Annotated in this window: 110 protein-coding genes, 1 tRNA gene, 1 other RNA gene, 2 pseudogenes and 1 riboswitch (2 of these 115 only partly in view); of the genes and pseudogenes, 61 read left to right on the top strand and 53 right to left on the bottom strand. The window is 72.8% G+C overall.

Features of this window, described 5'->3' with window-relative positions; translation table 11 throughout:
• The 4 genes in view from HA073_RS15075 to HA073_RS15060 are tightly spaced (at most 16 nt apart) and all read left to right on the top strand, a layout consistent with a single transcriptional unit that may run on beyond the window.
• Window positions 1–794: the final stretch of a hypothetical protein gene (locus tag HA073_RS15075; RefSeq protein WP_309228025.1), read on the top strand. Its footprint begins 961 nt before the window's first position; 794 of the gene's 1,755 nt are visible here — the last part of the coding sequence; its start codon lies beyond the left edge, outside the window; its stop codon occupies window positions 792–794.
• Window positions 791–2,260 carry an NADH-quinone oxidoreductase subunit NuoF family protein gene (locus HA073_RS15070; RefSeq protein ID WP_043329155.1) on the top strand — a complete coding sequence of 490 codons (1,470 nt, stop codon included), beginning with the start codon at window positions 791–793 and terminating at the stop codon, window positions 2,258–2,260. Before HA073_RS15075 ends, HA073_RS15070 begins: the two co-directional genes overlap by 4 nt.
• 16 nt (window positions 2,261–2,276) lie before the next feature.
• Entirely contained in the window at window positions 2,277–2,861 is a 585-nt protein-coding gene (locus HA073_RS15065; protein WP_166456687.1) for a redoxin family protein, read from the top strand.
• Window positions 2,858–3,805: a cytochrome c biogenesis CcdA family protein gene (locus HA073_RS15060; RefSeq protein ID WP_166456686.1), complete on the top strand. Its 948-nt coding sequence runs from the start codon at window positions 2,858–2,860 to the stop codon at window positions 3,803–3,805. The genes HA073_RS15065 and HA073_RS15060 overlap by 4 nt, the downstream gene beginning before the upstream one ends.
• Here HA073_RS15060 and serS read toward each other — a convergent pair.
• The 5 genes from serS to HA073_RS15035 form a co-directional block, all read right to left on the bottom strand.
• Window positions 3,792–5,075, bottom strand: a complete 1,284-nt coding sequence (serS, locus tag HA073_RS15055) for a serine--tRNA ligase (protein WP_166456685.1) — start codon at window positions 5,073–5,075, stop codon at window positions 3,792–3,794. The two genes, HA073_RS15060 and serS, sit on opposite strands and share 14 nt — an antisense overlap.
• A gap of 455 nt (window positions 5,076–5,530) precedes the next feature.
• Window positions 5,531–6,643, bottom strand: coding sequence for a MerR family transcriptional regulator (locus HA073_RS15050; protein ID WP_166456684.1), 1,113 nt, complete (start codon window positions 6,641–6,643; stop codon window positions 5,531–5,533).
• A 31-nt stretch (window positions 6,644–6,674) separates the two neighbouring features.
• A complete protein-coding gene (locus HA073_RS15045; RefSeq protein ID WP_166456683.1) occupies window positions 6,675–7,850 on the bottom strand; it encodes a trans-acting enoyl reductase family protein in 1,176 nt (391 codons plus the stop codon).
• A 31-nt stretch (window positions 7,851–7,881) separates the two neighbouring features.
• The gene (locus tag HA073_RS15040; protein WP_069088910.1) at window positions 7,882–9,018 is read right to left on the bottom strand and encodes an alcohol dehydrogenase catalytic domain-containing protein; all 1,137 of its coding nucleotides are present in this window, start codon (window positions 9,016–9,018) and stop codon (window positions 7,882–7,884) included.
• Entirely contained in the window at window positions 9,015–9,440 is a 426-nt protein-coding gene (locus tag HA073_RS15035) for a hypothetical protein (protein WP_064448221.1), read from the bottom strand. The genes HA073_RS15040 and HA073_RS15035 overlap by 4 nt, the downstream gene beginning before the upstream one ends.
• Before the next feature lie 160 nt (window positions 9,441–9,600).
• On the opposite strand from HA073_RS15035, the gene HA073_RS15030 reads away from it, so the two are divergent.
• The gene (locus HA073_RS15030) at window positions 9,601–12,372 is read left to right on the top strand and encodes a LuxR C-terminal-related transcriptional regulator (RefSeq protein WP_166456682.1); all 2,772 of its coding nucleotides are present in this window, start codon (window positions 9,601–9,603) and stop codon (window positions 12,370–12,372) included.
• A gap of 1 nt (window position 12,373) precedes the next feature.
• Here HA073_RS15030 and HA073_RS15025 read toward each other — a convergent pair whose 3' ends face one another.
• The 4 genes from HA073_RS15025 to HA073_RS15010 all read right to left on the bottom strand — a co-directional run bounded on the left by HA073_RS15025 (window position 12,374) and on the right by HA073_RS15010 (window position 14,728).
• Window positions 12,374–12,925, bottom strand: a complete 552-nt coding sequence (locus HA073_RS15025; RefSeq protein ID WP_064448223.1) for a DsbA family protein — start codon at window positions 12,923–12,925, stop codon at window positions 12,374–12,376.
• The gene (locus HA073_RS15020; RefSeq protein WP_043329170.1) at window positions 12,922–13,419 is read right to left on the bottom strand and encodes a redoxin domain-containing protein; all 498 of its coding nucleotides are present in this window, start codon (window positions 13,417–13,419) and stop codon (window positions 12,922–12,924) included. The genes HA073_RS15025 and HA073_RS15020 overlap by 4 nt, the downstream gene beginning before the upstream one ends.
• A gap of 59 nt (window positions 13,420–13,478) precedes the next feature.
• Window positions 13,479–14,153: a BON domain-containing protein gene (locus HA073_RS15015; protein WP_064448224.1), complete on the bottom strand. Its 675-nt coding sequence runs from the start codon at window positions 14,151–14,153 to the stop codon at window positions 13,479–13,481.
• Between the two features lie 170 nt (window positions 14,154–14,323).
• Entirely contained in the window at window positions 14,324–14,728 is a 405-nt protein-coding gene (locus HA073_RS15010) for a hypothetical protein (RefSeq protein WP_064448225.1), read from the bottom strand.
• A 421-nt stretch (window positions 14,729–15,149) separates the two neighbouring features.
• On the opposite strand from HA073_RS15010, the gene HA073_RS15005 reads away from it, so the two are divergent.
• Together HA073_RS15005 and HA073_RS15000 are read left to right on the top strand one after the other, a co-directional pair.
• Window positions 15,150–15,509 (top strand): STAS domain-containing protein, encoded by a 360-nt coding sequence (locus HA073_RS15005; RefSeq protein ID WP_013287849.1) that lies wholly within the window; start codon window positions 15,150–15,152, stop codon window positions 15,507–15,509.
• Between the two features lie 41 nt (window positions 15,510–15,550).
• On the top strand, window positions 15,551–16,087 hold the full coding sequence (locus HA073_RS15000; RefSeq protein WP_231915621.1) for an SRPBCC family protein: 537 nt from the start codon (window positions 15,551–15,553) through the stop codon (window positions 16,085–16,087).
• On the opposite strand, the gene HA073_RS14995 is transcribed toward HA073_RS15000, so the two are convergent.
• The 5 genes from HA073_RS14995 to HA073_RS14975 all read right to left on the bottom strand — a co-directional run bounded on the left by HA073_RS14995 (window position 16,084) and on the right by HA073_RS14975 (window position 22,169).
• Complete coding sequence (locus HA073_RS14995; protein WP_166456681.1) at window positions 16,084–17,160, bottom strand: hypothetical protein; 1,077 nt, start codon at window positions 17,158–17,160, stop codon at window positions 16,084–16,086. The two genes, HA073_RS15000 and HA073_RS14995, sit on opposite strands and share 4 nt — an antisense overlap.
• 4 nt (window positions 17,161–17,164) lie before the next feature.
• A riboswitch (cyclic di-AMP (ydaO/yuaA leader) is annotated at window positions 17,165–17,296 on the bottom strand.
• 143 nt (window positions 17,297–17,439) lie between these two features.
• Complete coding sequence (locus tag HA073_RS14990) at window positions 17,440–18,354, bottom strand: cation diffusion facilitator family transporter (protein WP_043329179.1); 915 nt, start codon at window positions 18,352–18,354, stop codon at window positions 17,440–17,442.
• A gap of 52 nt (window positions 18,355–18,406) precedes the next feature.
• Complete coding sequence (locus HA073_RS14985) at window positions 18,407–20,566, bottom strand: AAA family ATPase (RefSeq protein ID WP_166456680.1); 2,160 nt, start codon at window positions 20,564–20,566, stop codon at window positions 18,407–18,409.
• Between the two features lie 124 nt (window positions 20,567–20,690).
• Window positions 20,691–21,596 carry an alpha/beta fold hydrolase gene (locus tag HA073_RS14980; protein WP_113972618.1) on the bottom strand — a complete coding sequence of 302 codons (906 nt, stop codon included), beginning with the start codon at window positions 21,594–21,596 and terminating at the stop codon, window positions 20,691–20,693.
• A 243-nt stretch (window positions 21,597–21,839) separates the two neighbouring features.
• Window positions 21,840–22,169 (bottom strand): hypothetical protein, encoded by a 330-nt coding sequence (locus HA073_RS14975; protein WP_043329183.1) that lies wholly within the window; start codon window positions 22,167–22,169, stop codon window positions 21,840–21,842.
• A 331-nt stretch (window positions 22,170–22,500) separates the two neighbouring features.
• Between HA073_RS14975 and HA073_RS14970 the strand changes: the two genes are divergently transcribed.
• The 3 genes from HA073_RS14970 to HA073_RS14960 are packed head-to-tail and all read left to right on the top strand — an operon-like array spanning window position 22,501 to window position 25,026.
• Entirely contained in the window at window positions 22,501–22,992 is a 492-nt protein-coding gene (locus HA073_RS14970) for a DUF3145 domain-containing protein (protein WP_013287841.1), read from the top strand.
• A 33-nt stretch (window positions 22,993–23,025) separates the two neighbouring features.
• Window positions 23,026–24,750 (top strand): glycoside hydrolase family 3 protein, encoded by a 1,725-nt coding sequence (locus HA073_RS14965; protein WP_043329186.1) that lies wholly within the window; start codon window positions 23,026–23,028, stop codon window positions 24,748–24,750.
• A gap of 57 nt (window positions 24,751–24,807) precedes the next feature.
• On the top strand, window positions 24,808–25,026 hold the full coding sequence (locus HA073_RS14960) for a hypothetical protein (RefSeq protein WP_069088914.1): 219 nt from the start codon (window positions 24,808–24,810) through the stop codon (window positions 25,024–25,026).
• An 89-nt stretch (window positions 25,027–25,115) separates the two neighbouring features.
• Here HA073_RS14960 and fabF read toward each other — a convergent pair whose 3' ends face one another.
• The 5 genes from fabF to HA073_RS14935 all read right to left on the bottom strand — a co-directional run bounded on the left by fabF (window position 25,116) and on the right by HA073_RS14935 (window position 30,152).
• The gene (gene fabF, locus HA073_RS14955) at window positions 25,116–26,342 is read right to left on the bottom strand and encodes a beta-ketoacyl-ACP synthase II (RefSeq protein ID WP_030503633.1); all 1,227 of its coding nucleotides are present in this window, start codon (window positions 26,340–26,342) and stop codon (window positions 25,116–25,118) included.
• A 2-nt stretch (window positions 26,343–26,344) separates the two neighbouring features.
• A complete protein-coding gene (locus HA073_RS14950; RefSeq protein ID WP_007072348.1) occupies window positions 26,345–26,584 on the bottom strand; it encodes an acyl carrier protein in 240 nt (79 codons plus the stop codon).
• Between the two features lie 83 nt (window positions 26,585–26,667).
• Window positions 26,668–27,612 carry a beta-ketoacyl-ACP synthase III gene (locus HA073_RS14945; RefSeq protein ID WP_043329189.1) on the bottom strand — a complete coding sequence of 315 codons (945 nt, stop codon included), beginning with the start codon at window positions 27,610–27,612 and terminating at the stop codon, window positions 26,668–26,670.
• Window positions 27,613–28,779: an acyltransferase domain-containing protein gene (locus tag HA073_RS14940; protein WP_064448231.1), complete on the bottom strand. Its 1,167-nt coding sequence runs from the start codon at window positions 28,777–28,779 to the stop codon at window positions 27,613–27,615.
• A gap of 98 nt (window positions 28,780–28,877) precedes the next feature.
• Entirely contained in the window at window positions 28,878–30,152 is a 1,275-nt protein-coding gene (locus tag HA073_RS14935; protein WP_274479170.1) for a CdaR family transcriptional regulator, read from the bottom strand.
• A gap of 100 nt (window positions 30,153–30,252) precedes the next feature.
• Here HA073_RS14935 and HA073_RS14930 point away from each other — a divergent pair, with 100 nt between their 5' ends.
• Window positions 30,253–30,582 carry a hypothetical protein gene (locus tag HA073_RS14930; RefSeq protein ID WP_043329196.1) on the top strand — a complete coding sequence of 110 codons (330 nt, stop codon included), beginning with the start codon at window positions 30,253–30,255 and terminating at the stop codon, window positions 30,580–30,582.
• Window positions 30,583–30,626: 44 nt separating this feature from the next.
• On the opposite strand, the gene HA073_RS14925 is transcribed toward HA073_RS14930, so the two are convergent.
• Window positions 30,627–31,295, bottom strand: a complete 669-nt coding sequence (locus HA073_RS14925) for a hypothetical protein (RefSeq protein ID WP_166456679.1) — start codon at window positions 31,293–31,295, stop codon at window positions 30,627–30,629.
• Between the two features lie 191 nt (window positions 31,296–31,486).
• On the opposite strand from HA073_RS14925, the gene HA073_RS14920 reads away from it, so the two are divergent.
• Window positions 31,487–32,077, top strand: a complete 591-nt coding sequence (locus HA073_RS14920; RefSeq protein ID WP_064448233.1) for a copper resistance CopC family protein — start codon at window positions 31,487–31,489, stop codon at window positions 32,075–32,077.
• A 176-nt stretch (window positions 32,078–32,253) separates the two neighbouring features.
• On the opposite strand, the gene gltX is transcribed toward HA073_RS14920, so the two are convergent.
• The 3 genes from gltX to HA073_RS14905 all read right to left on the bottom strand — a co-directional run bounded on the left by gltX (window position 32,254) and on the right by HA073_RS14905 (window position 36,356).
• Window positions 32,254–33,663, bottom strand: a complete 1,410-nt coding sequence (gene gltX / locus HA073_RS14915; RefSeq protein ID WP_082931128.1) for a glutamate--tRNA ligase — start codon at window positions 33,661–33,663, stop codon at window positions 32,254–32,256.
• Window positions 33,664–33,768: 105 nt separating this feature from the next.
• Window positions 33,769–35,046 (bottom strand): MFS transporter, encoded by a 1,278-nt coding sequence (locus HA073_RS14910; RefSeq protein ID WP_166456678.1) that lies wholly within the window; start codon window positions 35,044–35,046, stop codon window positions 33,769–33,771.
• The gene (locus HA073_RS14905; RefSeq protein WP_166456735.1) at window positions 35,043–36,356 is read right to left on the bottom strand and encodes a GH1 family beta-glucosidase; all 1,314 of its coding nucleotides are present in this window, start codon (window positions 36,354–36,356) and stop codon (window positions 35,043–35,045) included. The genes HA073_RS14910 and HA073_RS14905 overlap by 4 nt, the downstream gene beginning before the upstream one ends.
• 201 nt (window positions 36,357–36,557) lie before the next feature.
• On the opposite strand from HA073_RS14905, the gene HA073_RS14900 reads away from it, so the two are divergent.
• Window positions 36,558–37,004, top strand: a complete 447-nt coding sequence (locus HA073_RS14900) for an SRPBCC domain-containing protein (protein ID WP_030503643.1) — start codon at window positions 36,558–36,560, stop codon at window positions 37,002–37,004.
• A gap of 135 nt (window positions 37,005–37,139) precedes the next feature.
• On the opposite strand, the gene aceE is transcribed toward HA073_RS14900, so the two are convergent.
• Entirely contained in the window at window positions 37,140–39,884 is a 2,745-nt protein-coding gene (gene aceE / locus HA073_RS14895; RefSeq protein WP_166456677.1) for a pyruvate dehydrogenase (acetyl-transferring), homodimeric type, read from the bottom strand.
• A 189-nt stretch (window positions 39,885–40,073) separates the two neighbouring features.
• Here aceE and HA073_RS14890 point away from each other — a divergent pair, with 189 nt between their 5' ends.
• The 7 genes from HA073_RS14890 (at window position 40,074) to HA073_RS14855 (ending at window position 46,578) form a co-directional block, all read left to right on the top strand.
• Window positions 40,074–40,478, top strand: coding sequence for a secondary thiamine-phosphate synthase enzyme YjbQ (locus HA073_RS14890; RefSeq protein ID WP_205797320.1), 405 nt, complete (start codon window positions 40,074–40,076; stop codon window positions 40,476–40,478).
• A gap of 57 nt (window positions 40,479–40,535) precedes the next feature.
• Window positions 40,536–41,018 (top strand): MarR family winged helix-turn-helix transcriptional regulator, encoded by a 483-nt coding sequence (locus HA073_RS14885; RefSeq protein WP_166456675.1) that lies wholly within the window; start codon window positions 40,536–40,538, stop codon window positions 41,016–41,018.
• Window positions 41,019–41,081: 63 nt separating this feature from the next.
• On the top strand, window positions 41,082–44,000 hold the full coding sequence (locus tag HA073_RS30610) for a transketolase C-terminal domain-containing protein (RefSeq protein ID WP_375336236.1): 2,919 nt from the start codon (window positions 41,082–41,084) through the stop codon (window positions 43,998–44,000).
• Between the two features lie 111 nt (window positions 44,001–44,111).
• Window positions 44,112–44,546 carry a DUF3052 domain-containing protein gene (locus HA073_RS14870; RefSeq protein WP_013287823.1) on the top strand — a complete coding sequence of 145 codons (435 nt, stop codon included), beginning with the start codon at window positions 44,112–44,114 and terminating at the stop codon, window positions 44,544–44,546.
• 8 nt (window positions 44,547–44,554) lie between these two features.
• Window positions 44,555–45,022, top strand: coding sequence for a peroxiredoxin (locus HA073_RS14865; RefSeq protein ID WP_166456674.1), 468 nt, complete (start codon window positions 44,555–44,557; stop codon window positions 45,020–45,022).
• 82 nt (window positions 45,023–45,104) lie between these two features.
• A tRNA-Val gene (locus HA073_RS14860) sits at window positions 45,105–45,176 on the top strand.
• A 286-nt stretch (window positions 45,177–45,462) separates the two neighbouring features.
• The gene (locus tag HA073_RS14855) at window positions 45,463–46,578 is read left to right on the top strand and encodes an FUSC family protein (protein WP_307851596.1); all 1,116 of its coding nucleotides are present in this window, start codon (window positions 45,463–45,465) and stop codon (window positions 46,576–46,578) included.
• A gap of 175 nt (window positions 46,579–46,753) precedes the next feature.
• Here the strand turns inward: HA073_RS14855 and HA073_RS14850 are convergent, their stop codons facing one another.
• Window positions 46,754–46,960, bottom strand: a complete 207-nt coding sequence (locus tag HA073_RS14850) for a hypothetical protein (RefSeq protein ID WP_043329221.1) — start codon at window positions 46,958–46,960, stop codon at window positions 46,754–46,756.
• Window positions 46,961–47,083: 123 nt separating this feature from the next.
• Between HA073_RS14850 and HA073_RS30910 the strand changes: the two genes are divergently transcribed.
• Entirely contained in the window at window positions 47,084–47,215 is a 132-nt protein-coding gene (locus HA073_RS30910; RefSeq protein ID WP_255358637.1) for a hypothetical protein, read from the top strand.
• A 461-nt stretch (window positions 47,216–47,676) separates the two neighbouring features.
• On the opposite strand, the gene HA073_RS14845 is transcribed toward HA073_RS30910, so the two are convergent.
• From HA073_RS14845 to HA073_RS14830, 4 genes are all read right to left on the bottom strand, one after another.
• Window positions 47,677–48,225, bottom strand: a complete 549-nt coding sequence (locus HA073_RS14845) for a hypothetical protein (protein WP_147265135.1) — start codon at window positions 48,223–48,225, stop codon at window positions 47,677–47,679.
• Window positions 48,226–48,398: 173 nt separating this feature from the next.
• A complete protein-coding gene (locus tag HA073_RS14840; RefSeq protein ID WP_064448239.1) occupies window positions 48,399–48,884 on the bottom strand; it encodes a hypothetical protein in 486 nt (161 codons plus the stop codon).
• Window positions 48,885–48,947: 63 nt separating this feature from the next.
• Entirely contained in the window at window positions 48,948–49,505 is a 558-nt protein-coding gene (locus HA073_RS14835) for a hypothetical protein (protein WP_309228024.1), read from the bottom strand.
• Window positions 49,506–49,613: 108 nt separating this feature from the next.
• Window positions 49,614–50,261, bottom strand: a complete 648-nt coding sequence (locus tag HA073_RS14830) for an XRE family transcriptional regulator (RefSeq protein WP_375336235.1) — start codon at window positions 50,259–50,261, stop codon at window positions 49,614–49,616.
• Window positions 50,262–50,394: 133 nt separating this feature from the next.
• On the opposite strand from HA073_RS14830, the gene HA073_RS14825 reads away from it, so the two are divergent.
• The 3 genes and pseudogenes from HA073_RS14825 to HA073_RS31135 all read left to right on the top strand — a co-directional run.
• Window positions 50,395–51,591, top strand: a complete 1,197-nt coding sequence (locus HA073_RS14825; RefSeq protein WP_166456672.1) for a helix-turn-helix domain-containing protein — start codon at window positions 50,395–50,397, stop codon at window positions 51,589–51,591.
• Window positions 51,592–51,879: 288 nt separating this feature from the next.
• A pseudogene (locus tag HA073_RS31140) lies at window positions 51,880–52,239 on the top strand (hypothetical protein); the annotation flags it as partial.
• A pseudogene (locus HA073_RS31135) lies at window positions 52,236–52,457 on the top strand (hypothetical protein); the annotation flags it as partial. The pseudogenes HA073_RS31140 and HA073_RS31135, both read left to right, overlap by 4 nt.
• A 22-nt stretch (window positions 52,458–52,479) precedes the next feature.
• Here the strand turns inward: HA073_RS31135 and HA073_RS14810 are convergent.
• From HA073_RS14810 to HA073_RS14795, 4 genes are all read right to left on the bottom strand, one after another.
• Entirely contained in the window at window positions 52,480–52,989 is a 510-nt protein-coding gene (locus tag HA073_RS14810; RefSeq protein ID WP_113972606.1) for a DUF3592 domain-containing protein, read from the bottom strand.
• Between the two features lie 133 nt (window positions 52,990–53,122).
• Window positions 53,123–54,838, bottom strand: a complete 1,716-nt coding sequence (locus tag HA073_RS14805; RefSeq protein WP_309228023.1) for an ABC-F family ATP-binding cassette domain-containing protein — start codon at window positions 54,836–54,838, stop codon at window positions 53,123–53,125.
• A 201-nt stretch (window positions 54,839–55,039) separates the two neighbouring features.
• Complete coding sequence (locus HA073_RS14800) at window positions 55,040–56,887, bottom strand: glycoside hydrolase family 15 protein (protein ID WP_166456669.1); 1,848 nt, start codon at window positions 56,885–56,887, stop codon at window positions 55,040–55,042.
• A 58-nt stretch (window positions 56,888–56,945) separates the two neighbouring features.
• Window positions 56,946–57,926, bottom strand: coding sequence for an NAD(P)/FAD-dependent oxidoreductase (locus tag HA073_RS14795; protein ID WP_166456668.1), 981 nt, complete (start codon window positions 57,924–57,926; stop codon window positions 56,946–56,948).
• Window positions 57,927–58,005: 79 nt separating this feature from the next.
• Between HA073_RS14795 and HA073_RS14790 the strand changes: the two genes are divergently transcribed.
• Together HA073_RS14790 and HA073_RS14785 are read left to right on the top strand one after the other, a co-directional pair.
• A complete protein-coding gene (locus HA073_RS14790; RefSeq protein WP_064448246.1) occupies window positions 58,006–58,590 on the top strand; it encodes a helix-turn-helix domain-containing protein in 585 nt (194 codons plus the stop codon).
• A 52-nt stretch (window positions 58,591–58,642) separates the two neighbouring features.
• Window positions 58,643–59,437 (top strand): alpha/beta fold hydrolase, encoded by a 795-nt coding sequence (locus HA073_RS14785; RefSeq protein ID WP_166456667.1) that lies wholly within the window; start codon window positions 58,643–58,645, stop codon window positions 59,435–59,437.
• Between the two features lies 1 nt (window position 59,438).
• On the opposite strand, the gene HA073_RS14780 is transcribed toward HA073_RS14785, so the two are convergent.
• Window positions 59,439–60,866, bottom strand: coding sequence for an MFS transporter (locus HA073_RS14780; RefSeq protein WP_166456666.1), 1,428 nt, complete (start codon window positions 60,864–60,866; stop codon window positions 59,439–59,441).
• 74 nt (window positions 60,867–60,940) lie between these two features.
• The gene (locus tag HA073_RS14775) at window positions 60,941–61,399 is read right to left on the bottom strand and encodes a MarR family winged helix-turn-helix transcriptional regulator (protein ID WP_166456665.1); all 459 of its coding nucleotides are present in this window, start codon (window positions 61,397–61,399) and stop codon (window positions 60,941–60,943) included.
• Window positions 61,400–61,530: 131 nt separating this feature from the next.
• Between HA073_RS14775 and HA073_RS14770 the strand changes: the two genes are divergently transcribed.
• Window positions 61,531–62,385 (top strand): universal stress protein, encoded by an 855-nt coding sequence (locus HA073_RS14770; protein WP_205797465.1) that lies wholly within the window; start codon window positions 61,531–61,533, stop codon window positions 62,383–62,385.
• 91 nt (window positions 62,386–62,476) lie between these two features.
• Here HA073_RS14770 and HA073_RS14765 read toward each other — a convergent pair whose 3' ends face one another.
• On the bottom strand, window positions 62,477–63,133 hold the full coding sequence (locus HA073_RS14765; protein WP_309228022.1) for a Crp/Fnr family transcriptional regulator: 657 nt from the start codon (window positions 63,131–63,133) through the stop codon (window positions 62,477–62,479).
• A 201-nt stretch (window positions 63,134–63,334) separates the two neighbouring features.
• Window positions 63,335–63,799 (bottom strand): hypothetical protein, encoded by a 465-nt coding sequence (locus HA073_RS14760; RefSeq protein WP_166456662.1) that lies wholly within the window; start codon window positions 63,797–63,799, stop codon window positions 63,335–63,337.
• A gap of 212 nt (window positions 63,800–64,011) precedes the next feature.
• On the opposite strand from HA073_RS14760, the gene HA073_RS14755 reads away from it, so the two are divergent.
• From HA073_RS14755 to HA073_RS14740, 4 genes are all read left to right on the top strand, one after another.
• On the top strand, window positions 64,012–64,812 hold the full coding sequence (locus tag HA073_RS14755) for a hypothetical protein (protein ID WP_166456661.1): 801 nt from the start codon (window positions 64,012–64,014) through the stop codon (window positions 64,810–64,812).
• Window positions 64,809–67,097, top strand: coding sequence for a hypothetical protein (locus tag HA073_RS14750; RefSeq protein ID WP_166456660.1), 2,289 nt, complete (start codon window positions 64,809–64,811; stop codon window positions 67,095–67,097). The genes HA073_RS14755 and HA073_RS14750 overlap by 4 nt, the downstream gene beginning before the upstream one ends.
• A gap of 14 nt (window positions 67,098–67,111) precedes the next feature.
• Window positions 67,112–67,990 carry a hypothetical protein gene (locus HA073_RS14745; RefSeq protein ID WP_166456659.1) on the top strand — a complete coding sequence of 293 codons (879 nt, stop codon included), beginning with the start codon at window positions 67,112–67,114 and terminating at the stop codon, window positions 67,988–67,990.
• Between the two features lie 143 nt (window positions 67,991–68,133).
• Complete coding sequence (locus HA073_RS14740) at window positions 68,134–69,360, top strand: ROK family transcriptional regulator (protein WP_166456658.1); 1,227 nt, start codon at window positions 68,134–68,136, stop codon at window positions 69,358–69,360.
• Between the two features lie 92 nt (window positions 69,361–69,452).
• On the opposite strand, the gene HA073_RS14735 is transcribed toward HA073_RS14740, so the two are convergent.
• Both HA073_RS14735 and HA073_RS14730 read right to left on the bottom strand, forming a co-directional pair.
• Complete coding sequence (locus HA073_RS14735; protein WP_166456657.1) at window positions 69,453–70,385, bottom strand: phosphotransferase; 933 nt, start codon at window positions 70,383–70,385, stop codon at window positions 69,453–69,455.
• Between the two features lie 41 nt (window positions 70,386–70,426).
• Window positions 70,427–71,002 carry a dihydrofolate reductase family protein gene (locus HA073_RS14730; RefSeq protein ID WP_166456656.1) on the bottom strand — a complete coding sequence of 192 codons (576 nt, stop codon included), beginning with the start codon at window positions 71,000–71,002 and terminating at the stop codon, window positions 70,427–70,429.
• A 92-nt stretch (window positions 71,003–71,094) separates the two neighbouring features.
• On the opposite strand from HA073_RS14730, the gene HA073_RS14725 reads away from it, so the two are divergent.
• Window positions 71,095–71,673: a TetR family transcriptional regulator gene (locus HA073_RS14725; protein ID WP_166456655.1), complete on the top strand. Its 579-nt coding sequence runs from the start codon at window positions 71,095–71,097 to the stop codon at window positions 71,671–71,673.
• Between the two features lie 21 nt (window positions 71,674–71,694).
• Here the strand turns inward: HA073_RS14725 and HA073_RS14720 are convergent, their stop codons facing one another.
• Window positions 71,695–72,546, bottom strand: a complete 852-nt coding sequence (locus HA073_RS14720) for a hypothetical protein (RefSeq protein WP_166456654.1) — start codon at window positions 72,544–72,546, stop codon at window positions 71,695–71,697.
• Between the two features lie 586 nt (window positions 72,547–73,132).
• On the opposite strand from HA073_RS14720, the gene HA073_RS14715 reads away from it, so the two are divergent.
• The gene (locus HA073_RS14715; RefSeq protein ID WP_064448255.1) at window positions 73,133–74,278 is read left to right on the top strand and encodes a polysaccharide pyruvyl transferase family protein; all 1,146 of its coding nucleotides are present in this window, start codon (window positions 73,133–73,135) and stop codon (window positions 74,276–74,278) included.
• A gap of 9 nt (window positions 74,279–74,287) precedes the next feature.
• Here the strand turns inward: HA073_RS14715 and HA073_RS14710 are convergent, their stop codons facing one another.
• Window positions 74,288–74,494, bottom strand: a complete 207-nt coding sequence (locus HA073_RS14710) for a hypothetical protein (RefSeq protein WP_064448256.1) — start codon at window positions 74,492–74,494, stop codon at window positions 74,288–74,290.
• Window positions 74,495–74,579: 85 nt separating this feature from the next.
• Between HA073_RS14710 and HA073_RS14705 the strand changes: the two genes are divergently transcribed.
• A complete protein-coding gene (locus HA073_RS14705; RefSeq protein WP_104113050.1) occupies window positions 74,580–75,101 on the top strand; it encodes a DinB family protein in 522 nt (173 codons plus the stop codon).
• A gap of 4 nt (window positions 75,102–75,105) precedes the next feature.
• Here HA073_RS14705 and HA073_RS14700 read toward each other — a convergent pair whose 3' ends face one another.
• The gene (locus HA073_RS14700) at window positions 75,106–75,966 is read right to left on the bottom strand and encodes a carbohydrate kinase family protein (protein WP_166456653.1); all 861 of its coding nucleotides are present in this window, start codon (window positions 75,964–75,966) and stop codon (window positions 75,106–75,108) included.
• A gap of 83 nt (window positions 75,967–76,049) precedes the next feature.
• On the opposite strand from HA073_RS14700, the gene HA073_RS14695 reads away from it, so the two are divergent.
• Window positions 76,050–79,391 carry a DEAD/DEAH box helicase gene (locus tag HA073_RS14695; protein ID WP_166456652.1) on the top strand — a complete coding sequence of 1,114 codons (3,342 nt, stop codon included), beginning with the start codon at window positions 76,050–76,052 and terminating at the stop codon, window positions 79,389–79,391.
• Complete coding sequence (locus HA073_RS14690) at window positions 79,388–80,332, top strand: SWIM zinc finger family protein (protein WP_166456651.1); 945 nt, start codon at window positions 79,388–79,390, stop codon at window positions 80,330–80,332. The genes HA073_RS14695 and HA073_RS14690 overlap by 4 nt, the downstream gene beginning before the upstream one ends.
• Window positions 80,333–80,383: 51 nt before the next feature.
• Here the strand turns inward: HA073_RS14690 and HA073_RS14685 are convergent, their stop codons facing one another.
• Window positions 80,384–80,641, bottom strand: a complete 258-nt coding sequence (locus HA073_RS14685; RefSeq protein WP_043329246.1) for a DUF3040 domain-containing protein — start codon at window positions 80,639–80,641, stop codon at window positions 80,384–80,386.
• 446 nt (window positions 80,642–81,087) lie between these two features.
• Between HA073_RS14685 and HA073_RS14680 the strand changes: the two genes are divergently transcribed.
• From HA073_RS14680 to HA073_RS14660, 5 genes are read left to right on the top strand one after another with little or no spacing between them, the layout of a single operon-like run.
• The gene (locus HA073_RS14680) at window positions 81,088–83,154 is read left to right on the top strand and encodes a DUF1800 domain-containing protein (RefSeq protein ID WP_166456650.1); all 2,067 of its coding nucleotides are present in this window, start codon (window positions 81,088–81,090) and stop codon (window positions 83,152–83,154) included.
• A 14-nt stretch (window positions 83,155–83,168) separates the two neighbouring features.
• Window positions 83,169–84,542 (top strand): DUF1501 domain-containing protein, encoded by a 1,374-nt coding sequence (locus tag HA073_RS14675; RefSeq protein ID WP_223201459.1) that lies wholly within the window; start codon window positions 83,169–83,171, stop codon window positions 84,540–84,542.
• Window positions 84,539–85,954, top strand: a complete 1,416-nt coding sequence (locus HA073_RS14670) for a ferric reductase-like transmembrane domain-containing protein (protein WP_064448261.1) — start codon at window positions 84,539–84,541, stop codon at window positions 85,952–85,954. Before HA073_RS14675 ends, HA073_RS14670 begins: the two co-directional genes overlap by 4 nt.
• A gap of 13 nt (window positions 85,955–85,967) precedes the next feature.
• A complete protein-coding gene (locus HA073_RS14665; protein WP_064448262.1) occupies window positions 85,968–86,564 on the top strand; it encodes an FMN-binding protein in 597 nt (198 codons plus the stop codon).
• A 35-nt stretch (window positions 86,565–86,599) separates the two neighbouring features.
• Window positions 86,600–87,337, top strand: coding sequence for an FAD:protein FMN transferase (locus tag HA073_RS14660; protein WP_166456731.1), 738 nt, complete (start codon window positions 86,600–86,602; stop codon window positions 87,335–87,337).
• Window positions 87,338–87,693: 356 nt separating this feature from the next.
• Here the strand turns inward: HA073_RS14660 and HA073_RS14655 are convergent, their stop codons facing one another.
• The gene (locus HA073_RS14655) at window positions 87,694–88,365 is read right to left on the bottom strand and encodes a bifunctional DNA primase/polymerase (RefSeq protein WP_036344045.1); all 672 of its coding nucleotides are present in this window, start codon (window positions 88,363–88,365) and stop codon (window positions 87,694–87,696) included.
• Window positions 88,366–88,582: 217 nt separating this feature from the next.
• Here HA073_RS14655 and HA073_RS14650 point away from each other — a divergent pair, with 217 nt between their 5' ends.
• The 7 genes from HA073_RS14650 (at window position 88,583) to mctP (ending at window position 95,228) form a co-directional block, all read left to right on the top strand.
• Complete coding sequence (locus tag HA073_RS14650; protein WP_069088946.1) at window positions 88,583–89,812, top strand: helix-turn-helix domain-containing protein; 1,230 nt, start codon at window positions 88,583–88,585, stop codon at window positions 89,810–89,812.
• A complete protein-coding gene (locus HA073_RS14645) occupies window positions 89,809–90,390 on the top strand; it encodes a flavoprotein (RefSeq protein WP_166456649.1) in 582 nt (193 codons plus the stop codon). Before HA073_RS14650 ends, HA073_RS14645 begins: the two co-directional genes overlap by 4 nt.
• A gap of 110 nt (window positions 90,391–90,500) precedes the next feature.
• Window positions 90,501–91,337 (top strand): Nif3-like dinuclear metal center hexameric protein, encoded by an 837-nt coding sequence (locus HA073_RS14640; protein WP_166456730.1) that lies wholly within the window; start codon window positions 90,501–90,503, stop codon window positions 91,335–91,337.
• A complete protein-coding gene (locus tag HA073_RS14635; protein WP_043329254.1) occupies window positions 91,327–92,064 on the top strand; it encodes a zinc ribbon domain-containing protein in 738 nt (245 codons plus the stop codon). The genes HA073_RS14640 and HA073_RS14635 overlap by 11 nt, the downstream gene beginning before the upstream one ends.
• A gap of 5 nt (window positions 92,065–92,069) precedes the next feature.
• Window positions 92,070–93,215, top strand: a complete 1,146-nt coding sequence (locus HA073_RS14630; RefSeq protein ID WP_166456648.1) for a bifunctional RNase H/acid phosphatase — start codon at window positions 92,070–92,072, stop codon at window positions 93,213–93,215.
• A gap of 127 nt (window positions 93,216–93,342) precedes the next feature.
• Window positions 93,343–93,585, top strand: coding sequence for a DUF3311 domain-containing protein (locus HA073_RS14625; RefSeq protein WP_043329258.1), 243 nt, complete (start codon window positions 93,343–93,345; stop codon window positions 93,583–93,585).
• Window positions 93,585–95,228 carry a monocarboxylate uptake permease MctP gene (mctP, locus tag HA073_RS14620; protein ID WP_166456647.1) on the top strand — a complete coding sequence of 548 codons (1,644 nt, stop codon included), beginning with the start codon at window positions 93,585–93,587 and terminating at the stop codon, window positions 95,226–95,228. The genes HA073_RS14625 and mctP overlap by 1 nt, the downstream gene beginning before the upstream one ends.
• Window positions 95,229–95,284: 56 nt before the next feature.
• Here the strand turns inward: mctP and HA073_RS14615 are convergent, their stop codons facing one another.
• A complete protein-coding gene (locus HA073_RS14615; RefSeq protein ID WP_064448268.1) occupies window positions 95,285–95,752 on the bottom strand; it encodes a MarR family winged helix-turn-helix transcriptional regulator in 468 nt (155 codons plus the stop codon).
• A gap of 56 nt (window positions 95,753–95,808) precedes the next feature.
• On the opposite strand from HA073_RS14615, the gene HA073_RS14610 reads away from it, so the two are divergent.
• Window positions 95,809–97,032 carry an MFS transporter gene (locus tag HA073_RS14610; RefSeq protein ID WP_166456646.1) on the top strand — a complete coding sequence of 408 codons (1,224 nt, stop codon included), beginning with the start codon at window positions 95,809–95,811 and terminating at the stop codon, window positions 97,030–97,032.
• A 24-nt stretch (window positions 97,033–97,056) separates the two neighbouring features.
• Here HA073_RS14610 and HA073_RS14605 read toward each other — a convergent pair whose 3' ends face one another.
• Window positions 97,057–97,818, bottom strand: a complete 762-nt coding sequence (locus HA073_RS14605) for a sulfite exporter TauE/SafE family protein (RefSeq protein WP_064448270.1) — start codon at window positions 97,816–97,818, stop codon at window positions 97,057–97,059.
• A gap of 213 nt (window positions 97,819–98,031) precedes the next feature.
• Between HA073_RS14605 and rnpB the strand changes: the two genes are divergently transcribed.
• Window positions 98,032–98,440, top strand: an RNA gene (gene rnpB / locus HA073_RS14600) — RNase P RNA component class A.
• A 413-nt stretch (window positions 98,441–98,853) separates the two neighbouring features.
• Window positions 98,854–99,069: a hypothetical protein gene (locus tag HA073_RS14595; RefSeq protein WP_309228021.1), complete on the top strand. Its 216-nt coding sequence runs from the start codon at window positions 98,854–98,856 to the stop codon at window positions 99,067–99,069.
• A 225-nt stretch (window positions 99,070–99,294) separates the two neighbouring features.
• Here HA073_RS14595 and HA073_RS14590 read toward each other — a convergent pair whose 3' ends face one another.
• Window positions 99,295–99,684 carry an Imm1 family immunity protein gene (locus HA073_RS14590; RefSeq protein ID WP_166456644.1) on the bottom strand — a complete coding sequence of 130 codons (390 nt, stop codon included), beginning with the start codon at window positions 99,682–99,684 and terminating at the stop codon, window positions 99,295–99,297.
• A 129-nt stretch (window positions 99,685–99,813) separates the two neighbouring features.
• On the opposite strand from HA073_RS14590, the gene HA073_RS14585 reads away from it, so the two are divergent.
• A complete protein-coding gene (locus tag HA073_RS14585; protein ID WP_166456643.1) occupies window positions 99,814–100,140 on the top strand; it encodes a DUF6331 family protein in 327 nt (108 codons plus the stop codon).
• Between the two features lie 73 nt (window positions 100,141–100,213).
• Here the strand turns inward: HA073_RS14585 and HA073_RS14580 are convergent, their stop codons facing one another.
• Entirely contained in the window at window positions 100,214–100,546 is a 333-nt protein-coding gene (locus HA073_RS14580; RefSeq protein ID WP_166456642.1) for a hypothetical protein, read from the bottom strand.
• A 63-nt stretch (window positions 100,547–100,609) separates the two neighbouring features.
• Here HA073_RS14580 and HA073_RS14575 point away from each other — a divergent pair, with 63 nt between their 5' ends.
• Together HA073_RS14575 and HA073_RS14570 are read left to right on the top strand one after the other, a co-directional pair.
• Window positions 100,610–101,005: a VOC family protein gene (locus HA073_RS14575; RefSeq protein ID WP_166456641.1), complete on the top strand. Its 396-nt coding sequence runs from the start codon at window positions 100,610–100,612 to the stop codon at window positions 101,003–101,005.
• Between the two features lie 187 nt (window positions 101,006–101,192).
• Window positions 101,193–102,152: a threonine/serine dehydratase gene (locus HA073_RS14570; RefSeq protein ID WP_205797313.1), complete on the top strand. Its 960-nt coding sequence runs from the start codon at window positions 101,193–101,195 to the stop codon at window positions 102,150–102,152.
• 101 nt (window positions 102,153–102,253) lie between these two features.
• Here the strand turns inward: HA073_RS14570 and HA073_RS14565 are convergent, their stop codons facing one another.
• Both HA073_RS14565 and HA073_RS14560 read right to left on the bottom strand, forming a co-directional pair.
• Window positions 102,254–102,739, bottom strand: coding sequence for a roadblock/LC7 domain-containing protein (locus HA073_RS14565; protein WP_043329275.1), 486 nt, complete (start codon window positions 102,737–102,739; stop codon window positions 102,254–102,256).
• Window positions 102,736–103,107 (bottom strand): hypothetical protein, encoded by a 372-nt coding sequence (locus HA073_RS14560; protein ID WP_013287772.1) that lies wholly within the window; start codon window positions 103,105–103,107, stop codon window positions 102,736–102,738. The genes HA073_RS14565 and HA073_RS14560 overlap by 4 nt, the downstream gene beginning before the upstream one ends.
• Before the next feature lie 234 nt (window positions 103,108–103,341).
• Here HA073_RS14560 and HA073_RS14555 point away from each other — a divergent pair, with 234 nt between their 5' ends.
• Complete coding sequence (locus HA073_RS14555) at window positions 103,342–103,653, top strand: PadR family transcriptional regulator (RefSeq protein WP_043329277.1); 312 nt, start codon at window positions 103,342–103,344, stop codon at window positions 103,651–103,653.
• On the top strand, window positions 103,647–104,393 hold the full coding sequence (locus HA073_RS14550) for a hypothetical protein (protein WP_274479139.1): 747 nt from the start codon (window positions 103,647–103,649) through the stop codon (window positions 104,391–104,393). The genes HA073_RS14555 and HA073_RS14550 overlap by 7 nt, the downstream gene beginning before the upstream one ends.
• Before the next feature lie 93 nt (window positions 104,394–104,486).
• On the opposite strand, the gene HA073_RS14545 is transcribed toward HA073_RS14550, so the two are convergent.
• Window positions 104,487–105,263, bottom strand: coding sequence for a M48 family metallopeptidase (locus tag HA073_RS14545; protein WP_166456639.1), 777 nt, complete (start codon window positions 105,261–105,263; stop codon window positions 104,487–104,489).
• Window positions 105,264–105,441: 178 nt separating this feature from the next.
• On the opposite strand from HA073_RS14545, the gene HA073_RS14540 reads away from it, so the two are divergent.
• The 4 genes from HA073_RS14540 (at window position 105,442) to npdG (ending at window position 108,781) form a co-directional block, all read left to right on the top strand.
• Window positions 105,442–105,645: a hypothetical protein gene (locus HA073_RS14540; protein ID WP_018787041.1), complete on the top strand. Its 204-nt coding sequence runs from the start codon at window positions 105,442–105,444 to the stop codon at window positions 105,643–105,645.
• Between the two features lie 78 nt (window positions 105,646–105,723).
• Window positions 105,724–106,494: a histone gene (locus HA073_RS14535; RefSeq protein WP_083297053.1), complete on the top strand. Its 771-nt coding sequence runs from the start codon at window positions 105,724–105,726 to the stop codon at window positions 106,492–106,494.
• Window positions 106,495–106,581: 87 nt separating this feature from the next.
• The gene (locus HA073_RS14530; protein ID WP_166456638.1) at window positions 106,582–108,018 is read left to right on the top strand and encodes an RNB domain-containing ribonuclease; all 1,437 of its coding nucleotides are present in this window, start codon (window positions 106,582–106,584) and stop codon (window positions 108,016–108,018) included.
• A gap of 64 nt (window positions 108,019–108,082) precedes the next feature.
• A complete protein-coding gene (npdG, locus tag HA073_RS14525; RefSeq protein WP_069088968.1) occupies window positions 108,083–108,781 on the top strand; it encodes an NADPH-dependent F420 reductase in 699 nt (232 codons plus the stop codon).
• A 95-nt stretch (window positions 108,782–108,876) separates the two neighbouring features.
• Here the strand turns inward: npdG and panB are convergent, their stop codons facing one another.
• Both panB and HA073_RS14515 read right to left on the bottom strand, forming a co-directional pair.
• Window positions 108,877–109,722: a 3-methyl-2-oxobutanoate hydroxymethyltransferase gene (panB, locus tag HA073_RS14520; protein ID WP_043329285.1), complete on the bottom strand. Its 846-nt coding sequence runs from the start codon at window positions 109,720–109,722 to the stop codon at window positions 108,877–108,879.
• 117 nt (window positions 109,723–109,839) lie between these two features.
• On the bottom strand, window positions 109,840–111,600 hold the full coding sequence (locus HA073_RS14515) for an NAD+ synthase (RefSeq protein WP_166456637.1): 1,761 nt from the start codon (window positions 111,598–111,600) through the stop codon (window positions 109,840–109,842).
• Between the two features lie 206 nt (window positions 111,601–111,806).
• Between HA073_RS14515 and glnA the strand changes: the two genes are divergently transcribed.
• A protein-coding gene (glnA, locus tag HA073_RS14510; protein ID WP_036344036.1) for a type I glutamate--ammonia ligase crosses the window boundary here: on the top strand, window positions 111,807–112,496 show its 5' portion. 660 nt of this gene lie beyond the right edge of the window; 690 of the gene's 1,350 nt are visible here — the first part of the coding sequence; its start codon is at window positions 111,807–111,809; its stop codon lies off the right edge, out of view.

Raw genomic sequence — 112,496 nt, 5'->3', positions numbered from 1 at the left:
TGCCGGAACCCGGCTCGCTGCGCGAACCGGTCCGCGCGGCCGCCCGCCGCCGCGACGAGGAGCGGGTCGCCACCCGGGTACGCGAGGAGGAGCGCGAGCCGGTCCTCTTCGACCGGGACGAGGAACTGGTGCCGGCACGCCGGTCCGACAGTGAACGCTCCCGCCGTCGTCGCCGGTCCGAGGAGGAGCCGGCGGGCCGCCGGTCCCGCACCGACGAGGAGCGGGTGAGCCGCCGGTCCCGGACCGACGAGGAACGGGTCGGTCGCCGCTCCCGGGCCGACGAGGACGTCGCCGCCCGCTACTCGGCCCCGCCGGAGAGCGGTGGCCGCCACTCCGCGCCCCCGGACACCGGGGGCCGCCACTCCGCCCCGCCGGACAGCAGCCGGTACGCCACCCCGGCCGAGGTGGCCCGCTACTCCGCGCCGCCGCGTGCCGGCAGCGAGCCGGAGGAGCCGTGGGACAGCCCGCGCCGCTGGGAGACCCGCCCGGTCTCCGGTGAGCCGATCTCGGCCGGGCCGATCTCCGGCAGCCCGATGTCGGCGCAGCCGCTCAGCGGATCCGGCCGGCGCTACCGGGACGAGGAGGACGTGCCGGAGGAGCCGGACTACTGGCGCCCGCCGGCCCGCTACGACGCCGACGAGGCGTTCGTGGACGACACCCCGACGCTCGTCGACCTCGCCTCCCGTCGCGCCATGCGGGCCGGCAAGGACAGCCGGTCCGGCCGTCGCAAGCGGGCCGACGCGGACGCGGTCGACGGGGCGTACTGGGCCGGGCTGCGGGGTGAGGCCCGGTGACGCGGCAGACCACGGTCCCACCGGTCGCCTGCGTCGGCGAGCCCCGCCTGACCGCCGGGTTCGCCGAGTTCGGCCGGCTCGACCTGCTCGCCCACGAGGAGGTGCACGGCCCGATCGGCCCGATGGAACCGGCGGCGCTGCTGCGGCTCGCCGAAGCCATCGACCTCAAGGGCAAGGGCGGCGCGGGCTTCCCGTTCGCCCGCAAGCTGCGTGCGGTGCTGGAGTCCTGCGAGCGGCAGGACCTCTCCGCCGTGGTCGTCGTCAACGCCACCGAGGGGGAACCGGCGAGCTGGAAGGACAAGGTGCTGCTCACCCGCGCCCCGCACCTGATCCTGGACGGCGCCGCGCTGGCCGCGTTCGCGCTGGACGCGGAGGAGATCGTCATCGGCGTCGCCGACGACGACGTGGGCCGGCCCTCGCTGGCCGAGGCGCTGCAGGAACGCCGGATGCCGGTGCCCACCACGATCGTCACGGTGCCGCACCGGTTCATCTCCGGCGAGGGCGGCGCGCTCGTCAACGGCATCAACGGCCTGCCGCACATCCCGCCCGGCACCAAGAAGCGCTCCAGCGACTCCGGCGTCGGCGGGCTGCCCACCCTGCTGTCGAACGCCGAGACGTACTCCCAGCTCGCCGTCGCCGCCCGGATCGGCCCGTACGAGTACGCCGCGCTCGGCACCGACGACGAGCCCGGCACCGTGCTGCTCACCGTCACCGGGTCGGCGAAGCGGCCCGCCGTGGTGGAGTGCGCCGCGGGCACCCCGCTACGCGAGATCCTCGACCTGTGCGAGGTGCCGCCCGGCCCGGGCATCCTGATGGGCGGCTACCACGGCAAGTGGATCACTGCGGCGGCGGCGGACCGGGCCGAGGTGTCCCGCAAGGGGCTCACCGCCGTCGGCGGCACGCTCGGCGCCGGCATCATCGTGCCGCTCGGCGCCGACACCTGCCCGCTCGGCGAGGCCGCCCAGGTCGTGCGGTACCTGGCCGGTGAGTCCGCCGGGCAGTGCGGCCCGTGCAAGATGGGCCTACCCGACCTGGCCCGCTCGGTCGACCTCGCGGTCTCCGGCAGCGCCCCGGTCGAGCTGGTCCGCGCCGCGGCCGGGGACGTCAAGGGACGCGGCGCGTGCAGCCACCCGGACGGCACCGCCCGGTTCGCGCTGTCCGCCATGGAGGTGTTCGCCGACGACCTGCGGCTGCACGCCACCGGCGAGGGCTGCGGCAAGCGGGTCAAGGGCACGATGGGCCTGCCCGGCGCGCCCGACGCCAACCCGCAGAAACTCACGCTCGACTGGTCCCGTTGCGACGGCCACGGGCTCTGCGCGCACGTGGTGCCGGACTTCATCCGGCTCGACGGCAACGGCTACCCGGCGTTCCCGCCCACCCCGGTGCCGACGTGGCTGCGCGAAGGCGCGCTCAAGGCGGTAAAGGTCTGTCCCGAACTCGCGCTTCGCCTGGTCCGGGCCGAGTAGAACCCAGGAGCCGCCGATGCGTACCGCCGTTCGTGTGACCGCCGCCGTCGTACTCGCCGCCACGCTCGCCACCGGCTGCGCGGCCGGGCCCGAGGCCGGGGCGGTGGCACCCGCGGCCCCCGCCGCCGCGCCCCCGGACGTCGCGTCCCCCGCCGCGACGCCGGGCGGGCCGACGTCCGCGCCACCGGCCGCGGTGCCGGCCACGCTGGCGTTCACCGGCAAGACCCTCGACGGTACGGCGTTCTCCGCCGCCGGCCTGGCCGGGCGGCCGGTGCTGCTCTGGTTCTGGGCGCCCTGGTGCGCCACCTGCGCCAGCCAGGCGTGGACGGTCGCCGAGATCGCACCCGCCTACCGGGACACGGTCCCGATCGTCGGCGTCGCCGGGCTCGGCGAGCAGAAGGCGATGAAGGACTTCGTCACCGAGTTCGACCTGGGCGGCACGACCCAGATCGACGACCGCAACGGCGCGCTGTGGCGCCGTTTCAAGGTGACCGAGCAGAGCACGTTCGTCGTCCTGGACCGGACCGGCCGGGTCGTCCACCAGGGATTCCTGGACGGTGAGGCGCTCACCCGGCAGGTCGAGACGCTGGCCCGGGGATGACCGGCGCGCTGCTGCTCGCCCTGACCGCCGGCATGCTCGGCGCGGTCAACCCGTGCGGCTTCGCGATGCTGCCCGCGTACCTGTCACTGCTCGTCGCCGGGCCCGACGGCGGGCGCGGCGCGGTCGGCCGCGCGCTCACCGCGACGGCCGCGCTCACCCTCGGGTACGTGCTGGTGTTCGGCGCGTTCGGGCTGGCCGTGGCACCGGCCGCCGACTGGTTGCGCCCTCGGCTGCCGTGGCTGACGGTGACGCTCGGCGTGCTGCTGGCGCTGGCCGGGTGCTGGCTGCTCGCCGGCCGTCGGCTGCCCGCCCCGCGCCCGCTGCGCGTCGCGCCCCGGCTCACCCGCACCTGGCCGTCCATGGTGCTGTTCGGCGCGGCGTACGCGCTCACGTCGCTGAGCTGCGCGATAGCGCCGTTCCTGGCGATCGTGGTGACCAGCATGCGGGCCGGGTCGCCGCTGCGCGGGCTGGCGCTGTTCGGCGCGTACGCGCTGGGCATGGCGCTCGTGGTCGGGGTGGCCGCGCTCGCCGTGGCGCTGCTGCGCGGCCGGGTCGTGGCGCGACTACGCGGCGCGGGCGCCTGGGCGCCGCGTCTGAGCGGCCTGGTGCTCGTGGTCGCGGGCGGCTACGTCGCCTGGTACGGCTGGTACGAGGTGCGCCTCGCCCAGGGCCGGTACGACGCCTTCACCGACCCGGTGATCCGCGCCGCCGCCCAGCTCCAGCAGACCCTGGTGCGCGCCGTCGACACTCTGGGCCCCGCCGTCCTCGCGGCCTTGCTCCTGGCCGCCGTGCTCCTCACCCGCCGCCGTCCCCGCTCTCTCTCCCGCGATCTTGCGGTTGGGGCCCGGGCGGAAGGGGTGAAGCGGACTTCTCGCGGGCCGGAAGTGCAAGATCGCGGGGAAGGGGCGGGGACGGCGGCGGGGGAGCGGGTCAGCGCGGGGTGAGGCGGTCGGTGCCGAGCTTGTCGCGCAGGACCTCCGGGACCACCACCGAGCCGTCGGGCTGCTGGTGCTGCTCCAGGATGGCCGGGAACAGGCGGCTGGTGGCCAGCGCCGAGCCGTTGAGCGTGTGCACGAAACGGGTCTGCTTCGCGCCCGGCTCGCGGTAGCGGATCGCCGCCCGGCGCGCCTGGTAGTCACCGGCCCAGGAGACCGACGACACCTCCTTGTACTTGCCGGTGCTCGGCATCCACACCTCGACGTCGAGCGTCTTCTTCATCGAGGCGCTGGCGTCACCGGCGGCCAGCAGGCTGGTCTGGAAGTGCAGACCCAGCTTGCCGACCAGGCCCTCGACGTGCCCGACCATCGCCTCCAGCGCCGCGCCCGCCTGCTCCGGCAGCGTGAACTGGAAGATCTCCACCTTGTTGAACTGGTGGCCGCGCACAGTGCCGCGCTCGTCGGAGTGCGAACCGGCCGCCTCGCGCCGGTAGCACGGCGTGTACGCGAACGCCTTCAGCGGCAGCTTCGGCGTCTCCAGGATCTCGTCCTGGTACGCGCCGAGGATCGCCGTCTCCGCCGTGGGCAGCAGGAACTGGCCGCGCGAGGACGACTGCTTGTCGATGTGGTAGACGTCGTCGTGGAACTTCGGGAACTGCCCGGCCGCGTAGCCGGCGCTGTCCAGCAGCAGGTGCGGCGGGAGCAGGAACTCGTAGCCGGCCTGGATGTTCTGCTCGATCAGCCAGTTCACCAGCGCCCACTCCAGCCGGGCGCCCAGACCGGTGTACATCCAGAAGCCCGAGCCGCCGAGCTTCACGCCCCGCTCGTGGTCGACCAGGCCGAGCGCGCGGCTCAGCTCCACGTGGTCGCGCACCTTCTCGATGTCCGGCGCCTCGCCGAACGTCCGCACCACCCGGTTGGCCTCCTTGCCCCCGGCGACCACGTCGTCGGCGGGCAGGTTCGGCAGCTCGCTCATCACCGCGCGGAGCCGGGACTGCACCTCGTCGAGCTGGGACTCCAGCTCCGCGAGCTGCTTGCGCTCGGCCTCCGGGGCGACCGGCTGCGGCGTGCCGCCGGACCGTTTCGCCTCCGCGTACGCCCGCGCCTCGGCCTTGCGGCGCTGCCGCTCGGCGTCGATCTCCGTGATCAGGGCGCGTCGTTCCTGGTCGAGCCGCTGGATGTCGTCCAGCGTCCGGGTGACCTCGGCGGGATCCAGACGCTTCGCCAGCGCGGTCGCCACCGCCTCGCGATCCTTCCGGATCAACTCCATGTCGAGCATGCTGCTCGTACGCCTCCGTCCAGGCAGTCAGGTGGGACCTCCAGATGCTACCGTCGCGCCCCCGTCGCCCCGGCCCGGCCCGCACAGCCCGCCGCCACGGGGCCCGTTTCGGTGACGGCGCGTGACGGTGGTGCTGTCGGAGGGGTGTGCTCACAGTCCGTGACGGTGCGCTGGTGCCCGCTCCGACCCGCGTCCGCTGGTGGGCGTGCTGACCTGGTCAATCTGACGGATTCGCCTTCGGGCGGGTGTGCCCCTTCGGCGACTTTGCTCTGCAGCCACCGACGCGGCGTTCGACGCAGCGTCAGCGTCGCGCGGATGGCTGCAGAGCAAAGTCCGCGAGGGGCAAACATCCCGGGGAGCGTTCGCATCACGCACAGTCACTGGCGTCTTCCGCCGGGGCCTGGCTGAGGCCGGGTGGCGGAGGTCGGGTGACGGAGGCCGGGGAGCGCTGAGCGTCAGAGGCGTACCGGCATCAGGACCGAGAAGGCGTCCGCGTCGTCGGTCCGTCGCACGGCGAGCGGGGCGATCGGCCCGTCCAGCTCCAGCACGAGCTGGCCGTCGCCGGACCCCAGCGCGTCCAGCAGGTACTCCCGGTTGAGCCCAACCCGAAGCGCGTCAGCGCCGGCCGCGCCGGCCGGGTCGACAAGGCGCAGCTCGCCGCCGCCGTCCAGGCCGAGCGCCACCACCTCGTGCTCGACGCCCTCGTGCGCGCGGTGGCAGACCGGGACGCCGTCGGCGGTGAGCGCCGCGCGCAGCGCCGCGCCGTCGACCGGGATCCGGTACGCGGGTACGTCACCGAGCTGCGCGCGCAGCAGCCGGCGGTAGTCCGGGAAGTCGTACGGCAGCGGTACGGCGGTCAGCGGCCGGCCCGCCACCGTGACGGTCACCCGGCCGGGAGCGACGACGACCTCGGCGACGTCCGAGCCGTCGGGGCCCGACACCGAGCCGGCAGCGTCCAGCAGCGCCCGCAGCTCGTCGACGGCGGCCACCGGCAGCAGCACGCTCACCGGCGGGCCGTCGACGGTGCCGGCGACCCGGGCCACGGCGAGCCGGTGCCGGTCGGTGGCGATCAGGTGCACCCCGTCGAGGGCGACCTCCAGCAGCACGCCGGACAGGACCGGCAGCTCGGGGTCGGCGCCGACGGCGAAGCGTACGGCGTCCACGGCGGCGGCCAGGTCGGTGCGGGCCAGCGCGAGGCGGGTGGTCACTGTGGGCTCCTCCGGGTCGATCAGGCAACGGATCCGGGAGAGCTCGCGACGCGCGTCGGCCAGGCCGTCCTCCAGGCGGCGCAGGTGCGCGTCCAGCAGCCGGTGCACCTCGGCCGGCCGGTGCCGGTTCCGCAGCGCCTCGGCGATGCCGGCCAGCGGCATCCCGACCCGGCGCAGCCCGGCCACCAGCCGGGCCGGGTCCACCTGCTCCTCGGTGTACCAGCGGTAGCCGGTCACCGGGTCCACCCGGGCCGGGGCCAGCACCCCGGAACGGTCGTAGAACCGCAGCGCGCTGACCGTCAGGCCACTGGCCCGGGCCAGCTCGCCGATGCTGCGAAGCTCGCTCTCCACGGCCGTCATCCTGTGACCTCAAGCGGGTCGAGGGTCAACCTCACGCCGACAGCGTGCGGAACGTGATGCCCGCGCGTACCAGCCGGTCCAGCAGCGCGTCGCCCATCGCCGCGACCGGCGTGACCTGCCCGGCGGTCTCCGGCAGGTCGTCGAAGGCCAGGCAGAGCGCCGACTCGGCGAGCATCTTGGCCGTCTCGTCGTAGCCCGGGTCGCCGCCGGCCACCTCGGTCACCACCCGGCGGTCGCCACCGGTGCCCACGAACCGCACCCGGAACCACGACTTGGCCCGCTGCTCGGCCGTCGGGCCCTGCCCGGAGGCGAGCCGTCCGAGCAGCCAGCGCCGCGTCGGCGCCACCTTCACCAGCCCCATCACACCGGCCAGCCCGACACCTGCGACGAGCACCGTGGGCAGCCGCTTCAGCGCGGCGAAGTGCCGGTAGCGGAAGTCCGGGCCGTACTCCGGGCGGGCCGCCGCGGACCGGCGGACCACCTGCGGGTCGATGGTGGGCAGGGGCACCGCCCACTGGCCGAACTCGCGTACCCGGCCGACCTTGCCCGGCACCGCGCGGACCCGGCGCCCGTCGGGCTTCGGCTCCATCGCCCGCCGCGCCCGCGCCGCGCGGCTCGTCTCACCGGTACGGGAGAACGCGGTGAGCGCCGAGTGGTACGTGCCGGCGGAGAACCGGCCACCGGCCCGCACGTACCCGTCCACGGCGATCGGCCCGTCTGCGGGCAGTTGCTTGACCGTGTACCAGACGCCCAGGTCGTGCGGGATCGAGTCGAAGCCGCAGGCGTGCACCAGGCGGGCCCCGGTGCGTACCGCCTCGGCGTGGTGCCGCACGTACATCCGGTCCACGAACTCCGGCTCACCGGTGATGTCGAGGTAGTCGGTGCCGGCCGCGGCGCACGCGGCCACAAGCGGCTCGCCGTGGTGCACGTACGGCCCGACGGTGCTGGCCACCACCCGGGCGCACTCCGCCACCGCGCGCAGCGACGCCGGGTCGGTCACGTCGGCGGTGAGCAGCGGCAGCTCGGCCAGGGCCGGGTCGATCGCGGCGAGCCGCTCCCGCACCGCGGCCAGCTTGTCCGGGTTACGCCCGGCCAGCGCCCAGCGCAGCCGCTCCGGCGCGTGCCGGGCCAGGTACTCGGCGGTCAGCCCGCCGGTGAAGCCGGTGGCGCCGAACAGGACGAGGTCGTACGGACGGTCTGCGCGCATCCGCCGAGTGTGCCATCCACGGCGTTCACCTTCACGGCGTGAAGACCACCCGGACGCATCCGTCGGCCCGGTCGCGGAACAACGCGTACCCGTCGGCGCCGCGCTCCAGCGGCATCCGGTGCGTGGCCAGATGCTCGGTGACCAGCTCGTCGCGGGCCATCCGGGCCAGCAGCTCCGGGATCGCCGTCGCGCCCCGCCGCCGGGCCGCGCGGACGGCGAGACCCTTGTCCGCGAGCGCGCCGAGCGGGAACCGGTCCACCACACCGGGCCGGGCGTCGAGCACCACCACGACGCCGCCCTTGCGGCACGCGTGCACCGCCTCGCGCAGCGCCGCCCCGCCGTCCGCCTCGGTCAGCGGCCACCGGTTCGGCTCGGCCGGCACCCCGGAGGCGTCGACGCAGACGTCCGGGCCCCGGCCGCCGCTGCGCTCCCGCAGCTCGGCGAGCACGTCCACGTACCTGTGGTTGAGCGCCTCCACCCCGGCGTGCCGGGCGACCATGCTCAGCCGGTCGTCCCGGTCGTCGACCACGATCACCCGGTCCGCGCCCCGGGCCACCGCCGCCCCGGCGGTGAGCTGGCCGACCGCGCCCGCGCCCCACACCGCCACCACGTCGCCCGGGGCGACCTCGCCCAGCTCCGCGCCGTACCAGCCGGCCGGCGCGGCGTCGGCGGCGAACACCGCGCGGTCGTCGCTCACCGACTCCGGTACGGCGAACGCGCCCACGTCCGCGTACGGCACGCGGACGAACTCGGCGTGGCCACCGGCGAACCCGCCCAGCCGGGCCGGCCGGCCGAAACCGCCCGCTGACGGCTGGCCCCACTCCGGCTCGGCCGTCACGCCGCTCGTGCCGTTGTCGCAGCAGGCGAGCAGCCCCTGCCGGCAGAACCAGCACGCCCCGCAGGCCACCGCGGCGCCCACCACCACCCGGTCGGCGACCCGGTGCCGGCGTACCTCCGTACCGACCTCGACCACCTCGCCGAGGAACTCCCGTCCGAGCACCTCCCCGGCGGACGCCTCGGGCACCCGCCCGTCCAGGAGCGGCAGGTCCGCGCCGCAGGTGATGCTGCGCCGCACCCGCACGATCATGTCCTGGGCGTTGCGCAGCTCCGGGTCCGGGACGCGGCGCACCTCCACCGCGTCGGCCCCGGCCCAGCACAGCGCCCTCATCGCACCGGTCCCGGCCGCTCCAGCGGCGAACGGTCCGCCCGCAGCACCTCGCCGGTCTCCAGGAGCTGCTTGGTCTGCCGCAGCACGTGGCGCAGGTACCGGCCCGGGTCGTCACCGACCAGGTGCGCGGCGAACCCCGGCAACGTGCACTCCCCGCCCAGCGGACGGATCGCCAGCTCCGTGCCGCGACCGCCCGGCGCGGGGCGGGCCCACACCTCGACCGCCCCGTCGAGACGGCGCAGCGGCTCGGGCCACCGCCCGGCCGGGAGCACCCGCTCGGGCTCGGCGGCCACCGTCACCTTCTGCCAGCGCCCCGGCCGTGGATCCGTTGCGGCCCGCTGCGGCAGGCGATCGGCCAGCCTCCGCGCACCGCCGGCCGCCAGCGCCAGCGCGCCCGCCGCCAGCCGTCTGATCCGCGCCACCTGACCTCCCGAGGTCCCGGCCTCGGGCGGCCGGCGCTGCCCGGCCGGCCGCCCGCGTGCCTCCAGGGTGGGCGAGGGGCGGGTGAGCCGGGTTCGCCCCGAAGGGGTGAACCGGCCCGGTTCGGGTAACCGCTGCCCGCGTCGACAGGGGGAGGGATGCATGCCGGAGGAGGCCGACCAGGTCCGGTTCGTGGCCGCGCCACACGACACCAGCGAGATCACCGGTACGTCCGATCTGCGTACCGCCGGCATCGATTCGCCCGACCTGGCCGGTGGTCCGCTGCCGGGCGGCCCGCCGCTGCTGGCGTCCCGGTTGACGCCGCCGCCGCCACCCGAGCCGGGTCTGCTGCGGCCCCGGCTGGTGGAGCGGGTGGAGCGGGGCGCGAGCGGTCCGGTGACGCTCCTGCTCGCGCCGGCCGGCTGGGGCAAGACGGCCGTGTTGTCCACCTGGGCGCGGGCGGAGCGGGACGGCCCGGCACCGGCCTGGGTGACGGTGGGTGAGGGCGACACGGCACGGCGGCTCTGGGGCTACCTGGCGGCGGCCCTGCGGACGGCCGCGGTCGACGACCCGGACGAGGGACCACCGCCACCGGTGCCGGACGGCCCGCCCCGGCCGGAGCAACTGGAGTCGCTGGCCGCCGCGCTGGCCGGACGGGAACGGCCGGTGCTGCTGGTCCTCGACGACCTGCACCGGGTCACCGACCCGGCGGCGCTGTCCGGGCTGGAGTTCCTGCTTCAGCACACCGACGGGCGGCTGCGGCTGGTGGCCGGCGCGCGGCGCGAGCCGCCGCTGGCGCTGCACCGCTGGCGGCTGGCCGGCGAACTGACGCTGATCGGCCCGGACGAGCTGGCGTTCACCACCGACGAGGTCGCCGACCTGCTGGTCGCGCACGGCGTGCCGGTGCCCGCCCCGGCGGTGCCCCGGCTGGCCGAGCGCACCGCCGGCTGGCCCGCCGGGCTGCGCTTCGCCGCGCTCGCGCTGGCCGATGGGACCGACCCGGCCCGCGCGGTGGACCGGTTCGCCGGTGACCAGCCGGACGTCGCCGCGTACCTGCGGGACGAGGCGCTCGCCCCGCTGGGCCCGGCGACCCGCGACGTCCTGCGCCGCGTGGCGGTGGCCGTCGCGGTCCGCGCCGACCTGGCCGCCGCGCTGACCGGGCGGGCCGACGCCGGGCAGGTGCTCGCCGAGGCGGCCCGGGACGGCGGCTTCCTCCTCCAGGACGGCGGCAACCCGCAGTGGTACCGGCCGCATCCGCTCCTGGCCGACGTGCTGCGGGACGAACTGGGCCGGCTGCCCGCCGACGAGGTGCGCGAGCTGCACCGGCGGGCGGCGGACTGGTACGCCGCCCATGACCGGCCGGCCGAGGCGGTACGGCACGCGCTGACCGCCGGTGAGTGGACCGCCGCCGCCGAGCTGCTGGTCAGCCGCTGGCCCGAGCTGACCCCGGACGAGCCGACCGCCGCGCCGGCCCCGCCGGAGCCGCCCGCGCACCAGGTCCGCCGGGATCCCGAGCTGGCGCTGGCCGCCGCCGCCGAGCGGGCGTACGCCGGTGATCCGGCCGCCGCCGACGGGCAGCTGCGGCGGGCGCTGGCCCACGCCGACGACCTGCCCGTGCCGCGCCGCGACCGGTTCCGCCGGCTGGCCGCCGCCGTGGAGCTGAGCCTGGCCCGGCTCGGCGGGAACCACCAGGGGGTACGCGAGGCCGCCGATCGCCTGCTCGCCACCGCTTCCGGCCCGGCTGCCGACGCGGGAGCCGATCCGCGTGCCGGGTCGGTCGAGCGCGACGACGTACGCGCGGTGGCGGGCGCCGCGCACGGACTGGTCGCGCTGGCCGAGGGGGAACTGCCGGCAGCCCGTACCCGGTTCGCCGAGGCGCGGGAGGCGGCGCGCCGGGCCGGGCGGCCGCGGACCGAGCTGCTCTGCGTCAGCCGGTCGGCGGCGCTGGAGGCGGCCCGGGGCGCGTTGCGGGCGGCCGAGGAACTCGCCGGGGAGGCGCTGGCGATGCCGGCCTGCCAGGGCTGGTCGGCGCGGGCGGACTGCGGCTACGCGTACCTGGCGCTGGCGCTCGTGGCCTGGCACCGGGACCGGCCCGCGGAGGCCGTGGCCCACCTGGCGCTGGCCGGTCCGGCCACCGCGGAGCCGGGGGGAGCGGCGCTGGCCGCGCTCTGCCGGGCCGGGCTGCTGGCCGACGGCGACGACCCGGCGGGCGCGCTGCGCACACTCGCCGGCGCGCGTGCGGTCGCGCCCGGCGCGGAGCTGGGCGGGTGGCTGGCCGCCGAGGAGGCGCAGGTACGCGCGGCGGCCGGTGACGCCGACGGCGCCCGGGCGCTGCTCGACGCCACCGGTGACGGGCCGGCGCCGGCGCTGGCGTCCGCCCGGTTGCTGCTGCGCGCCGGTGACGCCCGCGCGGCCGAGCGGACGCTGCCCGACTGGGCCGGGCCCGACGCGGCGGACTGGCCGCTGCCGGTGCGGCTGGGCGCCGGGCTGCTCGACGCGGTACTGGCCGGGGGGTCCGGGGACGCCCGGCGGGCCGGGCGGGCGCTGGAGGAGGTGCTGGCGCTCGCCGAGCCGGACGGCTACCGGCGCGTCTTCACCCGCACCGACCCGGGGGTACGGGACCTGCTGGCCGCGCACCTGGACTCCGGGACCGCGTACTGGGCCACGGTGAGCGAACTGGTCCGGGGCGCGGACGCGCAGCCGGTCACCGGGCCGGCGGACGGCGCGGCGCGCGGGCTGGACGAGCCGCTCACCGAGCGGGAGCTGACCATCCTGCGGTACCTGCAGAGCATCCTGTCCAACGTGGAGATCGCCGCCGAGCTGTCGCTGTCGGTGAACACCGTCAAGACGCACGTGCGCAACATCTACCGCAAGCTCGACGCGACCCGCCGGCGGGACGCCGTCCGGCGGGCGCGCGAGCTGCGGTTGATCTGACTCAGGCGTCGGCGGCGGCGTCCACCGCTGTCAGCAGTTCGGCCAGGTCGTAGCCGCCGTCGTGGCGGACGCCGTTGACGAACAGCGTCGGGGTGCCGTTGACGCCGCTGCGGATGCCGCCGACGAAGTCCTGCCGCACCCGGTCGGCGTACTCCTGGCGGCCGACCTCCGCGGCGATCTCGTCCGGCGACAGTCCGATCTGCTCGACGCCGAGCGACAGGTGCACCGGGTCGAGCTGGTCCTGGTGCTGGAAGAGCCAGTCGTACATCTCCCAGAACCGGCCCCGGGCGGCGGCCGCCTCGGCGGTCTCCGCCGCGCTCTCCGCGTACGGGTGGATGTTGGCGATCGGGAAGTGCCGGTACGCCAGCCGCACCACGTCGGCCCGCTGGCGCAGCACCTCGGTCAGGTTCGGGTACGCGGCGCCGCAGAACCGGCACTGGAAGTCGCCGTACTCGACGATCGTGACCGGCGCGTCCGCCGGGCCGCGGACGTGGTCGTGTTCGGTCACCGGGGTCCGCAGCCGCGCGGTGGTGACCTGAAGTGGCGTGGTCATCGGGCGCTCACCCGCCGATCCGCGTCCAGCCGCTCCAGCGCGTCGAGGATGCCGTCCACGCCCGGGTTCACCTCGGGCGGCGACAGGTGGCTCCAGGCCACCCGGCCGTCCGGGTCGATCACCACGAGCGCCCGGTCGGACTGCCCACGCGGCGCGTACGCGCCGTACCGGCGCGACACCTCGCCTTTGGGCTCGAAGTCGGCGAGCAGCGGGAACCGGATGCCCTGGCTCTCGGCGAACGCCCGGTGCGAGTCGACGCTGTCCACCGAGATGCCCAGCAGCACCGCGTCGTACCGCTCCAGTTCGGGCAGGGCCGCCTGGTAGAGGGCCATCTGCTCGCCGCAGACCGGTGACCAGTCGGCGGGATAGAAGGCCAGCACCACCGGACGGCCCCGGAACTGCCCGGGACCCACCTGTCGCCCGTCCGGCGCCGCCGGCAGCGTGAACCCGGGGGCGGCCCGCCCGGGTGTGATCAGCCCGTTCGGATCACTCATGCCTCCCACCATGGCGGGTGCCCGGGTGAGGCGGGCTCACCCGGGCGGGGTGGTTCGGCTCAGCGCACGACCAGGTGGTTGTGCACCTCCCGGATGCCGGGGGCGTTCCACACCACCCGCTCGATCTCCGCGCGCTCGCCGGGCGAGTGGACCTGCCCGCCCAGCACGACGGTGTCGCCGTGCACCCGGACGTCGACGCTCTCGGCCTCGGTGGCGGCGTTGCGCGCGAGCGCGTCCACGATCCGTTCGGCCAGGTCGTGGCCGTCGGCGCGGACCGCCGGGCGCACGGCGATCCCGTTGCTCACCCCGCGTACGCCGGTGAGCCGGGCGACCGACCGTTCGGCGGCCCGCCGCTGGTACTCCCACTCGACGTCGCCGTGCAGCGTGACCCAGCCGTCGGAGACCGTCACCTGCAGCGTCTCGACCGGCACGAACGCGTCCCATTCCAGCGCCCGTACGGCCGCGACGGCGATCTCCGGGTCCTCCCGGCCGGCCGCGGTGGCGATCTGGACGGCGAGGTCGTTGGCGACCGCGCGGACCCGGGCGGCCCGGTGCGCGGCCCGCTCGGCAGCCCACTTCTTGGCGTAGCTGTCCACCCGGCCGGTCAGCGTCACCACGCCCTCGGTGACGGTTACGCCGATCTCGTCCGGGCCGACCCGGGGCTCCCAGGTCAGTTCGTCGAGCACCGCGGACTGGATGTCCCGGTCGGTGCGCGTGATCGTGTCGGTGGCCATCCGGCTCTCCCTCCGTCGATGGCGGCGCGGGCACGCGGTCCCGCACCCGCGATCCTGCGCGTGTCCCGGGTGACCGGCCCTCACCCGGTCCGGGTGGGGGAGAGCACCACACGGCACGGTGGCCGCCCCCGGGAGTGCCGGGAGCGGCCACCGTGCCGGTCGGGTGGGGTTCAGCCGTCCAGGCCGGCCGGGGAGTTCGGGCGGTCCACGTCCACGAACTCGATCTCGTCCGCGGCGCGGTCGCGGCTGCCCGCGGCGCGCGCGGCGGTGCCGGCGGCCCAGCCGATCGCCGCGCCCGCGAGCGCCGCCGCGATCAGCAGCGTCCAGGGCAGGGCGGGCCGGCGTCCGGCCAGCGCGTCGAAGGCGAGCGTGGCCCGCCGGCGCGCCTCCTCGGCGGCGGAGCCGACCAGGTCGGTGGCGTCGTCGGCGAAGCCGGAGGAGTTGCGGCGGGCGCTGCGGGTGGCGTCGCGCACGCTGTCACCGGCGGAGCCGGCCGCGGAGAGCAGGTGCTGCCACGCCTGGTCGGCGACCCGCTCGGCCTTGCCCCGGCGGTCCAGCAGGTTGGATCCGAACATCGTTCTACCTCCTCGGGTGCCGAAGGCCGGCGGCCACTTCGGACTCCGGTGTCCATCCGGCGCGTTCACTGTCTCGGGGCAGTGCCCCACCGGCGCACGCGGCAAACCCTCGCGGTGGTGCCCGGCTCGTGAGCAGCGAACGGGACGAACCACCCGAACGCGCCGGGACCGGTGCCGACGGGACGTGCGCGCGCCCGCTACCCTGGTCGGCGGATCGACGGGTCCGACCGGCCGTACGGCTGGCCGCGGCCCGCGTCGAAGGGGAAACTGGAACCCGGAGGTCCGGATTGGGAGCGCCCAGGTGTGCCCAGTTCGCGAATTGCTCATCCCGGGGGGTGGCGACCGGGCCGTTGGAGGAATACTCTCGGTCGCGGCCCGCGTACTGATGAGGCGCCCGTCAAGGGCGAGTGGAGGTGCTCGCGTGAGCCTGTCGATCGTGAAGTCGGTGCGGCCGGGTGGTGTCGTCCAGATCGCGCCCCGTGGGGAGATCGACGTCGACACCGCGTACGAGGTGCGGGAAGCGATCGCCGAGGTGCTCGCGAAGGGCCGTCCCTCGCGCATCGAGCTGAACATGCGGCTCGTCACGTTCATCGACTCGGTCGGCATCAGCGCCATGGTGGCCGGCTTCCAGACCTGCGAGGTCAGCGGCGTCAAGCTCGTGGTCACCGAGCCGAGCCGGTTCGTGCACCGGCAGCTCTGGGTGACCGGCCTGCTCGGCCTCTTCGGCGCTCCCGAGCCGTGGTTCGCCGACGACACCCCCGAGGTGCTGCCCGGCGCCTGAGCGCCGTTCGCACCCCCTGCGGCCAGGGGACCTTCTACCCGTTGCCAGCCCGGCGTCGGTACGGGACGATCGTCGCGACGTACGACGGCGAGGGGGCCCGCTTGCAGAGCAGCGACAGCTTCAGCTACACCGTGCAGGCCCGGTGCAGCCGGGCCGACGCGGTGGCACTGCTGGGTGACCTGAGTCGCCAGGGCGAGCTGCATCCGCTGATCGTCCGGGTCCGGCAGCTGCCGGCCCGGCCGGGCGCGCTGGCCAGCTACGCGATCACCGACCGGCTGCAACTGGGCCCGCTGCACTTCCCGGTCACGTACCAGGCGGACGTGCTGGTCGCGAGCGAGGACGAGGTGGTCACTGTGGCCCGGCAGCAGCCGGCGACGACGGTGCGCAACCACACCCGGCTGCGCGACGAGCCCGACGGCACCGTGCGCATCGACGTGGAGATCACGCTCACCGCGCCGGCGCCGCTGTTCGGGTACGCGTTCCGCCAGGCCCGGGCGGCTCACCTGAGCCTGGCGGCCCGTCTCGGCGCGACGCTGGAGGGCCGGCCCGATCCGGCCGGCCCCCCGGGAGCGCGCTAGTACACCGACAGGTGCACGTGGTTGGTGTGGTCGCTGGACGGGTCTCCGTTGCCGCCGCTGTACGACTTCCACCCGCTGCTGGGCAGCCAGATCTGCTTGAACCAGATCACGTAGAGCACGGCGAGCGGGTCGGCGTTGCGCACGAAGTACGCGGCCAGGTTGTTGCCGTACGTCCGGTCACCGCCGCTGGCCACGCCGCCGAAGCCGTTCTTCTGGGCGGCGAAGTCGCAGGCCCGCCCCTTCGGGTGCTCGCCCGAGCCGCTGGGCCGGTGGCACGAGACGTACCTGGTGAAACCGGCCGCCTTGGCCTGCTGCAGCGCGTGCAGCGTCCGCGGGGTGATGCAGCCGTTGGCCGGGGTCGGGTCGATGACGCTGCACGACTCCGACGGCCACGAGCCGTCCGAGTTGCGTGGCGCGGGCTTCGCGTTCTTGCTTGAGGTGCCCTGGACGCTGCCGCCGCCGCTGCTGTTGTTGCGGGCGGAACGTTCGTTCGCCACTTCGAGCGCGCGCTCGGCCTGCTCCTTGCGCTTGCCCATCACCTCGACCTGCTTGCGCTGCTCGCGGATCTCGGTGTCGAGCGCGGCCCGGGTGCGGGTGGCCTCGTCCCGGGTGGTGATCAGCTCGCGCACCGTGCGGTCCTCGTGCGCGGCGACCTGTTCCAGCGTGGCGGCCCGGTCCATGAAGCCCGCCGGGCTGCTGCTGTCGAGCAGCGCGGCGGCGGTGCCGAGCCGCCCGGCGCGGTACGCCACCCCGGCGATCTCACCGACCTTGGCGTCACGTACGGCCAGCTCGGCGCCGACCTTCGCGAGCTGGTCGTTGAGCTGCTTCTGGCGGTTCACCGACCGGTTCAGCGCGGCCTTCGCCTCCAGCCAGCCCTTGCTGGCCGCGTCGAGTTGGGCGCGCAGCTCCGGCGTGCCGCCCTCGTCGTCGCCGGGCGCGGCGGCGAGCAGGCCGGTCCGGGGCGCCGCCGAGGCGGGGGAGGCCGGAACGGTCGCGACGCCGACAGTCAGCGTCGCGACGAGCAGGGCCGCCAACCGGGCGGCCGTCCGTCGTACAGGTGCCACTGGGGGCATTCACATGTCCTTCCGTCAACCGCCGACCGGGTTAGCTGACGGGTTCGGGACGGAAGATCCCTACCGCTGACGCGGATGCACCCCACGTACGTGGTTCCCCGGCTCGCCCCTTCGGGCGATTAGGCGACGGCCACCCCACCTGCGCCGGTGACGCCGGTGGCTGCGGCCGCGACCGAGCCTACCGGCGCGGCCCGGGCGTGGCTCCGTTGCGCAGTGCCGCATGGTGGGGCAAAACCGACATAAGTGTACAGCAGTCACGGTGATTTAAGTCTGCCCTAATCACCACTCGGTCTTTCCGCACACTCCGGCTGACGCTCCGGGTTCGACCTGCAACGTGGCGTGATCGATGGAGAAGTCCTCGTGCAGCGCCGTCCGCGCGGCGGCCAGCACCCCGGCCGGGTCCACGCCCGGGTCGGTGGTCAGGTGCGCCGAGGCCACCTCCATGCCCGAGGTGAGCGTCCAGACGTGCAGGTCGTGCACCTCGGCCACGCCGGGGACCGCGGCCAGCCGGTCGTGCACGGCGGTCACCTGGAGGTGCTCCGGCGCCGCCTGCACCAGGATGCGCACCGCGGCCCGGCCGAGCCGCCAGGTGCGCGGCAGGATGAACAGGCCGATCCCGACGGCGACCAGTGGGTCCGCCCACCACCAGTCGGTCACCGCGATGACCAGCGCCGCGGCGATCACGCCGAGCGAGCCGAGCAGGTCGCCGAGCACCTCCAGGTACGCGCCGCGCAGGTTGATGCTCTCCTTCGCCCCGGCGCGCAGCAGCGCGAAGGCGACGATGTTGGCGAGCAGGCCGAGCACCGCCACCACGAGCATCGGGCCGGCCAGCACCTCCGGCGGCTCGCCGAAGCGGCGTACCGCCTCGATCAGGACGTAGACCGCGACGGCGCCGAGCAGCACGGCGTTGGCGAGGGCGGCGAGCACCTCCAGCCGGTAGAGGCCGAACGTGCGCTGCGGGTCGGTGCCGGCGCGCCGGGTGGCGGTGATCGCCGCGAGGGCCATGCCGATGCCGAGCACGTCGGTGAACATGTGCCCGGCGTCGGAGAGCAGGGCGAGCGAGCCGGTGGTGAAGGCGGCCACCGCCTCGACCACCATCAGGACGGCGAGCAGCGCGAACGCGGCCCAGAGCCGGCCTGCGTGGCGGTGTGCCGCGTTGGCCACCGCGCTGCTGTGGTCATGACCTGCGCCCACGCCAACACCCTCCCTGCCGCGTACCGGCCGGGCCCAATGTATGCTCACATCGCTATGTATGCAAGTGAACTGTGGGTGGCGCGGGCGTGGCCCCGCACCCCACCGGGTCGAGCGTGGTGAGGCGCTGGGTCGCCCGGGACAGCGCCACGTAGAGCGTGCGCACGCCCGAGCCCGGATCGGCCCGGATCTCGCTCGGCGCCACCAGCACCACGCCGTCGTACTCCATGCCCTTGGCCTGGAGGCTGGTCACCACCTGGAGCCGGCCCGCGCCGAGCGCGCCCAGCCAGCCGGCCACCTCGTCCCGGCGCGGCACCGGCGTGATCACGCCGACGGTGCCCTCCACCTGGCCGAGCAGCGCCTCGGCCGCCTCGACGGTGGCCGCCGGCAGCTCGGCGGCGGGCACCGTGCGCTCGACCGGCGGAACGCCGGTGGACCGGACCGCGTCGGGCAGCGGCAGATCCGGGTAGAGCCGGCGGATCTCCGCCGCCGCCACCGCGAAGATCTCCGCCGAGTTGCGGTAGTTGGTGGTCAGCTCGTAGCGGTGCCGCTTGCGCCGGCCCAGCGCCTGGTCCCGGGCCCGGTCCAGCTCCTGCGGGTCGCCGGTCCAGGCCGTCTGCGCCGGGTCACCGACAACGGTCCAGGACGCCAGCCGCCCGCGCCGGCCGATCATCCGCCACTGCATCGGCGAGACGTCCTGCGACTCGTCCACCACCACGTGCGCGTAGTCGCGGTAGTCGGCCGGACGCTCCCGCGCCGCCGCGCGGGCGGCGCGCTGCCGATCGGCGTACGTGCTCAGCTCGCGCACGCCACCGGCGAGCTGGTACGGGTCGCGCTTGGGCCGGGCCCGCTGCACCGGCTTGCCCAGCAGCGCGTCCAGCTCGTCCAGCAGCGCGATGTCCGCCACCGTCAGCCCGTCGGTCGCGAGCGTGCGGTACGCCTGCCCGAGCAACCGGATCTCGGCCGAGGAGAGGATCCCCCCGGCGTAGCGGCGCAGCCGGTCCGGGCGGGCCAGCCAGTCCAGCACGTGCCGGGGGTGCAGCCGGGGCCACCACGCCTTGAGGAACTCGCGGAACTCCGGCCGCTCGATGATCTCGTCCTCGAACGCGGGCTGCTCCGGCAGCCGTCCCACCCGCAGCGTGCGGGCCTGCGCGTAGAGCGCGGCGAGCACCGCGTCGAACGCCGCCCGGCGTACCTCGTTGCGGCGCGCGCCCCGGGCCAGCGTCCGGTCCCGGATCGCGTCCAGCGCGGGGCGCTCCAGGCGCAGCAGCTCACCCCGGTACAGCAGGCGCAGCTCGGCGGGGGAGTCCGGCACCGCGTCGCGGACCGCGCGTTCCAGCACCCGGCGCATCCGCAGCGAGCCCTTCACCGCCGCCACGTCCGGCGGGTCGGTCCGCGACGCGGACAGGCCGGGAAAGAGCGAGCCGAGCGAGTGCAGCGTGGCGGTCTCCTCGCCCAGTGAGGGCAGCACCGAGGCGATGTACTCGACGAACACGCCGGACGGGCCGACCACCAGGATGCCGCCGCCGGCGTACCGGGCCCGGTCGGAGTAGAGCAGGTACGCGGCCCGGTGCAGCGCCACCGCCGTCTTGCCGGTCCCCGGGCCGCCGGAGACGATCGTGACGCCGTTGCCGGGGGAGCGGATCGCCTCGTCCTGCTCGCGCTGGATGGTGGCGACGATGTCGCGCATGCCCCGGCCGGTGGCCCGGGACAACGTGGCCAGCAGCGCCCCGTCACCGACCACCGCCATGTCCGGCGGCGCGGCCTCCGGGTCCAGCAGGTCGTCCTCGATCCGGGTGACCTTCTCCGAGGCCGACTGGATCGTGCGCCGGCGCACCACGCCGCGCGGCTCGGCGGGCGTGGCCTGGTAGAACGCGGCGGCGGCGGGCGCCCGCCAGTCCACCACCAGCGTCTCCGCGTCCACGCCCCGCACGCCGAGGCGGCCGACGTGCAGCACCTGCCCGGTACGCAGGTCCAGCCGCCCGAACACCAGCCCCTCGTGCTCGGCGTCCAGCACGTGCCGGCGCTGGGCGGCGTGGAAGACCATCGCATCCCGCTCGACCAGCGCGCCGAAGTTGCCGACCCGGGCCAGCCGGTAGCCCTCCCGCTCGGCGTCGGCCGCCGACCGGCGCAGTTCGGCCAGCCGGGCGTACACCCGGTCGAGGTGGCGCTGCTCGGCGGCGATCTCCCGGTCCAGCGTGGTCTGGTCGGTCAACGCGGATGCTCCTGTGGTCGGACGGCACGACGGGCTGAATGAGGGTACGGGCCCCCGGCAACCGCAGCGCCGGGGCATGCCGTCCGCGTGGCGTACGTCAGTGCCGTTCCGGAGCGGGAGACGCTCAGAGGCGGGCCGCCGGACGGCCGGTCAGCACCCGGTCCAGCACCCCGGCCACGGCGTCGTTCACCTGGTCCGGGCGCTCCATCATCAGCATGTGACCGGCGCCCGGGCAGACGGTCAGCTCCGTGGTGGGCAGCGCCGCCGCGATCGACTCGGCGCACGGCGGCGGGGTGAGCCGGTCCCGGTCCCCGACCAGCGCGGCGGCCGGCAGCCCGCCCAGCGCGGCGAGCGTCTCCAGCCGGTGCTGCGCCCCGATCGAGGCGCGGAACCCGCCGATCGAGCGCAGCGTGGCCCGGGCCACCGCCGAGGTGACCAGCCGGATGTCCGCCGGGTCGCAGCGGTCGCCGAACAGCATCCAGCGGATGCTCGGGCGCAGCGCGCGCAGCAGCGCGTGCGGTGGCCGCCAGCCGCCGCACCGGGCCAGCACCCCGGCGCCGGTGGTCTCGGCGAGCCGGATCAACCTCGTGATGCGGGGGGACAGGCCGTAGACGGTGTGCGTGTGCCCCTCGGCGGTGGTCGAGACGAAGACCAGCCCGGCGGTACGCGCGGCGAACCGGTCGGCGTGGCGGTGGGCGTACTCCATCACCGTCATTCCGCCCATCGAGTGCCCGACCAGCACGATCGGCCCGGACGGGGCGATCTCGTCGACCACGGTGGCGAGGTCGTCGCCGAGCTGGGCGAGCGTGGCGTCGCGCAGCGCCAGGCAGCTCGACCGGCCGTGGCCGCGCGCGTCGTAGGTGACCAGGCGGACCCGGTCGCCGAACCGTTCCCGCAGCTCGGCGACCTGACGGTGCCAGCTGCGGCCGTCGAGCGTCCAGCCGTGCAGCATCACCACGGTGACCTCGGCGTCGACCGGCCCGGTGACCGTCACGTGCAGGCGTACGCCGTCCGGAAGCCGCAGTTCCATGTCGCCACCCCCGAGCCCGGTTTGCGTCCACCGGGTGTCCCGGCGGTGACACCGGCGTTACCCGTCATGACACCACGGCAACCGGGGCGGGGAGAAGATTCGCGTCCGGCCTATGGACGAGCCGGACGCGCATCCGCCGGCGATCCGCCACCGGTGAGGTGACGCTGCTGCCGCAGGAGCAGACGCGAAACCGCCCGCCGGGTGATCCCGGCGGGCGGTCGCGGTGGTGCGGGTGAAGGGTGCTCAGCCCTCGAAGACGCCGGCCTCGACCAGGCGCTTCTCGGTGGCCTCCCAGCCGTGGTCCGGGTGGGCGGCGGCGAGGCCGTTGATCTCAGCCCGGATCTTGGCGGCGTGGCCGGCGGCGGCCAGCACCCGGATCTCCTCGACGAAGGCCTCGGAGTCGGTGCGCAGGTGCGCGGTCTTGCCGTTGGTCAGGTTGCGCACGTAGGCGTGCTTGCCGCCGTTGAGCGGGATCAGGTACTTGAACTCGCCCAGCACGCTGAGGGCGCCACCCTGGCCAGCCTGGCCGGCCCGGACTGACGCGCGCGCGGTCTTAGAGGTGTTGCTCGCCACGGAGGTACTCCTTGCAGACGTACGGTGGGGACGGAAAGCCGTCCGGGGGCTGTGCGAGTGACGCCCGGGTTGAGCGCCTGCCCGCGAAGATGTACGGCGGCACACAGAACCGCCCAGAGAACTGTACACGACCGCGACACCTGGCTGGTCGTCGCGGCGTCAGAGGGCACAACCGGCTCCACCTCCCGGGTATTTCCCGCCGGCTGGGACCGGCGAATTTTCCGATTCGCTGGCGCACCACCAGTCACACGGGTCATCATGTGTGTCCAGGTACCACTCGGTAGGACGAGGTCGTAGGGGAAGACGCACCTCGGCTCACCGGGAGGTCACCGTGCCAACGCGTGGCGTCGTATACGTCCACTCGACCCCGCTCGCCGTGTGCTCGCACGTCGAGTGGGCGATCGCGCGCGTCCTCGCCGCGCCGGTCAACCTGCACTGGACGGCGCAGCCCGCCGATCCGGGCGCTCGTCGCGCCGAGTGCGGCTGGACCGGCAGCCCGGGGACCGGCGCGGAGCTGGCCGCTGCCCTCCGGCAGTGGCCCATGATCCGTTTCGAGGTCACCGAGGAACCCAGTCCCGGCGTCGACGGCGAGCGTTTCATGTACGTACCGGGCCGGGGCCTGTTCCGGGCCGCCGTCGGCGCGGCCGGTGACATCCAGCTCGGCGAGGACCGGCTGCGCAGCCTGATGGCCGCCGCGCGCAGCCCGGAGGCGCTCGCCCACGCGCTGGACAAGGCGCTGGGCACCGCCTGGGACGCCGAACTGGAGCCCTACCGTTACGCCGGCGACGGCGCCCCGGTGACGCTGCTCACCCGGGTCGGGTGACGGCGGCCGAGTTGCCCCGATACGGTGGGCCGCGTGTCGATTTCCCCGCGGCGCTCCGCCGTCGCGCTCGCCGCACTGACCGCGCTTCTCGTCTCCGGGTGCTCGGACGGGCCGGACCGGCCCCGTCCCACCCCGACGAGTCCGGCGCCGTCGTCGGCCGCGCCCGCGCCGAGCGAGTCGCCGGCCGCTGACCCGGCCGCCCGCGCCGCCGCGCTGGTCGGCACGCTGAGCGACGAGGACCTGGTCGGGCAGGTGCTGATGCCGTACGCCTACGGCAGCTCGGCCACCGAGGTCTCGGCCGGCTCGGCGGCCGGCAACCGCGCGCTGGCCGGCGTCGACACCCCCGCCGAGATGGTGGCGAAGTACCGGCTCGGCGGCGTCATCCTGGTCGGCTTCAGCGCCGACGACCCCACCTCCGGCAACCAGGCCACCACGAACGTCGACAACCCGAAGCAGGTCCGGGCGCTCACCGACGGGCTGCGCGCCGCCGCCGGCAAGCTGCCCGCCGGCGCCGCGCCGTTCCTGATCGGCACCGACCAGGAGTACGGCGTGGTCACCCGGATCACCGACGGCGTGACGCTGCTGCCCAGCCCGCTCGCGGCCGGCGCCGCCGGGAACCCGGCGCTGACCGAGGCCGCCTGGCGGGCCGCCGGGGCCGAGCTGGCCGCGATGGGCATCAACCTCGACTTCGCCCCGGTCGCCGACGTGCTCGTCACCCGCAGCACGGTGATCGGCTCCCGGTCCTTCGGCGCGGACCCGGCGACCGCGTCCCCCCAGGTGGCCGGCGCGGTACGCGGCCTGCAGGCCGAGGGCGTCGGCGCGGCGGTCAAGCACTTCCCCGGGCACGGCCTGAGCGCCGAGGACTCGCACACCGAGCTGCCCGTGATCAAGCAGTCCCGCGCCGACCTGGACCGGATCGCGTTCCCGCCGTTCCGGGCCGGGATCGGCGCCGGGGCCATGGCGGTGATGTCGGCCCACCTGGACGTCAAGGCGGTCGACCCGGGCACCCCCGCCACGTTCTCCCGCAAGCTGCTCACCGACGTGCTGCGCGGCCAGCTCGGCTTCCAGGGCGTGGTGATCACCGACGGGATGAACATGGCCCCGGCCAAGAAGTGGTCACCCGGTGAGGCGGCCGTGCGCGCGCTCAACGCCGGCAACGACCTCATCCTGATGACGCCGAACGTCACCCAGGCGTACGACGGGCTGCGCGCCGCGCTCAAGGACGGCTCGCTGCCCCGCGCCCGCCTGGTCGAGGCGGTCACCCGGGTGCTCACCATGAAGTTCCGGCTGGCCGGGCGGGACACGCCAGCGCTGTCCACGCTCGACGGCGCGGCACACCGCAAGGCCGCCGACGACCTCGCCACCGCCGCGGTGACGGTGCTGCGCGGCAAGTGCGGCGGCGCGGTGACCGGACCGGTCAGCGTGACCTCCTCCGGTGGCCGGGAGCGCACCCGCAAGCTGCTGACCGAGGCGCTCACCGCGGCCGGCGTCAAGGTGGTGCCCTCCGGCGGCACGGTGGTGCACCTGGTCGGGTACGGCGACGGCGCGAAGGACCTGCGCGCCGACGCCGCCGTGACGGTGGCGATGGACACGCCGTACGTGCTGTCCGGGGCGAAGTCCCCGACGCTGATGGCGACCTACTCGTCCACCCGGGCCTCGATGAACGGCCTCGCCGCGGTGCTCGCCGGCAAGGCCCGCCCGGGCGGCCGCTCCCCGGTGCCGGTTTCCGGCCTGCCCGCCACCACCTGCCGCACCTGACCGCCGCCGCCGGTAACTCGGGTGCGGCCCGGGGCGGCCGGCTGGCAGGGTGGCGCCATGGGAGAGGCAGCACAGGGATTCCGGTACGTCCAGCGCGCCGACGGCACGGTGGTGATCACGCATCACGGCCGGGTCGCGAGCACGCTTCGCGGCGGCCGGGCGGCGCAGTTCCTGGCCGAGGTCGACGACGATCCGCAGCTGGCCATGGCCCGGTGGACCGGCAACTACCGGCGGGGCAACGAGCGCACCGCCCGCCTACACCCCCGCAACCGCTGAGGTGTAAGGAAGGGCCCCTTCTTAACGCCTGCGGTAGAGGAAGGGCCCCTTCTTAACAGTCGGCTGTTAAGAAGGGGCCCTTCCTTACGTCAGGGGCGGGTGAAGACCAGCGCCACGTTGTGTCCGCCGAAGCCGAACGCGTTGTTCAGCGCCGCCGGGATCTCCATGTGCCGCGCCTTGTGCGCGGCGACGTCCAGGGTGAGGCCCTCGTCCGGGTCGTCCAGGTTGATCGTCGGCGGGATCACGCCGTCCCGGATGGCCAGGATGGTGGCGATCGACTCCAGCGCGCCGGCCGCGCCGAGCAGGTGCCCGGTCATCGACTTGGTGGCGGTGAGCACCGGGTGGTCGCCGACCGCCTGGCGCAGCGCGCCGATCTCCAGCATGTCCCCGACCGGGGTCGAGGTGGCGTGTGCGTTGACGTGCACGATGTCGGTACGGGCCACGTCCGCGTCGGCGACCGCCCGGGCGATGGCCCGGATCGCGCCCTCGCCCTCGGCGTGCGGCTGCACGATGTCGTACGCGTCCGAGGTGATCCCCGCGCCGGCCAGGCGCGCGTACACCCGGGCGCCCCGGGCGGCGGCGTGGTCGGCGCGCTCCAGGATCACCACGCCCGCGCCCTCACCGAGGACGAAGCCGTCGCGACCGGAGTCCCACGGCCGGGAGGCCCGCTCCGGCTCGTCGTTGCGGGTCGACATGGCCCGCATCGAGCTGAAGCCGGCGATCGGCAGCGGGTGGATGACCGCCTCGGTGCCGCCGGCCACCACCACGTCGGCCCGGCCGGCGCGGATGATGTCCAGACCCAGCGCGATCGCCTCCGCGCCGGTCGCGCAGGCGCTGGCCACGGTGTGCACGCCGGCCTTGGCGCCCAGCTCCAGCCCGACCCAGGCGGCCGGACCGTTCGGCATCAGCATCGGGATGGTGTGCGGGGAGACCCGCCGCGGGCCCGACTTCTCCAGGATGTCGTCCTGGGCGAGCAGGGTGGTGGCGCCGCCGATGCCCGAGCCGACGCTGACCGCCAGGCGCTCCGGGTCCGGCCCGGCCTCGGCCAGCCCGGCGTCGGCCCACGCCTGCCGGGCGGCGATGATGGCGATGGCCTCCGAGCGGTCCAGCCGGCGCAGCTTCACCCGGTCCAGCACCTCGGACGGGTCCACCGCCAGCTGGGCGGCGATCCGGACGGGCAGGTCCGCCGCCCACTCCTGGGTGAGCGCACTCACCCCGGAGCGGCCGGCGAGCATGGCGTCCCAGGTCGACGCGACGTCCCCGCCGAGCGGGGTCGTCGCGCCGAGCCCGGTGACGACGACGTCGGGACGACTCATGATCAGGACTGCGCCTCGATGTAGCTGACCGCGTCACCGACCGTCTTGAGGTTCTGCACCTCGTTGTCCGGGATCTTGACGCCGAACTTCTCCTCGGCCGCCACCACGACCTCCACCATGGAGAGCGAGTCGACGTCGAGGTCGTCGGTGAAGGACTTCCCCTCGGCCACGTCGTCCGGGTTCACCCCGGCAACCTCTTCGAGGATCTCGGCGAGGCCGGCGGTGATCTCGTCACGGGTCATTGCGGTTGGTTCCTCTCATCGGGGGTTACCGGTGACCGGCGTCGCCGGTCACGCGCCTCGGCGCGTTCGCGCCCGAGGGGGTCTCAGGGGCAGCGCACGACCTGACCGGCGTAGGTCAGGCCGCCGCCGAAGCCGAACAGCAGGACCGGGGCGCCCGAGGGCACCTCGCGCCGCTCGACCAGCTTCGACAGGGCCAGCGGGATGCTCGCCGCCGACGTGTTGCCGGACTCGACGATGTCCTTGGCGATGATCGCGTCCGGAATGTTCAGCCGCTTCGCGATGCCGTCGATGATCCGGCCGTTGGCCTGGTGCGGCACGAACGCGGCCAGCTCCGACGGGGCCACCCCGGCCCGCTCGCAGGCCTGCAGCGCGAGCGGGGCCAGCGCGGTGGTGGCCCAGCGGAACACCGACTGCCCCTCCTGCGCGATGTACGGCTGCCAGCCCTCGATGCGTACCGCGTCGCTCTTCTCCGGCGCGGAGCCCCAGACCACCGGCCCGATCCCGGCCGGCTCGTCGTCGGCGGTCGCGGTCACCACGGCCGCCCCGGCGCCGTCGGCGAAGATGATGCAGGTCGAGCGGTCGGTCCAGTCGGTGAAGTCGGAGAGCTTCTCGGCGCCGACGACGATCGCGTTGCGCGCCGCGCCGGCCCGGATCGCGTGGTCCACGGTGCCCAGCCCGTACGCGAAGCCGGAGCAGGCGGTGTTGAGGTCGTACGCGGCGGGCGCGGTGACGCCGAGCTTCGCCGCGACCCGGCAGGCCACGTTGGGACTGCGGTCCACCGACGAGCAGGTGGCCACCACGACCATGTCGATGTCGGCGGCGGTGAGGCCGGAGTTGGCGAGCGCCTTGCCGGCGGCGGCGGTGGCCATGTCGGCGACCGTCTCGTCGCCCGCGATCCGCCGGGTGGCGATGCCGACCCGGTCCCGGATCCATTCGTCGCTGGTGTCCACCATCTGCGCGATCTCGTCGTTCGTGACGACGCGGGAGGGCTGGTAGTGCCCCATCGCGACGATCCGGCTGCCGGCCATTTAGTGCGTTCCTCCGATGCGGACGAGGGGCTGGCCCGGGGCGACCGGGTCGTCGTGGTGCGCGAGCCACTCGGTGAGCAGCCCGTTGTCGTGTGCGGTCACCTCGACCGGCCCCTGCGCTCCGGTGACGTGGCCGAGGACCTGGCCGGCGCGTACCTCGGCGCCCACCGTCGCCTCGGCCGCCCGGGCGAGGCGGCCGGCGGCGGGGGAGACGACCATCCGGAACCACGGCGCGTACGGGCGGGCGGGACCGGCGTGCCGGGCGACCAGCCGCCGCGCGGCGGGCAGGTCGGCGGGGGTGTTCAGGGTGACGATCTCGGGCGCGCCCTCGCCCTTGAGTTCCCGCTTGACCAGTCCGGCGAGGGTGCCGGCGGGCGGCAGCTCGATCACGCCGGTGACCCCGAGGTCGGCCAGCGTACGCATGCACAGGTCCCAGCGGACCGGGGCGGTGACCTGCCGGACCAGCCGCTGCAGCGTCTCCGGGCCGTGCCCGACCGGCGCGCCGTCGAGGTTGGACAGCAGGATCCGGGCCGGGGCGGAGGCGGTGACACCGGCGGCGACGGCGGCCAGCGCGGCCTCGGCCGGCGCCATGTACGGCGTGTGGAACGCGCCGGCCACCTGGAGCCGGATGATCCGGGTGCGGGCCGGCGGTTCGGCGGCGAGCTTGTCCAGCCCGTCGATCGCACCGGCGGCCACGATCTGACCGGCGCCGTTGCGGTTGGCCGGGTGCAGCCCGTGGGACTGGAGCGCGGCGAGCACCTCGTCCGGGTCACCGCCGAGCACCGCGGCCATCCCGGTCGGTTCCAGCGCGCAGGCCGCGGCCATCTCGTGTCCGCGTACGCCGGCGAGCGTCACGGCGGCCTCGGCCGGCAGTACCCCGGCCAGGGCGGCGGCGCCCAGCTCACCCACGCTGTGCCCGGCGACCAGCGCGACGTCGTGCATCGGCAGGTGCTCGGCGGCGAGCAGCGCGGCGGCGACCAGCAGCGGCTGGGTACGGGCGGTGTCCTTGATCTCGTCCGCGTCCGCCCGGGTGCCCAAATGGATCAGGTCCACCCCGGCCAGGGCCGACCACCAGCGCAGGCGCGCCTCGACACCGTCGAGGTCGAGCCACGGAGCGAGGAAGCCGGGCTTCTGCGAACCCTGTCCCGGAGAGAGTACGGCGAGCACGTGTACGACTCTGACGGATACTCGCGGGTCGCGCTGTAACGCACGGCACGAAACCGCACTAGAACCTTTGGAGGAAACCTACAAAAATCGGTGGGCGGTCATCGCCGGTCGGAGACCCCCGGTACCACCGGGTCGAGCCTACCCACAGTCAGCGCCACCTGCAGCGCGAAGGCGTCGCGCGGGGCCAGCGGCGAGAAGGCGGTCACCTCGGCGATCCGCTTCAGGCGGTAGCGCACGGTGTTCGGGTGCACGAAGAGCGCCCGGGCGGCGCTCTCCAGCGTGCCACCGGCGGCGAAGAACGCGTCCAGCGTCTCCAGCAGCTCGCCGCCGGAGCGGGCCAGTGCCGCGTACACGTCGTGGCGCAACCGGCGGCGGGCCTCGGTGTCGCCGGCCAGCGCCCGTTCCGGCAGCAACTCGTCCGCGGCGACCGGGCACGGCGCGGTCGGCCAGGCCGGCGCGGCCCGGAAGCCGGCCAGCGCGGCCCGCGCCGACTCGGTGGCCTCGTCCAGGCTGGGCACCGCCGGGCCGACCACCACCGGCCCCTCACCGAAGGCGGTACGCAGCTTCTCCGTGGCCGCCACCGGGTCGGCGGCCCCGCCCAGCACGATGACCAGCCGGTCGCCGTGCACGCCGCCGATCACCTCGACGCCGATCCGCCGGGCCTGCCGGTAGACGGTGTGCAGCACGGCGGCCACCTCGCCGCCGGGGGAACGGCCGACCGCCACCGCGACCGGTGGGGCGTCCGTCCAGCCGAGCGCGGCGGCCCGGCTGGCCAGCACGTCCGGGGAGTCGCCGCGCAGCAACGCGTCGACCAGGAGCGCCTGCAACCGGGCGTCCCAGGAGCCGCGGCTCTCGGCGGCCCGGGCGTAGACCCGCGCGGCGGCGAACGCGATCTCCCGGGAGAAGCGCAGCACCGCCTCCCGCAGCGACTGCTCCTCGCCCGGCACGGCCAGCTCCGACACCTGTTCCTCGACCACGTCGATGGTCACCTTGATCAGCGCCACGGTCTGCTGGAGGCTGATCGAGCGGGCCAGCGCCTGCGGCGCGGCGGCGAAGACCTCGTCCGACACCTCCTGGGTGCGGTCGGTGGCGCCGCCACCCTGGCGCAGCCACTGCACCAGTGACCGCACGCCGGCCTGGGCCACGAGCATGACCCAGGAGCGCTGGTCGGCGGGCAGGTCGCGGAACCAGGGCAGTGTCTCGTCCATCCGGGCCACGCTGGCGGTGGCCAGGCCGCCCGCCGCCCGTTCGATACGGCGCAGCGTCGCCGACGTCTCCGTGCCGCCCGGTTCGCTCACCGCACCAGCCTGACATGCGCTGAGCAGCGGTTCCACTCCGAGGTGGCGGCTTCGCCGTGGCGTGACGATCTCCACCGGTACGCGCTGGCGATCTTGTCCGGGTGGGCCAGTACGGTGTCAGGGCGCGCCCGGGCTGTTCCGGCGGGCGCGCGAGGGCGACGGTGAGGAGGCCGGGATGGCGCAGGGGGAGGCCGAGCACGGTTGCGCCCAGGGCGAGCCGTGCCGGCGTGGCCACGACCAGCCGGTCACGGCCACGCACCCGCGTCGGCCGTGCCTGCACCACCAGGGCGAGCAGGCCGTCGGCCGGGCCGCGGAGCGCGCCGAGGACGAGCCGGCGGTGCCCCGTCAGCGGGCCGTCGAGCCGGCGCATCTCGCGGACGAGGCGTCGCCGGAGCAGGGTTGTCGCAGCGACCTGGCGGGCTGGGCGGGCGCCCACCGCCACGGCGCGGTACGCCCGCGCAACCGTACGGTCCGCCGGGAGCGCCCGCCGCGTCGCTGGTGCTGACGCGGAGCCGGGCGGGTTGACGCCGACGCGGTGTCGGGCCGGGCTCAGCGGGTGCGGCGGCGCACCAGCAGCGCGATGCCGGCGAGCCCGGCGGTGATGACCAGCACGACGCCCACGTTGAGCAGCAGCAGCCGCTGGAGTTCGCCGAGGGCGGTGTCGAGTTCGCCCACCGGGTCGAGCGCCTCCTCCGGCAGTACCCGCTCGCCGCCGCCGATGCCACCGGCGAGCGTGTCGAACTGCGCCGGCAACGGCACGCCTACCGAGCGCAGCGTCTCCGGCATGTTGAGCCGCCCCAGGAACCAGCCCGCGCGGAGGTTGCTCCTGTCCGGCTGCTTCGCCGGCCGGTAGACCCGCGGGCCGCCCTTGGCCAGGGGAAAGAGGTCGTAGGTGCGCTGCGGACCGGCGGCGACGTGCACCACCACCGTGTACTTCGGACCGAGGTCCGCGGCGGCCGGGCCGCGCAGCTGGCCGGTCGCGCCCAGCCACTTGATCTGGTCGATCACCAGGTGGACGTCGGCCGACCGGCTGTCGGTGCGCAGCCGCAGCGGCTCGTCGAGCTTGTCGCCGGTGATGTCGACGCCGGTCGGGGCGGGCGCGGGCGCCGGTTTCGGGGCGGCGTGGGCCGCCGTCGCGCCGGTCAGAGCCAGTGTGCACGCGAGGGCCGCCATCGTCCCGGTCACGGCGATCAGCAGCCGTCTCACCTTCCGGATCATCGCCGCCTCCTCGCCCCGTTCGATGGCTGGCTTCCGCTGCAGTCACACTGGACCGGTGTCCACCACAAAGACTCCGCAGAACGGCGCTCGGTTGCAGCAGGTGGAAGAGTATTTGGAACTATTTGCGAGCTGAGACCGACCAACGAGCGGTCGATGATCATCGGCCGGATCTTACCCGGACGGAGGGAACCATGGGGGGCAGGGTCGCCCGTACGGCGCGTACCTGGCTGGTGGTGCTCGGGGTGGTGGCGGCGTTCGCGCTGCTGCCGGCCGCGCCGGCCGCCGCGCACAACTCGCTGACCGGCAGCGATCCGCGCGACGGGGCCCGGCTGGCCGCCGCGCCGGAGCGGATCGAGCTGCGGTTCCTGGCCACGCCGAAGGAAGCCACGACCGAGGTCACCGTCACCGGGCCGGACAACGTGGCCGCTGCCGGCGGCGCGCCGACCTTCTCCGGCAAGCGGGTGACCGTGCCGTTCCGGCCGGGCGCGGCCGGGCTCTACATCGTCACCTACCGGCTGGCCTCCGACGACGGCCATCCGATCAAGGGGGAGATCCGGTTCACCCTGACCACCGGCACCCCCGCCGAGGCGCCGTCGGCGAGCGCGCCGCCCACGAGTGCCGCGCCCGCCGCGCCTACCAGCGCGGCGCCGAGCCCGACCCCGGCCGCCGCCGAGGCGGACGACGGCGGGGGTACGGGCTGGCTGTGGGCGGCCGGCGCGGTGGTGGTGCTGGCCGCTCTGGGCGGCGGGCTGCTGCTGCGCCGCCGGGCTGCCCGCCGCTGACGCCGGCCGGTCAGCGGGAGCCGGCTCGCGGGGAACACTCCGCGTGACGCGGCCGGCGCAACGATCGCCGAAAACGCATATGCCTCTGAGTCATAATCATGACTCAGAGGCATATCGCTCGACAGGGTTACCTTCTCCCGGCCACGACACGCCCGGGCCGTCGGCGGGCCTGCCGCTCAGACCAGGCGTACGCGGGCGGCGCGCAGCCGGGTCAGCGTACGGTCGCGGCCGAGCACCTCCAGCGACTCGAACAGCGGCAGCCCGACGGTGCGGCCGGTGACCGCGACCCGTACCGGCGCCTGCGCCTTGCCGAGCTTCAGCCCGCGCTCCGCGCCGACCGCCTCCAGCGTGGCCTTCAGCGACTCGGCGTCCCAGGACTCCAGCGCCTCGAACGCGACGATCGCCGCGTCCAGCAGGTCGGCCGCGCCCTCCTTCATCGCCTTCGCCCACGCCGCCTCGTCGATCAGCGGGTCGGCCAGGAAGAGGAAGTCGACGTTCGGCACGATCTCGCTGAGCACCGCGATCCGGGTCTGCGCCAGCGGAGCCACCGCCGCGAACGCGGCCGGGTCGAACTCCTCGGGCTGCCACGGCGGCGGGGCGATGGTGTCGGTGCCGGTGAGCCACGGCTGGCAGGCGGCGACGAAGTCCTCCACCGGCAGCGCCCGGATGTAGTCGCCGTTGAACGCGCGCAGCTTCTTCTCGTCGAAGAACGCCGGGGACGGGTTGACCTCGTCCAGCCGGAACTCCTCCTCGATCACCGACCAGGGCACGATCTCCCGGTCGCCCGACGGCGCCCAGCCCAGCAGCATCAGGTAGTTGCGCATCGCGTCGGCGAGGTAGCCCTCGTCCCGGTACGCCTCCAGCGCGACCTTGTCCCGCCGCTTGGACAGCTTCTGCCGCTTCTCGTTCACCACCACCGGCACGTGCGCCCAGATCGGCGGCTTGACCCCGAGCGCGTCCCACAGCAGCTGCTGCTTCGGGGTGTTCGGCAGGTGCTCCTCGGCCCGGATCACGTGGGTGATCCCCATCGACATGTCGTCCACGACGTTGGCCAGCAGGAACACCGGGGAGCCGTCGCCGCGGGCGATGACGAAGTCCTCGATCAGCTTGTTCTCGAACGTCGGCTCGCCGCGCACCAGGTCGACCACCACGGTCTCGCCCTCGTCCGGCGTACGGAAGCGCAGCGCCCGGCCCTCGCCCGGCCCCAGTCCGCGGTCGCGGCAGAAGCCGTCGTAGCCGCGCTGCTGCGGCCCGGTACGCGCCTGCACGTCCTCGCGGGTGCAGTCGCAGTAGTAGGCCCGGCCGCCCTCGTACAGCCGCTGCGCGGCGGCCCGGTGCTCGCCGGCGTACGAGGACTGGAAGTACGGACCCTCGTAGCTTCCCCGCGCGATGCCGATCCACTCCAGCGCGGACAGGATGCCCTCGGTCCACTCGGGCTTGTTGCGGGCCGCGTCGGTGTCCTCGATGCGCAGCACGAACACCCCGCCCTGCTGCTTGGCGAAGATCCAGTTCTGCAGCGCCGAGCGGGCGCCGCCGACGTGGAACATACCGGTCGGGGAGGGGGCGAAGCGTACACGTACCGTCACGTCCCCCAGCCTACGGCGGGCCGCCACCGAGAAAGGAAGGGCCCCTTCTTAACGCCTCCGGAGGTGAAGGGGCCCCTTCTTAACAAGCGCGGCAGCCGGCGGGCGTCACGGCACGGAGCGGATCTTCACGACCAGCGCGCTGCCCAGCACGGTGACCGCCGCGGTGACCGCGTACAGCGTCGGGTAGCCGCCGAGGTGCACCACGATCGGCGCGGACAGCGCCGGGCCGAGCACCTGCGGCGCCGAGTTGGCGATGTTGATCACGCCGAGGTCCTTGGCCCGGTCCGTGGCGGCGGGCAGCACCTGCGTGATCAGCGCGGCGTCCACCGACAGGTAGACGCCGTACCCGGCGCCGAGCAGCAGCGCCGCGACGATCGCCATCGGCCAGGTGGGTGCCACCGCCAGTAGCGTCGCCGCCACCGCCATGATCAGCCCGGAGGCGATCACGAAGACCTTGCGCCGGCCGGAGCGGTCGGACATGCGCCCGGCGACCACGGCGGTCAGCATCATGCCGACCGTGTAGAGCAGGATCAGGATCAGCAGCGAGCCCTCGGGGTCGGCCACCCGTACCCCGTCGGTGAGGAAGTAGAGCAGGTAGAGCGTGCCCAGCGCGTTGCCGGTCTGCACCAGGAACCTGGTGAACCACGCCCAGGCGAAGTCGGGGTGGCGGCGCGGGCTGATCCACATCGAGGAGAACAGCGAGCGCAGCCGCAGCGGCGAGCGGTGCTCCCGGGGCAGGTGGTCGTCCTGGGTCAGCAGCGCGAACGGCAGCGACAGCAGCAGCACGGCGAGCGCGATCGCGGCGTACCCGGCGGCGTTGCCGGTCACCACGGCCGTCACCAGCACCGCGCCCAGCACCAGGCCCAGCGCCTGCGGGATGCCCACCCAGCCGGACACGCCGCCACGCTGCGCCACCGGCACCCGATCGGGGATCGCCGCGGTGAGGCTGGCCAGCATTGCGTTGAAGCAGACCTGCGCGGCCACCCAGGCCACCGCCACCCCGGCGATCGTGTTCTGCCGGGCCAGCAGCACCAGGGCGAGCGCGCCGATCACCGCGCCGAACGCGGTCCAGACGTGCCGGCGGCCGAAGTGGCGGTTGGCCAGCCGCAGCGAGGTGCGGTCGGACAGCGCGCCGGCGAGCGGGTTCGCCAGCACCGCGGCGAGCGCGCCGATGCCGGTGACCACCGCCAGCATCGCCTCCTTGTCGGCCGGCGCGATCCGTTCCACCTGCTGCGGCAACAGCACCTGGATCGGGGTGAAGAACGCCATCCAGACGCCCAGGTTGGCCGCGAAGATCAGCGCGATCCAGCTCCGCCGTACCGGCACCGTCGGTTCGGCGAGCGCCGCCGGCAGCGAGGCCGGCGTCGGGTTCACAGTGGTCACCGCCGGACCAGGTCCCGGAACCAGGCGTACGACGACTTCGGCGTCCGCCGCTGCGTGTCGAAGTCGACGTGCACCAGGCCGAACCGCTTGGTGAAGCCCTCGGCCCACTCCCAGTTGTCCAGCAGCGACCAGACGAAGTACCCGGTCACCGGCACGCCCTCGGCCATCGCCCCGCGCACCGCGCGGATGTGCCCGTCCAGGTACGCGATCCGCTCCGGGTCGTGCACCCGGCCGTCGGCGTCCGGCGCGTCGTCGTACGCGCAGCCGCTCTCGGTGATCTGGATCGGCGGCAGCGCGTCGCCGTACCGCCGGTGCAGTTGGAGCAGCAGGTCCCGCAGGCCGTCCGGGGCCACCGGCCAGTCGAACGCGGTACGCGGGTAGCCCTCCAGCGGCACGATGTCGAACGGCAGCGGCGAGCCCGCCTCGGGCGCCCGGATGGCGGTCGGGTTGTAGTAGTTGACCCCCAGCACGTCGATCGGCGCGGCCAGCACGTCCAGGTCGCCGTCCCGGATCACCGCCGGGTCGAGGCCGGGAGCGTCCGGGTAGCCGCGCCCGAGCAGCGGATCGGTGAACAGGAGGTTGTGCAGCGCGTCGTACGCCGCGGCGGCGGCCCGGTCCGCGTCGGTGTCGCCGGCGACCCGCACCGGGGAGTAGTTGTTGGCGATCGCCACCGGGGACGTGGTGCGGGCGCGCAGCGCGGAGACCGCGAGACCGTGCCCGAGAAGCTGGTGGTGGGCCACCGGGAAGGCGTCGAACAGCAGCATCCGGCCGGGGGCGTGCACGCCCATGCCGTAGCCCATGCTCATGTGGATGAACGGCTCGTTGAGCGTGATCCAGAGCTTCACCCGGTCGCCGAGCCGGGCGGCGGCCAGGTCGGCGTACTCGGCGAAGCGCGCGGCGGTGTCCCGGTTCAGCCAGCCGCCGGCGTCCTCCAGCGGCTGCGGCAGGTCCCAGTGGAACAGCGTGGCGACCGGGTCCACCCCGGCGGCGAGCAGGCCGTCCACCAGCCGGTCGTAGAAGTCCAGCCCGGCGGCGTTGGCCGGGCCCGTGCCGTCCGGCTGGATCCGGGGCCAGGCGAGCGAGAACCGGTACGCGGACACCCCCAGCCCGGCCAGCAGCGCGGTGTCCTCGGCGTACCTGTGGAAGTGGTCGCAGGCCCGGTCGCCGGTGCTGGCGTCGGCGACCCGACCCGGCTCGTGCGCGAACGTGTCCCAGATGGACGGACCGCGACCGTCGGCAGTGGTCGCGCCCTCGATCTGGTACGCGGAGGTGGAGACCCCCCAGCGGAAGCCGGCGTGGAACTCGGGCATCGGCGCGGTCGTCAAGGCACCCTCCAAGACATGAAGCGTGCTCGCGACTCTAGGGCTCGGCGGACCGCCGCGCCATAGGCCGAGATGACTGGGTGGCGCAAGGGAGTTCGGCGTGTCTTTTCCGAACCCGTCCGCTTAAGTCCGATTTACACATAGAGTGCCAAATATCGCGGATGTGATTTAAGTGGGGGAAAGATACTCATGATCCTCGTGGAACGAAGCGCGCACGTGGCGGCGCCGGTGGATGTGGTCTGGGACGTGGTGCAGCGCGCCGAGCAGCTGCCGGCCTGGCTGGCGGGAGTCCGCGCGGCCGAGGTCCTGTCCGGGGAGGGATTCGGGCGGCGGCAGCTAGTCCAGGCCGGACGCGGCGCCGCGCACGAGGCCGAGGTGATCGCCTTCCAGGAGCCGACCCTGATCGGCTGGCGCGAACGCGCGAAGGGTGCCGGCGCCCGAGCCGAGGCGCGCACCGAGATCTACGTCCAGCTGACCCCGGACGAGGAGGCCGGCGGCACCGTCGTACGCCTGATCGTCGTGCGGTGGCCCGCCGGACCCGTCAAGGCGGCCCTGCTCCGGCTCGGCCTGCGCCGGGTCGGCGCCGACCTGGAGGACTCGCTGGCCCGGCTGACCGACCTGGCCGCCGTCGGCTGACCGAGCCCAGTCCCGGCGTCGCCCGCGATGGTGACGGCCCGGCGTTCCCGCCAGGGACGCCGGGCCGTCGTTCTACCCGAGGTGTTAAGAAGGGGCCCCTCCTCTACCGGAGGCGTTAAGAAGGGGCCCTTCCTTTCAGCTGTCGCCGCCGGTCTCGCCGACCGGGGCGGCGTTGACGTCGTCCAGCGCGTACTTGCGGGCGGCGTCGGCCGGCACGTGGGCCGGCACCACACCGCGCAGCGCGAGCTGGCGCAGCGTGGCCACCGCCACCGACTCGGCGTCGACGTGGAAGTGGCGGCGCAGCGCGTGCCGGGTGTCCGACATGCCGAAGCCGTCGGTGCCCAGCGAGGTGTAGTCGCCGGGTACCCAGCGGGCGATCAGGTCCGGTACCGCGCGCATCCAGTCGCTGACCGCGACCTTCGGCCCGTCGGCGTCGGCCAGCTTCCGCGCGATGTACGGCACCCGCGGCTCCTCGCCCGGGTTGAGCAGGTTGTGCTCCTCGCACTCCACCGCGTCGCGGCGCAGCTCGGTCCAGGACGTCACCGACCACACGTCGGCGGACACGCCCCAGTCCTCGGCGAGCAGCTGCTGGGCCTTGAGCGCCCACTGCATGCCGGTGCCGGAGGCGAGGATGTTCGCCTTCGGCGCGTCGTCGCCGACCTGCGGCGCGGGGGAGTAGCGGTGGATGCCCTTGACGATGCCCTCGACGTCCACGCCCTCCGGCTCGGCCGGCTGGAAGATCGGCTCGTTGTAGACGGTGAGGTAGTAGAAGATGTTCTCCTGCGCCTCGCCGTACATCCGGTGCAGGCCGTTCTCCACGATGTGCGCCAGCTCGAAGGCGAACGCCGCGTCGTAGGAGACCACCGCCGGGTTGGTGGCGGCGAGCAGCAGCGAGTGACCGTCCTCGTGCTGGAGGCCCTCACCGTTGAGCGTGGTCCGGCCGGCGGTCGCGCCGAGCACGAAGCCCCGCGCCATCTGGTCCGCCGCCGCCCAGAACCCGTCGCCGGTGCGCTGGAAGCCGAACATCGAGTAGAAGATGTACAGCGGGATCATCGGTTCGCCGTGCGTGGCGTACGCCGTGCCCGCCGCCGTGAACGAGGCCACCGACCCGGCCTCGTTGATCCCCTCGTGCAGGATCTGGCCGGTGGTCGACTCCTTGTAGGACAGGAACAGGTCCCGGTCGACGGCGGTGTAACGCTGGCCGTGCGGCGAGTAGATCTTCTGCGTCGGGAACAGCGAGTCCATACCGAACGTACGGGCCTCGTCCGGGATGATCGGCACCCAGCGCTTGCCGAACTCCTTGTCCTTCATGATGTCCTTGAGCAGGCGGACGAACGCCATCGTGGTGGCGACCTTCTGCTTGCCCGACCCGCGCTTGACGTCGGAGAACCGCTCGCTGCCCGGGATGGCCAGCGTCTTGCGGGCGGTGCTGCGCGTGGGCAGGTAGCCGCCGAGCTGCTGGCGCCGGTCCTTCAGGTAGGTGATCTCGTCCGACTTCTCGCCCGGGGTGTAGTACGGCGGGAGGTACGGGTTCTCCTCCAGCTGCTTGTCCGGGATGTCCAGGTAGAGGCGGTCGCGGAAGAGCTTCAGGTCCTCCAGCGTCAGCTTCTTCATCTGGTGCGTGGCGTTGCGGCCCTCGAAGTGCGAGCCGAGCGTCCAGCCCTTGATCGTCTTGGCGAGGATCACCGTCGGCTGGCCGGTGTGCTCCATCGCCGCCTTGTAGGCCGCGTAGAGCTTGCGGTAGTCGTGGCCACCCCGCTTGAGGTTCCAGATCTCGTCGTCGGACAGGTGCTCGACCATCTTGCGGGTCCGCGGGTCGCGGCCGAAGAAGTGCTCCCGCACGTACGCCCCGGACTCCGCCTTGTAGGTCTGGTAGTCGCCGTCGGGCGTGGTGTTCATCAGGTTGACCAGCGCGCCGTCGGTGTCCGCGGCGAGCAGCGGGTCCCACTCCCGGCCCCAGACGACCTTGATGACGTTCCAGCCGGCGCCCCGGAAGAACGCCTCCAGTTCCTGCATGACCTTGCCGTTGCCGCGGACCGGTCCGTCCAGGCGCTGGAGGTTGCAGTTGATCACGAAGGTGAGGTTGTCCAGCTCCTCGCGGGCGGCCACGCCGATCGCGCCGAGCGACTCGACCTCGTCCATCTCACCGTCGCCGAGGAACGCCCAGACGTGCTGCTGGGAGGTGTCCTTGATGCCCCGGTGCTGCAGGTAGCGGTTGAACCGCGCCTGGTAGATCGCGTTCAGCGGCCCGAGACCCATGGAGACGGTCGGGAACTCCCAGAAGTCCGGCATCAGCCGCGGGTGCGGGTACGACGGCAGCCCGCCACCGGGGTGCGACAGCTCCTGCCGGAACCCGTCGAGCTGGTTCTCGCTGAGCCGCCCCTCCAGGAACGCCCGCGCGTACATGCCGGGGGAGGCGTGGCCCTGGTAGAAGATCTGGTCGCCGCCGCCCGGGTGGTTCTTGCCCCGGAAGAAGTGGTTGAAGCCCACCTCGTAGAGCGACGCGGAGCTGGCGAACGTGGAGATGTGGCCACCGACGCCGATCTCCGGGCGCTGCGCCCGGTGCACCAGCATCGCGGCGTTCCACCTGATGTACGCCCGCAGCCGCCGCTCGACGTGCTCGTCACCCGGGAACCACGGTTCGCGCTCCGGCGGGATCGTGTTGATGTAGTCGGTGGTCGTCAGGGACGGCACCCCGACCTGCCGCTCGCGGGCCCGCTCCAGCAGGCGCAGCATGACGTACCGGGCTCGCTTTGTCCCGCGCTCGTCGATGACACCGTCGAGCGACTCGACCCATTCGCTGGTCTCTTCAGGGTCGATGTCCGGAAGCTGGCTCGGCAGACCAGCGGTGATCACCGGGCGCTTGCGTTCCGTAGCCACAGGCGTTCCCTCGGTTTCGTGTGGGATAGGTCTCTAGCGCCATCCTGCCCCCTGGTGGCGCGTGCCGTCACCTCTCCCGCCCCCAGACGCGACGCTGAACACAGGTACCCATCAGTAACTTTGCGCGATCACCGGATGCGCTATCGGCGGACGCGGCGGCGAACCGGGCACTGCGGCAGAATGCGCCGTATGCGCAGTGAGGTGATCACCGTCCGGACCGGCTCCCGGCCGACCGTCCGGGACATCACGAGCGAGGCCGAGCGGTTCGTCGCCGGGGCCGGCGACGGCCTGCTGCACGTCTTCGTCCCGCACGCCACCGCCGGGCTGGCGATCATCGAGACCGGCGCCGGGTCCGACGACGACCTGCTGCGGGCCCTGGACGACCTGCTCCCCACCGACGACAGGTGGCGGCACCGGCACGGCTCGCCCGGGCACGGCCGCGACCACGTGCTGCCGGCGTTCGTGCCGCCGTACGCGACGCTGCCGGTGCTCGGCGGGCGGCTCCAGCTCGGCACCTGGCAGTCGATCTGCCTGGTCGACACCAACGGCGACAACCCCGACCGCCAGGTGCGCTTCTCGTTCCTGCCCGGCTGAGCGGCCGAACAGATAGTGGAGCGCATCAATTGTTGACCCGTCACGTACAATCGACTGATGGCGCACTCCACTGTCTCCGCTGATCAGCCCGGTCCGGGTGACCGGCCGAGCCTGGCCGGGGACACCGTGCGCCGGATCCTGCACGTCGCCGCCGCGCTGCGCCACCACCAGGACGAGGCGCTCGCCGGGCTGGGGCTCACGCCGGCGGCCGCCCGCGCGCTGCACCAACTGGACCCGGACCGTCCGCTGCCGGCCCGCGACCTCGCCGAGCAGCTCGGCTGCGACAGGTCGAACGTCACCGGCCTGGCCGACCGGCTGGAGCGGGCCGGGCTGGTGGAACGACGCACCGACCCGGCCGACCGGCGGCAGAAGGCGCTCGTGGTCACCGAACGCGGCCGGGAGGTCCGCGAGCGGGTCGTCCAGGTCATGTCGGACCCCCGGCTGCTCGACGACCTCAGCACCGCCGAACTGGCCGCGTTACGTGAACTCGTTTTCAAGGTCTCGGACGGCGGGTGCCCGGAGGAGTGCGGCGAGGTCTGAGCCACGCCGGGCGGAACGTGTCCGACTGGGCGCGGCGGGCCCGAGTCGGTAATGCTGTCCGACGTGACCACCCCGCACGATCTCGACGACCGGCTCCGGGCCGAACTGGCCGCGCTCGGGGCGCCCGACCAGCGGCGCGACCTGGGCGAGCGGCTGCCCGACGGCGGGCCGCTGACCGGGGCGCAGGCGCTGGCCCTGTTCGACGCGCAACTGACCAGCCGGCTGCTCGACCTGGCCGGGCAGTGGCTGCACGGCTTCGGTGAGGGGTACCACACCATCGAGTCGGCGGGGCACGAGGGCAACGCCGCCGTGGCCGCCGCGCTGCGGCCGACCGACCCCGCGCTGCTGCACCACCGCTCCGGGGCGTTCTACTGCCTGCGCGCCGCCCAGGCCGCCGGCGCCTTCCCCGCCGCCCCGGCGCCACCCGCCCCGTCGGCATCCGACGCGGAGGCCGATCCCGACGCCGCCACCGACGGCTCGCCCGGTGCCGTTCCTCGCGCCGCCGTCGACGTCTCGCCCGGTGCTGCTCCGCCGGCTGCCGCCGGCTCGCCCGGCACCGCCGCCGACGGCTCGCCCGGCACCGCTGCCCGCGCCGAGGTCCACGGCTCGTCCGGTGCCGTCCCCGGCACCTCGAGCGGTGTCTCGCCCGACGAGCCGGCCGCATCCTTCGCGCAGCGAGCCACCCCCGCCTCGTCGGCTGTTGCCCCCGCACCGTCTGCTGTCATCCCGGACCCGTCGGCCGCCCCGGCCCTGCCAGTCGCCGTGCACGAATCGCACGACCTGCCCGCCCAGCGCGGCACCGGCCAGGATTCGCACATCAATCCCACCTCCCAGGAACAACGTTCCACCCTCCGGGAACCGGAGAGATCTTGGAACGAAAGTGCCCCTATAGGGGCCGTTTCGTACCAAGATCTCGAACGGCCGGGGGCGGGAGGCGACGCTGGCCGGGCGGGTGCCGTCGGTGCGTCGGGTGGCGCGAGCGATGGGACGAACACGGCGGGCGGCGAGGCGGGCAGCCTTCCCGTGGGAGCCTCGATCGTGGTGGACGCGGACGGTGGCGCGACTGTCGGCGTACCCGATCTGCCGCCGCCTGCCCCCGACGACGCGTTCGCGGCGGCGGCGCGCGACGTGCTGCGCGGCATTGTCGCCTCCGCCGAGGAACCGGCCGCCGGAGGCCGGCAGAAGCTCTTCGGCCGCGCCGACCTCGCGGTCGTGCCGACCGCCGCGAGCGCCGGTTCGCACCTGCCCCGCGCGGTCGGCCTGGGGCTGGCGCTGGAGCGGCTACGCCGGGGCGCCCGGCCCGCGGACGGCGAGCCGGAGGTGGCGGCCTGGCCCGCCGACGCCGTGGTGGTCTGCTCCTTCGGCGACGCCTCGGTCAACCACGCCACGGTGACCGCCGCGCTCAACACCGCCGGCTGGTACGACCACACCGGCCTGCGTATCCCGGTGCTGTTCGTGTGCGAGGACAGCGGCGGCTCCGCCGACGGGTGGGTGGCGACGACGCTGCGGTCCCGGCCCGGCATCCGCTACTTCGCGGCCGACGGCACGGACGTGGCCGAGAGCTACCGGGTGGCGGCGGAGGCGTCGGCCTGGGTGCGCCGGCACCGCCGGCCCGCCGTGCTGCACCTGGGCGCGGTCCGGCTGATGGGCCAGGGTGACGCGGCCCGCGACCCGCTGCTGGCCACCGCGCGGCTGCTGGTCACCTCCGGGTACGCCGGGGGCGAGGAGCTGCTCAGCCGGTACGACGAGCGGGGCTGGCAGCTGCGCCGCATCGCCGAGGAGGCGCTGGACGAGCCGAAACTGGCGTCCGCTGTCGACGTCGTGCGGGAGCTGGCGCCGCGGCGGCCGGTCCGGGTGGCCCGGGCGGTGGCCGAGGCGGCGGAGCGGGCGGCCGGGCCGGGCGCCGGGGCGCGGGCGGAGGCGTTCGGCGGCAAACCGCCGGAGCTGACCGGGCCGCTGACGCTGGCGCAGAGCATCAACGCGGCGCTCGCCGACGGCATGCTCGACCACCCTCGGATGGCGGTGTTCGGCCGGGACGTGGCCGCCGGCGGCGGGGCGCACGGGGTGACCGAGGGGCTGCGGGACCGGTTCGGGGCGGCCCGGGTGTTCGACACGCCACGGGACGAGACCTCGATCCTCGGGCTCGGGCTGGGCGCCGGCCTGGCCGGGATGCTGCCGGTGCCGGAGATCCGGTACCTGGCGTATCTGCACAGCGCCGAGGATCAGTTGCGCGGCGAGGCGGCCACCATGCGGTTCTTCTCCCGGGGCGCGTTCCGCAACCCGATGGTGGTGCGGGTGGCCGCGCTGGCGGGTGAGGACGGGCTCGGCGGCCACGCGCGCAACGACAACTCGGTGGCGGTGCTGCGGGACGTGCCGGGGCTCGTGGTCGCCGTGCCGGCGCGGCCGGACGACGCCGCGCCGATGCTGCGTACGTGCCTGGCCGCCGCCCGGGTGGACGGCAGTGTCTGCGTCTTCCTGGAGCCCGCGGCGCTCTACCACGCCCGCGACCTCTACGCCGACGGCGACGGCGAGTGGACGGCCGAGTACGCCGAGCCGGGCGCCTGGGCGGACCGGCACGTGCCGATCGGGCGGGCCCGCGTCTACGGGATCGGCTCGGCCGAGGACCTCACCATCATCACCTTCGGCGGCGGGGTGCGGATGTCGCTGCGTGCGGCCGCCACCCTGGCCACGGAGGGCGTGGGCAGCCGGGTGGTGGATCTGCGCTGGCTGGCCCCGCTGCCGGTGGCCGACATCATCCGGGAGGCCTCGGCGACCGGCCGGGTGCTGGTGGTGGACGAGACGCGGCGCTCCGGCGGGGTGGGCGAGGGCGTGCTGTCCGCGCTCGTCGACACCGGGTACGTCGGCGCCGCGCGCCGTGTGGCCGGACTTGACTCGTTTGTACCATTAGGTCCGGCCGCTCGTCAGGTTCTGGTCTCCGAGGAAGCCATCACCCAGGGTGCCCGTACGCTGCTGGCACGGTAAATTCCGTTCCACCCGGTGCGCCACTTGCGCGGCGAGCCGCAACTGTGTGGACTGGGCCCGACGGTGTCACCCGACGCCACGAGCAGGGATGAGATGAGGAGGCACGCGACAGTGAGCGCGACCGCTGGCCAGGCCGACGGGGTACGCAGCCTGGCGGACCGGTTCGGTATCGAGCCGGGCATGGTCGTCATGGAGATGGGCTACGACGACGACGTCGACACCGATCTCCGGGACGCCCTGACCGACCGCTGTGGGGAACTCGTCGACGAGGACACCGACGAGGTGGTCGACGCGGTTCTGGTCTGGCACCGCGACGGCGACGGTGACCTCTTCGAGCTCCTCGTGGACGCCCTCGGGCCGCTCGCCGACAACGGCGTGGTCTGGCTCCTGACCCCGAAGGCCGGCCGCGACGGCCACGTCGAGCCGAGCGAGGTCGCGGAGAGCGCGCAGACCGCCGGGCTCCAGCAGACCTCCACCATCAACGCCGGCCGCGACTGGAGCGGCGCCCGCCTCGTCATGCGGCGCGGCTCCAAGAGCAAGAAGTAGGAGCGCACATGCCCGTCGAGGTTGGCGCCGAAGCGCCCGACTTCCTGCTCAAGGACCAGAACAACCAGGAGGTACGGCTCGCCGACTTCCGTGGCCGCAAGACCGTCCTGCTCGTCTTCTACCCGCTCGCCTTCACCGGCGTCTGCCAGGGCGAGCTGTCCGAGGTGCGGGACAACCTCGACGAGTACGCCAACGACGACGTCCAGGTGCTGACCGTCAGCGTCGACTCCGTGTACGCCCACAAGATCTGGGCCGAGCAGGAGGGCTTCCAGTTCCCGCTGCTCGCCGACTTCTGGCCGCACGGCGCGGTCGCCCAGGCGTACGGCGTCTTCAACGACGTCGCGGGCATCGCCAACCGGGGCACCTTCGTCATCGACAAGACCGGCGTCGTCCGCTTCGCGGAGATGAACATGCCCGGCGAGGCGCGCGATCAGCAGGGCTGGCGCAAGGCGCTGGCCGAGGCCGCCGCTGCCTGAGTCCCACACCCAGGTACGTCGTTCGACCGGGCCGGAGGCGGGCAGGTAAGCTGGCCGCTCCGGCCCGCCGTACGGGCGTTCCGGGCGCGTAGCTCAGTGGGAGAGCACTCGCCTTACAAGCGAGGGGTCGCAGGTTCGAAACCTGCCGCGCCCACCTTTCACATCAGCGGGAACCGTCCCGAGAAGATCACTCCCCGGGGCGGTGACTCGACGGGCTCCACGTGTTAGATCCGTTGCCATTGATGCCGGGACCAGGGCGGCTGGGGTCCGGGAGAATGAGCCTGTGGCCTCTGACCAGGAAGCGCTTCCGCGCCTGCGGGAATGCCCTACCGGGCCGGCGCTGCATTACGCTGCCAGGCCACACCTCGCAGGACCGCTACCTCCCCCGAGCGGTTGCCGCAGACGTAACCCTCGCCTGCACTGCTCCTCGGAGGTGAGACGTGGCTACCGTGGACCCGGGTTTGCGGCCAGAGATGGTGCAACGAGAAGGCCGGGAAGCTTTCGAGCGGCTTCGCACGTACTCCATAATCGCTGTTCAGGCGGGTGTGGCCGCTGGATTGTCCTGGTTCATCGCCAGCGACGTGCTGCACAATCCACAGGCGTTGTTCGCCCCCGCCGCCTCGATCGGCACGGTCGCAGCAGCCCTCGGCAATCGGATCAGGCGAGCGGCGGAACTCATCGCCGGGGTGATCCTCGGGGTGGCGGCCGGGCAGTTGATCATCTTCGCCATCGGGACGGGGCCGATACAGATCGCCGTGATCGTGGCATTCGCGATCTCGTCGGTAGCCGTGATTCGCGGAGGCGGCGCCGTGATGGTGCACGCAGGAAGCACCGCGGTGCTGCTGGGGACGCTGACTGCGCAGCAATCCCACCTGGCTGTGGCGCGGACGGTCAACGCGTTGATCGGGGGTGCGACGGCCATCGCCGTGGCGTTGCTGATCCTGCCGGCCAACCCTGTGCGCGTCGTGCACCGCTCTGCCGGTCCGTCGCTGGATGTTTTCGCCCGTGCTCTCACGGCTGTCGCCGAGGCGTTGGATCGGCGTGAGGTTCAACAGGCCGACGACGCCTTGCAGCGCCTGATCGCGGTAGAGCAGGAAAGAGACAAGACGATCGAGATGGTCGCCGCGGCGGGGGAGATCGCGCTTCTCTCACCCTGGCGGTGGCGACGATTGGGCATCCTGCGCCGGTATCAGCGCGCCTCCGAGCACCTCCAATCCGCCTACTCCAACAGCCGCGAATTGGCGCACTGGGTCGTATCGGCGGTACGGCTGCGTGAACCCGTACCCGCCGGCCTCTCAGCGTCGATCGAGCACCTCGGCCAAGCGGTGCGGCTGCTGCATCGCGATTTCGTCGCCGGCCGAGAGCCCGACCTTGCACGCGCGCGGGCGCAACAGGCCATCGAGGAGGTCAACCAGGCCTGCGCCGAAAAGATCGGATTCTGCGAGATGGTCCTCATTTCCCGGCTGCGCCTTGCCATCAGCGACGTGCTTCAAGCGTCCGGACTGCCAAAGGCAGAGGCAAATCAGCAGGCGGGGTTGGCCGCCGACTCGAGCTGATTCAACAACAGGTGTTCTTGCCGCGTTGCGGAAGCCGCAGCCGCGACTAGCGGCGGACGACACGGGAGAGCAAGCGACAGCTCGCAGCTCCGAACCGGCCGCACCCGCCGCTCACGCCAGCCAAACCGCCGGTGCGGTGACGGCACGAGTAGCCCGTTGACGACCTGCAATGAGGTCAGGCGCTCCAGCCACCGACGCCACCGCTGCCGGTGTTGCCGCCGTCCGTCCGGTTCCGATGGTCGTCGAGCCTGCGGCGGGCCTCGGCGGATGCCTGGAGGTCACGCACCTGGCCGCCGTCGACTGGTGTCTTCCGGCTATGGCGCCACAGTGCGACCGCAGCGACGGCCGCCGCGATGATGATCAGAACGATGAGCCAGCGCACTTCGACCTCCCTGGGTGAGATGCCTGCCCCCACTGTGAGGCAGCCGGTCAAGGCTGGTTCCAGGGCGCCTCGACAACGAATGAGCCGCCGGAGATCAGGCTCGGAGCCGTACCCTCCGGGGCTGTGGAACTGGACGATGCATCGTGGGGCAGGGCACTGGTCCTCGTTCGGGAACTGCGCGACCCCGCCATTCCTGACGTCGAGGGGTTCGGGGCGACCGACCTGCGCCCTGTTGACCTTCATGCGAGGATCTGAGGTGTGATTCTCCACCGAAGGGGCAGTGCCTCGTAGGCAGCCCCAGCCCCGATCACTTCGCCGCCGCGTGCGCATCACGCGAAGCCCGTGGGCCCGTTATCGGGATGTTCCTGGACTCTCCGGTTCCGCGAACGCTGCCATCCGTCTGGTGGAAGGGCGGCGGTGGCTCCCGGGCACGGTGGCCGCCGCCATCAGGATCTGGGGCGCGCATGCGTACGGCAGCCGGCATCGGTGGAAGCCGTGGGAAGCGGAGTTCGCCTGTTCCTGCTGTGGCGAAGCCTGGGCACGACTGCGCTTGGAAGAGGCAATCGTCTCGCTGCCAAGCCATGCCGGGCGAGAGCTTCAGGTAGTTGTCGACCGCCTGGACGACGCATTGTTGAGGCGTACCCATCACGATCCTCAAACGCCCGGTCACGACCCCTGGTGGCTGCGCCGCTGTTGATCAAGCGGAAACGCTCTTACTACGTCGTTTTCGTCGGGTGGAACCGCCGGTAGATGGCAGGTAGGAACAGCAGAATCAGGACGACGATCGCTGCTCCCACGAGTAACGGTGGCCCCAGCGAGTCAGCGAGGCGGATCCCGCTCGGTGCCGAGGTGTGCTGAGGCGCGTTCGGGTTGTCAGGGCTTCCGGCGAACGAGCCCCGATTTGCGATGAACGCCTGGCCGCAGCAGAGGGCCATTGGAATGGTCAGGATGCAGGTCATCGTATGTGCCCACGCTCTGCCTCGCACGAGACCCACCAGCGACAGGAGCAGGCCGGCCATAGCGAGACCGGACAGGACCACCGTCAGCCGGCCGACGACCTCGGCCCCCAGGTCGGCAAGCCCGTTCCGGTTCGCTGCCTCCTCCGGCGACACGTGGTACACGACGTCCCAGTGCGTGAGGTCATAGAGGACTGTTACGGCGTTGAGCGTCAACCCGAGCACCAGTAGGCCGACCGCGACGGCCGGTGCGAACAGCGGCCATCGAGACGTCGACCCTCGCCGGCGGTTGGCCCTCTTGATGATCACTCGGCGGACCATACACAAGCTGATCTGGCGTCAGGGGCACATCGCTCTTGGGGTGACAGCAACGCCGATAGCAAGAGGCCCGGCGAGCGGCGGATGGCTGGAGATCAGGCTTGGAGCCGTACCCTTCGGGCTGCGGATCCTGCGCTGCCCGGACGTCATCACCCTGATGTTCTTCAACCAGCCCGAGTTGACGGACGAGGAGGTGATAGATGGTCGTGCAGGAACGACCGCGCCGCCTCCTTCATGGCCGCCACCGCCTCCTCCGTCTGATCCGGCGCTGCGCCGCAATCGGCGTACAGGTACAGAAAGCGGTAGCCCACCTCGCGCAGCTCCTCAGAGGGAAAGTAGGCCGACTGCCAGTAGATCTCGTGCGCCAGGTCCTCGGGATCGCCCTCTCCGGCGATGATGCTCGCCGCTGCCGCACGCATGAGGTGCAGCCGGGCGCCGCTCTCGTCCGGGACCGGCGAGCCGAGTTCCTCCATCGCCTGCCGGAACAGGTCGACGGCTTCCCGGGACTGGCCCTTCGACAGACCGGCGAGCTCACGCAGGCTCGGCGAGTCGACACCACGGGCCAGAGCGTGCGCGGCCGCCATCGCCAGGTCGTCGCCGACCGGCTCGTCCATCGCCAGCCGGACGGCAAGGTCACGCAGTCGCTCCATCCCCGAGAGGCTAGGCGGTACGCGGGCCGGTATCCGCCCATGGGGACGCGATTGCGCGACGGGTCAGCGAATGCCCGCGTCGTGGAGCCGCCGGGTGGCACCCGGATCGATGGTGGTCCGCACGAGCGAACCGGGCGCGTCTGAGGATCCGGTACTGAACGCGGTCACCACCAGCACGACGACCAGCACCGGCATCAACAGCGTCCGGACCAGCATGGCCCAGCACGCCTTGAGGCCGATCCGGCCGCCGTCCTTCGCCCTTACGAGTTGGGTGCCGGTGAGCAGCGCGCCGAGCGCCCGGCCGTTGCCGTAGCAGAGGCCGTAGAGCAGCGGCACCACCACGAGCAACGAGAGGCTCGCCCCGGCGGCGAAGTTGTCGGACAGGGTGACCGCGCGGTCCACCAGGGACAGGGCGACGACGCCCGCCCCGACACCGAACAGGAACACCGTGAAGTCGACGAGCCAGGCCAAGGCCTGCGCCCCGGTGCCGGCCCGGACGTACAGGCCGCCGTTGCCGAACGTCGCGATCCGCTTCGCCTCCCGGGGGCCGAGTACGTGCTCCGCCTGCGCCTGGGCGGCTTCCAGCCGGGTCAGTGGGTGGCCCGTGGCGCGGACTGTCACAGCGCTCTCCTGTTGTGTCGTGGGCACCGGGCGTTTCGCCGGATCCGGACGCCGTGCCGTGTCGTACCCCGAGTGCAGAGTAGTCGGCGCCAGAACAAGGCCACGGCGCTATGTCGCTGAGGTGTTGTACCGGTCCAGCGTCGCCTGGGAGGTCGACGCGTCGCGGAAGACGAGCTCCCACGGGCCGGTGTTCACGTCCATGTCCTTGCCGAATCCGACCCACTTACCGGCCATCCGCCGGCCCGTCGGCTCGGCCAGAAGCTGGATCGCCCCGTGATAGCGGGCACCCCGGTAGTAGCCGGCCGGATCGGTCTGCTCCACCCAGGTGCCGGTGACAACGGCCCCGTCCACGGTCAGGTCCAGCGACAGAGATGAGGACGCCGACCCGGGCAGGCTGCGCGCGGTCAGCCTGTCGCCGTGCTGCAGCAGGACGACGAAGTGCTGTCCGGCGAAGGACTCCTCCCGTCCGCTGGAGTAGTACTGGTAGCGGCTGAGCCACACGCCCTCGTATGACCTGTGCGCCGTGCTGGGCTCGGCAGCCGGCGTCGGCGTGGCCAGGTTCGACACGGGCGAGGTCAGGTCGTGGCCACCCTGTTGGTCGTCGGCCACGTGCCCACCGGGCACCGCGGCGAAGCCGAGCAGTGAGATGGGCAGGCCGGTGACGACCTCCAGCGCGCGTGCGAAGTCGTCCTGGTTCATGCGCATCCCGTCATGGAGGGCGCCCAGGGCCGTGTCGGGAGCGGCCATGAGCGACACGATAGCGCTGTGTCGCAGTGGTGTCACCGTTGGTGCGTGGCCCGTAGGTCATCGACGAGCGGCGTTTCGGGGTACCGTCGACAGAATGGCGGCCGGGTGAGTTCGCCGGGCCTCTTGAGCTTGGAGCTGGGCTATGGCTTCCTCCGTCGATCCGCGCTTCGGGGCAGCTCTGCGCGAGTTTCGGGAGCGGCGTGGTCTGTCGCTTCGGTCCCTCGGGCAGCTCGCCCATCGAAGCAAGAGCCATCTGCACGAGCTGGAAGCAGGGCTCAAGGCTCCGACTGTCGACACGGCGCGCCACTTGGACCGGATTCTCGACGCCGGAGGTGTGCTTGCTCGGCTGGTCGATGCGCCGATCGACCATGCGGCCGAGGCGGGCGAGTTGCGGGCGAGGGTTGCCGCCAGTGATGTCAGCGGTGAGGTGCTCGAACGGATCGAGCAGGGCGTCGACGACCTCGCCAGCTCCTATCCGACTATGGCGCCGGCGGATCTGTTGCCGCTGGTGCGGCGACATCTGGCCTATGTGGTGCGGCTGCTGGACGGACGGGTCACGCTTGCTCAGCAGCGTCGGCTGTTGGTTGCGGGCGGTTGGTTGGCGGTGCTGCGGGCCACCGTTCACATCGACCTGCGGCAGCGCGGCGCGGCGGCTGCTCATCTGCGTGCTGCTCGTGAGCTTGCCGAACACGCCGAGCATGCGGAGATCCAGGCGTGGTGTCTGGAGACCCGGGCCTGGGACGTGTTGACGCAAGGTGACTACCGGACGGCACTCGATCTGTCTCATCAAGCACAGCGGGTCGCGCCGAAAGGCAGCTCGGCCAGGATTCAGTCGACTGCCCAGGAAGCTCGCGCGTGGGCGCGGATCGGTGATGTGGCCGCCACCCGGCGAGCGCTGGAGCGGGTGGAGCGGTTGACGGCGAATCTGCCCGTTCCGGAACGGGCCGAGCATCACTACCGCTACGACCCCGCGAAGGCCGCCGCCTATATGGCCACGACGTTGGCGTGGGCCGGTGACCCGGCTGCCGAGCAGGTGGCGCGGGCGGTACTGACCGATCTGGACCCGCACGGTGATGGGGGAGCGCGTCCTCGCCGTTCCGCGTCGGCGCGTCTCGACCTCGGACTTGCCCTGGTCGCCGCCGACCAGCCGGATGAGGCGGTTGCGCTCGGGGCGCAGGCGGTGGCGTCCGGGCGGGTGGTGCCGTCGAACTGGTGGCGAGCCGCGGAACTGCTCGCGAAGGTGGAGCAGTCGGGCGTGCCGGAGGCCGCGATGCTGCGTGACCTGTGCGTCGAGTACGCCCCCGCCCGCCGATCGACAGCGGACAGCACACCCGGTTAGCGGACAGTCACCTCCTGGATCGTGGACGCGCTCGGCGTGACGCTGGATCTCCACCGGGCGCGGATAGGCACATCAGCAGGTGTCCTCCGTGCCCTCACCACGGAGGGCCGGACAGATGACGGTGACCATTGGGCTCCTGCGACGGCTCGTCGGTCGGTACCTTCCGCCGTCGACGGTGTCCGGCTTTGGCGAGCGCATCCAGGCGATGGAGCAGGAGATCGCCAGACGCCGTCTGCTGGACCAGGCGCGAGGCGGGCAACGGTCCCCGGACGGCGATGCCTCGCGGGAGCGCCGCGTCTCGTACGACGCGTACCTGTCGGCCGCCGCGTTGACGTTCGCCCGGCGGCATCGGCCGGTGTGGTGCTGGCGGCGGTGGCGACGGGTTTGCCGGTGCGGCGCCGAGCTGCCCTGTCATTCGCGGCATCGGCTCCCGATCAATCGTGGTCACTGGCCACAGGCGGGCGACGAGTGATCGGCGGGCCGGAGGAGATGATCCTCGCGGTACACGTGCGGGGACTCGACGGCATGTGTGCAGGGTGCCGGGCGTGGTGGGCACGGCTCACGCCGTACCCGTGCTGGCAGGCGGAATGGGCGACGAGTCGGCAGGCGCGGGCGATCACCGCGCGGTTCCTGGAGGGTGCGCGGTGACCACCCACGGTCCGGTCATGCCGGTGTGGAGCTGCGGCGGCTGCAACCTGCCGTGGCCGTGCCCCACTCGCAGGCGTGAGCTGCGGGCGGAGTACGCCGGCGCGCCGGTGTCACTGGCTCTGTATCTCGGCGCCTATCTCGTGCAAGCCTCCGAGGACATGCCCTGGGCGCCTGCCGGTGCGCTGCACCGCCGCTTCGTCGGGTGGACCCGGGAGGCGGGTCCGCAGGGGCGGTGACTGCTCAGAGTCGTCGCTCCCGCAGCCGCCGCCGGAACCGCATCCACTCGGCCGGTACGACGAGGCAGCCCGCCACCGCGGGCGGCACGGTCACCAGGAAGTCCGGCCACCGCCAGATCGGCGCGTCCGCTTCCCGCAGGTGGGTGGGGTGCCGGGGGTCGTACCGGACCGCTATCACGTCGCCGGCGGCCGGCCGGCGCGCCGGGTTCTCCAGGATCGCTGTCGTGCCCACCGGACCCGAGACGTAGACGACGTTCAGGGACTTGCCGCGCCCCTCGTAGTTGGCGCGTACCACCTCGGCCTCGGCGATCTGCCCCCTGGTCTCCAGCATGCGGTTCTCCCACACCTGCCACCCGACGAAGGTCAGGAACAGCGCGGTGAACAGGGACGTGACGAGCAGCCAGAGACCGGCTGTCAGCACGGTCGCCCCCTCGCCCCGTAGCAGGCCGAGGACGACCTCCTCGTAGCGCGAGGGGCGGCTGACGGGGCCGGCGCCCGCTCCGTCGACAGACATCCCGCCGCTCCTTCGCCGACTGCCCCGGACATCCACGGTAGCCAGCGCGCCCAGCCCGGTGGGGAATAGGTGACGAGAAGTCGATATGACTGAGAGGCATAAATATACCTCTCAGTCATATCGCTCGAAGCACTCAGTCTTCCGGCCGGGCATCACCCTCCGTGACAGAACGGCCTGGCGCCGCCGGGGCGGTGAGCGACAGCGTGGGCCACGCCGCCAGGTCGTGGAGCATCTGCCGGTCGTGGGTGGCGACCACCACCGCGGCCCTCGTCGTCAGCAGGGCGGCGGTGAGGTCGTCGACCAGCGGCGCGGACAGGTGGTTGGTGGGTTCGTCGAGGATCAGCAGGTCGGGACGTTCGGCCAGGCGCAGCGCCAGGTTCAGCCGCCGTTGCTGTCCGTGCGACATCCGGCCGACGGGGGTACGCCGGGCCTCGGCGTCGAGCAGGTTCGTCGCGCTCAGCGGCAGGGCCGTGCCGGAGCCGACGCGCCCGGCGGAGCGCAACCGGCCCACGTGCTGCTCGTACAGGTCGTGCGCGAGCAGCGCCGGCGGCCAGTCGGGCACCTCCTGACCGAGGTACGCGACGCGCGCCCCGGACAGGTGCCGGACCTCCCCGGTCGACGGCGTGAGGTCACCGGCCAGCACGGAGAGCAGCGTCGACTTGCCCGCGCCGTTGGGTCCGGTCACCAGCAGGCGGTCCCCGCCGTCGAGCGTGAGCGTGACCGGGGTACGCAGGCGCCCGGCCACCGTCACGTCGTGGCAGCGCAGGGTCGGCAGTCCGGGACGGGTGTCCAGCGGTGGCCAGCGCAGCGGCTGCGGTGGCTCCGGCACGGTGACGCGGTGCGCGTCGAGCGCCTCCTGCCGGCGGCGCAGCGCCTGGACCAGTCCGGGCGCGCGGGACTGGCGCTGGTGCTTGCCGTGTCCCTTCTCCGGCCGCCAGCCGGTGCTGAGGCGGTCCTGCGCCTGCCGTACCCCGTCGGCCAGCCGCTGGTGCTCGGCCTGCTGCGCCTCGTGGTCGCGTACCCAGTGCGCGAAGTCGCGGCGGCGCCCGTCCTGCCAGGCGGCGTAGTCCCCGGCGTAGCGGCGCGGGCGCCCGTCCGCGCTGGGGTCGAGGTCCAGGAACTCCGTGGCGACGTCCCGCAGCAGGGCGCGGTCGTGGGTCACCAGCACGACGCCGCCCGGGTGGTCGCGTAGCCGGGCGGTGAGGAAGGCCAGGCTGTCCGCGTCGAGGTGGTTGGTCGGCTCGTCCAGCATCAGCAGGTCCACCCGCGCTCCCAGCAGGCACGCCAGCCGGACCCGGTAGCGCTGGCCGACGGACAGCGTGGCCAGCTCCCGGTCCCGGTCCGGGCAGGCGTCGAGGCCGGCCAGCGCCACGTCGACGCGCCGCTGCGCGTCCCAGGCGTCCAGCCGGGTCGCCGCGTCCAGGGCAGCGGCGTACGCGTCGTCCGCGCCCGCCCGGCCCTCGGTGAGCGCGATCGCGGCCTCGTCGAACGCCCGCAGCGCGCGTTCGGACTCCCGGATCGCCTCCCGGACGAGCGTGCCCACCGTCTCGCCGTGGCGCGACTCCAGGTTCTGCCGGGCGACGCCGATCGTGCCCAGCCGTTCCACCACGCCCTGGTCGGGAGCGATGAGGCCGGCCAGCACGTGCAGCAGGGTGGTCTTGCCACGGCCGTTCTCGCCGACGACCGCCAGGCGGGAACCGGCGGAGACGGTCACGCTGACGTCGGACAGCACGACCCGGCCGCCGAGTACGACGCGGACGCCGTCGGCCCGCACGTGCGCCCGGTGCCCGGCGGGCAGCGAACCGCCCGAGGTGGATGGGAAGGAAGGAATGTTGTCGAGGTTGTGCACAGTCCGCTCTTCGGCTCGTCATGGAGCCGGGCAGCGCGAGGACACCGCCCGGCGGGAACGCCGGGACGGCGGAGCAGAGCTGGTACGTCAGAAGAAGCCGGTCACCCTGCCGCCGTCAGCGGAGGGACCAGGGCTTCATGACAGCGGCGAAGAACCTCATGCGGCAAACAGTACCCGGCTCCGGGCCGGAGATCACCGGAGTTACCGGCGGAGGCGGGCGGAGGCCTCGGCGTCGAGCAGGTCGTTCACCGCCAGCGCCGAGTTGATCAGGGCGAGGTGGCTGAACGCCTGCGGATAGTTGCCGATCTGCTCACCGGTGGAGGCGATCTCCTCGGCGTAGAGCCCGAGGTGGTTGCTGAAGGTGAACATCTTCTCCAGGGTGAGCCGGGCGTCGTCCAGCCGGCCGGAGCGGGCCAGCGCCTCGACGTACCAGAACGTGCACATGTTGAACGTGCCCTCGTGACCGGGGAGCCCGTCGGGGGAGTGGACCGGGTCGTACCGGTGGACCAGGCTGTCCGAGACCAGGTCCCGCTCGATCGACTCGAGGGTGGACAGCCACAGCGGGTCGGTGGGCGTGACGAAGCCGACCGCCGGCATGTAGAGGAGGGCGGCGTCGAGCACGTTCTCGTCGTACGCCTGCACGAAACTGCCGCGTTCCCGGTGGAAACCGCGGGCCATGACCTGGTTGTAGATCCGGTTGCGTTGTTCGGTCCAGCAGTGCATGTCGCCGGGCCGGCCGGTGCGGGTGGCCAGCCGGATGGCGCGGTCCAGCGCCACCCACGACATCACCCGGCCGAACGTGTAGTTGCGGGGGTGGTGGCGGCTCTCCCAGATGCCGGCGTCGCGCTGGTCCCAGTTGTGGCAGAGCCAGTCGATCAGCCGCACGGTGCTCTTCCACACCTGGTGCGACACCCGGATGCCCTGCTCGTCGGCGAGGTGCATGGCGTAGAGCGCCTCGCCGTGGATGTCGAGCTGGAGCTGGTCGGCGGCGCCGTTGCCGATCCGCACCGGACGGGAGCCGCGGTAGCCCTCCAGGTGGTCGAGCACCTCCTCGTGCAGGTCCGAGGACCCGTCCACCCGGTACATGATCTTCAGTGGGTCCTGGTGGTCGCCGGCCTCGCGGATGCGCTCGTCCAGCCAGTCCATGTACCGGCTGACCTCCTCGGTGAACCCGAGGCCGAGCAGCGCGTGCACGGAGAACGAGGTGTCGCGTACCCAGGTGTAGCGGTAGTCCCAGTTGCGGGAGCCGCCGACCAGCTCGGGCAGCGCGGCGGTCGGCGCGGCGATCATCGCGCCGGTCGGCGCGTACGTCATGAGCTTGAGCGTGATGGCCGAGCGCTCGACCATCTCCCGCCAGCGCCCGGTGTAGCGGGAGCGCTCGACCCATCGCCGCCAGTAGTCCCGGGTCCACTCGAACATGCCCTGGACCTCTTCCGGCGGAATGATCCTGGGCTCGTCGATGCCGGTCTCCAGGACCACCCCGCCGGTGTCGCCCTCCTGCAACGTGCCGTAGGCGATCAGGTCGCCGCCCTCCATGCGGATCTCGCCGGTCTTGGCCCAGAGCTGCCGCACCGGATCGATCGGGTTGAAGGCGAGCGTCGCCGACCGGCTCCGGAACAGGTAGCCGTTGCGGTGCCGCTCCAGCTCGTGGCTCTCCCGGGCGAAGTCGAAACGCGGCCGGCACTCCACCCGGAACCGCATGCTGCCGCGCACCATGTTGACCATGCGCACGATGCGGTGCGAGTCGGTGACCCGCTCGCCGGTCACCGGCATGAAGTCCATCACCTCGGCGACGCCGTCCGCGCTGATGAACCGGGTGATCAGGATCGGCGTGCCGGGGAGGTAGAGCTGCTTCGTGACGTACCGGACGTCGTGCGGGGCGATCTGGAAGAAGCCGCCCTTGTCCTTGTCCAGCAACGCGCAGAAGACGCTGGGCGAGTCGAAGCGCGGCGCGCAAAACCAGTCGATCGTCCCGTCACAGGTCACCAGCGCTGCGGTCTGGAGGTCGCCGATGAGCCCGTGATCCTCGATCGCCGGATAGCTCTTCACGTCGCCCCCCAGGTTCCGACTGCCCTCTCCGACTCAACCTAGGGGAAGAATTGTCAGGTTAGAGGGGATTCGTGGTCACCCACCCTCGCGCGTCACGCCGCGCCTCGACCGCCCGGCGGGTCTCCTCGTTCACCAGTTCCGCGTTGATCATCGCCGCGGTCCGGGCACCAGCCGCGGCAGCGGCCCCGACCTGCGCCGACAGGTCGGTCACGTTGCCCGCGACCCACACCCCGGGCGCCTCGGTACGCCCCGACTCGTCGGCCGGCAGGTACTCGCCCATCCCGCTGGGGTGCGGTTGCGGGCGCAGGCCCAGTCCGGCCAGGAACCCGGTGCGCGCGACCATCCGGGGCGCGACGGTGAGCACCTCCCGGTCGACGGTGCGGCCGTCGCGCAGGCGTACCCCGGTCACCCGGTCCCCGGCCGTCTCGACGGCCGCGACCTCGCCCTCGACCACCGGCACGCCGCGGGCGGCGAGCTGCTCGGCCTGCTCGTCGGTCAGCGGCGGCGCGGTGTGCCGCAGGTAGACCACGTCGTCGCTCCACTGCCGGAACAGCAGCGTCTGGTGCACCGACATCGGGCCGCTGCCGATCACCCCGATCGGCCGGTCCCGCACCTCCCAGCCGTGGCAGTACGGGCAGTGCACCAGGTCCCGGCCCCAGCGCTCGCGCAGGCCCGGCACCTCGGGCAGTTCGTCGACCAGGCCGGTGGCGACGAGCACATGACCGGCGCGTACCCGCCGGCCGTCGGCGAGCGTCACCTCGAAGCCGTCGCCGTCGCGGCGTACCGCCTCGACCCGGCCCTCGGCTAGGTGCCCGCCGTAGCCGCGGACCTCGTCCCGGCCGCGCGCCAGCAGTTCGGCCGGCGGTACGCCGTCGTGGCCCAGCAGCGCGTGTACGCCGTCGGCGGGCGCGTTGCGCGGTTCGCCGCCGTCCACCACGAGCACCGACCGGCGTGCCCGGGCCAGCATCAGCGCGCCGCTCAGCCCGGCCGCGCCGCCGCCGATCACCAGTACCTCGTAGTCCTCACGTAACTCGGTCATCGTGACCACCTCCGCGACCAGACTGCGGCGGGGAAGCGCAGAACCGCAAACTCTCTTGCTGATGTGGCAAACTGGGGGCATGGATGTCGACCTCGACCAGGCCCTCGACGCGGTCGGTCCCCGGCTGCGCGCGCTGCGGCGTGAGCGGGAGACCACGCTCACCGATCTCTCCGCCGCCACCGGCATCTCGGTGAGCACGCTGTCCCGGCTGGAGTCCGGCGGCCGCAAGCCCACCCTCGAACTGCTGCTCCCGCTCGCCCGCGCGCACGGCGTGACGCTGGACGAGCTGGTCGGCGCCCCGCCCACCGGCGACCCGCGCGTCCACCTGCGGCCGGTCGCCGCGTTCGGGATGACCATGCTGCCGCTCACCCGCCGCGCCGGCGGCATCCAGGCGTACAAGCTGATCATCCCGGCCGGCGGCCGGTCCGAGCCCGAGCCGAAGACCCACGAGGGGTACGAGTGGGTCTACGTGCTCAACGGGCGGCTGCGGCTCGTGCTCGGCGAGCACGACCTGGTGATGGTCCCCGGTGAGGCGGCCGAGTTCGACACCCGCGTACCGCACTGGTTCGGGCGTGCCGACAGCGAGGGGGTGGAGTTCCTCAGCCTCTTCGGCAGCCAGGGCGAACGCGCCCACCTGCGGGCCCGCCCCCGCGCCTCGAGCTGAGCGGCGACGGTAAACACGCCCGCCGCGGCATCGGCGGCGCGACGATCAGCGGGTGAGCTATGCGGAGGTCGGCGGGCTGCGGATCTGGTACGAGGAGCACGGGACCGGCAAGCCGCTGGTCCTGCTGCACGGCGAGTACGGCTCGACGGAGACGTTCGCGCCGGTCCGCCCCGCCCTGGCCACGCGCCGGCGGCTGATCGCCGTCGACCTGCAGGGCCACGGCCGCACCGCCGACGTGGACCGGCCGCTGCGGTACGAGTCGATGGCGGACGACATCGCAGCGCTGCTGCGCCACCTCGGCCTGCCCCGGGCCGACGTGCTCGGCTACTCCCTCGGCGGCGGGGTGGCCCTGCGTACCGCGATCCAGCACCCCGGCCTGGTCCGCCGCCTGGTGCTGGTCTCCACGCCGTTCCGGCGGCGCGGCTGGTACCCGCGGACGCTCGCCGCGATGTCCGCCCACGACGAGCGCGTCGGGCAACGGATGCGCGGCACCCCGCTCCACGAGCGGTACGCGCGGGTGGCGCCCCGCCCGCAGGACTGGCAGGCGCTCTGGGCCCGCGGCGGCGAGCTGCTGCGACGGGACTACGACTGGTCCGCCGAGGTGGCCGCGCTGCCGATGCCGGTGCTGCTGGTCTTCGCCGACGCGGACGAGATCCCGGTGAGCCACGCGGCGGAGTTCTTCGGCCTGCTCGGCGGCGGCCGGGACGCGGGCGGCGACGGAACCGACCGTCCCGCGTCCCGGCTGGCGGTGCTGCCCGGGCTGACCCACTACGACATGCTGACCTCGCCCGCGTTGCCGGCGGCGGTGCTGCCGTTCCTCACCCACCCGGCGCGCGCCCCCGGCTGACTCAGCCCACCAGCGCCGGGGTGTCCGCGTCCGCCGTCGTGCGCGGGCGCAGCAGCGCGTACGCGAGCCCGACGGCGACCACGAGCAGCCCCGCGCCGATCGCGAACGCCAGGTGGAACCCGCTGGTCAGCGCGACGGCCCGGTCGTCGCCCAGCGCGAGCCGGTCCGCGGTACGGGCGGCGGCCAGCGTGGCCAGCACCGCGACGCCGAACGCCATGCCGAGCTGCTGGGTGGTGTTGAACAGCCCGGAGGCGAGACCGGCGTCCCCGGCGCCGGCGGCGGACATGGCGAGCGCGGTCAGCGCCGGCAGCACCAGCCCGAACCCGCCGGCGAGCAGCATCACCGGCAGCACGTCGGGCAGGTAGCGGCCGTCCACCGGTATGCGGGCCAGCCACGCGAACATGGCGACGAGCAGCACGAGCCCGGCCAGCAGCACCGCCCGCTCGCCGAACCGGGCGTTGAGCCGGGCCGAGACGCCCAGCGACACCGCGCCGATGACGACTGCCGCCGGGAGCAGGGCCAGCCCGGTGCGGGTGGCGTCGTAGCCGAGCACCTGCTGGAGGTAGAGCGTGACGAGCACCTGGAACGCGAACGTCGACGCCACGGTGAGGATCTGGACCACGTTCGCCACCGCCACGCCGCGCGAGCGCAGGATCCGCAGCGGCATGAGCGGTCGGCGCGCGGTGGCCTGCCGGACCACGAACCCGGCGACCAGCGCGACGGCGAGCCCGCCCAGGCCGAGCGTGTGCGCCGACGTCGCCCCGTACCGCTCGATCGTGACCACCGTGTAGATGCCGAGCACCAGGCCGGCGGTGACCAGCAGCGCACCTGCCACGTCGGCCCCGGCGGCCAGGCCGAGGCCCCGGTCGGCGGGCAGCGTACGGACCGCGAGCGCGATCGTGGCCAGGCCGATCGGCAGGTTGATCAGGAAGATCGAGTGCCAGCCCAGCGCATCGGTGAGCAGGCCACCGGCGACCTGGCCGATGGCCGCCCCGGCGGCGCCGGTGAAGGCGAACACGGCGATCGCCCGGCCCCGCTCGGCGGCGTCGGGAAAGAGCGTGACCAGGATGCCGAGGCTCACCGCGACCGCCGCCGCGCTGCCGACGCCCTGGAGGAAGCGGGCCGCGACGAGCATGGCGCTGCTCTCTGCGAGCCCGGCCAGCACCGACGCGGCGGTGAACAGCGCGGTGCCGCCGAGGAACATCGCCCGGCGTCCGAGCAGGTCGCCGAGGCGGCCGGCGAGCAGGAGCAGGCTGCCGAACGCGATCAGGTACGCGTTCACCACCCAGCTCAGGCCGGCCGGGGAGAAGCGCAGGTCGCGCTGGATGGCGGGCATCGCCACGGTGACGATGCTGCCGTCGAGGATGGTCATCAGGGCGCTGGTGGCGAGCACGCCGAGCGCGACCTGACGCGAGCGGGGAGCGGACATGGAGTCCTCCTGTCGAGAGGTGCGACAGGAGGGACCGTAACGGATAGTCCCGTTATAGACAATCTCTTTGGGAACTATTGGCGGGCGCGGCGTGCCGGTTTCGGGCTCGGCACCGGGGTGGCCAGGTGGCCGGCCGCCAGGCGCTCCAGCGCGCGCAGGAAGACCGCCCGCTCGTCCTCCGGCAGGCTCGCCAGTGCCTCGGCGTGCACCCGGTCGACGATCTCCTGGCTGCGCGCCGCGACCCGGGCGCCCTCCTCGGTGACCGCGATGATCCGGGCCCGCCGGTCGGTACGCGACGGCCGCCGCACCGCCAGGCCGGCCTGCTCCAGCGCGTCCACCGTCACCACCATCGTGGTCTTGTCCATGTCGCCCATCTCGGCGAGCTGGATCTGCGTACGCTCCTCGGGCAGCGCGTGCGCCAGCACGCAGTGCATCCGCGCGGTCAGCCCGATCTCGGCCAGGGCCGCCGCCACCCGGGTGCGCAGCACGTGACTGGTGTGGTCGAGCAGGTACGACAGGTCCGGGGTGCTCATCCGCCCAGCGTACCGACGGGTCCGTGGCGGATGATCCGGCGCGGACCCGGCCGGACCGCGGATACGATCTTGTGGGATGTCGTCGGCAGGAGAGGTTTGGTGCGGTGAGCGACGTGCACGGCAGGCGAGTGATGGTGGGTTACGACGGGTCTCCGGCCGCGAGCGCCGCCATCGAGGCGGGCGCGTTGCTGTTCCCCGGCGCGCACGCATGGATCGGGCATCTGTGGACGCCTCCGTTCGCCAGCGAGGAACTGCGTAAGCGCCTCTGGACCGGCAAGCGCAACATCAACGCGTTCGTGGAGGCGATCGAGCGCGAGGGCGGCCGGGAGGCCGACCGGCTCACCTCCGTCGGCGTGATGCTGGCCCGCGCCGCCGGCTGGGACGCCGAGCCGCTCGTGTGCCGCAGCTACGGCGGGGAAGGGCTCCGGCTCGCCGAACTGGCCGACGAGAAGCAGACCGACGTGCTGCTGCTCGGCTCGCGCGGGCTCGGCGGTGCCCGCGCCGTGCTCGGCAGCGTCTCGGACATGGCCGTGCATTACAGCCCGCGACCCGTCCTGGTGGTGCCGCACCCGCTGCTCACCGACGAGCACGACGCGCTCGCCGCCGGCCCGGTGGTGGTCGGCTGGGACGCCTCCGCCGGCGCCGAGGCGGCGCTCGACTCCACCCGGCGCCTCTTCCCCGAGCGGAACGTCGTCCTGGTCGCCGTCGACGGCGACGAGGGGGAGACGCCCACCCCGGAGACGGCCGGCGGTCAGCAGGTCACCACGGTGCGGGTGAGCGCCGGACGCGGCGCCCCGGGACGCGCGGTTGCCGACGCGCTCTCCGCGGTCGCCACCGAGCACAAGGCGAGCGCGGTGGTGGTCGGCTCGCGCGGACGCACGGCGATGCGCAAGATCCTGCTCGGCAGCGTCGCCATGGCCACCCTGCACCGCGCGCACCGGCCGGTGATGGTGGTGCCGCAGAGCCCGGTCCGCGAAGCGGAGTAGCAGTCGGCCGCGACGACAGAAGCATCACGGGTGCCTCCCCGGCCGGGGAGGCACCCGCGGCGTTCCACCCCAGCCGTACGCTTACCGCTCGCTACTCCCTGCGCCACTCTTGTCGTACGTTCGGTAAGCGCCCGATCTGTCGAAGGGCTGCAAGGTCCCGGATGGTGATTTGGCGGTACCCCGTCTCAAGAGCCCCGGCCTGCCGAAGCTCGCGAAGCGCCTTCTCTACGGTCGGCTCCGCCGCACCACTCAGCGTTGCCAACTCGGTCTGAGTGAGCGTCACTCCAAGAGTTCTGCCGCCTGGCACCGGCTCGCCGTGAGCGGCTGAAAGCTCGGCCAGAACCCGAGCCAGTCGAACCTTCGCCGGGTAGGAGGCGAACTCGACCCTCCGCTGATTGGCCCAGCGAAAACGGGCTGCAGTGGTTCCCGCCAACGCAAGCGCCGCCTCTGGGTGATTCTGCAAGAAGGGGTACCAGTCACGTCGATGAATGATATTGATCATGCCGTTGCTGCAGCTCGTGACGGTAGCGGTGCGCGGCGTGCCGGCCAGCGCTGATATCTCACCTACGACGTCGCCCGAAACCCTGATCGCCAGCAGGGCCTGACGGCCATCGGCCAGGTTGACGGTTACCTTAGTCAATGCGTGCCGAAGTAGCAGCATATGGCTGCCCTCATCACCTTCGCGGAGAATACGGTCTCCGGGTTCCACCTCGATGGCTGTACCGATGGAGAGGAAGGCAGCGCGCACGGACGGAGCCAAGCAGTTGAGGAGTGACCCTGGAGGCCACTCTGGCGAGGTCTGCGCTCGTTCCTGGTGTTGTCGCATGTCAGCACCCCGTTCGCCGTGAGACATGACGATGCTCGGCCTGGTTGCGGCTGCATCAGCACAGGAGCCATTGTGGTCGATGCAGTCGGCCTGCAGAAGGTGTCCAAGCGGCAGGGTGCCCAGCTACACGAAGGAGGCAAGGATCAGCCAAGCCGTTGCAGAGGCGGCTGCAATGAAGGTCCACGGAAGTGCTGAGCGCACCCGACGATGCTTGCCACGTGCGATCTGACCGAGCAGCATCACAAGCTGCCACGCCTCGGTGATTTCCTGTCCCGCATCCAGCGCAAGTGGTGCTGATCGAGGCTCGATGAAGCCGAACCGGTTCGCTCCCTTCGGTCCGGTCACCACCGGCCGGAAGCCGAGTGCCAGGTGCCGAGTGCCCACGGCCGAGCAGCACAGGAAGACAGCACAGGCCAGGCCGAGGGGCAGGCCGAGAACTGGATTGGCTGTTATGTCGGATGGTGCGGGCATGCTGCTGGCGGTGAGGCTTACCAGCGCACCGTACAAGCCGGCCAGTCGGGCGATCTTGGCATCGGCATGCTGGATCGAGTCTTGATGCATTCGGGCGGTTGCCAACGCGCGTTCCACGTCTGAAGTGCTGAAGGAAGCTGGAGTCTGAGGGGTGCTCATGGTGCAAGTCAAGTCTGGGCTGCCCCCGCCTTGCCCCTTTGAAGTAGGGATTGACGTGAATGCGACAACAGCCCTATAACCGAAACCCGTATTTTGATGGCATTCCCACGGTCACGCCTCGCTATAAGTGACATTGTCTCGCAAGCAGGGCGGGGCGCGAGGAGGGTGAGATGGCATCGGTTGTCCAGTCGCAGCGGCGGCTGATCATGTTCGTGGATATGGAGAGCTACAGTAGGAACGACGACGTCGGACAGTTCCATGCGCAGAAAAACTTCCGAAAGATTATGCGCGAAGCCGCGGATCTCTGTGGACTGGATCGGAGTGGTTGGACGGTCCAGGCGACAGGAGACGGTGAATTCGCCATCTTTCCGCCTGGGACCTCGGAGCCGAGGATTGTTGCCGAACTCGTCCCGGCCATGGAACGGGTCTTGCGTGACCACAACCGTCAAGCCTCAGATCACGCTCGTATCCGAATGCGCGTCGCTATGCATCAAGGATTGGTGGCTCTGGCCGAGAACGGCTTCGCCGGCAAGGCAGTCGTAACGGCCGCCAGGCTAGTCAACGCCGAGCCGTTGCGCGACGCGCTGGGCTCGTTCCCTGACGCCGCAGTGGCGTTGATCGTGTCGGACACGATCCACCGCGACGTCGTCTCCCAGTCCTATAGCGGTATCCGGCCAGACCGCTTCCGCCGAGTGCGCGTCGAGGTGAAGTCCTTCGTAGATGAGGCGTGGATATTCGTGCCGGATGAGAATGTCAACTGCACTCCCATGGATCCCCCTGCCGATCGTCGCAGTGGTGCTCGCCGTCGTGTCGAGAAGGCCAAGCGGCCGCCGGCACGTCGGACCAGTGGGAGCAGGTTCGACTTCGGCACGGTGACCAACAACGGGCCCACTGTGTACGGCGACAACGGTCGCGCCTACGGCTCGCATGCGGCGTGGCGCGAAGAGGAGGACGGGGAGGACGGGTCGTGATTCCCCAGCGTCCCTCTACGGACGAGCCGGCACCCGCTGATGGAGGGCCTGACGCGCCACCGGAAGGGGTGGGTCAGGAGGTAGACGACTCGAAGAAGCCGACTGCGGCGGCAGGGCCGGAGGGTGACGAGGGCGCTGCGGGCGCACAGTTGCAAGACAGCAAGAAACGTGAAGAGAACAAAGAGGATGAAGGGCGGTCGGACGCCCAAGCGGAGGGCGATGAGTCTGGCGACTCGGCCGACTTCGTCCAGGCCAACCCGACGCTTCGAGCCTGGATGCCAGGGCAGGGCAACCATATTCGTTTTGACGACGTTCGGAACGATGGGCCAGCGGTATATGGCGATTACGCGCACGTTATCGGAAGCGTCATCAACGTGGCGCAGGACGACCGCGTTCGGCTCAGCATCGACCCCGTCAGCCGGATCAAGCTCAAGGTGGCGACCTTGGTCAAGCCTGCATGCTTCAAGGATTTAACCCAACGCCTTGATCGGAGCCCGGTAGTTGGCCTCGCGGGCCCGTCCGGCACCGGGAGATTAACCACAGCCTGCGCTGTGCTCGCGGCTCGCTACGGCGGGGAGAACGTTCGAGAGATCATGCTCACCGAATCCAGTGACCCCTTGCAAGTTCGAGATCATCCCGATCTGCTGCAAAAGGGACACGGGTATATCATCCGGCTCGGCCCCAACGCCACCGCCGGGCTCATCCGGGCCTTGGAGCGAACATTTGAGCAACGCGAATCAAGTGCCATCATGGTCCGCGATCTGGACACGCCAGGCGGCGCGCTCCATCACGCGGAGGTGTTTCACCACCTCAGCATCGATCCGATAGCGGTGTTCCGTCGGCATCTCGTTTACAATCTCCACGGCCGCTGCGTCCATAGCGACAGATGCGGTGACCGGCGGTGCGGGACCCGCTATGCGCGCCGTCTGCTGGAGAAAAAATTTGTTCGCCGTGGTGTAACGCTTCTTCATCGTCCTCGTGAGTGCGCGCAGCAGGCGGAGATGATAGCGACCCGACTTCCGCAAAGCGACGAACAAATAGCTGCGCTGCTTCCGTCCGGGGAAATTCGGCGACGTGTGCGTGCGCGCGCCATCCTGGAGACGCCACCTGTCGACAGCAGCTATCAACATCGCCACCTCCAGCACCGCCGTGCCCTGCGAGTGACCTATGCAGTGTTCTCCGGCCATCCGATTGCACACGTGACGGACGCCGCCGGGCTGTTGTTGGAAGGGCTTGATGGACTCTTCGCTCATTCCGCAATCGGTCGGCCTGCGCTGGTATACAGCTTCCCCGAGCTGCTCGGCGACGATCTTGCTCAGCACTGGGACAGTGAGGAAAAGGCAATAGGTAGTTTCAAATCTGGTCTGGCAACCCGCAAGGCACAGGTCGAGCCGGACATGGTCCGGGCGCTTCTGGACGTCGCTTGGAACGAATTCGACAACAGCCGAAGTGCGCTCATCGGGTGGCTGAACGCTCTGGCAGCTCATCCGGCTGAGGATTTCAAACACTGCGCGGCGGTCGCTGCCGCCGGATTCGCCCGTCACGACTTCGAGCAAGTCTACGACAGTGTGATCGGCAACTGGGCGAAGGACCGGAGGCCGCCTCTTCGTCGAGCTGCCGCGGCTGCACTGGTGGCCGTGGCCAACCTTGCCGACTCGGGGCCTCCCGACAGGCTGGCTGGCCATCGGATCAGCAGCCGCGTGAGCGCGGAGATCTCCTCCCTCGCCCGGTCCGGCGCCGCATTTGAGCGCGACACAGCCGCAAAGGCTTGGTCGATGGGCTTCCGGCCCGCGAACCACAACCGCTTGCTGCAAGAACTGACGCACGTGGCGCGGAACGCCCATGGCTACCTCGGCTATGAGATCACCGGTGCCGTTGCAGGCCTTGCCGGAGACATCGGCCATGCTCCGATATTGGTGCTGCTAAAGAGGTGGGCGCTGAGTGAGGATCGCGCCCTGGAGCTCGCAGCCAGCCGCGCGTTCAGCCGACTGATCATGTCGGAGCTCCCTCTCCCGGGCCAGTTTCCCCTGCTCTCCCTGGCTGGGGTGTCGCCGCACGCTTTGGAAGACGTTGTCACTCTCTGGCGCTTGGTCCTGTTGGATCCTGACCATGCCGAGAACGGCTGGCGCCAACTGGGCCACTGGCTTCGATCCTTCCGGGCCTACGCGCCGACCGCCGAGGCCTTTCAGACGATGCTCCGGAAACTCGTCCTGGATCCGAGCGTGCGGCCGAGGTTTACGTACTGGCTGTCGCGTGCGTCATCGTCTTCTACGTCGGCTGCTTGAGATCAGGAGTGCTCATGAACGCACCTAACGCGGCTGCTCTCACGGAGACCCCGACCCGCGGCTGGAGGATACTTCAGGCGTGGCTGATCCGGCTCTGGACAGCAGCGCGCCGCGCTTTCGTCGGAACAGCGCTGTCCGCTCAAGAGCCCGTTCCGGAGAGTGTCAGTCAGCGTCGCCGACTGTCCCGGCCCATCGTCGTGTCGGCTCGTGGCTCCGTTTTCACTTTCGAAATCGATGTGCTGCTGAACTGGCGGGCAAGACAGCTCAGCGAGGAACTGCTCGGTGCCTGGTCACTGCAATTCGCAGATATTGCGCGAAGGGATGTAGAACGCCACTGCGTTGAGCTTGCACGGAATTTTTACCCTCAGCAGGCCGGCGAGTTCGAGTACCGCCTGAACCGTGAACTTTCGAGAAACCACCGCACCTATGAAAGGCGCGGCGTTGCGCTCCACTGTCGACCCGAGGTCAGGGTCCGCCTCGACCCGGAGGTCCGCCAACAACTCCGTGCGGTCCACTTGCAGCGGATACAGGAGGAAGGCGAACACGAACTGCGCCTCCGTCGAGCCCAGCGGACCGACCAGTTGACTCAACGCTGGATTGCGGTAATAGACCGGCTGCGCCGCAGTCCTCTTGCCCATGCTGCAGCTCACCTGACCGACAAGCACCTTGCCGAAGTCATCGAGCACTACATCGCGGCGGACGAGAAGTCAAAGCTCGACCTTCTCGCCAGCCGCCTGGACGAGGTGCTCCGACGTAGCGGGAGGGTCGGGCAGCCCTTGGAGGCGCACGAAGCTGACGAAGTCATCAAAATGCTCAACGATGTCCTCACCGATATGCCCGACCTTCTGTCAGCCACCTATCGCCCGACCCCGAACGGCGCCAAGTCGCAATGAGCTCAGCGGCAGCCCGTCCGCTCGAGCTAAAGGCGGGAAGTGCGGGCCAAGGCGCCAGCCGTCGCGATGTCGTCGCTGGCAGCGGTCGATAGATGGCAACTACCCTGGGGGCACAAGCCTGCCGCCAGCCGACGGAGTAGTCGATGTTGAGGGATGTGGCCACGGTCCGGCATGCGCAGGGGGACGGCCGCAGAGCCAACCTCGGCGCGCTGCTGCGGCGCGTCCACCTGACCGGCCCGGTCACCCGCGTCGAGCTGGCCGAGTGGATGGGCGTCAACCGCAGCACGGTCATGGCGCTCACCGCGGAACTGGCGTCGGCCGGTCTGGTCCGGGAGGTGGCGGCCGGCGGCAGCGGACGGGCGGGGCGACCCTCGCTTGTGGTCCGCCCGGCCTCGGACACCTTCTACGTGCTCGCCTTCGACATCGCCGTGGACCGGCTCGTGGCCGCCCGCGTCGGGCTCGGCGGCGTGGTGTCGGCCCGTCTGGAGGCGGAACGCCCACGGGCCGGGGCCGACCTCGACTCCGTCGTCTCGGTGCTCGCCGACTTCGGGCGGGCCCTGCACCACGCCGCGCCGCCCGGATCGGTGTGCGTGGGCGTCGGCGCGTCGTACTGCGGGATGATCCGGCCCGGCGACGGCATGGTCCGCTTCGGACCGGACATGGGCTGGGTCGACCAGGCGTTCGGCGCCGAGCTGGCCCGGCGGCTCGACCTGGGCCTGCCCGTCCTGGTCGGCAACGAGGCGCACCTGGGCGCGCTGGCCGAGCACCAGCGGGGCGCCGGAGTCGGCGTGCAGAACGTCGTCTACCTGCACGGTGACGTGGGCGTCGGCGGCGGGATCATCGTCGGCGGTGAGCTGCTCGACGGCGACGGCGGGTACGCCTCCGAGGTCGGGCACATGCTCGTGAACCCGTACCAGGGGCGGCCCTGCGGCTGCGGCTCGCGCGGGTGCCTGGAGGCCGAGGTCGGTGAGCGGGCGCTGCTCGACGCCGCCGGCCGCCCGGCGGGGGAGAAGGGGCGCGAGGCGGTACGGGCCGTGGTGGCCGCCGCCGCGCGGGGCGAGCCGGCGGCCCGGGACGCGCTGCGGCACATCGGTGACTGGCTGGGCATCGGCGTGGCGAACGTGATCAATCTGTTCAACCCCGGCGTGGTGATCTTCGGGGGCACGCTCAGCGAGGTCTTTCCGGTCTGCGCCGACCACGTCCGCAGCCGGATCGCCGCCAACGTGCTGCCCATCTCCCGCGACAAGGCCCGCCTGCGGGTGTCCGCGCTCGGCTACGACGCCACCTTGATCGGCGCCGCCGAACGGGGCTTCACCCCGTTGTTCGCCGACCCCCTCGGCACCCTCACCCGCGCCTCGGCGCTTCGCTGATCTTGGAGTTGTGGCGCCTGGGATGTCGCTTTGGTGAGCCTTGTGAGGCGCCACAACTCCAAGATCGACGGCGGCACTCCGCGCGGGGCGGGTCAGGGGGTCAGGCGGTGGGTCAGCCAAGGGAGGAGAGCCTCGCCCTGTTGGCGCTGGAACGCTCGTACCGTGGGGATGCCGGGTGGGGGTGGCTGGCGGGCGCCGTCGAGGAAGAAGCCGGTGAGGCCGGCCAGCACGCCGGTCAGGTCGGCCGGGTCCACATCGGCGGTCAGCGGCTGGGCGGCCAGCAGCGCGTCCGGGTCGTGTCCGCCGTACACCTGGACGTTGACGACGGTGAACAGGCTGTCCAGCCAGGCCGGCCCGCGACAGGCCCACGGCCAGTCGACCACGGTGACCGATCCGTCCGGGCCGAGCAGCAGGTTGTCGGCGCGGACGTCGACGTGGCAGAGCGTGTCACCGGCGAGCGCGGCCAGGCCCCGGTCGGCGGCGGCGCACAGCTCGGGCAGGTGGGACCGGGCCCACGGGTCGAGGTCGGCCGGCGGGTCGGCGGCGAGGCGCCGCCAGCCGCCGAAGTCGTACGCGAGGTGTTCGGCGGCGGTGGTGGTTCCGGCGGCGGCGGGCGCCGGGGTGAGCGTCGCCGCCATCGCCTCCAGCGTGGACAGCACGGCGGCCAGCTCACCGGTACGCCACGGGGTAGCCGGGTGCCGGCCCTCGACGTCGGTGAAGACGAGCGCGATCCAGTGGCCGTCGTCGTAGCTGCCGAGCAGCCGGGGCGCGGGCGCGTCCGGGGGCAGGGCGGCGGCGATCCGGGCCTCGGCGCGGTGCAGGTGGGGACTGCGGTCGTTCTGCGCCGGGCTGACCGCCTTGACGAAGGCCCGGCCACCGCCTGCGGTACGGACGCGGTCGGCGGTGCCGGGGGAGAAGCCGCCCGGCTGCGAGTGCGCCGCCACCACCCGGTCGCCGAGGACGCCCTCGACGCCGTCGCGTACGTGCCCGGGCAGTTCGTGCCAGTGCAGCCGAGTCTTCGTCACCGTCCCACGGTGCGTGCCGCCCGCCGTCCGGGGCAACCGGGTTACTCGTTGCGCGTGTAGTGCAGGACGACCACGCCGGCGTCGAACGGGCGCGCCGAGGTGAGCGTGAGCCGGCGCGGGTCGAAGCCGCTGTCGACGAGCTTGATGCCGCTGCCGACGACCACCGGGTTGAGCTTGACCACCAGCTCGTCGATCTCGTCGAGGAGCTGACCGGCGAGCTGCCCGCCGCCGCAGAGCCAGATGTCGCGCCCGGGTTGTGTCTTCAGCTCGCGGACGAAGGCCACCGGGTCACCGGCGACGACGTTCACGTCCGGGTAGTCGGCAGGGGGCAGGGAGCGGCTGAACACGTACTGCTTCAGGTGGGCGTACGGGCTTGTCGCGCCCATCTTCAGGCCGGGCTCGTAGCTGGCCCGGCCCATCAGCACGGTGTCGAAGCGGCCGGCGGGCGGGGAGTCGATGCCGAGCTGGGCGTGGGCGAACGTGGGCAGCGTCTGGGGCCACTCGGCCACCAGGTGGGGCGCCAGGTCGGGCGTCAGCGGGAGGAAGTCGAACGACCCGTCGGGCGCGGCGATGAAGCCGTCGAGGGTGCTGGCGACGAAATACACGAGCTTGCGCAAACCGGCTCCGATGTCCGAGGTGATCCACGACGACTGTCGTGGTTCAGTGGCGAATCTACAACACCTGTCGTGGTTGTTGCTACTGTGTTCGCGTGGCCAGGAACCCGGAACGCCGTACCCTGCTCGCCGACGCCGGTCTGCGGGTGCTCGCCGACGCCGGCGCGCGCGGGCTGACCCACCGGGCGGTCGACGCCGAGGCGGGCGTGCCCACCGGCACCACCTCGAACTACTTCCCGTCCCGCGCGGCGCTGCTGGCCGGCCTGGCCGAACGGATCTTCGACCGGATCGCACCCGACCCGGCCGTGCTGGCCGACCTCGGCCGCCGTGCGCCGTCGCTCGCGCTGATGACCGACTACCTGCGCGACATCGTCGCGCGCACCACCCGCGAGCCGGGCCTCACCCGCGCGCTGTTCGAACTGCGGCTGGAGGCCGCCCGCCGCCCCGAGTTGCGGTCCGCGCTCGGCGGCGTGCTGCGCCGGGGGTACGCCGACGACGTCGCCCACCACCTCGCCGCCGGACTACCGGGCGGGGCGTACGAGGTGGCGCTGCTGCACTACGCCGTCGACGGGCTCCTGCTCGACCTGCTCACCACCTCGATCGACGCCGGGTTCGACACCGATCAGGTGGTCTCCGACCTCGTCTCCCGTCTGGTCGGCGACGCCTCCCGGTAGGCGCAAGCCGTGTAGCCGTGGTTACCGATCTCCGCTATCGGCTGGGATTGACAAGTGGCCGTAAAGTTCGTCGTCCCGACGTAACAGGAAGCCCAGAGCTCGCAGGCACATATAGAGCGGCATTGAGACGGCCTCTGCGACGTCATCGGGCAGACAATCAAGCGAGTTTGGGTCGCGTCGGAGTAGATGCAGGTCCAGGCGGCAGTCGAGGGTCAAGCCCTGAACGTATGGCGTCTCCACGAGCCGAACATCGGTGCCCACCAGATCATCTGATGATACGGCGAGCTCGGTCAGGCCCACGTACTCCGGCTTGCCGCCTCGGTTGAGCCAGCGAAAGTAGCCGAGCACCCGCGTCTTTCCCAACTGGTCTGGATTGAGGTGGCTCTCTTCCATCAACTCGCGGCGCATGGCCGAACTGATGAAGTCGGTGAACATCGCGCCCGGCGGAGTATCGTCAACGTCGACTAGGTCTACCGAGCCGGAGCCGGCGGGCGCGGCTAGCCCTCCTGGCCCCGCTTCCCCCTCCGGTTGCTGCCAGGCCAGCACGAGCCGTCGATCCCTGGTCAACGCCAGTGTCGACACCCCGATTACGTTTGCCAACCTGCTTTGCGACAACGGCAGGAGCCGGCCGTCTTCTCCGTACGGCAGGAGGCTCCCATCCAGATTCAATGCTCCCGTCGCTCGATCCAGTACCCGCCAGCCGAACAGGTAGTTGGAACAGAGAAGTGCGTAATAGTCCGTGCAGCCGAGTCGCACCTCGCCGCCTCCGAGTAGTTCCGGTGTCGGGTCATTCAACTGGCGGACGAGGCGTCCGTTGAATGTCCTCCGCCGGCGCACTCGAGCGACGAGGATCGGCCCGGAATGAGCTGCCACTCGCCGAGGCAACTCCAGCCGCTCTGCCGACCACCCGTAAGTCGCCTCGGCATCCGGGAGTGCCTCATCGACATCGGGTCGGCACCATGCCACCTCATGGTGATCTGTCGGCAGTCTTACCAGAGTTTCCGTCCCGGTTGTGGGCGGTGTCGACACACCTCGGTGTCGAACGAGCCGGACACGTCCGCGCCGCAACGCTAGCCACTCCGGTGCCAGCAGGAGTACGGAGAGTAGAACGCCGGCCAGCCCAGCCAGCAGTGCCGGAAATGACCCCAGCGGGGTCGACGCCAGACCGATGACGCCCAACAAAAACCCTGCGACGGCCGTGTACCAGGTCCATCTGTGGCGAGCGAGAGCAAGGCGTAACTGCCACCAGCCGCGGACGCCCACCAGCAGCAACCAGACCCGCCCGTGTCGGAGCCCACGGGCCGACATCCGCGCCATTCCCACCTCCACCGTCACCGATCAAGGCGGACAGGCTAGTCGAACATTTTTCGACCAGCTGTCTGGTTTGAGCAGTCCCCCTTAGGCATGTGTCGCAGAGCGCGGGGAAACCACGGCGGACACCCCTGGGAAGGAGCAACGGATGAGGGAACGCACCGGACTGACCATCGGCGTGCTCGGCTCCTACGGCGGTCGCAACCTCGGCGACGAGGCGATCCTCACGGGTCTCCTGGACGATCTGCGCCGACACGAGCCGAACGCCCGGATCATCGTCTTCTCCCGCAACCCCGCGCACACCGCGCTGGCCCACCCCGAGGTCGAGGCGGTGCCGTGGGAGGGCGTCAGCCGCGTCGACTCGTCCCCGGTGCTCAACCAGCTCGACCTGCTCATCCTCGGCGGCGGCGGGATCCTCTACGACAAGGAGGCCCGGCGCTACCTGCGGGTGGTCCGGGTCGCCCAGGAACGCGGGCTACCGCTGCTCACGTACGCGGTGGGTGTCGGCCCGCTCAGCGACACGCTCGACAGCGGCATGGTGCGCGAGACGCTCGCGCAGGCGGTCGAGGTGACCGTCCGGGACCAGGAGTCGCGGATGGTGCTGGAGGAGGCCGGTCTGATCAATCCCATCACCGTCACCGCCGACCCGGCGTTCCTGCTGGAACCGGAGGAGTTCCCCGAGCAGTGGCTGCGTGAGGAGGGCGTGCCGGCCAACTCCCGGCTGGTCGGGCTGAGCGTGCGCGAGCCGGGCCGGGCGGCCGAACGGCTCGACGTGGACGGCTACCACCGCCTGCTCGCCCAGATCGGTGACTTCCTGGTGCACCGGATCGACGCGCACGTGCTGTTCGTGCCGATGGAACGCGACGACATCCGGCACTCGCACGGCGTGCTGTCACACATGACCGCCGCCGACCGGGGCCGGATCCTGCACGGCGACTACCGTCCGGCGCAGATCCTCGGGTTGATGCGCCACTTCGACCTCGCGGTCGGCATGCGCCTGCACTTCCTGATCTTCGCGGCCATGATGGGCACACCGTTCCTGCCGCTGCCGTACGCCGGAAAGGTCTTCGACCTGGCCCAGCGGCTCGGAGTGCCGGCGCTGCGCGGCGTGGAACGGGAGGTCGAGGGCCCGCTGCTGGCCGAGGTGGACCGGCTGTGGGACGAGCGGGCGGCGCGGGCCGACGAGACCGCGCGCCGGGTGGCGGAGGTCTGCGAGCAGGCGCGCGGCACCTCGCAGGTGACCCGCAGCGTGCTGGACAGCATCCGGGCCCGGTCCCTGACCCCGGCGGTGTGAGCCGGGTCGTCAGACCGCCGGGCCACGCCAGGCGTAGACCCACTCCCGTCCCGGCTGGGCGTCCGACTCCAGCTCGTAGATCTGTGCCTCCGCGAGCCCGTTGGACCCGAGGTGGTGGTGGGTCAGCGGGGGACGGCCGTTGCTGTCCAGCTCGACGGTGACGGTCTCGCCGTCGGCCGCGCCGCCCACCAGGGGGATCTGCACCGTGGAAGCCATGCGCCCATCCTGCCCCGGCCGGCCCGCCCGCGCAGGGGATCACGCGGGGCAGCGAACCGGGCACCGTGCGTACTAGGGTCCGGGGATGGCGCACCCGACGATCGATCCGACTCTCGGTCCGGTCCTCGCCCGTACGGGCGGCGAACGGGCGATCCTCGACGCGTTCCTCGACTTCCACCGGAGCACCGTGCTGCGCAAGGTGCGCGGCCTGACCGACGCCGACGCCAGCCGGCGTCTGGTGCCCTCGCTGACCACCCTGGCCGGGCTGCTCAAGCACCTGACGGTGGTCGAGGGGAACTGGTTCCGCCGCCTGTTCGCCCCCGAGCCGGGCGACGTCTACCTCACCTCCCAGGCCGACGCCGACGCCAGCTTCGCGCTGCGCCCCGGCGACACGGTCGAGACGCTCGCCGCCGCGTACGAGGCGGCCTGCGACGAATCCCGGCGGGTCGCCGCGCGGTTCGACCTCGATCACGTGGTGCCGCACCCGCAGCTCGGCGAGGTGTCGCTGCGCTGGGTGCTGGTGCACCTGATCGAGGAGACCGCCCGGCACGCCGGGCACGCCGACATCCTGCGCGAGCTGACCGACGGCGAGACCGGCGCGATCTGACGCCTCAGGCCCGGGGCAGCAGCCCGTCCGGATACTCCATCCCGTCGTGCGTACAGGCCGCGGCGGCCACCCGGGCGGCGTACCGGGCCGCGTCGAGCACGTCCGCGCCGCGCAGCCGGGCGGCGATCACCCCGGCCGCGAACGCGTCCCCCGCGCCGTTGGTGTCCACCACCGGCCCCGGCGGGGTGGCGGCGGGCACGTGTGCGGGCGGCGCGCCGGGGGTGTGCAGCGTCGCGCCGGCCGCGCCGCCGGTGACCAGCACCGTGCGCGGCGCCAGCTCGGCCGCCTCCTTCGCGGCCCGCTCGCCGAGCCGGGTGTCGCTGACGAAGACCAGGTCCGCGATCCGGGCGAACGGACGGTGGTAGTCGTTCTCGCCGTCCCAGTCGTGCAGGTCGGTGGAGACCGACGTGGCGGCGCGCAGCACCGGCAGCGAGTCCCGGGCCCAATCCATGATCGACAGGTGGACGTGGATCGCTTCGGCCACGAGCGCGGCCAGCTCCGCGTCGGCGAACGGCGCCGGCCCCGACCACGGGCGCGGGTCGTGCAGCGACATCCGCCGCCCGGCCGGGTCGACCAGGTTCACCGAGCGGCGGGTGCCGGCCGGCGCGTCCGCGAGCGTGGTCCGCACCGAGGTACGCGCCAGCGCCGCCCGCACCACGTCACCTGCCGGGTCGGCGCCCAGCACGTCGACGAGCGCCACCCGCAGGCCGAGCGCGTGCGCGGCCAGCGCCACCCCGGCGCCGGTGTTGCCGATCCGCATGTCGATCGGCGGCACCAGCAGCGAGTCGGCGACGGGCGGCGGCAGCGCGGGCACCTGGACGCGGACGTCCACACCGAGCCCGCCGAGCACGAGAAGGTCGACCATGGCGCCGACGATAGCGACGCCCGGCGGCCTATCCTGACTCCCCGGGCGCCGTCTTCCGGCCCCGGCGTCGGCGAGGGGGAGCAGTGCTGGTCATCCACGGGCTGTGGCTGCCCGGTAGCGGGCTCGCCCTGTGGGCCGAGGACAGCACGCGCCCGGCGCGCGCGCCCCGCCGGCCCGGCCGCGTCCCGCGCGAGCGCCCGCACCCGTTCGCCGCCGACCACGCCACGCTCGCCGCCGCGCTCGACGGCATGCCGGGCGAGCCGGTCTCCGTCCTGCTGGACCTGCCGACCCGCGCCGGCTCGCCGGTGGACTCGCCGGAACTGATCCGGGCCACCGTCGGGGAACCGGTCCGCGGCCCGGTCACCCGCGCCGGATGGCGGGTCCCGGCCCTGGGGTACGCCCCGGACGCCGCGTACGAGCTGCTGCGCGCGCCGGCGCCGGGCCCGGTCGGGGCGAGCCTGCGTCACCTGTGCGAGCTGGCCGACTTCGCCACCGACCTGGTCGCACGCGGCCGGCTGCTGCCGGTCGCGCTCGACGCGTACCCCGGTGGTGGTGGACCCGACGGCGGGCCGGCCGCGACCGGCCGGCGTGCCTCGGCGCGGCGGTCACCGGCGGCCTCCGGCGCGAGGGCCGGGCGGCGGTTGCGGGCCGTCGGGGCGGACGACGTGGCGACCGGGTGGGCGCTCTGGCGGCCGCTGCTCACCGGCACCGACGCGGGCTGGGCGCGCGACCTGGCGACGGCGTTGCCACCGGCGGCCCGCGCCGCCCGGGAATGGCGGCCCGAGCCGTGGGGCCCGGCAGCGGCGTCGGTCGGTGCGGGCGAAGGCCCTGGCGGGGCCGCCGCCCCGGCGTCGGCGCATGTGCGGACGGACGCCGCCGGGCCCATGCCGGGCGGGCGCTCGCCGAGCAGGTCCGTCCGGGACAGCAGCCGGGCGGGCGGACCGACGGGCGGCGCGTGGGCCGGGCGATCCGGCGACATCGGAGCCGGTGAGCTGGTCGCCGAGGCGCTGGACGCGCTGGTCGACGCCGCCGCCCGGGTGGCGCTGGCCGACACCCGGCTGCACCGGGGAATGCGCCCGGTCGGCGCGGTGCCGCGCTGGCTGGCCGCGCTGACCGGCCCGGAGCGGGCGTTCCCCGCCGAGCCGGACGCGCTGGCGACGCTTCGCGACGAACTGGACGCCTGGCAGCGCGACGCCGCGGGCGGCGCGGTACGGGCCACGTTCCGCCTGGTCGAGCCGGACGTCGACCCGGTCGCCGAGCTGGTCGAGGACGCCGTCTGGCGGGTCGAGTTCGGCCTGCACCCGGCCGACGAGCCGGGGCTCGTGGTGGACGCCGCGCACATCTGGCAGCGGCCCGCGCCGGCGCTGGCCGCCCGGGGCGTGGAGCCGCAGGAGACGCTCCTGGCCGAGCTGGGCCGGGCCAGCCGGCTGTGGCCCGAGGTGGACGCCGCGTTGCGTACCGCCGCGCCGGAAGGCATGGAACTGGACGCCGACGGCGCGCACCGGTTCCTGCGCGAGGGCGCGCCGGTGCTGCACGCGGCCGGGTTCGGGGTGCTGCTGCCGTCGTGGTGGCGACGTTCCTCGTCGCGGCTCGGCGCGCGGCTGCGGGCGCGCAGCCGGAGCGCGCCGGGAGCGGTGGCCACAAGCGCCGGGAAGCTGGGGCTGGACGCACTCGTCGACTACCGCTGGGCGCTGGCGCTCGGCGACCAGCCGCTGACCGCCGAGGAACTGGCGTCGCTGGCCGACCTGAAGTCGCCGCTGGTCCGGCTGCGCGGCCGGTGGGTCGAGCTGGACCCGCAGCGGCTGGAGGCCGGGCTGAAGCTGCTGCGCTCCTCCGGCGAGCTGACGGTGGCCGACCTGCTGCGGATGGGACTGTCCGGTGACGACAGTGCCGGTGAGCTGCCGGTGCTGGACGTGGTCGCCGACGGCGCGCTCGGCGAACTGCTCGCCGGTGAGGCGGAACGGCGGCTCACCCCGGCCGACCCGCCGCCGGGTTTCACCGGGACGCTGCGGCCGTACCAGCGGCGCGGACTGGCCTGGCTGGCGTTCCTCCAGTCGCTCGGGCTCGGCGGCATCCTCGCCGACGACATGGGGCTGGGCAAGACCGTCCAACTGCTCGCGCTGCTCGCCGGTGACCCGCCGGAGGCCGGGCCCACGCTGCTGGTCTGCCCGATGTCGCTCGTCGGCAACTGGCAGCGGGAGGCGGCGAAGTTCGCGCCCGGCCTGCGCGTACACGTGCACCACGGCGCCGAGCGCGCCCGGGGCGAGGGCTTCGCCACCGCGGTGGGCGAGGCGGACCTGGTGCTCACCACGTACTCGGTGGCCGCCCGGGACGCGTTCGAGCTGGCCGGCGTCGACTGGCACCGGGTGGTGGTGGACGAGGCGCAGGCGATCAAGAACGCCGCCACCCGGCAGGCCGAGGCGGTCCGGTCGCTGCCCGCGCGGCACCGGGTCGCGGTCACCGGTACGCCGGTGGAGAACCGGCTCGCCGACCTCTGGTCGATCATGCAGTTCGCGAATCCGGGGCTGCTCGGCCCGGCCGCGACGTTCCGCAAGCGCTTCGCCGAACCGATCGAGCGGCACGGCGACGCCGAGGTCGCCGAGCGGCTGCGCCGGATCACCGGCCCGTTCGTGCTGCGCCGCCTCAAGACCGACCCGACGATCATCACCGACCTGCCGGAGAAGCTGGAGATGGAGGTGGTCTGCAACCTCACCGCCGAGCAGGCCGCCCTCTACCAGGCCGTGGTGGACGACATGATGGCGAAGATCGAGTCCAGCGACGGCATCGAACGACGCGGGCTGGTGCTGGCCACCATGACCCGGCTCAAGCAGGTCTGCAACCACCCCGCCCAGCTGCTGCACGACGGCTCCGCGCTGGACGGCCGCTCCGGCAAGCTGGAACGCCTCGACGAGATCGTCGACGAGGTGCTCGCCGCGGAGGAGAAGGCGCTGCTGTTCACCCAGTACGCCGAGTTCGGCGGCATGCTGCGCGGGCACCTGTCGGCGCGTACCGGCCGGGAGGTGCTGCTGCTGCACGGCGGCGTCGGCAAGGCCGACCGGGACGCCATGGTGACCCGCTTCCAGTCGCCGCAGGGGCCGCCGCTGTTCGTGCTGTCGCTCAAGGCCGGCGGCACCGGTCTCACGCTGACCGCCGCCAACCACGTGGTGCACGTGGACCGGTGGTGGAACCCGGCCGTCGAGGACCAGGCCACCGACCGGGCGTTCCGCATCGGACAGCGCCGCCGCGTGCAGGTACGCAAGTTCGTCTGCGCCGGCACCGTCGAGGAGAAGGTGGCCGCGATGATCGCGGACAAGCGCAGCCTGGCCCGGTCCGTGGTGGGCAGCGGCGAGCAGTGGATCACCGAGCTGTCCACCGAGACGCTGCGGGACCTGTTCACGTTGGAGTCCGGGGCGGTGGTCGAGTGAGCCCCCGCTTTGACGACTACCGGCCGCCGTTGCGGGTCGAGGGTGGCCTGCGGGCGCGCAGCACCAGAGGCGCGATCGGGCAGTCCTGGTGGTCCCGGCGCTTCGTGGAGGTGCTGGAGTCGTTCGCGCTCGGCTCCCGGCTCACCCGCGGCCGGGCGTACGCGCGCCGGGGGCAGGTGCTCCGGCTGGACGTGTCGCCCGGCAAGGTCACCGCCGAGGTGCAGGGCTCCCGGCCGCGCCCCTACCCGGTGCGGATCGGGCTGGCCGCGTACCCGGAGAAGGTGTGGCGGCGGCTGGAGTCGGAGCTGGCCGGGCAGGCGTTCTTCAGCGCCCGGCTGCTCGCCGGCGACCTGCCGGCCGAGCTGGAGGAGCTGTTCGCCGAGGCGGGCGCGCCGCTGTTCCCGGCCGAGATCGACGAGCTGGACCAGAGCTGCGGCTGCCCCGACTTCGCGGTGCCGTGCAAACACCTGGCGGCCACGTTCTACCTGCTCGCCGAGGCGTTCGACGCCGACCCGTTCCACCTGCTGCACTGGCGTGGCCGGTCCCGCGCCGAACTGCTCGACCGGCTGCGTACGCTGCGCGGCGCCGTGGCGGACGGCGGTGTGCTCGGCGCGGGCGCGGCATCGGTCCCGGGCGCCGGGCCGGACCCGGCGGCGACGACGGGTGTGCCGGTGGTCGGCGCGGCGCGGGCCCTGGCCGGGCTGCCGGCGGTCGAGCCGGACGAGGAGCTGGACCGGTTCTGGCTGGCGCCGGTGGCGCTGCCGGACCGGCCGCCCACGCTCGCCACCGGCTCGGAGCTGCTGCTGCGCCAGCTCGGGTCGCCCGGTGCCGCGATCGGCGGGCCTGGCCTGGCCGAGCGGCTGCGCCGGGCGTACCGGGAGTTCGGCAGCGCCGAGGGCGCGTCGCCCACGGAGTTCGGTCGCGCCGAGGGCGCGCGTTAAGAAGGGGCCCTTCCTCTACCGGAGGCGTTAAGAAGGGGCCCTTCCTTACGCCTACAGCAATCGGCGGCGGAAACGCCACATCACGGCGGCGTTGGCGACCAGCACCACCGCGCAGATCGCCCCGGCCAGCCGTCCGACCAGTACTGTCATCGCCGGTAGCGAGGCCCACAGCACGATCGTCAGCAGCATCATGTACCGGCCCCGGCGTCCCTTTATCCGGCTGTCCAACCGGGCGAAGAACCGAGGGTCGCTCTCCCGCAGACGGCGGGTGATCTGTTCGAACCTGCGCTGATCCTCTTGGCTGAGCATGGCGGTGCCTTCCCCTCACGGCTTCAGCGGTTCGGCGGCATACCCGGATCGGAGGGCGGTCACGCGCCGCCGCTGCTGCTGTTTCGCCGGACCGGACAGGCGGAACGAGGTTCTCAGCGCAGGCTTATCCGTACCTTAAGTTTCGGTGAGGCGGTGAACGCCCCCGGCGGCCTCGCCGGGCTGCGAAACCTCGCGTTCGGGCGGTGCGTGACCGGATCGGCCCTGCTCCGGAGGTCGCCGCGCACTCGCCGCCCCGCCGGGTCCTCCGCGGCGGGCCTGAGCACCGTCTTAAGTGCGCTCGCGGGCGCGTCCGGCGTGCCTTGAGCGGCCGGGACGGCCTGGCTACTTTCCCGTAGGCAACTTCTCCGGCAACCGTCGCCGCCCCTGCGCCACCCGACCCCCCGGGTGGCAGGCGTGCCGGCACTCGAAGAAAACGGGATAGGTACATGGCCGACCTGAACGTGCCACCGCGTCGACCCCGGGACGACCGCGGCTGGGACGGATACCAGCACCCCCATCCGGACGGGTACCGCGACCCGCACGCCGCGCCGTACGCCGGTGCTCACCCCGCCGCCGCGCCGGGCCCGCAGTGGGTCGGACCGGACGGCTTCGCCCCCGCCGCCGGTGGCTACCCGCCGCAGGGCGGCTTCCCCCAGCAGGGCGGCTACGCCCAGCCCGCCGGCGGGTACGGCCCGCCGCCCGGCCCGGGACTGCCCACGCTGGACGACGACGGCGACGAGCCGCCGAACCGGGGTCGCCGCCGCGCGCTGGCCACCCTCGGCGGGGCCGCGGTGGTCGCCGGTGGCGCCGCCTTCGCGCTGTCTCCGCAGGTACGCGGACTGTTCACCGGTGACGCAGCGGCCGGTGACGCCACCGGCACCGTCACCACCGACGGCAACGCGGCGCGGCCGAGCGGCCAGCAGCCCAGCACCGTGCGGACCTACACCGAGCAGAACGAGAGCTACATGGGCTCCCGGGCGGGCGAGGCGCTCAAGCGCAACGCGCCCACCGGCGGCCGGCTCTACGGCAGCCCGGCCGCCGCCGCCGAGGCGACCAAGGTGACCGTGAAGACGGTGCTCGCCAAGGATCCGATCCGGCACCTCGCCACCCGCACCACGTTCGGCGCGACCCCGAAGATGCTCGCCGACATCAAGCGGCTCGGCATCGACGACTGGCTGCGCCAGCAGCTCGAACCGGAGAAGATCGCCCCGACGAAGGCGGAGCTGAAGCTGGCCGAGCTGCAGTCACTCAAGCTCAGCCCGACGCAGCTGCGCGACCAGCGCGAGCAGCTCAACGAGAAGGGCGTCGACCCGGCCCGGGAGACGGTGGACGCCACCATCGCCCGGCAGATCTGGTCGGACCGGCAGCTGTTCGAGGTGATGGTCGACTTCTGGAACGACTTCCTGCACGTCGCCGCCGACTTCGACGGCGGGGAGAACTACCGCAACGCGTTCGACCGGGACGTCATCCGCAAGCACGCGCTCGGCAGCTACCCGGAGATGCTCGTCGCCGCGAACAAGCACCCGGCGCTGCTGCTCTACCTGAACCAGGTCGACTCGCGTAAGGACGCGGTCAACGAGAACCTGGCCCGGGAGAACCTGGAGCTGTACTCCGTCGGCGTCGACGGTGGCTACACCGAGAAGGACGTACGCCAGGCCGCGCTGCTGCAGACCGGACGCGGTGTCGCCGACGGCAAGTACAAGTTCTTCGCCGAGCGGCACTACCTCGGCAAGGTGAAGATCCTCGGGTTCAGCCACGCCAACAACTCCGACGATCCGGTGGCCGCCGACAAGGTCATCGACTCGTACATCCGTTACATCGCGACGCACCCGTCGACCGCCCGGTACGTGGCGCAGAACCTCGCCACCCGGTTCGTCTCCGACACCCCGCCGAAGTCCGTGGTGGACCGGCTCGCCAAGGCGTACACCACGAACAAGGGGCAGATCCGCCCGGTGCTGGCGACGCTGTTCAGCTCCTCGGAGTTCTGGGCCGCGGTCGGCCAGAAGGTACGCCGCCCGATGGAGTACCTGGTCGCCACGTACCGGGCGCTCGGCGTCTCGCCGGACGCGGCCCCCGGCTACTCCGGCGACAATCGGCGGACCCCGTTCGCGCAGGGCCTGCGGCAGATCCAGGACAAGATGCGCGAACTCGGCCAGTACCCGATGGGCAAGCCCACCCCGGACGGCTACGCCGACGTCTACCTGGCCTGGACCTCGGCCGGCACGATGATCGACGGCTGGAACGAGGCGGGCGACCTGATCGCCGGCTACCGCAAGCAGTTCACGTTCGCCAAGCCGGAGAAGCTGGTGGCGAAGCCGCCGACCACCGCCGGGGCGTACGTGGACGCGCTGGCCCAGCGGCTGGTGCACCAGAAGCTCAGCGCCAAGGAGAAGAAGCTCGTGCTCGCCGTGGCCGGGGTCGCCGAGAGCGCCAAGGTCGACGCCACCTTCAACGGGGCCATCGCCGCTGTCGCGCGGACGATCCTCGCGTCCCCCCAGCACCACCTCCGGTGAGGCATTCGATGGAGATGACCGTGAACCCGTACCCCCTGCACCCCGAATGCCCCGACCTGCGGCGGCTGGCCGACAACCCGGCCGAGGCGCTGCTGCGCGCGGAGGCGGACATCGTCGCGGCCGAGAGCGCGGCCGAGGCCGACCGGTACCGCCGGCTGGAGGAGATCGAGGAGGCACAGCAGGACGGCCGGGGCGTCACCCGCCGTACCTTCGTCGCGGGCGCCGCGGCCACCGCGACCGCGCTGGCGACGGCCCAGTTCGTCACCACGTCGGCGTCGTTCGCCGCGACCAAGACCGGCACGCTGATCCACGTCTTCCTCTACGGCGGGCTGGACGGGCTGAGCCTGGTCGCCCCGGCGAGCGACCCGGTGCTCACCAAGGCCCGCCCGGACCTGCTGCTCGGCGAGGACTCGCTGGCGCTGGCCCGCGGCTTCAAGCTGACCAGCGCGTTCGCGCCGCTGGAGAAGTGGCTCAAGGCCGGTCAGCTCGGCTTCGTGCCGGCCGCGTCCGACCCGCGGCTGTCCCGCAGCCACTTCCAGGCCGCCGACGCCTGCAACCTGGGCGGCCTGCCCGGCGAGACCGGCGGCCGGGGCTGGCTGGACAGCCTGGTCGACGCGCTCGGCAAGGGCACCGCGTTCCGCAGCGTCGGCATCGGCAGCACGCTGCCGCGCTCGCTCGTCGGCGTGAACGGCGCGATCTCCCTCAACAGCGTCGGCGACCTGCGGCTCAACGGCGACGACAAGTTCCGGGCGGCCACCGAGAAGGCGATCCGCGGCCTGTTCACCGGCATCAACCACCCGGTGGAGGAGGCGGTCATCGAGGGCATGGGCGCGCTCGCCACCGCCCAGAAGCTCGCCGCGAAGCCGTACGCCGCCGCCGAGGGCGTCGAGTACCGGGGCGTCGGCAACTCGTTCAAGCAGCTCGCCCAGCTCATCAAGGGCGGCGCGAACGTGCGGGTGGCCACCGTCGGCATGGGCGGCTACGACACCCACGAGAACCAGGGCACCCGCGAGGGCGGCCAGCTCTGGCGGCGGCTCAACGAGCTGGCCGCCGCGATGGCCGCGTTCTTCACCGACCTGGGCGACCAGGCGGCGGACGTGACGATCATGGTGTCCAGCGAGTTCGGCCGCCGGGTCGCCTCGAACGGCGGCGGCACCGACCACGGCCACGGCGGTGTGGTCACCGTGCTGTCCGGCCGCAAGCTGGCCAGCTCGCTGCTCGGCACCTGGAACGGGCTGGACAAGTTGGACAGCGGCGACGTGCCGGAGTACAACAACATGTTCAACGTCTACGGATCGGTCGCGCAGGGCCGCTTCGGCCTGACAAACGCCGAGGTGGACAAGATCTTCCCCCGGCAGAAGTTCACCCCGGTCAAGATCTACGCGTGACGTACCAGGAAACCCGCGCCGCCGGCCGTCGTACCGGGCACTCCGCCCCGTACGGCGGCCGTCCGGCTGCTCCCGTACCCCCGGCTCGTCCGCGCCGCGGACCCGGCGCCCGGCGGGCGCTCGCCGCGCTCTTCTGGCTCGGTCTGGTCGCCGCGGTGGTGCCGTGGTGGCTGGACACCCCGGCCGGGTCGCTCACCGACACCGCCGACCTGCTCACCGCGGGCGGCCGGATCACCGGCCTGATCGCCGGCTACCTGCTGCTGGTCCAGGTGCTGATGATGAGTCGGCTCGGCGTGCTGGAACGCGCGCTCGGCGGCGAGCGGATCTCCCGGCTGCACCGGGACCTCGGCGCGACGCTGCTGGTGGCGGTGCTCACGCACATGTCGCTGCTGGTGGTCGGCTACTCCCGGCAGGAGCGCAACTCGGTGCTCGCCGAGGTCGGCGTGCTGCTGACCGACTACGAGGACATGATCACCGCGTTCGCCGCGGCCGGCGTGCTGGTCACCGTCGCGGTCACCGCGGTACGCGCGGTGCGCCGCCGCCTGCCGTACGAGCTGTGGCACCTGCTGCACGCGGCCAGCTACCTCACGCTGCTGCTCGGCTACGCGCACCAGTTCAGCAACGGCGCGCAGCTGCACCAGCCGGGCCTGGTGCGTACCGGCTGGATCGCCGGATACGTGCTGGTGGTGGCCGCGCTGGTGTGGGGCCGGGTGCTCGCGCCGCTGGCGTTCAACCTGCGGCACCGGCTGCGCGTCGCCGACGTCGTGGCGGAGAGCCAGGACACCGTGTCGGTCTACCTGACCGGGCAGCGGCTCAACCAGATCGACCTGCTCGGCGGGCAGTTCTTCCGCTGGCGGTTCCTCAACCCCGGCTGCTGGTGGCAGTCGCACCCGTTCTCCGTCTCCGCCGCCGGCAACGACAGGTGGCTGCGGATCACGGTGAAGGTCGTCGGCGGGTACACCGCCGAGCTGCGCGACCTGACGCCCGGTACCCGGGTCTGGGCGCAGGGCCCCTCCGGCACGTTCACGGCCGCGCACCGCACCCGGGAGCGGACGCTGCTCATCGCCGGCGGCAGCGGCATCGCCCCGCTGCGGGCCATGCTGGAGGAGCTGCCGCCCGGCGCGGCGCTGATCTACCGCGCGAGCACCCCGGCCGACGTGCTGCTGCACCAGGAGCTGGACTGGCTTGCGCAGGCCCGGCAGACCTCCGTCTGGTACGTCGTCGGCCGCCGTGACGACCCCGGCCCCCGCCAGGTGATGAACCCGGAGGGGCTGCGCCGTCTGGTGCCCGACCTGACCCGGCGCGACGTCTACCTGTGCGGCCCGGGCGGCCTGGTCGACGAGGCGGTCGCCGCGCTGCGCGCGGCCGGCGTGCCCCGCCGCCAGATCCACCTGACCGCGTTCGAGCTGTAGGAAAGGCACCACCATGCGTCGCGCGCTCCTCGCGATCACCGGACTGGCCGCCGGCACCACCGCGCTCGTGGTGCTCAAGGGCGCGCCGGGCAGTGGGCAGACCCTGCCGGACGCGCCGGTGGCGCTGGCTCCGGTCGCCCCGGGCGGCTCGGCCGCGCCCGAGCCGCCGTCGCCCACCGCCGCCGCGTCCGGCAGCGCCACGCCGTCGTCGCGCGCCTCGGCGAAGCCCACCCCGAAGGCGTCCGCCGACCGCAGCCCGGCCAGCCGGGGCGGCACCCGTACCAGCACCGCACCCGCCGCGCCCCGGACCACCACCAGCGCGCCGAAGGTCACCACCCGCACGGTGACCGGGCCGTCGGTCACCTACGAGTACGGCTCCCTGCAGGTGCGGATCACGCTCAGCGGCAGCCGGGTCGTCGACGCGACGGCGATCGGACTGCCGCTGGGCGGGCAGTCCGGGCAGCGCAGCGACGACGTGCAGGCCCGCTACAGCGGCACGTCCGGTGAGGTGGTGGCCCGGCAGAGCGCCAACCTGAGCACCGTCTCCGGGGCCACGTACACCAGCACCGCGTACAAGCAGTCGTTGCAGGCCGCGCTGGACAAGGCGTGACGGTTCGTTCCGGCCTGCGCCGGGTCGAGCACGTCATGGGTACGGCGATCAGCCTGGACCTGGCCGACGACCTGCCCCCGGGGACCCTGCACGAGCTGGCCGAGGACACGTTCGGCTGGCTGCGCGAGGTGGACGCGCGGTTCAGCACGTACCGGGACGACAGCGAGGTGTGCCGGATCGACCGGGGCGAGTTGCGGCCCGCCGACGCCTCCGCCGACCTGCGCGCCGTGCTGGCGGCCTGCGCCGACCTGTGGACCGCCACCGACGGGTTCTTCGACGTGTACGCGACCGGGCGGCTCGACCCGTCCGGCTACGTCAAGGGCTGGGCGGCGCAGGTCGCCTCGGACCGGCTGGTCGCCGCCGGCGCGCCGAACCACTGCGTGAACGCGGGCGGCGACGTGCGGGTACGCGGCCACGACGCGGCCGGACAGCCGTGGCGGATCGGGGTGCGGCATCCCTTCGACGCGGCGGCGACCTGTCTGGTGCTGACCGGCACCGACCTGGCGGTCGCCACCTCCGGCGTGTACGAACGCGGGCACCACGTGCTCGACCCGCGTCGAGGCGTACCGGCGAAGGGCTTGCGCTCGGTGACGGTGGCCGGCCCGGACCTGGGCGTGGCGGACGCGTACGCGACAGCCGCGGTGGCCATGGGCAACCAGGGCCTAGCCTGGCTCGACCGCCTACCGTCCCCCTGGCAGCACGCCGTGGTCACCGAGGAAGCCCACCTGCACCACTCCCGAACCCTCCCCACCATCCCCACCCCAGCGCGGTGATCAAGGAGTTTGTGTCCGTTTAGCCCGCGCTGGAGGACACAAACTCCTTGATCAACGGCATCGGCGGGGGTGAGGGGTGAGGGGTGAGGGGGGTCAGCGGAGGGGGCGGTGGAGGATGGCTGGGCGGGAACCCGTCGGGCGGGGGCGGCCGGGGCGGACGCCCAGGGGACGGGTGAAGGCCCACGGGTGCACACGGCGGCGGGGCCGCGCCGGCTCGGTGCCGCCGGTGTGGCGGGCCGCGTCGTCCCTGGACATCCTCAAACCCCCGCTCCGGCGCGCACGCGCCCTCGCCAGGTTCAACGATTCCGGTGCCGGGGAGGTCGCTGTCGGCCACCCGTCCGGGGCGGACGGGTGGGTCAGCGGCCCCGCCGGGGCAACGGGAGGTGGCCGGGGAACAGGTCCGCGCCGAGCGTCACGCCGGCCGCGCGTAACGCGGCGATCAGCGCGTTCTGCACCAGGTACGAGTCGGGCAGTTGCCAGCGGGCCTGCTCCGGGGCGACCGCCCAGCGCACCGTCCCCTCGGGCAGCCGGGTCGGCGGGGCCGGGATCCACGAGCCGGGCCCGTGCCGCACCACGTGGAAGCAGTGCTCCAGTTCCGGGCGCAGCGGGTCGCCGGGGCGGACCAGGAACATCCAGCGGCCGGTCGGGGTGACCAGCGCCGGGCCGCGTACGCCGGGCCCGGCGGGATGGGTGGCGACCGCGTCCAGCACCTGCCGGCCCAGGTGGGCGGCGACCTCGAGGACGTCGAACGCGCGGCCGGTGGGCAGCAGGACGCCGTGCGGGCGGCTGCGCCACCAGGTGGCCACCCGGGCCGGGTCGGTGCTGGCGGCGTGCTCCCAGTCCTCCAGGGCGGGGTGGCAGCCCACCGTGGGGCAGCCGGCCCGGCCGCAGACGAAGCGGCTGTTGGCCAGGCAGGCGCCGGGCGTGACCGGCCAGCCGTGCAGCGCGTACCGCACCGCGACGCGGCGCAGGCGGACCCGTTCCAGCGGGGACAGATGAGCGACGCGCGGCCGGACATTCCTCCACATGTCTGACATCCCCTCTCGTCCCGCGAAACCGTCCACATGCCACACGTCGAAAGCCGTCACTGCCGAAACTCACGCTCGTTGTGGTGACTAACGGTCGGTGCAACTTGCACGAAAACTACGAGAACTGGCTGGTCGGTGGACGCACAACCTGTGCGATCGGGGCAAGCCTGGGGGACGTGGGGGGACCGGCCGGCGCCGTGAGGGGGAGGGAGCAGGGATGGACGAACTGCCCATAGGCCGGCGGGTGGCGTACTGGCGGAGCCGGCGCAAGATGTCCCAGCAGGTCTTCGCCGACCGGCTCGGCAAGTCCAAGAGCTGGGTGGACAAGGTGGAGCGTGGCGTCCGCCGGCTGGACAAGTTCTCCGTCCTCTACGAGATCGCCGACATCCTCCAGATCGACGTGCAACTGCTGCACGGCAAGGACCCGGAGCGGCGCACCGACGCGCTCAACTGCATCGACCAGGTCGAGGTGGAGGAGATCCGCACCGCCCTGGAGCGGTACGACTCGATGAGCGCCTACTTCGACGCGGCGCCCTTCCCGCCGCCGCTGGCCGACATGCGCAAGGCCGTCAACCACGCCTGGCTGACCTACCAGTACGGCCGGTACGGCATGCTCACCCGCGCGCTGCCGAAGCTGCTGCGCGACGCCCAGGCGGCGGACGCCGGCTACGCCGCCGACGAGCAGGTACGCGAGGCCGCCCACCTGCTCGGGCAGGTCTACCAGATCGCCTCCTCGGTGCTGCGCAAGCTCGGCGAGTGCGACCTCGCCTGGCTGGCCGCCGACCGGTCGATGGCGGTGGCCCAGCGGGCCGACGACCCGCTGCTGGCCGGGATCGCCACCACGAGGGTCTGCAACGCGCTCGTCGCGATGGGCCGTCCCCGCCCCGCGCTGGAGCTCAACGTGCGCATCGCCGGCCGGCTCGCGCCCGGCGGCGACAACGACGTCCGGCCCGAACGGCTCTCCGTCTACGGCATGCTGCTGCTGCAGGGCGCGATGGCGGCCGCCCGGATCGGCGACTCGGCGACGGTGGACGACCTGCTCGCCGGCGCCGACGAGGCGGCCAAGCTGCTCGGCGGCGACCACAACCACTACTGGACCTCCTTCGGCCCGACCAACCTGGAGCTGCACCGCGCCGCCGCGGCCGTCGAGCTGGGTGACGGCGGCCGGGCGGTGGAGACGCACCTGCGGCTGTCCGAGCCCGCGTTCAACGCGCTGCTGCCGGAGCGGCGCGCGCACCACCTGCTCGACCTGGCCCGGGGCTACTCGCAGATCGGCGACGTGGCGAGCGCGGGGGACATGTTGCTGCGCGGCGACCGGCTCGCGCCGTCCGAGATCCGGTGCCGGCCGATAGCGCACGAATTGATGTCCGAGATTCTCCGTCGCACACGTGGTGCGCCGCCTCAGCCGATCGCGGAGTTGGCTGAGCACATGGGAGTCGGAGTATGAGCGGTCCGGAGACCGCGAGCGAGCACCGGCGGGTGCTCTACGTCATCGCCTGCGGTTCGCCGCTGGCCCGTCACGTCGGCCGGCTGGTCGACCTCGCCCAGCGGGAGGAGTGGACGGTCTGCGTGGTCACCACGCCCGACGGCGCGAAGTTCGTCGACCGGGCGGCCCTGGCCCGGCAGACCGGCCACCCGGTCCGTACGCACTACAAGAACCCGGGTGACATGGACGTGCTGCCACCGGCGGACGCCATGCTGGTGTGCCCGGCGACGGTCAACACGATCAACAAGTGGGCGGTCGGCATCACCGACACCCTCGCGCTCGGCCTGCTGGTCGAGGCGCAGGGGATGGGGGTGCCGATCGCTGCCGTCCCGTACACGAACGTGGCGATGGCCGGGCACCCGGCGTTCCGGGCCAGCCTCGACCGGCTGGCCGGGTGGGGCGTCCGGGTGGTCTTCGGCGACCACGTCGTACGCCTGCATCCGCCCGGCACGGGGGAGCGGCGCGCGGACGCCTTCCCCTGGGACGCCGGGCTGGCCGCCCTGCGCGGCGCGGACCGGCCGGTCGCCCCGGTCGGCTGACGGTGTGAGCGTGGCTCCCGGCGCGCCCGGGAGCCACGCCCGACGGCGGTCGGCGTGTAGCGGCCCGGACGCCGGTAAGCTGGCCGCCCGTGAGCACAACCGTCGCCGACGTGGTGGCCGCCCTGGACCGCCGTTACCCGCCCGCCTGGGCCGAGGAGTGGGACCGGGTCGGCCTGGTGGTGGGTGAGCCCGACCACCCGGTACGCCGGATCGCCTGCGTGGTGGACGTGGTCCCGGAGACCGTGGACGAGGCCCTCGAAGCCGGCGCGGACATGATCGTCGCGCACCACCCGCTGCTGCTGCGGGGCGTCTCCTCGGTGGCCGCCACCACGTACAAGGGCCGGATCGTGCACCGGTTGATCAAGGCGGACGTCGCGCTGTACGTGGCGCACACGAACGCCGACGTGGCCGATCCCGGCGTGTCCGACGCGCTCGCCGCCCGGTTCGGGCTGACCGGGCTGCGCCCGTTGCACCCGCCCCGCCCCGGCTCGCCCGCCGCCGGGCCCGGCCGGGGCATCGGCCGCATCGGCGAGCTGCCCGAGCCGATGACGCTCGCCGAGCTGACCCGGCTGGCCGCCGCCGTGCTCCCGGTCACCGCCTGGGGAGTTCGCGCCGCCGGGGATCCCGGGCGTATGGTTCGTACCCTCGCCGTCAGCGGCGGCTCGGGGGACGGCTTCCTCGCCGAGGCGACCGCGGCCGGGGTGGACGCGTTCCTCACCGCGGACCTGCGTCACCACCCGGCCGGGGAACACCTCGCCGCGGGCGGCCCGGCGCTGCTGGACGCCGCCCACTGGGCGACCGAGCGACCCTGGCTGGACGACCTGGCCGCCCACCTGACCGGCGCGCTGGGCGTCGAGACCGTGGTGTCCGACCTGGACACCGACCCGTGGACCGTGCACGCCGCCGCGCCCCGGCCGGACGACAAGGAGCCCCGACGTGAAGGCTGACCCGAAGGTGCAGCGCCGCCTGCTCGACCTCCAGGCGATCGACACCGCGCTGGCGCAGCTCGCGCACCGCCGCCGCAGCCTGCCGGAACGCGCCGAGCTGGAGGCGCTGGCGCGTGAGCTGTCCGCGCTGGAGGACGAGCGGGTCCGCGCCCAGGTGGCGGTCGACGACCTGGACCGGGACATCGCCCGGATCGAGAAGGACGTCGACCAGGTGCGGGCGCGCAAGAGCAAGGACGAGGCCCGGCTGGCCTCTGGTAGCGGCCCGGCCCGTGAGCTGGAGGCGATCCAGCACGAGCTGGTCTCGCTGAACCGGCGGCAGAGCGATCTGGAGGACGCCGAGCTGGAGCTGATGGAGCAGCGGGAGACCGCGCAGGGCGTGCTCGACGGCATCGAGAGCCGGCTCGCCGAGGCCCGGGACCGCCGCGCCGCGACCGAGCAGCGCCGCGACGAGGCCCTGGCGGAGATCGCCAAGGAGGAGGAGTTCAAGCGCACCGCCCGGCAGCCGCTCGCCGGTGACCTGCCGTCGGACCTGGTCGGGCTCTACGACAAGATCCGCGAGGACACCGGGCTGGGTGCCGCGCTGCTGACCGGGGGCCGCTGCGGCGGCTGCCGGCTGGACCTGTCCGGCGCCGACCTGGCCCGCATCCGCAAGGCCGACCCGGACGACGTGGTCCGCTGCGAGGACTGCCGGCGGATCATGGTCCGGACCAACGAGTCGGGACTGTAGCCGCCGTGGCGGTGCGCGCGGTAGTGGTCGAGGCCGACGGCGGCTCCCGGGGCAACCCCGGCCCGGCCGGCTACGGCGCCGTGGTCCGGGATCCGGAGACCGGCGAGGTGCTGGCCGAGCGGTCGGAGTCGATCGGCACGGCCACCAACAACGTGGCCGAGTACCGGGGTCTGATCGCCGGGCTGGAGGCCGCCGCCGAACTGGGCGCGGCCGAGGTCGAGGCGCGGATGGACTCGAAGCTGGTGGTCGAGCAGATGTGCGGCCGCTGGCAGATCAAGCACCCGGGGCTGCGGCCGCTCGCCGCCCAGGCCGCCGGGCTGGTCGGCCGGTTCACCGCCGTACGCTTCACCTGGATCCCCCGGGAGCGCAACCGGCACGCCGACGCGCTCGCCAACGCGGCGATGGACGCCGCCGCGTCCGGCGCCGCGCCGGAGGCGGCGGCCGAGGCGCGGGAGGCGGCCGTCGTCCGGGCCACCGGCACCGACCCGGCCACCACGCCCGCCTCCTGGGAGCCGCGTCCGACCGAGGAGGCCACCCGGCTGATCCTGGTCCGGCACGGCGAAACCGAGCGCACCGTGCGGAAGCACTACTCCGGCCGGGGCGACGTGCCGCTGACCGAGCGGGGCCGGGCCCAGGCCCGGGCCACCGCCGCCCGGGTGGCCGCGCTGGCCCCGTCCGTCGCGGCGGTGGTCAGTTCCCCGCTGTCGAGGTGTACGGCCACCGCCGAGGCGATCGCCGCGCAGGTCGGCAACCCGCCGGTACGCACCGACGACGACCTGATCGAGTGCGACTTCGGCGTCTGGGAGGGGCACACGTTCGCCGAGGTACGCGAGCGCTGGGCGGCGGAACTGGACGCCTGGCTCGCCTCCACCCGGGTCGCCCCGCCGCAGGGCGAGTCGTTCGTGGCGGTCGCCGAGCGGACCGGGCGGGCCGTCGACCGGCTGCGGTCGGCGTACCCGGGGGAGACCGTCGTGGTGGTCTCCCACGTCTCGCCGATCAAGCTGGTGCTGCGCGACGCGCTCGCCGCCGGCGACGCGTTCCTGCACCGGCTCTACCTGGACACGGCGGGTATCTCGGTGCTGGACCTGTACCCGGACGGCGGCGTCGCGGTCCGCTCGGTGAACGACACCTCGCACCTCACGGACGTCTGACGGCCGTTCGGCGCATGCCTGCGGCCGTTCGGCGCATCGACATCACCCGATCGGACGTGACCCCCGTCACAGGGTCGTAGCCTCCGGCCGTCACATGGCCCGCTACGAATGCCCGGAGGGGTGTCACATGTCCGAACCGGAACCGGAGGCGCTCGACACGGCGCGATCCAGGGCGAAGGACAAGAGTCCCTGGAACTGGTTGCTCTTCATCCCGATCGTGGTGCCGCTGATCCCGGCACTGTTCAACGCCGACTCGCCCCGGCTGTTCGGCTTCCCGCGCTTCTACTGGCTGCAACTGGCCTGGATCCTGCTGGGCGTCGGCACCACCACGCTGGTCTACCAGATGACCAAGAAGCGGGGTGACCACTGATGTGGCGGGACCACCTCACCGAGATCATCGTCTTCACGCTGTTGTTCCTGCTGGTCAGCGCCATGGGCTTCGTGGCGGCCCGGTGGCGCAGACCGACGGACATGGCCCACCTGGACGAGTGGGGGCTGGGCGGGCGCAGCTTCGGCGGCTGGATCACCTGGTTCCTGGTCGGCGGTGACCTCTACACCGCGTACACGTTCGTGGCCGTCCCGGCGCTGATCTTCGGGGCCGGCGCGGCGGGGTTCTTCGCGGTGCCGTACACGATCGTCATCTATCCGCTGGTGTTCCTGGTGCTGTGCCGGCTCTGGTCGGTCTCGCACCGGCACGGCTTCGTCACCCCCGCCGACTTCGTCCGCAACCGGTTCGGCTCGCCGATCCTGGCGCTGCTGGTCGCGATCACCGGCATCGTCGCCACCATGCCGTACATCGCGCTGCAACTGGTGGGCATCGAGGCGGTGCTCAAGACCATGGGCGTGACCGGGGACAGCGCGCTGGCCCGGCACCTGCCGATCATCATCGCGTTCGCGATCCTGGCCGCGTACACGTACCAGTCGGGGCTGCGCGCGCCGGCGCTGATCGCGTTCGTCAAGGACTCGCTGATCTACATCGTGATCCTGGTCGCGGTGATCTGGCTGCCGTACAAGCTGGGCGGCTGGAGCGCCATCTTCGACGCCGCCGACGCGAAGTTCCAGGCCTCACCCGCGCCCGGCGACGGCATCCTGCTCAACCAGAACAACCAGATCCAGTACGTGACGCTGGCGTTCGGCTCGGCGCTGGCGCTGTTCCTCTACCCGCACAGCATCACCGGTGTGCTGGCCAGCCGGAACCGCGACGTGATCAAGCGGAACATGTCCGCGCTGCCCGCGTACAGCCTGCTGCTGGGGTTGATCGCGCTGCTCGGCTACATGGCCATCGCGGCGAACGTGAAGCCGCTGCCCGGCGCGAAGGAGGGCACCACCGACGGCAACACCGTCGTGCCGCTGCTGTTCGACCAGCAGTTCCCGGACTGGTTCGCCGGCGTCGCGTACGCCGCCATCGGCATCGGCGCGCTGGTGCCGGCGGCGATCATGTCGATCGCGGCGGCGAACCTGTTCACCCGCAACATCTACAAGGAGTACCTGAAGCGGGACGCCACCCCGGCACAGGAGGCGAACGTCTCGAAGATCACCTCGCTGGTGGTGAAGGTCGGCGCGGTGGCCTGCATCGTCTTCCTCGACCCGCAGTTCTCCATCGACCTGCAGCTCATCGGCGGCGTGATCATCCTGCAGACGCTGCCGGCGGTGGCGCTGGGCCTCTACACCCGCTGGTTCCACCGGGGTGCGCTGATCGCCGGCTGGGCGGCGGGCATGGGCCTCGGCATGTGGATGCTGTACCAGATCGGCAACCCGGCGACCGGCAAGAAGCACTTCGCCGGATCGGCGTTCCCGCTGGAGAAGTTCGGCTTCGACACGCCGAAGACCATCTACGTGGGCATCGTCGCGGTGCTGGTGAACTTGGTGGTGGCCGCGCTGCTCACGCTGGTGTTGCGCGCCGCGAAGGTGGCCGACGGCCCCGACCACACCACGCCGGACGACTACTTCGCCGACGAGGACGACCCGCGCGTAACGCCCTCCGCCGACGCCGCCCGCGAGCCCGTGGCATGAAAGGAAGGGCCCCTTATTAACGCCTCGTGCATTGAAAGGGGCCCTTCCTAACACCCTCAGCGGCGGCGGGTGCGCGCGTCGAGCGCCTCGTTGAGGCGGTGCAACATGTCCGCGAGCGTCTCCCGGTCCGCCTCGGGCCAGGCGGCGAGGATGTCGCCGTACAGCCGGGTGCGGGCCGCCCGGACGGCGGCCATCCGCTGGAGCCCGGCCGCCGTCGCGGAGATCACCGTGCCGCGCCCGTCGGCCGGGTCGGGGGTACGCGAGATCAGGCCGTCGCGCTGGAGCGCGGAGACCTGCCGGGTGACTGTGGAGCCGTCCAGGCTCAGCCGTGCGGCGAGCGCCGAGACGTTCTGCGGGCCGGCCGCGTCCAGGTGGCGCAGGATCACGTACGCGGCGCGGTCGAGCAGCCGGTGCTCCATCGTGCCGGTGCCCCGGCGGGTGGCCTCGCCGAGCCGCATCAGCAACGCGACCTCGGTTTCGATCCGGCCGAGGGTGACTTCGGTGCCGTGGACGTCCTCGCTCATAGCTGTATGATACAAGAAAATTACCTGTACAATACAGCTATCTGGGAGGTTGCGGAGTGGATCGCCGATCCGAGCCCAACCGCAGTGCCATCTACGCCACCACGCTCGTCGCGTTCCTCGCCATCGCCGGCATCGCCGTCGTCGACCCGATCCTGCCCGCCATCGGCGAGGCGATCGGCGTCACCGCCTGGCAGGTCGAGCTGCTCTTCACCGCGTACATCGCGGTCATGGCCGTCGGCATGATCCCGGCGACGCTGGCCAGCGGGCGGTTCGGTTTCAAACCGGTGCTCGTCACCGGCGTCTCCGTCGTCGGCCTCGCCGCGATCCTCGCCTCCTTCAGCAACGACATCGTGCAGCTCTCAGTGCTGCGCGGCGTCTGGGGCCTGGGCAACGCGATGTTCTTCGCCACCGCCATGGTGGTGCTGGTCAACCTCGCCAACGACAGGGAATGGGTGGTCGGCCTGTTCGAGACCGCCCTCGGGCTCGGCTTCGCCGTCGGCCCGCTCATCGGCGGCCTGCTCGGCGAGGTTAGCTGGCGGCTGCCGTTCTTCGTCTGCGGCGTGTTCATGGTGCTCGCGCTCGGCGTCGCCGCCCGCAAGCTGCGCGAACCGGCGAACACGCAACCACCGGTACGCGTCGGCCAGATCTTCGCCACCTACCGCAAACCCGCGTTCGTGACGCTGTGCGTGGTCACCGCCGCGTACAACTTCGTCTTCTTCGTCGTACTCGGCTACACGCCGCTGTTCCTGCGCCTCGACGTCATCCCGCTCGGCCTGGCGTTCACCGGCTGGGGCCTCGGCCTCGCCGCCGGCATCCTGCTCATCGGGCACCGGCTGGCCCACCGCATCGGCGCGGTGCAGACCGTCGGCGTCGCCCTGCTCGGCCTGCTGGTCTGCATGGTCGCGTTCGCCACCTCCACCGGCACCGCCATGTCGCTCGTCGTCCTCGTCGTCGCCGGCCTGTTCATGGGCCTCGCCAACGCCAACCTGACCGACCTGGCACTCGGGCTCGGCTCCGCCGATCGGCGCGTCGCCACCGGCGCGTTCAACCTGGTCCGCTGGGGCGCCGCCGCACCCGCGCCGATCATCTCCGGCAAGCTGGCCGAACACGGCCTGGCGCTGCCGTTCTGGGTCGGCTTCGCGGTGCTCGCCGCCGGCGTGCTGGTCTACCTCGCGTTCGGTCACCTGATGGCGGCCGGCTACGGCGAACGGGTCATCTGGAACCGGGCCGCCCGCCGTGCCGAGCACGCCCCGGAGGAGCCGGTGGGGGAGGCGTACTGACGCTCCGGTCTTGCCCGGGCGGCGTCAGGTCAACGCGCGCCACAGCAGGTAGCACCCGATGGCCGTGCCGAACACCACGATCACCGTCTTCAACACCACCTGCGGAAGCCGGCGGGCCAGCCGCGCGCCCGCGTACCCGCCGAACAGCGTGGCCGGCGCGACCACCGCGACCGCCGCCCAGTTCACCGGGCCGAACAGGGCGAACACCACCAGCGTGGTCAACCCCACCACGGCCGAGAGCAGGTTCTTCACCGCCGACACCCGGGCCAGCGTCGCGTCCAGCACCAGCGCCAACCCGGCCACCAGCATCACCCCGAGGGCCGCGCCGAAGTAGCCTCCGTACACGGTGCCGAGCGCGACCATGGTCTGCACCGTGACGGTACGGCGGCGCGCGCCCAGCCGTTCCGGATGGCCGACCAGCCGGCGCAGCGGACCCTGGAACGCGAGTACGGCGGTAGCGCCGAGCACCAGGAACGGCACCACCAGCTCGAACGCCCGAGCCGGGGTGGCCAGCAGCAGCGCGCACCCGGCGATCGTGCCGAGCACGGCGGTGGGCAGCAGCGACCACAACTGCCGCCCGCGCGGCAGGTCCATCCGGCTGCCCGCCACGCTCGCCACGTACCCGGGAAAGACCGACACCGAGTTGGAGACGTTCGCCGCCACCGGCGGCAGACCGGTGGCGATCATCGCCGGGAACGTGATCAGCGAGCCACCTCCGGCCACCGCGTTGACTGTGCCCGCGGCGAGACCGGCGGCGAGCAGGAGCGCGGCGTCGGAGAGATCCATGGTCCCCCGAGGCTAGTCGGTCCGGTCCCCGGGCCGCGTGGGCCGGTGGGCCGGTGGTTTCCGCGGGTTCCGCGGGTTCCGCGCCAGCTCGGGGAAGTGGCTGTATCGAGGGCCGGTTGATGCCGCCACCTCCCCGAAGTGGCGGGCGCGCCCTGGTGGGCCGGGGTGGAAATGGGCGGGGTGGGTGCGTCGTTAGGATGAGAGCGCGACGGACGAGTCGACCGGGCGGTCGCGTCGACGGGTTCCGGCCCGTCGCCGAGGAACGTCCGGACTCCACAGGGCAGGGTGGTTGCTAACGGCAACCCGGGGTGACCCGCGGGACAGTGCCACAGAAAACAGACCGCCGGCCCGTAACGGGACGGTAAGGGTGAAACGGTGGGGTAAGAGCCCACCAGCACCCCGGGTGACCGGGGTGGCTCGGTAAACCCCACCCGGAGCAAGGCCAAGAAAGGGCCGTCACCGCAAGATGACGACCCGCGCAGACGCTTGAGGGCTGCCCGCCCGATGTCTGCGGGTAGGCCGCTGGAGCCTGCCGGCAACGGCAGGCCGAGATGGATGGCCGCCGCCGGTGCGCCTACGGGCGTGCCGGGCACAGAATCCGGCGTACAGGTCGACTCGTCCGTCGCCCACCAGCTCAGAGCCGTGATCATGGCTCTGAGCTGGTTCTATGTCCGGGTGTCGATGGTCGTCGTTGGTCAACTTTGGCCGGCGTTTGACGCCCTGACGACGCCCTGACGCCCTGGAGACGTCCTGAGCGCTGGCTCAGTCCACCTCTTCTCGGGTCGGGCTGGCTGTGCCGCTGCGGGCCGTCTCCGGGCCTGTGCTCGATGGTTCCGGGGTGGGGCCGGCGGCTGTGGGGAGGGGCGGGCACGCCCTGGCGGTGGAGCTGGTGCCGCGACCCGGTGACCCGGTGGCAAGCCAGTCCCGGGGTTGGACTGGCGCGGCAGACGGAAGCCCCGACGCACGACTTGGCCGACCCGCTGGCTTCCGTAGCGGCCTCGGTGATCCCATTCGTGGATGAGGTGGGATGAGTGCGTGCCGGAGCTGTTGGAGCACCTGGGGGAGATGGGTCTGGTCGGGCTGGTCAAGATTGACGGGGAGCGGGAGCGCAAGCCCTGGACCGTGGTGATCTCGGGTCAGCGGCTCGATGGTGCGTCGATCAGGGTCGACGGCCACAGCCTCGACTACTGCCTGAAGCATGCCGTCGCCGCGCTTCGTGAGCGCTTCCCGGGCGAACTCGCGCTGAGCTGAGGTCCGACTGCGGGGCGGTGTCCCGGCGGCTGTCGGTGGCTCACCGCCCCGGCACCGTAGGCGGCCGGGGCGGCTTGCCGCCGGCCGGGCTTGCCGCCCCGCACCGCGCGGAACGTGAGTTCTCGTCGGCCGAACGGGCTCGCCATTCCCGGTCCTCCCCGCGTCCTCGGGACGACTGCGTTGTAGCACGTCCTCGCTCGTCGCCCTCAGCCGTGGCCGCCAGCGCTACAACTCGTGCCACTCTCCTGCCCGGCCGGCATCACCCGTGCGGACGTACTCCTCGATGACCTGCCAGGCGCGTTCGAGGTCGAGAACGACGTCCGCGGTGAACTCCACCGGGTCGTCCAGCACCAGTACTTCGGCATCCGCGTCCGCAGGCTCATCGGCGGCCAGCAGGAAGACGGCGTCCTCGTCCGCCATCAGATGGACGACCGCCGCCGACCCCGTGAATCCGAGTGTCAGCACCGGGGATGCGCCGTCGCCCCGTACTTCGAGATAGCCGCGCCCCTGGGCACGCAGTTCCTCGAACCGTTCGACCAGACCGGCGACGCCCGACCGCTCCGTCGGTACGAACCTGCCTGACGTCGGAGACGTGGCACTCCACGAGATGTTCACCCGGCGACCTCCTCGACGATCGCCAGGCTATGGCTCCGGATCGGCCCCGAATTCGCAGGAGCGGTGCGCGGTGGCGGCGCTAGCATCGGCTACCCCGTCACCGTCGGCGGGCTGAGGAAGGGAGCGGCGATGGCGGACGTGTCGGTCGACGTGCCGTCGCCCCTGCGCAAGTGCGTCATCTTCTGCGAGGTCGAGTGCGTTCGCCTGTGCTGTGGGGTCGACGCCGTCTCCACCGATCCCGCCCTCATCGAGGACTGGTGCCGTCAGGTGGGCTCGGCCGCGGTGGTCGAGGCCCGCCGTCAGCTGGCCGAGCTGATCGAGGTGGTCGAGGACAGATCCCAGTGCGTCACGTCGGACTTTCTGAACCACCGCACACATGACGAGGCCGCACGGCGTGAGTTGCTGGACTTCCTGACCGCGCTCGACGCCGGACTGACGGCTGGCGACGCGTTGTGAGCGGTCGAGGCTGTCGACCAGAGCTCGATTCACGCCGCTGACGAGTCGCGTTGCCGTTCGGCCTCAGGCCGGCTCACTCATCCCGCAGCGGCGGGGGAAGTGGCACTTCTCCCCGCAGTGCCATCTCGGCCAGCTCGATGCGCTGCGGGTGGAGTACGTCGTCGCAGAGCGGGTGACCGGGCACATTGATGCAGAGCTGGCCCGCCACCGCCTCGCAGATCGGGCACTGGAGGAACAGCCCGCACTGCGGCACCAACTCGCCGCCCTGGGCCAGTGCACCCCGGCCGATCTTGACGATCGCCCGGTACAGGTCGTCGTCCTGATGCCGGGCGGCACTGGCTGCCACCTCCCGCATGCCCTCCCAGAACAGCTCTGCGGCCATCGGCTCGTCAATGTCGATACGCACGGTCGGGAATACCCGCCCTGGGCGTGATGGAACCTCTCCCTCCGGACTTGCGATGATCAGGTGGTGACCTCCTACGTGTCCCACACCACCGTGGACTGTGCCGACGCCTATGCCCTGTCCCGCTGGTGGGCATCGGTTCTGGACTACCGCGAGGACCCGGCCGATCCGAACGAGCCGGGCCATGAGGAGTGCATGATCTACTCGCGGGACGGGCGGCACCGCTTGCTGTTCATCGAGGTGCCGGACGCGAAGCAGGTCAAGAACCGCATCCACCTCGACCTGCGTCCGGTCGAGGGGACGCGCGACGAGGAACTGGCCCGGCTGACCGGGCTGGGTGCGGCGGTGGTGGCCGACCGGCGGGAGGCCGACGGCACCGGCTGGGTGGTGCTCGCCGACCCGGAGGGCAACGAGTTCTGCATCCTCCGCAGCGACGCCGAGGTGGCCGCCACCCGCCCGTAAAAGCGACCGAGCCCAGGCGCTCGCCCTGGCTCCCACCGATCTTGGAGTTGTGGCGCCCACAACGCCCCGTTTCGCGAAGTTCGGCAGGCACCACAACCCCAAGATCGATGGGGAGAGCGGGGAGAGCGGGGAGAGCGGGGAGAGGGGGGACGGGAGAGGGTCGGCGGGGCGCTTGTGGCACGCTGCGATGGTGATCGAGCTTGCGGACATCCAGGCGGCCGCCGACCGGATCGCCGACGTCGTGGTGCACACGCCGACCCTGCCCAGCCCAGGGCTGTCCGAGCTGCTCGGCGTACCTGTCACCGCCAAGCTGGAGCTGCTGCAACGTACCGGATCGTTCAAGGCCCGGGGCGCGGCGGCGAAGCTGCTCGCGCTCGACGACGCCGAGCGGGCGGCCGGGGTGGTGGCGGTCAGCGGCGGTAACCACGGCATCGCGGTCGCGGTGATGGCCGGGGCGCTCGGGGTGGCGGCGACCGTGGTGATGCCGCGCAGCGCGCCCGCCCGCGCTGTCGAGGTGGCTCGCGCGGCCGGGGCGGACGTGCGGCTGACCGAGGACATGGCCGGTGCGTTCGCGCTGATGAACCGGCTGCGGGACGAGGGTGTGACGCTGCTGCACCCGTTCGACGACCCGATCGTGCTGGCCGGGCAGGGCACTGTCGGGCTGGAGCTGGCCGACGACGCCGGTGAGCTGACCGACGTGCTGGTCAGCATCGGCGGGGGCGCGCTGATCTCGGGCGTGGCGGCGGCGCTGCGGGCGCGCCGGCCGGGGGTACGCGTCTGGGGCGTGGAGACCGAGGGCGCGCAGGCGATGTCGCAGGCGATCGCGAAGGGCGGCCCGGTCGAGGTGCCGTTGTCGTCGATCGTGACCACGCTCAGCGCGCCGACCGTCTCGCAGCTCACCTACGATCATGTGACCGCGCTGGTCAGCGACGTCCTCGTGGTCTCCGACGCCGAGGCGGTGCGGGGCACGCTGGAGCTGGCCGAGCACGCCAAGGTGTGGGCCGAGCCGGCCGCCGGGTGCCTGCTGCCCGCCGCCCGCCGGGTGATCGAGCGGGTCGGCGGCGACGCCCGGCTGGGCCTGGTGGTCTGCGGCGGCAACGCCACGGTGGCCGACGTGACCACGTGGGCGGGCCGCTTCGGCGTCTGACCCGCCGCGCCAGAGCGGGCGACCGCCGCGCACGAGCCGCAGAACCTGGGGTACGCCGGCCGGCTCGATTCGGACGGGTGGGACCGAGCGGCCGGCGTACGTCAGGACGTGGTCGGACTGACCCCGTCGAGCAGCTCGGCGAGCTTGGCCGCGGTGGTCGGGGCGTGCAGGTGCAGGCGCGCCACGTTGATGCTGTCCGTGCCGACCACGGCGAGCAGGGCCTGGCCGTTGATCGCGTACACGCTGAGGTAGCCGCCCGCGTTGCGGACCGTGGACTGCTGGAAGTCGCCCTGTCCGAGCCGGAGCCCGACCTGGCGGCCGAGCCCGTACGTGGTGGCGGCGAGCGCGGCCAGGTCGTCCGGGTCGGCGCCGTTCTGCAGGTTGTGCGTGACGAGCAGGCCGTCGACGCCGCCGAGGACGCACCCGTGCACGCCGGGGATCTGCAACCGCAGCGCGGACAGTTCCTGGGCGATGGCCGGGTACGGCAGGGTCGGGTTGCCGGCCAGCGAGGGCGGAAGCGCGCGTGGTGGCGGCAGGGTGCCGGTCTGGGGGCGCGTACGGCGGGGGAGGTCGTCCACCCGGCTCACAGTTCCAGGCTCTCCTCGATCGTGCGCAGTTGGTGCCGCGCCATCGCGAGGTTGGCCCGGCTCTTGCTGACCATCAGGTAGAGGAACAGGCCCTTGCCGGTGCGGTTGCTCAGCGGGCGGATCAGGTGGTACTGGCTGCCGAGCGTGATCAGGATGTCCTCGATCTCGTCGTCGAGCTTGAGCATCTCGATGGTGCGCAGCTTGGCGCGTACGACGTCGGTGTTCCCGGCGGCGGCGACGGTCAGGTCGATCTCGCCGGTGCCACCGGCGACGCCGAGGGTCATGCCACTGGTGTAGTCGACGAGCGCGGCGCCGATCGCGCCGTCGATGTTCATCGCGTTCTTCAGCGCGATGTCAAGGTTGCCCACGATTTCTCTCCCCAACTCGGGCCGCTGTCCGCTGGAAGCGCGACAGCGGATTCGTCCGTCGAGGCTCGCATATGGAGGTGCGAGGTGCACACGGACCACCGGTGATCCACCTGAGCGGGCCCTCCGGACGGGCCACCGGTCCCGCGGGAGGGACCACGCCGTCCATCGCCGATCGCCGTCCGTCCCGGCAAGACGGTGCATCCATGCTATGTAGAGTTCCGATAGAGTGCCGCTGTGCGACTGACCATCCCGGTGGCGAAGGTGCTCTCGGCGCTGCTCGCCGAACCCGAGGCGCCGCGCTACGGCCTCGACCTGATGCGGCTCACCGGCCTGCCCAGCGGGACGCTCTACCCGGTGCTGCACCGCCTCCAGGCGGCCGGCTGGCTCACCGCCGACTGGGAGGCCGTCGACCCGGTCGCCGCCGGCCGCCCGGCCCGCCGCTACTACCGCCTCACCGGGGAGGGCATCCGCTCGGCCCGGCTGGCGCTGGCCGAGCTGCGTGCCCTCGTACCCGCCGAACGTGCCGGCGCGGACCCGGCGTGGTGACCCGGCGGGTGGCGCGTACCGCCGGGGTGTTGCTGTTCGCGCCGCCGGCCTGCCTCGCGGTCCTCGTGGCCGCGGCCGCGGCGATGGCCCTGGCGCACGGGTGGCTGGAGATGCGCGCCGCCGCGCAACTGCCGGCCTGGTCGGCGCTCACCGCGCTGCTCGGCGTGGCGCTCGCGCTCGTCGTCGCCCGGGCCGCGCGCCGGACCGTACGCGTGGGGGCGCTGCCCACCGCGCTCGGCGTGGTGCTGCCGATCGCCGCGACGGTGACCGCCACGTCGGCGCTGCTCGCCGCCCGGGGCGAGAGCCGGGTGGGGGAGAAGGTGCCCGGGGTGCTGCTCTGGCTGGCGCTGCTGGTCGCGGCGCTGTGGGCCGCCGGGGCGCTGGCACGCCGGGGCCGGGTCCGGGCCGCGTGGCTGGCCGGGCTGCTCGGCGCGCTGGTGGCGGCCGACGCGGCGGTGGTGCTCGCGGTGGTCACCTCGATCCCGGCCGGCGCGCCCGTGGCGGACGGCCTGCCGCCGGACTCGGTGGACCGGATCTCCGCGCCGCTGTGGCTGTTCACCTGCTGGACCGACTCGTCGTTCGGGCTGCCCCGGCCGACCGGCTGGGAACGGTTCCTCATCACCGACCGGGTGCTCGTCGAGCCGATGTTCTACCTGGCGTGCACGCCCTACGTCCTGGCGTACGCGATCGCGGCGGCCCGGCCGGCGGCGGCCGCCGCGCCCGTCCCGGCTCTCGCCTGAAGGGTCAGGAGTTCCAGCTCAGCGCCCGGCCCGCCCGCTCGTAGTGCCGTGCCAGCTCGGCGTCGATCCGCGCGGCCCGTTCCTCGGTGAGCGTCACGGCCGTACCAGCAGCCCGCCGCCGTCGGAGCCGCCCCGGGGCCGGAACAGGTCGGCGGCGTTGCCGAGCATGGTCAGCGCCGGCTGGGTGACCGGCCCGCGCCGTACGTCGCCGTTGACGAAATGGCCCAGCTCGTGCCCCAACAGCGCCACCCGCGCGGGCCCGTCCAGGGCGCCCCACAACGGCAGCCCGAGGCCGAGCACGCGCCGCCGGCGCAGCCCGACCGCTGTCGCGTACGCGTTGATGCCGCCGTCGACGCCGATCACGTGCGGCATCGGCGCGCCCACCGCGGACGCCACCTCGCGGACCAGGGCGTGCAGCTCCGGCGCCTCCTGCGCGGTGAGCACGTCCAGGTCGCCGTCGACCCGGCCGAAGCGCGGGCGCAGCGCCACCGCCAGCGCGATCAGCGCCACGCCGCCGACCACGGCGAGGTTCGGGAAGGGGTACGCGAACAGCAGCCACACGCCGGCCGCCGCGAGCCCGGCCACACCGAGCAGGAGCAGCACCGAGATGCCGGTGACGAGGAGGCCGGCGAACCCCGGCCCGGTCGACTTCAGCGACCGGGCGACCAGGGCGGCGTACTGCTGACGGGTGAGCCGTGCGGCGAGCCGGTGGGTCCGCCGGTCGACAGGCGACCAGCCGAACTCGGGCGCCTGGCGGCGCGCGTCGTAGGTGTCGAGGTTCCAGTCGCATCCGGGGCACCACGGCAACGCCCCGTCCAGCGACACCGGCGTCGTGCCGCAGCGCGGACAGGCCCCCGTGCCCGTCGTCATGGTGATCACGAGCGCCGATCCTGTCCGGTTCGCACCACTGGCGGTACCCGCCGTTCGGACGAGGACGGGCTTGCGCGGTTCCCCACCGCAACCGTCCCGACCAGGTCTAATGTGGAGAAGCGTGACTATTTGGGCCGTTCCGGTGGCGGACGGGCGGTTACCAGTGCACAGTGATCGCATGAGCGACGACGGAAGTGGTGGGCACTACTACTGGTGCACGCGACACCACCGGGTCGAGACCGATGCCGACGTGTGTCCCGCACGGCACGTTCTCGGACCGTACGCCTCAGCCGCCGACGCGGACAACGCCCTGCAGACGGTGCGGGAGCGGAACGACGCGTGGGACGCCGAGGACGCCCGTTGGGCCGGGGAGGGCCGCTAGACGGCGCGGGAGGGCCCGCGTCGAGGTGATCCGTGCTCCCGCGAGGGCGGGAGCACGTCCCCAGGAAAGGGAACCGAGATGGCCGAAGCACAGCAGGCCACCCGCCCGGCCGCGAAACGGACGACCGCGAAGAGGACCGCCGCGGGCAGGTCGACGACGGTCACCAAGGCGTCGCCGAACGCCTCGGGCGCCGGCGCCGGACGGACGCCGGCGAAGAAGGCGGTGGCGAAGAAGGCGGCCGCCAAGAAGGTCGTGTCGGCGGTCCGCGGGGCGCCGGCCACGAAGGCCACCACCAGGACGACCGCCAAGAAGACGGCCGCGAAGAAGGCTGGTACCCGGACGGCGCCGGCTGGCCGGGCCACCGCCAAGAGCGCGCCCGCCAAGAAGGCCACCGCGAAGAAGACGACGGCGAAGAAGACCACCGCGGCGAAGAAGACGACGGCCGCGAAGAAGACCACCGCCGCCCGGAAGACCACGGCGGCGAAGTCGACTGTCACCGCGCGCAAGAGCACCACCGCGAAGAAGGCGCCGGCCCGCAAGACGACCGCGAAGAAGACGGCGGCGGCGACGAAGGCGACCGGAGCGCGGAAGGTCACCGCGGCGGCGAAGAAGACCACCGCCGCCAAGAAGACCACAGCGGCGAAGAAGGCTCCGGCGAAGAAGGCCACCGCCTCGACCCGCCCCACGGCGCGCAAGACGGCGGCGAAGAAGGCGCCCGCGCGCAAGACCACCACCGCGCGCAAGACCACCACCACGGCGAAGAAGACCACGGCGGCCAAGAAGGCGCCCGCCCGCAAGACCACCACCGCCAAGAGCACCGCCCGGAAGGCGCCGGCCCGCCGCGCCTGACCCCCGCCGCCCTCCCGCGGGGCGCCGCACGGACACGGCGCTCGCCCCGAAGGGCGGAACGAGCGGGGCGCTGTCAGGATTGACCACGTGGTGATCCGACGCGTACTGGCGCCCCGTATCGACTTCGGCGCGCTGCGCCGCGAGCTGGGACTGCCCGAGAGCTTCCCGGCCGCGGCGCAGCGCGAGGCCGACGCGGCCGCAGCCGCGCCGCCACCGGCCGTCGCCGACCGGACCGACGTCCCGTTCGTCACCGTCGACCCGGCGACCTCGCGCGACCTCGACCAGGCCATGCACCTCGCCCGCCGTCCCGGCGGCGGCTACCGCGTCCGGTACGCGATCGCGGACGTGCTGACCCACGTACGCCTCGGCGGTGACCTGGAGGCCGAGACGTGGCGCCGGGGGCAGACGGTCTACCTGCCCGACGGCAACGTGCCGCTGCACCCGCACACGCTCAGCGAAGGGGCGGCCAGCCTGCTGCCCGACGCCGACCGGGCCGCGGTGCTCTGGACCGTCGACCTGGACGCCGACGGCGCCACCGTCGCGGTCACGCTGGAGCGGGCGCTGGTGCGCAGCCGGGCCAAGCTCGACTACGGCGGCGTGCAGCGCGACGCCGACGCCGGCCGGCTGCCCGAGCCGATCGCCCTGCTGCCCGAGATCGGGGCGCTGCTCACCGCCCGTGGCCTGAGCCGGGGCGCGATCAACCTGCCGCTGCCGGAGCAGGACGTCGAGCCCGACGGCGACGGGTGGCGGCTGGTGCTGCGCGGCCCCGGCCCGATGGAGGAGCACAACGCCCAGATCTCGCTGCTGACCGGGATGGCGGCGGCCGACATCATGCTGGCCGGCCGGATCGGACTGCTGCGCACCATGCCCAGTCCCCGCGCGGAGGCGGTCGAGCGGCTGCGGCTGGCCGCCGGACCGCTCGGCGTGCCCTGGCCGGACGGCACCCCCGTCGGTCAGGTGCTCGACGGGCTGGACACCTCCCAGCCCCGGGTGGCCGCCTTCGTCGACCAGGCCGCCGAGCTGATGCGCGGCGCCGCGTACACCGCGTTCGACGGTGAGCTGCCCGAGCAGCCCGAGCACGGCGGGGTGGCGGCCGCGTACGCGCACGTCACGGCGCCGCTGCGGCGGCTGGCCGACCGCTACGCCACCGAGGTCTGCCTGGCGCTGCACGAGGGCCGGGAGGTGCCCGAGCAGGTGCGGGCCGCGCTGCCGAAGCTGCCCGAGGTGATGGCCACGACCGACCGGACCGCCGGCGCGGCCAGCCGCGGCGCCGTGGAACTGGCCGAGGCGGTGCTGCTCGCGCACCGGGTGGGGGAGACGTTCGAGGCGGCCGTGCTCGACGTCGACGAGCCGCGCCCGGCGGGCAACGGCCGGTCCGGCCGACCGCCCGGCGGCACGATCGCGCTGGACGAGCCGCCGGTCCGCGCCCGCTGCACCGGCGAGCTGCCGCTGGGCGAGCGCGTCCGGGTACGCCTCACCGTCGCCGACCCGGCCCAGCGCCGGGTCGCCTTCGAACGGGCCTGACCAGCGGCCATTGTCACAGCATCGGGATGCACCGCACGCCGCCTCGCTTTGCGAGGATGAGCGCATGGCTTACGACGCGACCACGCTGCCCGACGTCTCCGGGCTGACCGTCGGCATCATCGGTGGCACCGGCGACCAGGGACGAGGTCTCGCCTACCGGTTCGCCCGCGCCGGGCAGAGCGTGCTGATCGGCTCCCGCACCGCGGAGCGGGCCTCCCAGGCCGCCGCCGAGATCGCCGCCCTGCCCGGGGTGCCCGACGGCGCCATCGTGTCCGGCGGCGACAACGAGGACGTGGCCCGGCGCAGCGACGTGGTGATCGTGGCGGTGCCGTGGGACGGGCACGCGGTCACCGTCGCCGCGCTCGCCGAGCCGCTGGCCGGCAAGATCGTGGTGGACTGCGTCAACCCGCTCGGCTTCGACAAGCAGGGCCCGTACGCGCTCGACGTACCAGAGGGCAGCGCGGTGCAGCAGGCCGCCGGGCTGCTGCCCGAGTCCCGGGTGTGCGCCGCGTTCAACCACGTCAGCGCGCCGCTGCTGGCCGACCCGCAGATCGACCGGATCGACCTCGACGTGCTGATCTGCACCGAGGACCGGGAGGTGGCCGGCGTGGTGGCCGCGTTGGCCGCGCGGATCCCCGGCATGCGGGGCATCTACGCCGGCCGGCTGCGCAACGCCCACCAGATCGAGGCGTTCACCGCCAACCTGATCGCGATCAACAAGCGCTACAAGGCGCACGCCGGCATCCGCGTCACCGACCTCTGAACCGCCGCGCGCCGCGCGGCGCGCGGCGCGCGCGCGTGTTAAGAAGGGGCCCCTCCTCTACGCCAGGCGTTAAGAAGGGGCCCTTCCTTACACCCTCAGAAGGTGTGCTCGGCCGCGGGGAAATCGCCGCCGCGTACCTCGTCGGCGAACCGGCGGGTGGCGTCGGTGAGCGCGCCCGCCAGGTCGGCGTAGCGCTTCACGAAGCGGGGCGCCCGGCCGGTCCGCAGCCCGGCCATGTCCTGCCACACCAGCACCTGCCCGTCGGTGTCCGGGCCGGCCCCGATGCCGACGGTGGGGATGGCCAGCTCGGCGGTGACCCGCTTGGCGACCTCGCCCGGCACCATCTCCAGCACCACCGCGAACGCGCCCGCCTCGGCCACCGCCCGCGCGTCGGCGAGCACCTCCTCGGCCGCCTCGCCCCGGCCCTGCACCCGGTAGCCGCCGAGCGTGTGCTCGCTCTGCGGGGTGAAGCCGATGTGCGCCATCACCGGGATGCCGGCGCCGGTGATGGCCTCGATCTGGGCCGCGCAGCGCCGTCCGCCCTCCAGCTTCACCGCGTGGCAGCCGCCCTCCTTCATGAACCGCACCGCGGTGCGCAGCGCCTGCGCCGGGCCCTCCTCGTACGAGCCGAACGGCAGGTCACCGACGATCAGCGACTGCTTCGTGGCCCGTACCACGGCGCGGACCAGCGGCAGCAGCTCCTCGGCGGTCACCGGCAGCGTGGTCTCGTAGCCGAACACGTTGTTCGCCGCCGAGTCGCCGACCAGCAGCACCGGGATGCCCGCCTGGTCGAAGATCGAGGCGGTGTACTGGTCGTACGAGGTGAGCATCGCCCAGCGCTCGCCGCGCTCCTTGGCGGCGATCAGGTCGCGGGTGCGTACCCGCCGGGTGGCCGGGCCGCCGTAGAGCGCCGTCACCTCGGCCGGGGTGGACTCCACCATGACAATCTCCTTCCTCGAGGCCGCGCACGCGGTCCCCGGGTTCCCCGCGATCGTCGCACCGGGCGACGGCCCGCGGGCAGATCGGAGTGGAGGATGTCACTCCCCGGCCGGGAGCGGTCAGCCGTCCTCGCGCCACCGGTTGGTGATCGGCAGCCGCCGGTCCCGCCCGAACGCCTTCATGGAGATCTTGGTGCCCGGCGCGGACTGCCGTCGCTTGTACTCGGCGGTATCCACCATCCGCAGCACCTTGTCCACCACCGCCGGGTCGTGGCCGGACTCGACCAGGCCGTCGCGGCCCAGGTCGCCGTCGACGTAGCCGATGAGGATCGGGTCGAGCACGTCGTAGTCGGGCAGCGTGTCGCTGTCGAGCTGGCCGGGGCTCAGCTCGGCCGACGGCGGCTTGCCGATCGAGTTCTCCGGGATCGGCGGCGTCTGCCCGCGCCGTGCCGCGTCGGCGTTGCGCCACTTCGCCAGCCGCCACACGAGCGTCTTCCAGACGTCCTTGACCGGGTTGTAGCCGCCCACCGAGTCGCCGTACAGCGTCGAGTAGCCCACCGCCAGCTCGCTCTTGTTGCCGGTGGTGAGCACCAGGTGGCCCTCCTGGTTCGACAGCGCCATGAGGATCACGCCGCGTACCCGGGCCTGGAGGTTCTCCACCGCCACCCCGGACAGCGACATGTTCGCCAGGAACGTGTCCACCATCGGCTGGATCGGCTCGACCCGGTAGTCCAGGCCGGTGCGCTTGGCCAGGTCCTCCGCGTCGGTGCGGGAGTGCTCGGAGGAGTGCTGGCTGGGCATCGAGACGCCGACGACCCGCTCCGGGCCGACCGCGTCCACGGCGATGGCCGCCGCCACCGCCGAGTCGATGCCGCCGGACAGGCCGAGCACCACCGACGGGAAGCGGTTCTTGTCGACGTAGTCGCGCAGGCCCAGCACCAGCGCGTGCCACACCTCGGCCTCGTCGGCGACCGGCTCGATGATGCCGCCGTCCGCAGCCGGTCCGGGCGGCGTGGCCGGGATCGTCGCCACCTCGCCGCGGACCACCCGCATGCCGTCACTGAGCCCACCGGCCTCGCCGGGCGCACCGGCCGCCGCCGGCAGCTCCAGGTCGTGCACCAGCAGGTGCTCGACGAACTGCGGAGCCCGGGCCAGCAGCGTGCCGTCCGCGGCGACGATCATCGAGTCGCCGTCGTAGACCAGCTCGTCCTGGCCGCCGACCATGTTCACGTACGCGACGGCGGCCCCGGCCTCGGCGGCGCGCCGGCGCACCAGCGGCAGCCGCACGTCGTCCTTGTTCAGCTCGTACGGCGAGCCGTTGATGCTCAGCACCAGCCCGACGCCGGCCTGCCGCGCCGCCGCGAACGGCCCACCGGCCTGCCACAAGTCCTCGCAGATGGTCAGCGCCACGTCCACCCCGCCGACGCGCACCACGGTGAGCGTGTCACCGGGGACGAAGTAGCGGTCCTCGTCGAACACGCCGTAGTTGGGCAGGTGGTGCTTGAAGTAGGTGGCGACGACCTCGCCCCGGTGCAGCAGCGCCGCCGCGTTGCGGGCACCCTTGCCCGGCTCCGCGTCGGAGCTGACCTGCGGCGGGCCGTCGGCGTCCAGGTAGCCGACCAGGACCGGCAGGTCACCGTGGCCGTCGGCGGCGAGGTCGGCGGCGAGCCGGTGCAGCGCGGCCCGGGACGCGGCCACGAACGAGCGGCGGAAGACCAGGTCCTCGACCGGGTAGCCGGTCAGCATCAGCTCGGGGAACAGGACGAGCTGGGCGCCGGAGCCGGCCGCCTGGCGGGTCCACTCGCGGACCAGGCCGGCGTTGCCGGCGAGGTCGCCTACCGTCGGGTTGACCTGGCACAGGGCGAGACGCAGGGTGGGCATGTCCTCATCTTCCCCCAGCCCTCCCGGCCGAATCCGACCGGTTGGGGCAGACAGGCGTGCCGGCCCGCGCGTCCCAGCGCGGCGGACACGGCGGGACGGCCGGCCGGGGAGGGCGTAACGTCGGCGTAACGAGCCCGGTGGAGACTGGGCGGTCAGGCCGAGCCGGCCCGGCGCCGGTGCGGACGTACGTGTAACGAGGGGTGGAAGTGGACCGTCAGCAGGAGTTCGTCCTCCGTACGCTGGAAGAGCGGGACATCCGTTTCGTCCGGCTGTGGTTCACCGATGTGCTCGGCACGCTCAAGAGCGTCTCGGTGGCCCCGGCGGAGCTGGAGGCGGCCTTCGACGAGGGCATCGGTTTCGACGGCTCCGCGATCGAGGGCTTCGCCCGGGTCTTCGAGTCGGACATGGTCGCGATGCCGGACCCGACGACGTTCCAGGTCTTCCCGTTCGAGGGCGGCGTCAGCGGCGAGAGCGCCCGGATGTTCTGCGACATCTCGCTGCCCGACGGCAGCCCGTCCTGGGCCGACCCGAGGCACGTGCTGCGCCGCATGCTCTCCCGCGCCGCCGACAAGGGCTTCACGTTCTACACCCACCCGGAGATCGAGTTCTTCCTGCTGGAGAACGGCCCGCAGGACGGCTCGGTGCCGATCCCGGTGGACACCGGCGGCTACTTCGAGCACACCACGCACGCCGTCGCGCGGGACTTCCGCCGCCAGGCGGTGCTGGCGCTGGAGCGGATCGGCATCTCGGTGGAGTACAGCCACCACGAGGTCGCCCCCGGCCAGCAGGAGATCGACCTGCGCTACGCCGACGCGCTCACCACCGCCGACAACATCATGACCTTCCGGCACGTGGTGAAGGAGGTCGCGCTTTCCACCGGCGTGCAGGCCAGCTTC

Source organism: Micromonospora sp. CMU55-4, assembly GCF_011602315.1.
GTDB classification, from domain to species: domain Bacteria; phylum Actinomycetota; class Actinomycetes; order Mycobacteriales; family Micromonosporaceae; genus Micromonospora; species Micromonospora chalcea.
Note: the sequence above shows the minus strand (reverse complement) of the source record. Positions and strands in the feature narration are given on the sequence as shown.

Coding starts and splice junctions, on each gene's coding strand:
- HA073_RS15065 (WP_166456687.1), top strand. CDS start 2,277: ATGCGTACCGCCGTTCGTGTGACCGCCGCCGTCGTACTCGCCGCCACG.
- HA073_RS15060 (WP_166456686.1), top strand. CDS start 2,858: ATGACCGGCGCGCTGCTGCTCGCCCTGACCGCCGGCATGCTCGGCGCG.
- serS (WP_166456685.1), bottom strand. CDS start 5,075: ATGCTCGACATGGAGTTGATCCGGAAGGATCGCGAGGCGGTGGCGACC.
- HA073_RS15050 (WP_166456684.1), bottom strand. CDS start 6,643: ATGACGGCCGTGGAGAGCGAGCTTCGCAGCATCGGCGAGCTGGCCCGG.
- HA073_RS15045 (WP_166456683.1), bottom strand. CDS start 7,850: ATGCGCGCAGACCGTCCGTACGACCTCGTCCTGTTCGGCGCCACCGGC.
- HA073_RS15040 (WP_069088910.1), bottom strand. CDS start 9,018: ATGAGGGCGCTGTGCTGGGCCGGGGCCGACGCGGTGGAGGTGCGCCGC.
- HA073_RS15030 (WP_166456682.1), top strand. CDS start 9,601: ATGCCGGAGGAGGCCGACCAGGTCCGGTTCGTGGCCGCGCCACACGAC.
- HA073_RS15025 (WP_064448223.1), bottom strand. CDS start 12,925: ATGACCACGCCACTTCAGGTCACCACCGCGCGGCTGCGGACCCCGGTG.
- HA073_RS15020 (WP_043329170.1), bottom strand. CDS start 13,419: ATGAGTGATCCGAACGGGCTGATCACACCCGGGCGGGCCGCCCCCGGG.
- HA073_RS15015 (WP_064448224.1), bottom strand. CDS start 14,153: ATGGCCACCGACACGATCACGCGCACCGACCGGGACATCCAGTCCGCG.
- HA073_RS15010 (WP_064448225.1), bottom strand. CDS start 14,728: ATGTTCGGATCCAACCTGCTGGACCGCCGGGGCAAGGCCGAGCGGGTC.
- HA073_RS14995 (WP_166456681.1), bottom strand. CDS start 17,160: ATGCCCCCAGTGGCACCTGTACGACGGACGGCCGCCCGGTTGGCGGCC.
- HA073_RS14980 (WP_113972618.1), bottom strand. CDS start 21,596: ATGGAACTGCGGCTTCCGGACGGCGTACGCCTGCACGTGACGGTCACC.
- HA073_RS14960 (WP_069088914.1), top strand. CDS start 24,808: ATGGGAGAGGCAGCACAGGGATTCCGGTACGTCCAGCGCGCCGACGGC.
- fabF (WP_030503633.1), bottom strand. CDS start 26,342: ATGAGTCGTCCCGACGTCGTCGTCACCGGGCTCGGCGCGACGACCCCG.
- HA073_RS14950 (WP_007072348.1), bottom strand. CDS start 26,584: ATGACCCGTGACGAGATCACCGCCGGCCTCGCCGAGATCCTCGAAGAG.
- HA073_RS14945 (WP_043329189.1), bottom strand. CDS start 27,612: ATGGCCGGCAGCCGGATCGTCGCGATGGGGCACTACCAGCCCTCCCGC.
- HA073_RS14930 (WP_043329196.1), top strand. CDS start 30,253: ATGGCGCAGGGGGAGGCCGAGCACGGTTGCGCCCAGGGCGAGCCGTGC.
- HA073_RS14925 (WP_166456679.1), bottom strand. CDS start 31,295: ATGATCCGGAAGGTGAGACGGCTGCTGATCGCCGTGACCGGGACGATG.
- HA073_RS14920 (WP_064448233.1), top strand. CDS start 31,487: ATGGGGGGCAGGGTCGCCCGTACGGCGCGTACCTGGCTGGTGGTGCTC.
- HA073_RS14905 (WP_166456735.1), bottom strand. CDS start 36,356: ATGCCCGAGTTCCACGCCGGCTTCCGCTGGGGGGTCTCCACCTCCGCG.
- HA073_RS14900 (WP_030503643.1), top strand. CDS start 36,558: ATGATCCTCGTGGAACGAAGCGCGCACGTGGCGGCGCCGGTGGATGTG.
- HA073_RS14890 (WP_205797320.1), top strand. CDS start 40,074: ATGCGCAGTGAGGTGATCACCGTCCGGACCGGCTCCCGGCCGACCGTC.
- HA073_RS14885 (WP_166456675.1), top strand. CDS start 40,536: ATGGCGCACTCCACTGTCTCCGCTGATCAGCCCGGTCCGGGTGACCGG.
- HA073_RS14865 (WP_166456674.1), top strand. CDS start 44,555: ATGCCCGTCGAGGTTGGCGCCGAAGCGCCCGACTTCCTGCTCAAGGAC.
- HA073_RS14840 (WP_064448239.1), bottom strand. CDS start 48,884: ATGGAGCGACTGCGTGACCTTGCCGTCCGGCTGGCGATGGACGAGCCG.
- HA073_RS14825 (WP_166456672.1), top strand. CDS start 50,395: ATGGCTTCCTCCGTCGATCCGCGCTTCGGGGCAGCTCTGCGCGAGTTT.
- HA073_RS14810 (WP_113972606.1), bottom strand. CDS start 52,989: ATGTCTGTCGACGGAGCGGGCGCCGGCCCCGTCAGCCGCCCCTCGCGC.
- HA073_RS14795 (WP_166456668.1), bottom strand. CDS start 57,926: ATGACCGAGTTACGTGAGGACTACGAGGTACTGGTGATCGGCGGCGGC.
- HA073_RS14790 (WP_064448246.1), top strand. CDS start 58,006: ATGGATGTCGACCTCGACCAGGCCCTCGACGCGGTCGGTCCCCGGCTG.
- HA073_RS14780 (WP_166456666.1), bottom strand. CDS start 60,866: ATGTCCGCTCCCCGCTCGCGTCAGGTCGCGCTCGGCGTGCTCGCCACC.
- HA073_RS14775 (WP_166456665.1), bottom strand. CDS start 61,399: ATGAGCACCCCGGACCTGTCGTACCTGCTCGACCACACCAGTCACGTG.
- HA073_RS14770 (WP_205797465.1), top strand. CDS start 61,531: ATGGTGGGTTACGACGGGTCTCCGGCCGCGAGCGCCGCCATCGAGGCG.
- HA073_RS14755 (WP_166456661.1), top strand. CDS start 64,012: ATGGCATCGGTTGTCCAGTCGCAGCGGCGGCTGATCATGTTCGTGGAT.
- HA073_RS14745 (WP_166456659.1), top strand. CDS start 67,112: ATGAACGCACCTAACGCGGCTGCTCTCACGGAGACCCCGACCCGCGGC.
- HA073_RS14740 (WP_166456658.1), top strand. CDS start 68,134: ATGTTGAGGGATGTGGCCACGGTCCGGCATGCGCAGGGGGACGGCCGC.
- HA073_RS14715 (WP_064448255.1), top strand. CDS start 73,133: ATGAGGGAACGCACCGGACTGACCATCGGCGTGCTCGGCTCCTACGGC.
- HA073_RS14710 (WP_064448256.1), bottom strand. CDS start 74,494: ATGGCTTCCACGGTGCAGATCCCCCTGGTGGGCGGCGCGGCCGACGGC.
- HA073_RS14705 (WP_104113050.1), top strand. CDS start 74,580: ATGGCGCACCCGACGATCGATCCGACTCTCGGTCCGGTCCTCGCCCGT.
- HA073_RS14700 (WP_166456653.1), bottom strand. CDS start 75,966: ATGGTCGACCTTCTCGTGCTCGGCGGGCTCGGTGTGGACGTCCGCGTC.
- HA073_RS14685 (WP_043329246.1), bottom strand. CDS start 80,641: ATGCTCAGCCAAGAGGATCAGCGCAGGTTCGAACAGATCACCCGCCGT.
- HA073_RS14680 (WP_166456650.1), top strand. CDS start 81,088: ATGGCCGACCTGAACGTGCCACCGCGTCGACCCCGGGACGACCGCGGC.
- HA073_RS14675 (WP_223201459.1), top strand. CDS start 83,169: ATGACCGTGAACCCGTACCCCCTGCACCCCGAATGCCCCGACCTGCGG.
- HA073_RS14665 (WP_064448262.1), top strand. CDS start 85,968: ATGCGTCGCGCGCTCCTCGCGATCACCGGACTGGCCGCCGGCACCACC.
- HA073_RS14660 (WP_166456731.1), top strand. CDS start 86,600: ATGGGTACGGCGATCAGCCTGGACCTGGCCGACGACCTGCCCCCGGGG.
- HA073_RS14655 (WP_036344045.1), bottom strand. CDS start 88,365: ATGTGGAGGAATGTCCGGCCGCGCGTCGCTCATCTGTCCCCGCTGGAA.
- HA073_RS14650 (WP_069088946.1), top strand. CDS start 88,583: ATGGACGAACTGCCCATAGGCCGGCGGGTGGCGTACTGGCGGAGCCGG.
- HA073_RS14645 (WP_166456649.1), top strand. CDS start 89,809: ATGAGCGGTCCGGAGACCGCGAGCGAGCACCGGCGGGTGCTCTACGTC.
- HA073_RS14625 (WP_043329258.1), top strand. CDS start 93,343: ATGTCCGAACCGGAACCGGAGGCGCTCGACACGGCGCGATCCAGGGCG.
- mctP (WP_166456647.1), top strand. CDS start 93,585: ATGTGGCGGGACCACCTCACCGAGATCATCGTCTTCACGCTGTTGTTC.
- HA073_RS14615 (WP_064448268.1), bottom strand. CDS start 95,752: ATGAGCGAGGACGTCCACGGCACCGAAGTCACCCTCGGCCGGATCGAA.
- HA073_RS14605 (WP_064448270.1), bottom strand. CDS start 97,818: ATGGATCTCTCCGACGCCGCGCTCCTGCTCGCCGCCGGTCTCGCCGCG.
- HA073_RS14585 (WP_166456643.1), top strand. CDS start 99,814: ATGGCGGACGTGTCGGTCGACGTGCCGTCGCCCCTGCGCAAGTGCGTC.
- HA073_RS14570 (WP_205797313.1), top strand. CDS start 101,193: ATGGTGATCGAGCTTGCGGACATCCAGGCGGCCGCCGACCGGATCGCC.
- HA073_RS14545 (WP_166456639.1), bottom strand. CDS start 105,263: ATGACGACGGGCACGGGGGCCTGTCCGCGCTGCGGCACGACGCCGGTG.
- HA073_RS14540 (WP_018787041.1), top strand. CDS start 105,442: ATGAGCGACGACGGAAGTGGTGGGCACTACTACTGGTGCACGCGACAC.
- HA073_RS14535 (WP_083297053.1), top strand. CDS start 105,724: ATGGCCGAAGCACAGCAGGCCACCCGCCCGGCCGCGAAACGGACGACC.
- npdG (WP_069088968.1), top strand. CDS start 108,083: ATGGCTTACGACGCGACCACGCTGCCCGACGTCTCCGGGCTGACCGTC.
- panB (WP_043329285.1), bottom strand. CDS start 109,722: ATGGTGGAGTCCACCCCGGCCGAGGTGACGGCGCTCTACGGCGGCCCG.
- HA073_RS14515 (WP_166456637.1), bottom strand. CDS start 111,600: ATGCCCACCCTGCGTCTCGCCCTGTGCCAGGTCAACCCGACGGTAGGC.